The organism is Brevundimonas sanguinis (assembly GCF_029636725.1).
Taxonomy (GTDB): Bacteria; Pseudomonadota; Alphaproteobacteria; order Caulobacterales; family Caulobacteraceae; genus Brevundimonas; species Brevundimonas sanguinis.
Map to the genome: position 1 here is coordinate 967,373 of NZ_CP116770.1, position 113,713 is coordinate 1,081,085.

Sequence of the window (113,713 nt, forward strand, 5' to 3'; positions counted from 1 at the left end):
GGGCGCCGTGACGGGGCGGTGAGGCGAGGCAATGCCTCTCCCTTCCCCCCTTGATGGGGGAAGGGCAGGGGACGCCCTGATTGGAAGCGGGAAGGCGGCGGCGTCTTCCCGCTTTTTCTTTGCCTGTGTCGTCGCCCCTTAGCTCTGTCATCCTCGGACTTGATCCGAGGATCGGGCGAGGCCCCGAACGCGGCGCTGAATCGGAAAGAGCGAGGCAACGAATAACTGAATCCTCGGATCAAGTCCGAAGATGACGGAGAGGGGAGATGGGAGAGAGCGCCGGGGAGACGGCTTGAAACCAGGCAAAGAAAAAGGCCGCCCCGGCGAACCGGGGCGGCCTTTGATCTTTCAGGCGTCAGTCGGTCTTAGCGACCGCGACCCTTGGGGGCCGGCAGCAGGCCTTCGCGCTGGGCGCGCTTGCGAGCCAGCTTGCGGGCGCGACGGACGGCTTCGGCCTTTTGGCGAGCGCGCTTTTCCGACGGCTTTTCGAAGTGCACGTGACGCTTCATTTCACGGAAGCTGCCTTCGCGCTGCATCTTCTTCTTCAGGGCTTTCAGCGCCTGATCGACATTGTTGTCGCGGACAAAAATCTGAACCAGGGGTCTCTCTCCTTTGGCCGCCCGCCGCGTCCTTTCCAAGGGAGACGGGCAGACAAAACAAAACCACGCTCAAGAGGAAGCCCTCTCGAGTGAAGGCGCGCTGATACATGATCGGGGGGGGCGTGTCCAGATCGTCGCGCCTAATCGTGATGGGTCGAAACGCCCGCCGTATGGGCGTATCGTGGCGCCCATGACCGAGACAGCCGAGACCGCTCCGAAAGGCGATTGGGCCGACCGCACAGAACAGGCCGTTCTGGACGCAGCCATAGAACGCGCGCCCGCGCTGGGCTGGAACGCGCGCTTGACGCGCGCCGCGTGCGAGGCGTGCGGCCTGTCGCTAGGCGACCAGGAGCTGCTGCTGCCTAACGGGGCGCGCGATCTGGCGGTCCTGTTGTCGCGCCGCCACGACGCGCGCGCCTTGAAGGCGCTGGAAGCCACGCCCGCATCGACGATGAAGATTCGCGAACGAATCGCCGCCGCCGTCTCGGCGCGGATGGAGGCGGGGGCGCAGGACATCGAAGCGGCCAAGCGTTGCGCGGGCTTCCTCAGCCTGCCGACCAACGTCGACCTTGGCTTCAAGCTGGCGTGGGAGACAGCGGATCATCTCTGGCGCTGGGCGGGCGATACCGCGACGGACCAGAATCACTACTCCAAGCGGGCGATCCTGGGCGGAATCCTGATTCCCGCCCTGACCATGCGCTGGTTCGACGGGCGCGAGGCGGCGGAAGCCTTTGTCGCCCGCCGCATCGAAAACGTCATGGCCTTCGAGAAGTGGAAGGCGGGCAAGGATTTCGACGCGCCCGTGCGCTCGATCACCGAGGCGCTGGGGCGGCTGCGCTACGGCGCCAAGGCGTAACGCCCTCTCCCATCGGGAGAGGGAAGGCTGTGAAAGGGTTCAGAGGATGCGGTTGACGTGCGCCATCTTCCGCCCCGGCCGGGCGTCGTGCTTGCCGTAGAGGTGCAGCCGGGCGTTCGGCTCGGCGGCCAGCGTGCGCCATTGATCGACCTCGTTGCCCAGCAGATTGGTCATCTCGATGCGGGCGTAGGCGTTGCTCGGGCCCAGCGGCCAGCCGACGACCGCGCGGACGTGCTGCTCGAACTGGTCGCAGACGCAGCCGTCCTGGGTCCAGTGGCCGGTGTTGTGGACGCGCGGGGCGACCTCGTTCACCAGCAACTCTCCGCTGCCCATGTCGAACAGTTCGATGCCCATGACGCCGATGTAGTCCAGGCCGTCCAGCACCGCGGCGGCGATGGCTTCGGCGCGTCCTTGCGTGGCCGGGTCGACGGCGGCGGGGGCGGTGGTGGTCTTCAGCACCCCGTTCTGGTGGACATTCTCGCCCAAGGGATAGACGGCGACGGCGCCGTCGCGGCCGCGCGCGGCGATCACGGACAGCTCGCGATTAAAGACGGCGGCGGCCTCCAGCACGGCGGGGCGGCGGCCGATGGTGTCGAAGGCGGCCTCGGCCTCGGCGGCGTCGCGGATCCAGACCTGGCCCTTGCCGTCATAGCCCTCGCGGCGGGTCTTCAGCAGGGCGGGCAGGCCTAGGCGGTCGATGGCGGCGGTCAGGTCGTCCAGCGTCGTCACGGCGGCGAAATCGACAGTCGGGGCGCCGACGGCGTTCAGATAGGTCTTCTCATCCACCCGGTCCTGAGCCACGGCCAGAGCCGTCGGTCCCGGTGCGACCAGGGCGCCGGCCTCGGCCAGGGTCTCGACCGAGGCGGCGGGGACGTTCTCGAACTCGAAGGTGACGACGTCGCACAGACGGCCCAGGGCCTGCAGGGCGTCGGGGTCGTCATAGGGGGCGGTGATCTGGGCGCGCGAGACGCGGGCGGCCGGGCAGTCCGGCTGGGGATCGAGGATCACCACGTCGAAGCCCAGACGTTCGGCGGCCTGCGCCAACATCCGGCCCAACTGACCCCCGCCGAGAATGCCGAGGGTCGAACCGGGAGGCAGGGGAAGATCGGGCATCAGTCTTCGACGCTTTCGGCGACGGATTCGGTCTGGGCGGCGCGGAAGGCGGATAGACGCTCGGCGATAGCGGAATCGGACAGGGCCAGGATCTGCGCCGCCAGAATGCCGGCGTTGGCGGCGCCCGCCTCGCCGATAGCCAGGGTCGCGACGGGCACGCCGCCGGGCATCTGGACAATGGCGAGCAGGGAATCGAGGCCCTTCAGCGCCTTGGACTGGACCGGCACGCCCAGCACCGGCAGGTCGGTCATCGAGGCGGCCATGCCCGGCAGGTGGGCCGCGCCCCCAGCGCCCGCGATCACGACCTTGAAGCCCTTGTCCTTGGCCGTGGTGGCGAAGTCATAGAGGCGCTGGGGCGTGCGGTGGGCGCTGACGACCTTGGCCTCCCAGGCGACGCCCAACTGGTCCAGGCGGTCGGCGGCCAGCTTCATCGTGGGCCAGTCGGAGCGGCTGCCCATGATGATGGCGACAGGAGGCGTCGTGGCCGGCGGCGTGGAGGCGGTCATGCGCAAAGGCTCCCCATGCGGAAAGCGGCCCGTTACAGCACCCGCGTTGCGCCCGCAACCGAGGACGCTAGACTCAGCTGCGTCGCGGGGCCGTGAGTCGGCCGGAAATGCGGCGTCGGAGCCTGCCTTGAACCACCTGGCCGAACAGACGACCGCTGCGGACGCGAAGGCGGACTTGCAGGCCGAGATCACGCGTCTGCACGCCGAGATAGCGGCACTGACCGAGCGGGCTGAACGGGCCGAGGCCTTGGCCGATCACGACGTGCTGACGCCGGCGCTGAACCGGCGCGGCTTCATGACGGTGCTGGCGCGCAATCTGGCCTATTGCCGCCGCCACGGGGTCGAGGCGGCGCTGCTGTATCTCGATCTGGACGGGTTCAAGGGAATCAACGACCGGCTGGGCCATGCTGCGGGCGACGCGGCCCTGATCGCTGTGGCCGAGCTGCTGATGGCGAATGTCCGCGAGTCCGACGCCGTGGGCCGCATGGGCGGGGATGAGTTCACCGTGGTGCTGATGAACGCGGGCGCCGAGGAAGGGCGCGAGAAGGCGCGGCGGCTGAGCGAGGCGCTGAACAGCGAAGGCTTCCTCTGGCAAGGCGAGCGTCTGCCCCTGGGCGGCTCCTTCGGCGTGCGCGCATTCGCCGGACAGGCGGATGCCGACGTCTGGCTGGCCGAGGCGGACGCGGCCATGTGGCTGCGCAAGAAAACACGGCCGGAAGCGACGCGCTGACGAATTGAAAAGGGCGCCGAGGTCTGCCTCGGCGCCCTTGTTTCTTAGCCGTTCAGCAGGCTGTTGCGCCGACTGTAGAGCAGATAGACCGCCACCCCGATCACATTCCAGATGACGAAGTTGATCTGGGTCGAGGCCGGCAGGCTGAAGAACAGATAGATGCAGCCGGCGATGGCGATCGGCCCCACCAGCCACCAGACCGGGGCGCGGAAGACGCGCGGGCGGCTCGGCTCGCGGCGACGCAGCACGATCAGGCACAGGCCGACCGAGGCGAAAGCCGCCAGCGTCCCGGCGTTGGCCAGGGCGGCCAGGTCGCCCAGGGGGATGAAGCCCGCGATGATCGCCATCAGGACGGCCGTTCCCGCCGTCACACGGACCGGGCCGCCGGACCGCTTGGACACATGGGCCAGGCTGCGCGGCAGCAGGCCGTCGCGCGCCATGACGAAGAAGATGCGGCTCTGGCCGAACATGAAGGCCAGGATGACGGTCGGCAGGGCGACGACCGCCGCGCCCGCGATCAGGGTGGCCCACAGGTCCGAACCGACGGTGCGGATGATGTGCGACAGCGGCTCGGGCGACTTCATGAACTCGGTGAAGGGCATGGCGCCCAGGGCGGCGATGGCCACGGCCATATAGATGGCGACGCACGCGACCATGGAGCCGATGATGCCGATGGTCAGGTCGCGGGCGGGGTTGCGGGTTTCCTCGGCCGCCGTGGCTACGGCGTCGAAGCCGTAGAAGGCGAAGAAGATGATGGCCGCCGCCGCCATCACGCCGGTCTGAGCCCCGACCCCGTGCGAGAAGCCGTAGGGCATGAAGGGTTTGAGGTTGTCGGCGTTGAAGTGGGGCAGGGCGATGGCCACGAAGGCGATCAGGGCGGCGATCTTGACCACCACCAGGGCGGCGTTGATCGAGGCGCTTTCCTTGGTCCCTGCGACCAGCAACCCGGCCACGGCGGCGACGATGACGACAGCGGGCAGGTTGACGATGCCGCCCTGTGACGGCGCCGAAGTCAGCACGGCGGGCAGACCCATGCCGATGCCTTCCATCATCCCCGAGAAATACCCCGCCCAGCCGACGGCTACGGCCGAACAGACCACGGTGTATTCCAGGATCAGGCTCCACCCGACCATCCAGGCCGCGCCCTCGCCCAAGGTGGTGTAGGAATAGGTGTAGGCCGAGCCCGATTCCGGGATCATGGTCGCCAGCTCGGCATAGGCCAGGGCGGCGCAGACGCAGACGATGCCTGCGATGACGAAGGCCAGCATGACCGCCGGACCCGCCCGCTCGGCGCCTACGCCGATCAGGGTGTAGATGCCGGTTCCCACGATGGCGCCGACCCCCAGCGCCACGAGGTGGGGCCAAGACAGGGTGGGCTTAAGCCCCTGAGACCTGTGGGCTGCGCTCCCCGGCGCAGGCAGGGCTTTGCGGCGTGTCAAAAAACTCATCTGTCTCCCCAGACATTCGATCGGCTATGGCGCTGAAGTGAAAATATTCGGAATAGCCGCGATATGGCGCATCATTCTTGATGCGCTCTCTCGGCGCATACGCAAGGGCATCGAAAAAAACGACCCTAACTCGCCGTTCTTCGTCGCTAACCTTGGATCATAAAATCATAATTGGCGGATAAACAACGGTTCCTTCGCCTGAAGGGTTCGAATTGTGTCATTTCGAAGAACGTATACGGTTTTAGGGTTCTTCGTAAATTTTATTCCATGAGGCGGAAAATATCCGAAACTCTTGCCTGCGATGGGGTGCTAGCGAATTGGGGGCCGGCTGAGGGGCCAGGCATGCGCTGACAAGGGTCGAACGGCCCTCGATCTTGGGAGGGATTGCAGCTTGCGGACTCGTCTAGAGAAGAAGTCCATCTTCAGGGGCGCCGGGGCGGCCTGTGCCGCCGCGCTCGTTCTGGCGATGGCGCCCAGTGCAGTGTCGGCCCAGACTCAGGCGCCGGCGGCTCAGGCCCGCAACAGTCTGAACCCCGCGCCAGCGCGCCGGGCGGGCGAGGGCTACGGCCCCTATCCCCTGATGGTGGTGCGCGGCGCCATGCTGATCGACGGCACGGGCGCGCCGCCCATGGGGCCGGTCGACATCGTCATCGAGAACGACAAGATCACAGACATCATCCAGGCGGGCTGGCCGGGCCTGCCGGAGCGTGAGGGCCGCCCCCCGCTGAACGCAGCGCACGAGATCGACGCGCGCGGCATGTACGTCATGCCTGGCTTCGTCGACGCCCACGCCCACGGCGGCAGCCCGCAGAAGGCGCCGGACCTTGAGTATGTCTACAAGCTGTGGCTGGCCCACGGGGTGACGACGGTGCGCGGCGTCAGCCTGGCGCCGCACGACATCGCCGTGTCGGAAAAGGCCCGCTCGGCCCGGGGCGAGATCGTCGCCCCGCGCATCTACAACTATCAGACCATCGGCTCGGGCTGGTCGCGGGGCCGCATCCGCAATCCGGAAATGGCGCGCGAATGGGTGCGTTGGGGCGCGGCCAACGGAGTGGACGGCATCAAGTTCTTCCTGCGCGGCGACGAGACGCCCGAGGTGGTCCTGGCCGCGCTCGACGAGGCCAAGAAGGTCGGCATGGGCACCGTGGCCCACATCGCCCAGCCAGGCGTGGCGCAGCTGAACGCCGAACAGCTGGCGGCGGCGGGCCTGGGGACCATCACCCACTTCTACGGCCACTTCGAATCCCTGCTGGGCGGACGGACAATCCAGAACTATCCGACCGACTACAACTTCTACGACGAGCAGAAGCGGTTCGGCGAGGCGGCCGAAATCTGGGACGAGGTCGAGCCCGGCTCGCCGCAGTGGTACGCCTATCTGGAGGCCCAGAAGGAGGCGGGCGTCGTCTTCGATCCGACGATGACCATCTATGCGGCGTCGCGCGACCTGATGAAGGCCCGCAACGCGCCCTGGCACCAGACCTACACCCTGCCGACGCTGGCCGACTACTTCCAGTCGACGCGCGACAACCACGGCAGCTACTTCTTCGACTGGACGACCTCGAACGAGGTGGCGTGGCGCCGCTTCTATGAGCGGTTCATGCGGCTGCTGAACGACTACAAGAAGGTCGGCGGCCGGGTGACGGTGGGGTCGGACTCGGGCTTTATCTGGAAGCTGTACGGCTTTGGCTACGTCGAAGAGCTGGAACTGCTGCAGGAAGCGGGCTTCCACCCGCTGGAGATCGTACGCGCCGCGACGATGGACGGGGCCATGACCCTGGCCGAGCCGACCGGCAAGGCGCCGACCTTCGGCATCGTGCGGCCGGGCATGAGCGCGGATCTGGTCATCACGACCGAGAACCCGCTGGCCAACTTCAAGACGCTTTACGGCACCGGGCATGAGCGCCTGAGCCCTGAGAACCGCATCGAGACGGTCGGCGGGGTGCGTTGGACGGTGGCGCGCGGCGTCGCCTATGACGCGCCGGCCCTGCTGGCCGACGTGCGGGCCATGGTCGAGCGGCAAAAAGCCGAGCGAGGCGAGGCGCAAGGAGGGCGCTGAACCAACAACGGACGAGCCGGGCGCCGCCTAATGGGGAGGGCGCGCCCGTGCTTCACATCAAAAAAACGAGGGGTGATTCAATGAGACTGTCTGCGTACCTGAAGACCGGCACCATGATCGCCGGTCTGGCCGTCACGGCCGCCGCCGCCCAGCCCGCCTGGGCGCAATCTGAAACCCCGGCGACCGACCCGGAAGCCAGCGCCGTCGCCGACATTGTGGTGACCGGCTCGCGTATCCGCCGCCCGAACGTCGAAGCCTCGACCCCGGTCAACGTGGTCGACGCCCAGGAAATCGAGAACATCGGCGTCACCAACCTGATCGACGCCATGGCGCGCCAGCCGCAGGTCGGCCTGGGCAGTTCGGCTTCCAGCACCACCAATACGATCGCCGGTCAGGGTCTGGCCACGCTCAACCTGCGTAACCTGGGTTCGAGCCGCACCCTGGTTCTCGTCAATGGCCGCCGCCATGTGGCCGGGTCCAGCGGCACCAGCGCCGTGGACGTCAACACCATCTCCAAGACCACGATCGCTCGCGTCGACACGGTGACGGGCGGGTCTTCGGCGGTCTATGGCGCCGATGCCGTGGCCGGGGTGGTCAACTTCATCACCAAGCAGGACTTCGACGGCGTCGCCGCCCAGGCGCAGTACGGTTCGGCCGATGGCCCGAGCACCTATTACGGCTCTGTGGCGGTGGGTCGGAACTTCAACGACGGCCGCACCAACATCATGGGCGCCGCCACCTACGACAAGAGCGAGGGTCTGTACCGGCATCAGCGCGATTATGCGATGGACGCCATCAACTACATTCCCAACCCGAACAAGAAGAGCCCGAACGACGGCCTGCCGTCCTTCATCATGGCGCGGGATGTCTATACCAACATCACCAACAACACCTACACGCCGGTGATCGTCACGCCGATCGGCGGCGCGGCGGGCTACAGCCTGACCTTCTCGCCGGACGGCAAGCTGATCCCGTTCGATCGCGGCCAGATCGTGGTGGATGGCGCCGGCCGCGAGCAGAAGCTGTCGATCGGCGGCGCGGGCTTCAAGCCCAGCGAAGACTCCCTGCGGACGCCGGTGGAGCGTTACGGCGGCGAACTGCAACTGCGTCATCAGTTCCAGCCGATGAGCGACTACATCACCGAGCTGAACTTGTTCGCCGAAGGCAAGTATTTCCACACCGAAGCGTCCAGCCAGAACACCAACGGCACCTTCGCCCATGACGTGCCGGGCAGAGGGGTCGGCAACGCCTATCACATCTACGCCGACAACGCCTTCTTGCCGTCCGACCTGCGCGCCATGCTGACGGCTGCGGGCGTGAAGGAGTTCGACATCACGCGGAACGACCGTGATTTCGGCATCCGCACCTATGAGAGCGCCTACGACACCACCCGTTTCGTCACGGGCTTCGACGGCGCCTTCAGCAACGGCTGGCGCTTCGAGACCTATTTCAACTACGGACAGACCAAGTCGCAGTTCACCAACTTCGACCGCCTGCAGCAGGAGTTCTACGACTCGATCGACGCCGTCTATGAAAACGGCCAGATCGTGTGCCGCAGCAAAGCGGCCCAGGCCAATGGCTGTAAGCCGCTGAACCTGTTCGGCGCCGGCGTGGCTTCGCAGGAAGCCATCGACTATTCCTACCTGCACACTGTGCGCAATGACGTCACCCGCCAGTGGAATGCCGTCGCGACCGTCAATGGCGAGCTGTTCTCCTATCCTTCGCTGTTCAGCGGGACGAGCCTGCCGGTCGCCTTCGCGGCGGGCGTGGAATGGCGCAAGGAATACGCCCGCGTCGTGCCGGACAAGCTGTCCCAGGACGCGCGGATCTTCCAGAACTCGCAGCAGATCACCGAGGGCAACTATGAATCCAAGGAGGTCTTCGGCGAACTGAACCTGCCGCTGATGGCCGATGTCCCGTTCGTACAGTACCTGGATCTGACGGCGGCCTATCGTTACCAGGACTACACTACCACGGGCGGCGACAGCAGCTATGGCGTGGGTCTGGAATGGACGATCAACCGCGACATCCGCTTCCGCGGCAACTATGCGAAGGCCGTTCGCTCGCCCAATATCAACGAACTGTTCGGCGGCGAGAGTGAAGGCTTCAGCCAGGTTGAAGATCCCTGTGACGCCACGCGGGTCAATCTCGGCAACTTCCCGGCCAACCGCAAGGCGAACTGCGCGGCTCTGGGGCTGTCGCCCGACTTCGTCCAGTCCTCGGGGACCAAGGCGGTCGTCAGCCGGGGCAATCCTGATCTGAAACCGGAAGAGGGCGAGACCCTGACCTTGGGCGTGGTGCTGACCCCGTCCTTCCTGCCGGGCCTGGCCATCACGGTCGATCACTATGACATCAAGATCAGCGACGTCATCGCCTCGCTGGGCTGGCGCAATGTGATCAATAACTGCGTCGACAGTCCGACGCTGGACAACCCGTTCTGCGGCAGCATGACCCGCACCTCGGACGGCAACGTCGGCCGCGTGCTGAACCAGGTGCTGAACGTGGCCGAGTACACCAACTCGGGCTGGGACGTGACGGCCTCCTACCGCACGGACCTGGCCAAGCTGGGACTGCCGGACTACGGCTCGCTGTCCTTCAGTGCTGCGGCGGGCTTCCTGGAAGACCTGACCTATGATCCGGTCCCGGGCGACCCCAGCGTGCGCGACGAGCAGGCGGGCGAACTGCCCAATCCCAAGCGCCGGATGAACTTCCGCGTCACCTGGGATTACGACCGGGTCTCGCTTTCCTACGCCAACCAGTATCTGAGCAGCATGGTGCGCAGCAATCAGGATCCGGCAGGGGCCTATGAGCCTTACAAGGCGCCGTCCTGGCTGACCCACGACCTGCGGGCGGAATACCGTTTCGACAAGTTCTCGGTCTTCGCAGGGGTGAACAACTTCACCAATGAGGAGCCGCCGCAGACGCCGTTCACCTGGACCGGCACGTCGCTGAACACCGGTTTCAACGCCAGCATCTACAACAACCTGGGCCGTTACGCCTACATCGGCGTCAACGCACGCTTCTGATCCGCAACTAGGGAAAGCCGCCCGGCGACGGGCGTCTTTTCACGCTGGGGGCCTCGAGGGGGCGTCCTCAGGACCAAGGGGAGAAACTGATGAAGACCCTGACCGCATATAGCGCCATCGCCGCCGCGGCGGGCGTTCTGGCGCTCGCCGCCCTGCCGACGACGGCGTCGGCGACCTCGGCCTCGGCGCCCGCCACGGCCACGGCGACGACCGCCAGCGCCCTTGACGCCCAGTTCCGCGCTATCGCCGAGGAGGAATACGCCTGGCGCCGGAACGAGATTCCGTCGCGCGCCTCCAAGCCGTCGAACTTGCCGGACGTCAGCGCCGCGACCCAGCAGCGCCGGCTGGCTTACTGGACCGACGTCCAGCGCCGCCTGAGCGCCCTTGCGCCGGACCAACTCTCGCCGTCCGAGCGCACCAACTACGCGGTCTACAAGCACCAGATCGACAACTTCGTCGATGACGGCCGCCATCGCCTGTACGAGATGCCGTTCAACTCGGACAGCTCGTTCTGGTCGTCGATTTCGGGCATGGCGAACCAGACCTTCACCTCGGTGGAGGACTATGACCGCTACCTGTCCCAACTGCGCGACACGCCGCGCTATTTCGACCAGCAGATCGCCAATATGCGCGCCGGACTGGCGCGCGGCTTCACCCAGCCCAAGGCCTCTCTGGTCGGGCGGGACGTCTCCATCCTGGCCGTGACCGAACCGACGGATCCGCAGGCCAACCCGATCTACAAGCCCTTCATCAACATGCCGTCGACGATCTCCGACGCCGACAAGCAGCGCCTGCGCGCCGAGGCTGTCCAGGTGATCCAGCAGCAGGTCGTGCCCGCGCACCGCACCCTGCTCAGCTTTATCCGTGACGAATATGTGCCGGGCGCGCGCGACACGCTTGGCGCTAACCGTCTGCCGAACGGCGACGACTTCTATCAGACGCAGATCCGCCAATACACCAGCGTCAACCTGACGCCGGACCAGATTCACGAGATCGGCCGCGCCGAGGTGGCCCGAATCCGCGCCGAGATGGAAGCGGTGATGCGCAGCACCGGCTGGACCGGCAGCTTCGCCGACTTCCTCACCTTCCTGAAGACCGACGCCCAGTTCAAATACGACAAGCCTGAGCATCTGCTGTGGCACGGCGCCTGGGTGATCAAGAAGGTCGACGGCAAGATGGGGCAGTATTTCAATCTGAAGCCGCGCGACACCTTCAGCCTGATCCCCGTGCCGGACGAGATCGCGCCCTTTTACACCGGCGGCCGAGGCGGCAACGGCGTCTGCCTGTTGAACAACTACGACCTACCGTCGCGTCCGCGCTACAACATCCCGGCCCTGACGGTGCATGAGTGCAACCCGGGCCACGCCTGGCACGGCAACCTGCGTCGTGAACACGCGGCCCTACCGGAATGGCGCGCGCAGGCGGGCATCTCGGCCTTCAGCGAGGGCTGGGCGCTTTATACCGAGAAGCTGGCTGTCGAGATGGGTATCTATGAAGACGCCTATGAGGACTTCGGACGCCTGACCTATGAGATGTGGCGCGCGGCGCGGCTGGTGATCGACACCGGCCTGCATTCCAAGGGCTGGACGCGCGACCAGGCCATCGCCTTCCTGAGCGAGAACACGGCCCTGTCAGACCATGAGGTCGGCACCGAGATCGACCGGTACATCACCTGGCCGGGGCAGGCCCTGGCCTACAAGCTGGGCGAAATCGAAATCGTGCGCCTGCGCCGCCGGGCCGAGGCTGAGCTCGGCGCCGACTTCGACATCAGGGCTTTCCACGATCATCTGCTCGCCCTGGGCGTCGCCACCATTCCGGCCATGACCGCGGAAATGGAGGGCTTCATCGCCCAGAGCAAACAGGCGGCGGGGGCTCGCCGCGCCGAGTAAGCGGCCGTATTTTTTACGGGCGATCTTTCTGGCCGACGATTTTCTCCCAGGTCGTCGGTCTTCACCGCCTGCTGATCCATTGCGGATCAGCAGGCGGTTTGACAAAGTCGGAGTAGGGTAGATGCGTAAGGGGGAGCCGCGCATGAACACAGCGGATTACAAGTTGGATGACGCGGACCGCCGAATCCTGAGGGTGCTGCAGCAGGATGGCCGCATCACCAATCAGGACCTGGCGTCGGCCTGCAACATGTCGGCGTCATCGTGCTTTGAACGGGTGCGCCGCCTGCGAGAGCGAGGCGTGATCGTCGGCTATACGGCGCTGATTGATCCGAAGTTCGCCGAGCGGGAACTGCTGATCTTCATCGAGGTGCTGCTGGATCGCACGACCTCGGACATTTTCGACCAGTTCGCAGACCGCATCCGGCGCTCGCCGGAGGTGCTGGAGTGCCACATGGTCGCCGGCGGCTTCGACTATCTGGTCAAGGTGCGGATGAAGGACATGGCCGCCTATCGCGTCTTCCTGGCCGACACCCTGATCACCATGCCGGGCGTGCGCGAAACGCGCACCTATGCGGTGATGGAAGAGGTCAAGGACACTTCGGTCCTGCCGCTGTAAGCCGTGCGTTCCTGCTTCCCTCTCTCGCCGGAGAGGGAAGCTGTCAGGCCCACAGAAATCAGGCGATGATGTCAGGCAGGATTTGATCCTGCAGCTTCACGATGTCGTCGCGCAGGGCCAGCTTCTTGCGCTTCAGTCGGGCGATCATCAGCTGATCGGGCGCAGGCATATGGCCCAGCGCCTCGATGGAGGCGTCCAGGTCGGCGTGCTCCTGCAGCAGGCGGCTCAGTTCGGCGCGCAGCGCCTCGTCTTCTTCGGACAGGTAAGGTTCGTCGTCGTTCATCATCGGGCCCCGGACCGGGCGATTATAGCTGAGCTAGGGTCAGGTCGGAAGCAGGTCGGCCAGGGTTCTCAGCCCTGGTCGCGGCACCACGCGGTCCCATAGCCGCGCGGCCTCGGCCATCGCGTCTACCGCCGGGCGCGGGGGGCCTGAGGGCGCGGGAGACAGGGCCTGAAGCCCTTCCAGCAGATGCCGCTCGGCGGCCAGTTCGGCGGCCTTCACCTGCTCGCGCACCGCCAGACGGGCGTCGGTTTCGAGATCCGGCACCGGGGTCTTGAGCGTGCGGCGCACCGCGCGCAGCGGCGCGATGGTCGTCGTCTGCCAGGCGCGAGCCGTATCGCAAGCGGCCTCGATGGTTTCTTCGTCCGGATGACGGCCGGTGACGGCGGTCCAGGCCGCCCACAGCAGCAGGGGCACGTTCTGCTCGTGATGGTCCTGCAGCGACAGGCAAGCCTCGCTCACGCCCGGCGCGGCATAGGCGGCGCAGGCCCAGGTCCATAGGTCGTCGCTCATGCCCCGGCCCCGCCTTTCAGCCCTTCCCAGCGCCGCACCGGCGCCCAGTCCAGGCCGAAGACGTCCAGCGCCCGGCCGACCGACTGGTCGACCATCTGCTCCAGGCTTTCGGGCCGGGCGTAGAAGGCGGGCAGGGGCGGGGCAATGACGGCGCCCATCTCGGCCAGCGCCGTCATGGTGCGCAGGTGGCCCAGGTGCAGCGGCGTCTCGCGCACCATCAACACCAGGGGGCGGCGCTCTTTCAGCACGACATCGGCGGCGCGGGTTAAAAGGGTGGAGGTCACGCCCGTGGCGATCTCGCTCATCGTCCGCACCGAGCAGGGCGCGACGATCATGCCCAGGGTGCGGAAGGACCCGGATGAGATGGTCGCGCCCACGTCGTTCAGCCGATGGACCACATCGGCCTTGCCGGTCAGCTCGTCGGGAGTGAGATCGGTCTCCTGCGACAAAGTGAGCAGGGCGGCGCGGGTGACGACCAGATGGCTCTCGACGCCCAGTTCGCGCAGGGCGTCCAGCACGCGCGCGCCATAGACGACGCCGGAAGCGCCAGAGATTCCAACGACTAGCCGAGAGGGCGCCGCCGCCCCAACGGCCGAGTTCACAACATCGGCCAAATTCGCCTCCAACCTGTCCGTGTCCGGAGCGGCGAGGGTCACCGCAATGTGATTCCACACCCCGCCAAACCGGGCGCTCAGTGTAGTGGTCCCTTACACATGGAGGCGCAAGCCATGACCATCGAGGCTCGTATTCGCGAACTGGGTAATCGGCATCGGACGCTGGACGAGACTATCCAGCAGGAGATGCGCCGCCCCTCCGCGGACCCGATACACCTCAGGGAGATGAAGCAGCGAAAGCTGCGACTTAAGGAAGAGATCAACAGCCTGGAAGCCCGCGCCTGCTGACGCCGCTTCCCATCTGAAAATGACGACGGCCCCGGAAGATCGCTCTTCCGGGGCCGTTTTGTATCGTTCGGCGGATCGAAGGGATCAGTCGCGCGAGCCGAACACCGATTCGGCGGTAGGCTCGGCGCCCATGCCGTATTCTTCTTCGGCGTCTTCGACGGCGGCTTCCGGTTCGGGCTCGGCCTCGATGGGTTGCAGGACGCCGTTCTTGGCGTCGTCCTTGGCCTTCTTGTCGGCGGCCTTGCGGACCACTTCGTCCAGTTGCAGCTGGCCGGTCAGGCCCAGGGTCACCGGGTCGACCGGCTTGATGTTGGCCGAGTTCCAGTGGGTGCGGTTGCGCACGCTCTCGATCGTGGCCTTGGTCGTGCCCAGCAGCTTGGCGATCTGGGCGTCGGTCACTTCGGGGTGGTTGCGGACGAACCACATGATGGCGTCCGGGCGATCCTGACGACGCGAGACCGGCGTGTATTTCGGACCCGACTTGGCCGGCTTCAGCAGTTCGGCGTGGCGGCTGACCACGGCCTTCATGCGGTAGTTTTCGTCGTTCTGGGCCTTGTCCAGCTCTTCGCGGGTCAGCTGGCCGTTGACGATGGGGTCGGCGCCGCGAATGTCGCGCGCCACGTCGCCGTCGGCGATGCCGCGCACCTCCAGCGGGTGCAGGCCGCAGAAGTCGGCGATCTGCTCGAACGAGAGCGAGGTGTTGTCCACCAGCCAGACCGCGGTGGCCTTGGGCATCAGGATGTCGGTCATGGGCATGGATCCCGGCGGTTGCGGCCCGAAAAACGGGCGTTTGAATCGACGGCGCCCGACCTTTTCGGCCGGGCGCGATAGCCCACATATAGGGGATTTCGCGGCAAATGAAAACGTCGTCTGTCGTCGCCATACAGCAAAGGTTCATCTGTGATGATGAACATTCGGACCCAGGGCGCGTTATGCGCCGGAAGAGAACCTCTAAGGAGACCGTGTCATGAAGAAGTTCGTGGTTGCAGCGGCAGGTTTAGTCATGGCGGCGGGCGGCTTCTCCGTCGTCAACGTCGGGACGGCTGAAGCGCAGGTTCAGGCCCGTGGCGCGCCGCGCGGCTCCTATGCGCAGAGCTGCACCGGCTCCTATGTGAATCAGGGCCGGCTGTACGCGGACTGTCGCGACCGCAACGGCAATGTGCGCGAGACCTCGATCGAGTTGGCGCGGTGCTCCAGCAGCGACATCGGCAACGATAACGGCCTGCTGGTTTGCTACAACCATCGCGGCGACTATGAAGACAACCGCCCCGGCCGTCCCAATCGGCCGAACCGTCCCGGCGGCGGCTGGGATGACAATCGCCCCGGTCAGGGCGGCGGCTGGAACCAATCCTCGATCACCGTCTATCGCGACGCCAATTATCGCGGCCAGTCGATGAGCTTCCGCGACGAAGTTCCGAACCTGCGCAACCTGGGCATGAACGACGCGATCAGCTCGATCCGCCTGTCGCGTGGAAGCTGGGAAGTCTGTGAAGACGCCAACTATCGCGGGCGCTGTGAGGTCGTGCGCGGCGACATCCGCGACCTGCGCAATACGGGCCTGAACGACAAGATCTCGTCCCTGCGTCCGGCCCGCAGCGGCGGTCGCTGGTAAGCCGTAGCGACGGTTTGACGGATAGGGCGGGAGGCTTCGGCTTCCCGCCCTTTTCCTTGATCAGGGCAGCAGCACGACCTTGCCGACGTGGGCGCCCGCTTCCAGGCGGGCGTGGGCGGCGGCGGCCTCGGCAAGGGGGAAGGTCGCCTCGACCTGCGCCTTGACGGCGCCGGATGCGACCCACGGCCATACGGTCGCCTCGACGGCGGCGGCTAGCCGGGCCTTTTCATCGGCGGGGCGGCTGCGCAAGGTCGAGCCGGTCAGCACGATCCGCTTCAGCATGATCCGCATCAGATCGACCTCGGCCTTGGCGCCGGTGAGGGCGGCGATCACAACCCAGCGCCCGCCGGGCTTCAGGGCGTTCAGGTTCAGTTCGGCATAGGCCGAGCCCACCATGTCCAGGACAACGTCAGCGCCGCCCGCTTCCTGAATGGCGGCCGCCAGGTCCTGCGCCGTCGCATCCAGACTGACGTCGGCGCCCAGGGCGCGGGCGGCCTCGGCCTTGGCCGCACCCCGCGAGGTGGCGATGACGCGGGCGCCCGCCGCCTTGGCCATCTGGATGGCCATGACGCCGATGCCGCTGGTCGCGCCGTGGAGCAGCAGGGTCTCGCCCGCCTTCAGCCCGCCGCCCTCGAAGACGTTGGCGAAGACGGTGAAGGCGGTTTCAGGCAGGGCGGCGGCCTGCACGAAGTCGAGCCCGTCGGGAATCGGAAGGGCGTGGCGGGCGTCGACCACGGCGTATTGCGCATATCCGCCGCCGCCCAGCAGGGCGCAGACCCGGTCGCCGATCGCCCAGCGGGTCACGCCTTCGCCGACAGCCTCGACTTCGCCCGCAACCTCTAGCCCCAGAATGTCCGAAGCGCCCGGCGGAGGCGGATAGCGGCCCTCGCGCTGGACGATGTCCGGGCGGTTGACCCCCGCCGCCCGCACACGGATGCGGATCTCGCCGGGCGCCGGAACGGGCAGGGGGCGCGTCGTCAGGCGCAGGGCGTCGGCGGGGCCGCGTCCGTTCTCGATCTCTATGGCCTGCATGGCGGAGGCTCCCTTGCTTGCATTCCTGTTCAATGCGGCGTTCACATAGGGGTTCGCGCCCGCAATGGCCAAGGAGGCGAGGTTGAGTTTCGAAGATCTGGAGCCCCGCCGACAGCGCGGCGAGGCTATCGCCGCCCTGGCCCGCGAAGACCTGGACCTCTACGCCGTGGACGAACTGCAGGAGCGGATCGCCGCCCTTGAGGCCGAGATCGCGCGCTCCAGGGCCGCCATCGACGGCAAGTCGTCGCAACGCAGCGCCGCCGATGCGCTGTTCAACTTCCGCTGAGCGACAGCGGTTGGGGATGGTTTCGACGGCGCTCTCCCGAAGAGGCGACTTCCGTGGCATGACGATTGCAGCCAGCGGATGGATGAAATTCTTGGATGGACGCCTGTGACCGCCATTGAAGCCAATCTGAGCCGGGCAGGCCTGTCGGGCGCCGAGGTGCTGGATTTCGCGCGCTCCGAACTGTTTGAGCGCACCTTCCGCGAAGGCATGGAACTGGTCGAGGAGACCGCCGCCTATCTGGACGGCGACGGGCGTCAGGATTCGCGCCTGCTGTCGCGCGCGGCGGCCCTGTCCTATGCGGGCGAGAGCATGAAGCTGACCACGCGGCTGATGCAGATCGCCTCATGGCTGCTGGTCCAGCGCGCCGTGCGCGAGCAGGACATGAGCGCCGAGGCGGCGGGCGATCCCCGCTATCGCCTGGCGGATCGCCGCATCGAGACGGAACCGCGCCGCGGCGACCTGCCGATCGCCCTGATCGAATACGCCGTGCGGGCCGAGAAGCTCTATGACCGCGTGCTGCACCTGGATCGACAGATGTATGTCGAGCCGGCGACGACCTCCGCCAATCCGGTGCAGAGCCAGATGGATATGCTGCGCGCCGCCTTTGGATAAGGCGGCGGCGCCTTAAGGCGTCACTTCGTCCGGGTCGATCGGGGCGTCGGCCACGACTTGCGGCAGGTTCACAGAGATGCCCAGGGCGTCAGCCAGCTTGGCGTCGCGCTTGTAGACATCCTCGCGGAAGGCGACGCGGCCCTGGCCGTCGACGAAGGCGGTCCAGTAGAGCAGGCGCACGCCGATGTTGCGGCCGGTGGTCACCCGTTTGGTCTCGCCGCTGGCCTGGGCTGCATCGAACAGGGCCAGACGCTCGGGATCGGGCGAAAGCAGCAGGCGGGCGAAGCCGATGGCGTCCTGCACCCGCACGCAGCCGTGGCTGCGCTGACGCACCGACAGGTTGAACGCCCCCCGCGCGGGCGTGTCGTGCAGGAAGATGGCGTAGCTGTCCTGCAGCTCGAACTTCACATTGCCCAGCGACGACTTCGGGCCGGCGCGCTGCACCACCCAGCCGTCGGCGTTCACGTACATGTCGTTGGCGGCGAGGTAGCCCGGCCCCTTGGGCAGGATTTCGCGGCGCGCGATTCCCATCGGCACCGTCCACGGCGGGTTGGCCACGACCGATGCGAAGGGTTTTTCAAGGCTGGGGGTCTGATTGGCCGCCGTGCCGACGACGACGCGGTTGGAGTGAACCGGCTTGCCGTCCTTCCAGTAGACCATGATGGCGGCGGCGGTGTTGACCTCGATCCGCTCGGGATTCAGGTCGCGTTTCAGCCAGCGGCGGCGCTCCAGGTTCAGGGCGATCTGGCGGGCGCGATCCTCGGCCGTCGCGGTCAGCGAGCGTTGGGTGGCGCCGCCGATGCGGCCGTCGGCGCCCAGACCGTGGCGAGTCTGGAAACTGCGCACCGCCTGCTGCAACTCAGGGCCGTAGGCCAGATTGCCTTTCAGGCGTTCGGCGTTGGCCGCGCTCAGGTCGCCCTCAGCCGCCAGTCGGGCGACCAGGGCGGGGATGCGCGGGTCGCTGGTCCCTGGCTCGATCGTGCCGCCCATACGGAAGGCGGGCCAGCCGCCTTGGCGGGCGATGCGGCGATAGCGGGCGTAGCCGGCCGACAGATTGGTGTAGCCCAGATCCGTCGGGGGCAGGGCGTCGAACCACTGGCTCAGCTTGTTGGCGGCGACGGCGTCCACCAGGCCGCGCGGCAGGTCGACGCTGTTCTTCTGCATCTCCCACAGCTCTTCGACCGTCTCGGGGCGGACCCGACCCTCGGCCAGGACGCGGGCGTAGGCCAGGGCGGCGGCGGTGGTGCGGATTTCGGCGGTCTCGCGGTCGGCGGCCAGGCCGACGAAGTCGAAGAAGTCGCTGGCCGGCAGGCCGTGGCGCTCGGCCCCGGCGGCGACTTCTTGCAGCACGCGCAGGCGGTCGGCGGTCCAGATCGGCTTGCCCTGGGTCAGCTCGTAGACAGCGCGGACGTCGGCCTGCTGCGCGGCGGGCAGGCGTCCGGCCTGGGCGTCGAAACCGGCGATGAAAACCTGCGGGTCGGTCGTGCGCGTCTGGGCCAGCGCGCCGCTTGCGGCCGCCAGCGTCAGGCTTGTCGTAGCGACGCCAAGGCCCAGTTCCCGTCGATTCATCGTCTGCAACTCTTGTGGTCCGATATCGGCCCGGACCCAACGCCCACGCCCCGAGGGATCGAACGCGCCCATGTTAACGGCGTTCCAGGCAACAAAAAAGCGCCGGCCCGAGGACCGACGCTTTTGTGGCGAACTTGTCGCAGCAAGCGTGGCTTACTTCTTGATGAAGCCGCCGAACTTGTTGTTGAAGCGCGAGACGCGGCCGCCGCGGTCCATCAGGTGCTGGTTGCCGCCGGTCCAGGCCGGGTGAGACGTCGGGTCGATGTCCAGGTTCAGCGTGGCGCCTTCCTTCCCGTAGGTCGAACGGGTCTGGTAGGAGGTGCCGTCGGTCATCACAACAGTGATGAAGTGGTAGTCGGGGTGCGTGTCCGCTTTCATCGATCTTGTCCGTCTCTGCGCGACGACGATGCCGACCGTCACTGCGCGTAATTAGAGAATCCCGCCACGGAGCGCGACGGGAGCGAGGGGCGGCGTTTACACCGGGGGGCGATCCGGGGCAAGAGCGCTGCCATGACCCACGCTGAACCGCAACGTCACGCCCAACCGACAGGCCGTCCCGGCGCCGGGGAAGTTCTGGCAGAACAGATGGATGAGGCGGGGGGCAAACGCGCCAAGAGCCGCAACATCCGTCCGCTGGGACGACTGCTGCCTTTTCTGGGACGGCACAAGCTGGATGCGGGCATTTCCGCGCTCTGGCTGATCGGCTCGACCATCGCCTCCCTGGCCCTGACGGCGACGGCGCGCGGGGCCATCGATCAGGGGTTTGAGAACGGCGGCGCCGACATCGACAAGTGGTTCCTGATCCTGGGCCTCAACGCCGTGATCCTGGGGCTGGCGACGGCGCTGCGGTATTTCTACGTGACCAAGACCGGCGAACGGATCATCGCCGACCTGCGCACGGCCCTGTTCCAGCGCATCCTGACGCTGGACCCGGTCTTCTTCGCCCATATGCGCACGGGCGAGGTGCTGTCGCGCCTGACCACGGACATCCAGCTGGTCGACACCCTGCTGACCACCTCCATCAGCTATGCGCTGCGCAACTTCCTGACCCTGATCGGCGGGGTGATCCTGTTGTTCTTCGTCAGCCCCAAACTGACGGCGTTCGTGCTGTTGATCGTGCCCGTGCTGATCGCGCCGCTGTTCATTTTCGGGCGGATCGTGCGCAAGCTGACGGTGAAGTCGCAGGACACCTTCGCCGGAGCCGTGGGCTTCGCCGGGGAAAGCGTCGACGCCATCGAGACGGTGCAGGCTTTCGGCCGCGAAAAGAGCGCCATCGGCCGCTTCGGCGCGGCGGTGGAGGAGGCGTTCGGCGTCTCCCTGAAGCGGATGCGGGCGCGGGCGGTGATGACCGCCATGATTATCGTCGTCATGTTCGGCGGCGTGACCCTGGTGCTGTGGCTGGGCGCGCAGGACGTGATCGCCGGGACCATGACGCCGGGCGCCCTGCTGCAGTTCGTGCTGCTGTCGGTGTTCGCGGCGGGCGCTGTCGGCGCCTTGGGCGAGAGCTGGGGCGACGTGCAGAAGGCCGCCGGGGCCATGGAGCGGATCGACGAGTTGATGCGGGCGACCCCCGCCATTGCACCGCCCGCCAGCCCTGTGGCCCTGCCTCAGCCGCCGCGCGGCGAGGTGTCGATGTCAGCCGTGGACTTCGCCTATCCGGGCCGCCCCGACCTGCCGGCGCTGAAGGGCTTCAGCCTGACCGTGCGGCCGGGCGAGACGGTGGCCCTGGTCGGGCCGTCGGGGGCGGGCAAGTCCACGGTCTTCCGTCTGCTGCTGCGCTTCTATGACCCGCAGTCCGGTCTCGTGTCGGTCGACGGGGTGGACGTGCGCGCGGCCGATCCGGTCGCGGTGCGCGACCGCTTCGCCTGGGTGTCGCAGGAGGCGCCGCTGTTCTCGGGCTCGGCCTTGGAGAACATTCGCTTCGGCCGCGAGGCCGCCACGCTGGAGGAGGCCCGCGCCGTCGCCGCCGAGGCCCAGGCGCTCGGCTTCATCGACGCCCTGCCGGAAGGCTTCGACACCCCGCTGGGCGAGCGCGGCAAGAGTCTGTCGGGCGGTCAGCGCCAGCGTCTGGCCATCGCGCGCGCCCTGGTGCGCGAGGCGCCGATCCTGCTGCTGGACGAGGCGACCAGCGCGCTCGACGCCGAGAACGAACGTCTGGTGCAGGCTGCGCTGGATCAGGCCATGTCCGAACGCACCACCCTGGTCATCGCCCACCGCCTGGCGACGGTGCTGCGCGCCGACCGCATCGTGGTGATGGACGGCGGCCAGGTGGTCGAGGAAGGCACGCACGCCGAACTGACGGGCAAGGGCGGGCTGTATGCGCGTCTGGCCAAGCTGCAGTTCCAGGGGACGTAAACCTTCTCCTCCCCATGCAATGGGGAGGTGGCGCGGAGCCGGAGGCGACGTGACGGAGGGGCCGCTTGGTCCCGCGGTCCCGGCCCCTCCACCGCTTCGCGGTCCCCCTCCCCATTTCATGGGGAGGAAAGGCGTCAGCGCGCGTTTATGGCGACCGCAGGAAAATCGCTGAATACAGCGTCGACGCCCAGCGCGTAGATCGCCTTCAGCCAGCCCGTCAGGTCGCCGTGGTCGGCGGGCGCTGTGCCCCTGCGATACTGCACGGGCAGGAACAGATTCTCGGCCCTAAAAGTCCAGACCACGACCTTCAAGCCCGCCGCATGGGCGTCAGCCGTCAGGGACGACGGCCCTAGCGCGCGCCCTTTGTCGTCGCGCGGCACGACCATCAGGTCCTGAACCCCGATGGCGTCAGCGTAGCGGGCGACTTCGGCCAGTCCCCTCGGCGTCGTCATCTCAGTGTAGGTCGCGCCGGGCCGGTCGGCGGGGCCGCCGCTCGATTGCATCAATTGCAGCAGCGGCGCGTCGATGCGCGCCGCCAGCCGCTCCAGAGTCCCGACCTCAAAGCACTGGATCAGGAGGGGGGCGTCCGCGCCGGTCAGGCTGTGGCGCTCCAGCGCCGCGACGAAGGCGTCCTCCATCGGCAGGTTCAGGGCGGCGAAATGGCTGGGGTGCTTCAGCTCGGGCGCGACGCCGATGACGCGGCCGGTGCGGGCGCTGGCGTCGCGGGCGATGGCGACCACTTCCTCGAAGGTTAGGATCGGCTCCTGGCCATCGAAGGCGGCCGAGGCGGGGCGCAGGGCGGGCAGACGCTCGCGCGCGCGCAGGGTCTTCAACTCGGCCAGGGTAAAGTCTTCGGTGAACCAGCCGGTTACGGGGCGGGCGTCCACCTCGCGGGTTGTGCGGCGCGCGGCGAACTCGGGGTGATCGGCGACGTTGGTGGTCTCGCCGATCTCGTTCTCGTGGCGGACGAGCAGGTGGCCGTCGCGGGTCATGACCAGGTCCGGCTCGATGAAGTCCGCGCCCTGTTCGATCGCCAACTCATAGGCGGCGCGGGTGTGCTCCGGCCGTTCGCCCGAGGCGCCGCGGTGGGCGATGACGGTAGGTTTGGCGGAGGGAGCGGACATGGCCGGTTGGCTCGACGACAGGATGGCGGCGGTCAGGATGGCGGCGATCATGCGCGAAGGGTAGGGGCCGCACGTGACAGGCGCGTGATCGCGTGACCCTCTCCCGGCGGGAGAGGGCTTGAGCGCACGAGAGCCGAAGGCGATCGTTCTTGCGCGAAAGGGTGAGGGGCTTGTCCTGTCAGCCGGCGTGAGCCGTGGCGCGGCGGCTTACGCCGACTTTCGCCGCGAACCCTCACCCTTTCGCCTTAGCCAATCGCTTCGCTCTTGGAGGCTCAAGCCCTCTCCCATCGGGAGAGGGGTGCACGTCTCACGACTCGCGCAGGATCTTGCGCAGCTTGGCCTGGATGTCGGGGTTTCCGGCGACGATCTGCTTGCCGTTCATCGGATCGCCGTCCTGGTCGATGGTGGTGACGACGCCCCCCGCCTCTGTGACCAGCAGGATGCCCGCCGCCACGTCCCACGGCTGCAGGTTGCGCTCGAAATAGGCGTCGTAGCGGCCCGCCGCGACCCAGGCGAAGTCCAGCGATGCGGCGCCCAGACGGCGGATGCCCGCGACGCGCTGGCCCACGGCGTGGATGTCCTTGATGGCCTGGCCGTGGCCGGTCTTGCCGATGAAGGGCAGGCCGGTGGCGATCAGGCACTCGGCCATGTCGGCGCGCCCGGCGGTGCGGATGCGCGTGTCGTTCAGGTAGCAGCCCTTGCCCTTTTCGGCCCAGAACATCTCGTTCATGACCGGGTTGTAGGTGACGCAGGCGACGATCTCGGCCGTGCCGTCGGGGTGCTTGCGCTCCAGGCCCACCGTGATGGCGAAGTGGGGCATGGCGTGCATGAAGTTGGTGGTCCCGTCGATCGGGTCGACGATCCAGGTGTGGGTCTTGTCGGTTCCCTCGATCATGCCGCGCTCTTCGCCCAGGAAGCCGTAGCCCGGGCGGGCCTTCAGCAGCAGTTCGAACAGGGTCTGTTCCGCCTTGATGTCGGCGGCGGTGACGAAGTCGCCGGGGCCCTTGCGGGACACCTGCAGCTGGGACACCTCGCCGAAATCCCGAAGCATCGGGCGGGCGGTCTTGCGGACGGCGTCCATCATGACCTGGAGCAGGGCGGAAGCGAGGGCCATAGGCAGTTCTCCTGATCCGTCGATCCTCAAAAGGCCGGTGGCCCGGATGGACGGAGAAGCAAAAGGGGCGCGGACCATCCGCGCCCCTGTAGTCTTAACTTGCCCGACCTTGGCCGGGAAAGGCGGTGTTTTTTAGTCCGCGCGGCGGACGTATTCGCCGGTCGAGGTGTCGACGACGATCTTCTCGCCGGTCGACATGAAGGGCGGGATCATGACGCGGATGCCGTTCGAAGCCTTGGCGGGCTTATAGGACGACGAGGCGGTCTGGCCCTTCACGGTGGGCTCGGTCTCGACGACTTCCAGAACGACCTGTTCCGGCAGTTCCAGACCGATCGGACGCTCTTCGTGCGACTCGATGACGACCTTCATGCCTTCCTGCAGGTAGGGGATGCGGTCTTCGCCGACCCAACCCTTTTGGAGTTCGATTTGCTCGTAGGATTCGTCGTCCATGAAGACGAGCGTTTCGCCGTTGTCGAACAGGTAGGAGTAGTCGCGCTGTTCCAGCGTGACGCGCTCGACCTTGTCTTCCGAGCGGAAGCGTTCGTTCAGCTTGTTGCCGGTCTCGAGGTTCTTGGCCTCGACGTTGGCGAAGGCGCCGCCCTTGCCGGGCTTGACGTGGCTGGCCTTGGTGACGACCCACAGGCCGCCGTTGTGTTGCAGGACCATGCCGGGCTTGATGGTGTTGGCGTTGATTTTCATGAGAACCGTAGGGCTCGTTGCTGGGGGGCGGCTGGCGCCGACCGCCAGAGCGTGGCGCGCCAAATCGCCGCGAGCCCTAGAGGATAAGGCGAAAAAGGGCAATGGCGCGGGCGCCGCCGCGCGTTGTTTCAGGTCGGGCCGTCCAGGCTGCGCTCAGCCCGATTGGCCAGACGCACGCCGATGCCGGTCGGCGCCGCCAGCTTGGCTGCGCCGGGGTCGAGCTTGCGCGCTTCATGGGCGAAGGCGGCGGCCAGGCCGGCTGAGGACATGGCGGCCAGAATTTGGGTCCAGCGCCTGGTCGGGCGGGCGGCCAGCCAGACGGCGTTGACCGCCTGGGCGACGGCCCACAGGCCCATGGCGGCGTTGCGGCCGGGCCGGGCCGGCGCGTTCCACACGCGCAGAGCCGACAGGGTCGTGGCCGAAAAGACGGCGGGCAGGATCAGGCTGAACGGCCCGCGCGGGCGCTCGGTGATCGGGCCTTCGCGCTTTCGGGCGCCGGTCAGGCTGCGGGCTTGCGGGGGCACGGCGCGGGTGGCCACCACGGTAGCCGCCAGGGCGAAGCCGACGGTAACCGCCGCGCCCAGGGCGACGTGCCGCCAGTCGCGGCCTTCAGCATTGAGGAAATCCGCTGCGTGATCGCGGGCGGCGTCGAGGGCGTCATCCATGCTGGTCATGCAGCCAAAACAACCGGGCGCGGCGGACGTTCCCGCTCGCTGACGCCGCGCCCGGCCTTTGGATCAATTGCCGGTGGCGGCGCCGTCGGTGACGATTTCCTTCATGGCCGACTGCAGATAGTTCTGCGCGCCCATCAGTTGGATCAGGCTGTGCTGGTTCTCCAGGAAGTCCACGTGCTCTTCGGTGTCGGCCAGGATCTTCATCAGCAGGTCGCGGCTGACGTAGTCGCGGGCCTGCTCGCACTGGGTGACGGCGTCGCGTGTCGTCGCGCGGCTGTCGATCTCCAGTTGCAGGTCGGCGCCCAGGCACTCGATCGGATCTTCGCCGACCTTCAGCTTGTGCAGGTCCTGCAGGTTGGGCAGGCCGTCCAGGAAGAGGATGCGTTTGATCAGCATGTCGGCGTGCTTCATCTCGCCGATCGATTCTTCGTAGATGACGTTGCCGAGGTGGCTGAGGCCCCAGCTTTCGAACATGCGGGCGTGCAGGAAGTACTGGTTCACCGCCGTCAGTTCGTTGGTCAGCACCGCATTGAGGGTGCGGATGATCGCGGGATCGCCCTTCATGGTCGTCGTCCTTTAAAAGCAGCGGCGAGTCGGTCTTGACGCAAGACCGAGCCTCGGGACCGCCCGTGACGACTACATACCACGGCTTTGCCGTCGCAGCTTATTTGCGAGTTTTTATCACTGCATTGATAATGCGAGTGAAATCCGCTTTCAAAAAGGGATTATTCCGCCGCCATGGCGAAGGCGGACTGCTGCTCCTGGATCATCTGGCGCATCTCGCACACGCATTTGGCGCATTGCGGCGCGCACTGGTGGCTGGCGAAGATGTCCTTCGGGCGGCTAGCGCCCGCCTCGATGGCGAGGGCGACGTCACGCTGGCGGAGACCGTTACAGTTGCAAACGTACAAGGCGAGGCACCCGGAACTTGAGAATGGCTCGCTATAGCATCTATTAAGGCGGGTGCAAATCATTCTCATGCGCTCTGCGACATTGACGCCGTCGGCGTCGGAGGGCAGGGCGGTGTCATGGCTCGTCAACCGCAAATTCCCGCCCGTCCGCCCTGCCGGCTGTATCTGATCACGCCCTCGGCCCTGCCGGACCTGGAAGCCTTCGCCGTCCAGCTGGAGGCCGCCCTGTCCGCCGGCGACTGCGCCGCCGTGCAACTGCGGCTGAAGGAGGCCTCCGACGATGAGATCCGCGCCGCCGTCGCCCGGCTGAGGCCGATCTGCCAGGCGCACGACGTGGCTCTGATCCTGAACGACCGCCCCGATCTGGCCCGCGCTACGGGCTGCGACGGCGTTCACGTCGGCCAGGAAGACGCGTCGCTTGCCGACGCGCGCCGGATCATGGGCGAGGACGCCATGATCGGCGTCACCTGCCATGACAGCCGCCACCTGGCGATGGAGGCGGCCGAGGGGGGCGCCGACTACGTCGCCTTCGGCGCCTTCTACCCCACGCAGACCAAGGACGTCGTGCACCACGCCGAGCCGGATATCCTGACCATCTGGCAGGAAACCATGGAGACGCCCTGCGTCGCCATCGGCGGGGTGACGGTCGAGAACGCCGGCAGGCTGGCGGCGGCGGGCGCGGACTTCGTGGCGGTTAGCGCTGGCGTGTGGCTGCATCCCGATGGCCCCGCAGCGGCCGTGCGCGCCTTCAACGAGGTGCTGAGCGCCGCATCCTGAAGTCCCGCGTCGATTTCAGAGGATGTTTAGGAACATCGATCAAGATCAGGTCCCGAGACTCTAATTCTGGGCCGGATTGATGAGCATGAGCCGCGCGCTCCACAGGAGTGAGGTCGCACTGGAAGCGACAGCGAAGGGGGCGATCGGGGTTGAAACCCAGGTCCCGCCCAACGCTGATTTCTTCCGCCAGCCGCTGGCGCCCATCCTGACGGCCCTGGGCGTCGCGATCCTGGTGGTCTTGGCGATCAGCTTCGCTCGCACCAACGGACTGATCGCCGGCTTGTGGGGCGCAGGCGGGCTGGCGATGGCCGCCTGGCTGCGCAGCGGCCGCGGTCTTCAATACGATTTGGGTTTCGGCGCCGTTGTGGCGGCGGGAGTGTTCGCGGGCGAGATACTGGCCGGAAACCCTTTGTGGCTTTCGGCCCTGTTCACCCTGAGCAATGTGCTGGAAATCGTGCTTGCGGTCGTGCTGACGCGCCGAATGGTGACGGGCCTGCACGTCGATAGCGTCCAGGGGCTAGCCCGGTTTTGGACCATATGCGCCATCGCCCCTCTTCCGGCGGCGTTGCTGGGCTGTGTGGCTGTGGCGAACGTCGGCGGACAGGATTCCCTCGACGCCTTCCGCATCTGGTGGAGCGGCCACGCCCTTGGATTCGCCGTGATCGGCGTCGTCGGGCTGAGCCTGCGCAAGGCGCATTGGCAAGTGTTGAAGCAACCGGCGCGACTGGCCGAAGGTCTCGGCCTCGGCGCCCTGCTCGGGGGAGCCTGCTATGCGCTCTTTTCCCATCTTAGCCTGCCGTTCGGCTTCTTGCTGCTGCCCTTGATCCTGCTCGCAGCGGTGCGGTTCCGCGTCATTGGAGCCGCATGGGCTCTGTTAGTGGTGTCGGTGGTCGCGATCGGCGGCACGATGGCCGGGCACGGGCCCTATCATCAGTTCGCAGCCGAGGATCGCGCCCTGTTGGCGCAGCTTCTGGTGCTGCTGGGCTATATGCCGATCCTCGTGGTCGCCGCCCTGCTCGAGGAGCGCGACCAACTGATGCAGCGCGCCAAGGAGGGACGACTGCGCGCCGAACGAGCATCGGCCGCCAAGTCTCGGCTGCTGGCTAATGTGGCTCATGAGATCAAGAGCCCCGTCGGCGGCGTCATCGGCATCGGCGAACTGTGGGCGGGCGGCCATCTGGGCCAGGTGACGGACAGCCAGGTCGAAATGGCGCAGATGCTGGTCAAGACGGCGCGCCAGATCGAGGCGCTGACGCATGATCTGCTGGATGTGGCGCGCGCCGAAGCCGGGGCGGTCAAGGTCGACCTGCGGCCGACCGAGGTCAGCGGCGTACTGGAAGACGTGCGCCGGTCCATGGCGCTGTTGCCAGAGGCGGAAGGCCTGCGGATCGACGTGATCGCCGATGGCGACGCCCTGGTGGCGATGGCCGACTCCCAGCGACTGACGCAGGTGGTCGGCAATCTGGCCAGCAACGCCATGAAATACGGCGCGTCGGGCGGGGTGGTCATTCTGCGGGCGGCATGGAGCGGCGACCGCATCCGCATTGAGGTGATCGATCGGGGGCCGGGCCTGTCGGAAGACAAGCAGGCTCAGCTTTTCGAGCCGTTCAACCGCCTGGGCCTGGATCGCTCCAGTATCGAGGGGCACGGCGTCGGCCTGACGCTGGCCAAGCGGCTGGTCGAACTGCAGGGCGGCGATATCGGCGTGCATTCCGTGGTCGGGCAAGGGGCGACGTTCTGGGTGGAGATCCCGGGCGTCTGAGACAGCTCCGCTGATATGGCCGCTTGACCCGGCGCGGCCCGGGCCGCCAATGTCAGAGCCATGAAAGCCGCTCTCGTCGCCCTGTCGCTTATCGCCCCGCTGGCGGTCGTTGCGACCCCCGCCGCCGCCCAGCAGGACCCGGACGAGCGCGCTCGCATCGAAGAACTGACCCGCCGCCTGAACGGCGCCCCGCCCGTTCCGCAATCGACGGCGCCGTCACGCCCCGCCTCGGCGCCTGCGACCCACGCATCTGCGACCCAGACATCTGTGGCCCAGACATCTGTGACCCAGGCCCCGGCCGGGCCTGCCGCCCGCCAGGACCCGGAAGAACGCGCCCGGATCGAAGAACTGACCCGTCGCCTAAACGGCGCTCCGCCAAGGGCTGGGCCGGGACCTGTCTCCCCGCCGCGCCCGACCCCGGCGCCTGCGCCCCAGCGCGTCGAGCCGATCCGGCGTCCGCCCGCCTCTGCGCCCGCACCGGCCGCCGTCCAGCCCCAATCTCAGCCCCGCCCGGCGCAACCCGCCCAGGAGGCGCCGGTTCGACGATCGACGACGACCCAGGCGCCGTCCGCCTCGGCCGCGCCGGCGACGCCGAGGCCCGCACCGTCTGCGCCCGCGCCGCAAGGTCTGAGCGCCGCAGAGCGGGCGGCTCTTCCGTTCCGCATCGACCTGCCGCCGGGCTTCCAACTGGTCGAGGGCCGGTCGGGCCCCAACGCTCACGTCTATTCGGCGCGCAAGGCGGGCAAGACCTATCTGATGGTCTACGCCGGGCCGTCGTCGCAGTTTCCCATCTATGACGGCGAGCAGGTGACGGCCGGCGGCCGCATCTCCGTGGTGACGACCGAAGGGCCGCGTCGCATCGCGATGGAACACCTCTTCCAGCGCTCGGCGCAACCCGCCGAGATCCACGTCTGGGTGATGGCCCAGGACGGCGCCGATCGCGACGAGGCCGAGCGCATCGCCCAGACGGTGGACCCGAAATAGGCTCTAGTTTTCGGACCAGACGGCCAGTTCGTTGCCGGACGGGTCGCGGAAGTGGAAACGACGCCCGCCGGGGAAGGCGAAGATGGCGTGGGTGATCGCGCCGCCCGCCGCCTCGACCTTAGCCTGCATGGCCTCCAGATCATGGGCATAGAGGATGGGCAGGGGCTTGGGCGTCATGGCGTCGGGGGTGAAGCCGCCGTCCAGCCCCTCGCTGAACGCCGCATAGTCCGGGCCATAGTCCTGGAAGCGCCAGCCGAACGCCTCGGCGTAAAACGCCTTGTGCGCCGCCAGATCCGTCGCGGGCAGTTCGAGATAATCCAGCTTGCCGTCTTCGCGCATGGCGACTCTCCGAGAGAAATGGAGACGGACGCTTGCACGACGGCCGACTATGCGCAAACCTGCAAACGATTCGCAAACGCAGGAGTTGGCCCATGATCGTTCTGAGCGCCGGATGCGCCTGCCTGGCCTCGCTGATGCAGCGGGATGCGAACGGAAGACGCGGGCCTGATGCAGAACGGGCGCCGATCGAACCCGACCGACGCCCGCGTCTGATTTCAAAGAACGGCGGCGATCAGCGCGCCATCTGGGTCTCGCCTGCGCGCCACACGCGATAACGCACCTCGACGTCCGACGGGGCGTAGACCACCACGGGCAGGCGCGAGTTATAGCGGATCAGCGGCTGTTCCTGCGTCGTCACAAAGGCTTGGCGCTCAGAACCCGGAGGGCAGCCCATCAGGGTGCTGGCCGCGTTCCCCAGGGCAGGCAGGACATAGTAGTCGTAGCCCCAGCCCTCGGCGGTGCGGGTTTCAAGGCGGCCGCCGAAGAACTGACGGTTGCAGTCGACCGTCTGGGTCTTGCCTAGGATCAGTTCGACCTTCAGCGCGTCCTCGTCCGACCGGGGCGGAAGGTTGATCACGTGGCGGGTCTGACCCGCCGTCGCGGCCGGGAAGGCCTTGAGGTCAGCGGAACCGGCCTGGCCGGCGACAGTGTCGTTCTGGGGCATGGCGCCTTCCGCCTGGGCCGTGGCGCAGGCGGCGACGCCGAGAACGGCGACGCCGGCGGCGAGCAGGGCAGGGAGTTTCAAGGGGGAGGTCTCCACAGTTAGCTGGGCCGCGGACAACGCCACAGGATCAGGGCAGTTCCACGGCCATGGCCACAGCTTCGCCGCCGCCGATGCACAGCGAGGCCACGCCCTTCTTGCCGCCGCGCGCCTGCAGCGCCGCCAGCAGGGTGGACAGGATGCGTGCGCCGGACGCGCCGATAGGGTGACCCAGGGCCGTGGCGCCGCCGTTGACGTTCAGCTTGTCGCGGTTGATGCCCAACTCCTGTTGGGCGATCATGGCGACGACGGCGAAGGCCTCGTTGACCTCCCACAGGTCGACGTCCTCGACCGACCAGCCCGCCTTCTTCAGCGCCTTCTGCATGGCCGGGACCGGGGCGGTGGTGAACAGGCCCGGCTCGTGGGCGTGGGCGGCGTGGGCGGCGACGCGGGCGACGATGGGCAGGCCCAGGGCCTTGGCAGTGCTCTCGCGCGTCATGACCAGGGCGGCGGCGCCGTCCGAGATCGAAGAGGCGTTGGCGGCGGTGATGGCGCCGTCCTTGGTGAAGGCGGGACGCAGGGTCGGGATCTTGGCGGCGTCGGCCTTGCCGGGCTGTTCGTCCTCACTGACCGTCACCGGGCCCTTGCGGGTGGCGACTTCGACCGGGACGATCTCGGCCTTGAAGGCGCCCGAGGCGATGGCGGCCTTGGCGCGGGTCAGGCTCTCGATGGCGTATTCGTCCATCTGCTCGCGGGTGAACTGATACTGGGCCGCCGCATCCTCGGCGAAGACGCCCATGGCCTTGCCGGGCGAATAGGCGTCCTCCAGGCCGTCCATCATCATGCTGTCGACGATGACGTCGTGGCCGATGCGGGCGCCGCCGCGGTGCTTGTTCATCAGGTAGGGGGCGCCGGTCATCGACTCCATGCCGCCCGCGACGATGACTTCGGCCGTGCCGGCCAGCAGGGCGTCGTGCGCCATCATGGCCGCCTGGAGCCCTGAGCCGCACATCTTGTTCACCGTCGTCGCCTCGACGTGTTTGCCGAGGCCTGCGCCGATGGCGGCCTGGCGCGCGGGGGCCTGACCCAGGCCGGCGGGCAGGACGCAGCCCATGAAGATCTGGTCGACCTTTTCAGGCGCGACGCCTGCGCGCTCGACAGCGGCCTTGACCGCGACAGCGCCCAGATCGGTGGCCTTGACCGGCGACAGCGCGCCCTGGAAGCCGCCCATCGGCGTGCGGGCGAAGGAGCAGATGACGACGGGATCAGCGGCGGCGGTCATGAGGGGCGTTTCCGTAAGTGAATCGTTTCGCGGGGGATTAGGGGAGGCGAAGGCCCGCTGGCAAGCGGGGCGGCTTACAGCAGCTTGCGGCGCTGGCGGGCCAGGGCCAGCGGGCGGCCGTCTGCGCCCCAGGCGATGGCCTCGTCCACCGACCAGCCCAGGCCGTGGTCCAGCAGGCGGTATTCGAAGAAGGCCCAGCCGTCGGGCGCATTGTCGGGCGTCGGATCGTTTAGAAAGTCGCAGCGCAGATCCACCGTCGTCATCATCGGCGGCGCCTTGAAGGCCGTCCAGGCGGGCGGATAGAGGGCGTCGAGCAGGTAGCACATCCGCAGTTCGTCCAGCGGCGCCCCGTCTTTCACCCGCATCCAGACCCGCTCGACGACGGGCTTGGCTTCATTGCCGCCCAGGATGTTGGGGCCGCCGTCAAAGCGATAGTCGACGTGCTGCGAGAAGCGCGGCGCCATCGGGCCGCTGATGCCCGGCGCGTCCTTCAGGCTGTCCAGCGAGGGCGGCGTCGCCAGCAGCGGCGTCAGAGGCGCGGGCGTGGGGCCGTCGGCGCCATAGGTGGCGCTGGCGTGATGGGTCAGCCTTGATCCCTGCCCGCCCTCGACCACGGCATAGGCGACGTTTCGGCCGCCGCGCAGCATCCGCGGCCGAAACTGCAACGGCTGGCCGTAACGGGCGGCGGCCAGATATTGGACCGTCAGACTGCGCAGCGGCGCCTCGATCCCCAGTCCCTGACGCATGGCCCCGGCGCACAAGGCCGCCAGCAGGCCGCCGAAGGGGAAGCCCGCTTCGGGCGGGGCGCTGATCGGGCCGTTGGAAAACTCGCCGGAGAGGCGGGCGGCCAGAACCCCTTCATCCTCGGGCGTCAGGCGGAAGGCGGCGTGGATCAGGTCGGCTTCGGTCATCACACAACATCGAAAAGCGGAGGCGGAACCTGCGACGGCGCCTCCCCCGAGTCGAGGGAAGGATATGGCCCGAGGGCGGCCATGTCCGTTGCAAATAGAAACTGACTGACTCCGTCGCGATTGGCAACCCTTGTCAAACGGCTGACGCGGGGTCACTTTCCGGGAAATGGGACGCACCGCCGATTATTCGCGCCAGAGCTGCTCGGTCGCCGCCACCCTCGAGGTGATCGGCGACCCGTGGACCATGCTGGTCATCCGCGACGCCTTCAACGGCGTCACCCGCTTCGAGCAATGGCAGGACCGGCTTGGCGTGGCGCGCAACGTCCTGGCCGCCCGATTGAAGTCGCTGGTGCGTCATGGCGTGCTGGAGCCGCGCCCCTATTCCGAGCGTCCTCCCCGCAACGAGTACGTGCTGACAGCCAAGGGCAAGGATCTGTACGGCGTGCTGGTCACCCTGAACGCCTGGGGCGCCAAGCATGTCTACGGCGAGGAGCCTTCGGGCATCATCCTGCGTCACAAGACCTGCGGCCATGACCTGCAGCCCCGCATCGCCTGCGGCTGCTGCAATGAGATGGTCCGACCGCGCGACGTCGAAGTCGTCTTCGCCGAGAACCGCGCGACCGTGGGCGAGGTCATGCCGGCCGATGACAAGGCGGCGTAGGCGTCAGACAGAAACCGCCGTGGTGGACGCGATAAATCCGCCGCCCAGCACGCGCTCATCGTCGGCCGGGTCGTACAGGACGCAGGCCTGGCCAGGGGCGACGCCTTCCTCGCCCTGATCGAACACCACCTGAACGGCGTCATCTGCAAAGGCCAGACGGGCCGGGGAGGGCTGGCGCGTGGAGCGGACGCGGGCCAGCACCGGGGCGCCGTCGCGGGCGGCCTCCTCAATGGTGGCCTGGTCGCCCAGCCAGTTGGTTTCCTCCAGCGTCAGGCGCGCGGTCAGCAGGGCTTCGCGCGGGCCGACGATGACCCGGCGGTTGTCGGGGTCCAGCTTGACCACGAACAGAGGCTCGCCCACGGCGACGTTCAGCCCCCGGCGCTGGCCGATGGTGTAGTCGGTGATGCCCGAATGGCGGCCCAGAACCCGGCCGTCCATGTGGACGATGTCGCCGGCCTCGCGCCCCTGCGGGCGCAGGCGGTCGATCAGAGTGCGGTAGTCGCCGGTGGGAACGAAGCAGATGTCCTGGCTATCCGGCTTGGACGCGATTCGCAGGCCCAGCGACGCGGCGACGCCCCGCACCTGGGGCTTCTCCAGATCGGCCAGGGGGAAGCGCAGATAGTCGAGCTGATCCTGGGTCGTGGCGAACAGGAAGTAGGACTGGTCGCGCGAATGATCGACCGCCTTGCGCATCTGCGAGCGGTTGCCGTGGGTCGCGCGGCGGACGTAGTGGCCGGTCGCCATGGCTTCGGCGCCCAGATCGCGCGCGACGTCCAGCAGGTCGCGGAACTTCACCGTCTGATTGCAGCGGATGCAGGGGACCGGCGTTTGGCCCTTCAGATAGGAGTCGGCGAATTGGTCGATCACCGCGTCCTTGAACCGGCTCTCGTAGTCGAGGACATAGTGTGGAATGCCGATCAGATCGGCGGCCAGACGGGCGTCGTGAATGTCCTGACCGGCGCAGCAGGCGCCCTTCTTCTTCAACGCCTCGCCGTGGTCGTAGAGCTGAAGGGTCACGCCCACCACGTCATAGCCCGCCTTGTGCAGCAGGGCCGCGACGACGGTGGAGTCCACCCCGCCGGACATGGCGGCGACCACGCGAGCGCCCTGCGGCAGGCCCACGGCCAGTCGCACGCTCTCGATCGCGGCGTCCATGTCGGCTTGCGACATGGGGGCGATGTCGGGAACAGGGCAGAGGATGTCGTCGGTCAGGGCGTCCATAGTCATCGCCGCCATTTAGGCCTTAAGGCGCGCGATTTCGAGGCCTGGCTTAAAACGATGGCGCGCCAATGAAAAAGACCGCCCCGTTTCTGGAGCGGCCGTGATCATGCGGTCAGGCGAAACAGCCTAGTCGCGGTAGCTCTGGATGCGCGTGGTGCGCAGGCCCTGCATGCCCCATTTGTCGATGGCCTTCTGCCAGGCCAGGAACTCCTCGGCCGTCAGTCGATACTTCTCCAGGGCGTCTTCCAGGCTGATCAGCCCGCCGCGCACCGCGGCCACCACCTCGGCCTTGCGCCGGATGACCCAGCGGTTCGTGTCCGAGGGCGGAAGGTCGCGCAGGGTCAGGGGCGTGCCCGTCGGCCCGACCACGTACTGTTCGCCGTTACTGTTAAGGCGTCGCTCTTGCAGCATGGGCTTAAGCCTCTCTCACCACCACCATAGACGCGCAGGCTAGGCCCCCGCCCGCTAAAGGGCGTTTAAGCGTCGTGGTGAAGGAATGGCTAAGACGCATCCGTCCGGCCGGGCGCCTTCCGCGCCGCCTAAAGGAAGGATTCATCGAGTCTAACGAGACCTTGCTCATGGATTCCTGTTGGCCGATCAGCGCTTGATGTTGATCAGCTCCGCCAGCATCTCGTCGGCGGTGGTGATGATCTTGGACGAGGCCGAATAGGCGCGCTGGGTGGTGATCAGGCCGGTGAACTCCGTCGACAGGTCGACGGTCGAGGCTTCCAGCTGTTGCGCGCCCAACAGGCCTGCGCCACCCGTGCCGGGGGCCTTCAGGTTGAAGGTGCCGGAGTTCTGGCTGACCCGGAAGGCGTTGCCCGCCACTTCGGTCAGGCTGTCGGCGCTGGGGAAGGTGGCCAGGGCGACCTGGGCGATCTTGCGCATGACGCCGTTGTCGAAGATGGCGGTGACGAAGCCGGCCTCGTCGATCTTCACCTCGGTCAGGTTCCCGAAGGCGGTGCCGTTCGTATAGGTAGCCTGGACGATGGAGGTGCTGTCGTACTGCGTAAGGCCGCCAGTGGAAGCGCCCAGATCAATGGCGATGGTCTGGCTGGCGACGCCTAGATCGGTGTCCCACAGCACGTCCGGCGTCGGCGCGCCGGGGATCGGCGGCGTCGGCGGCGTCGTCGGCGAGGCGCCCAGCGTGATGGTGGCGTTGGTGGCGTCGGGGAACAGGGCGGCAGGCCCGGTGAAGGACGTATCCAGGCGCCCGTCCTGGGTAAATTTGACGATGCCGCTCTTTATCGGGGCGTTGACGGTCATGGGGGTGCCGTCGGCATTCATGACCTTGCCGGCAGGTCCATAAATTTCCGCGTGCCATTCGTTCGGGTTGGCGCCCTTCAGGAAGGCGACCGTCAGGTTCTGTTGACCGCCTTTGGAATCCGACACCGGAATGGAGATTTCGAAGTCAGGCTTGACCCCGACCGGCGGCACGGCGTCCGCCTTGTAGGCGGCCATGGTTTCGCCCGCGGCGTATCGCGCCAGAGCGGCGGCGTCGGGCTCGATGCTGGATTTCAGGTTGGCGTTCAGGCTGACACGGGTGGTCGGTTCGGCGGCGCCGCCGACCGAGCCGACGTTGATGGTGCGCAGGCGGCTCATGTCCGAGGGGTCGGCGTTGACCGTGCCGTCGCTGGCCACGGGCCAGCCCTGAAGATACAGGCCCGAGGTGTTCTGCAGATAGCCCAGGTCGTCGATCTTGAACGCCCCGGCGCGGGTGAACAGGCGCGCGTCCGACAGGGCTAGGTTCTCGGACTTTTCCGTCACGACGAAGAAGCCCTGGCCGGCGATGGCCAGGTCGGTGCCCGAGGTCGTGCGCTGAAGTTGGCCCGCCTGGCTGATGAAGTGACGGGCGGTCGCCTGAACCCCGCCGGCGGAATAGCCGACGCCCTGGGTCTGGGCGTTGACGACGGTGGAGAACTCCGTCGCCGCACGCTTGTAGCCGACCGTGTTCACATTCGCGATGTTCTGCGAGATCGTCGAAAGGGCCGCGGCGTTCGCGGTCAGGCCGGACACGCCGGCCAGCATGGCGCCGTTGATGCTCATGGCTGGGGTTCCTTACGAGAGAAGATTGAAGGGGTTGAGTTTCGAAGCCAAGGCGCTGAGCGCGCCTGCGTCCTCGTTGGAATCGGGTTTGGCGGCGGCCTTCTGCTCCTCCAGCGCAATCAGGCTGGACACCGGCATGATCGACTTGCCGATGACGACGAAGGGGGTGTTGTCGTACATCTCGACCCCGGTGACGCGGCCGCGGATCAGCACCTGGCTGCCGACATCCTTGCCCGCGCCGTCCTTGGCGACGACCTTCAGCGTATAGACGCCGCCATCGTCCACCTGGCCGCCGCCGGTGGTCTTTCCGTCCCACTTGAAGTCATGCAGGCCGTTGGTCTTGTCCGGGGCCGGGCCGCTCCAGACCACCTTGCCCGAGGCGTCCAGCACCTGAAGCGTGGCGTCGGTTGCATCGGCCGCCAGTTCATAGCTCCAGCTGGCTTCGCCGTCTTCGAAGCGTGTGGCGGACCAGACGGCGGTGGCGTCCTTGCCGATATAGGGCGCGGCGCCGGTCAGGCCGTCGCCCTGCTGAGCCTTCAGTAGACCGGTCAGCAGGTCGTTGGTCAGAAGCTGCTGCTCGACGCCCGCCATCTGGGTCAGCTGGGCGGTGAACTCGTTGGAGTCGACCGGCGACAGCGGGTCCTGATTCCTGAGCTGGGTGGTCAGCAGCGACAGGAAGGTCTGGAAGTTGGAGGCCAGCATCTGGCCTCCGGCGTTCACCCGGCCAGCGGCGTTGTTGGAGGAGACGGCGTCAACCATCGTCAGACCTTCAGATCGACGCGGTCAGGCGTCAGGGATAGGGATGTCCAGGCGCTGGGCGGCGGAACGACGGAATCGGCCTCTGCGGCCAGTCGGGCGGCGCCGGTGAAGGCGCGGCGGTCGGGTTGGCGCTCGAAGGCGCCGCCGCCGAAGCCGGACGAGGGATCGCGTTCAGCGAACTCCAGGTCGTCGCTCGACAGGTGAAGACCCGCCTCCATCAGCTGGCGGCGCAGTTCATCAGCGCGGGCGCGCAGGTCGGCGGCGGCCGCCGGGGTGTCGAAGGCCAGACGGGCCGTGACCTGACCGTCGGACTCGATCTCAAGGCTGACATCGACCCGGCCCAGGCCCTCGGGCGTCAACGCCATGTCGAAGCGGGTCGAGCGGCCGTCCAGCTTCTTGATGATCTGGGCGGCGATCTGGGCTGTGGTCTCGACCGTGGCGCGCGATAGCTGCGACAGGCCGAGGTCGCGCGACGCGGCAGACGCCTCGGGCCCGACCGTTTCGGCGAAGGCCGGGGGCGGAACCGGCGCGTCAGCGTCAGCCGAAGGCGCGGCGAGCGCGGGCGGGGGCGCGGTTGGCGCGGCAGGCGATGCTGCGGGGGAGGGGCGAGCGGCGGGCGCTGTGGCGGCCGCCGGATTATCGGTTGACGTCAGGCGCTCGGCCGACGACCGCTCCGAGCCGCCCTCCGCCGAGGCTGATGCTTGGATGGCTTCGCGCGCTGAGGCCAGTCGCTCTCCGGCGCCCGAGCGGAAGCCGGTCACGCCCGGCAGGGCGGGGATGGGGCTGGACGACGCAGGCGAGGCCGGGCGGGCCGGCGCCGAAGGCTCGGCCACCTCTTCGCCCTCTGCAGGCGCGGCGTCAGGCGGGGCTTCAGAATCTTCGGCGACGAGGAGAGGAGTCGTCTTAGCTGCGGCCACGGGGCCGGCCAGGGAGTCGGCCGCAGGCGCAGTCGCAGGGGGCGTCGCAGCGACCGCCGGACCGACGGGGGCCGAAAGGGCGGACGGCGAAAGTGCGGATGGAGCGATTGGCGCGGCGACGGGGGCCGCGTCTGCGTTCGGCGCCTCTGCTTCGGGCGACGCACCGGCGATTTGTTCTGGTACGGGCTGTTCGGGCGCGGGGGGCGCGTGCAGCGGCGCGCTGTCGCTTTCACCTGCCAGCGCCGGTTCGCTGACGGCCAGCTGTTGAGGCTCAGGCTTCGGAGCGAACCAGATCGGAATCATGACGACGGCCGCGCCCATGTCCTCAGGCTCAGTCTGTGCCGCGGGCGCCCTGACGGGCGAGGGAGCGGCGGCTGGGGCCTCGCCCGTTTCTTCCTTAAGCATCAGGTCCGCGAACATGGCGCTGTCCGCCGCCGCCTCGATCGAGGCGTCCGGGCCCGCGCCGTCGGGGGCGGCGGGCGTCAGGACAGACAGGATGCTGAGGGCGGACATGCGGAGGCAGGCGCTTTCGGTCGGTAGGGCGGCGCCTGCTGCGCCTGGGTCATTCGGCAAAGCCTCCGCAAGCCCCGGGCCAAATGCAGGTGTAGGCGCTAAGTCGTTGATATAAAGCAGGTTTCTATCTCGACGGCACGCTGCTAGCCCTCTCCAACGCCGGGCGCTTCTTGCCGCGCCTGTCGCTTTTTGCCGGGCGAAGACGGCGCCGCGCGAATTGGCCCGCGCCTTGCCTCCCTCACCTGTGAACGCACAGGGGCCGAATGCCGATGTCGAGGAAAATCAAAGAGATGGTCAGAAGACCCGCTCAATTCGCCGGGCAAGATCTGCACGCTTGCCTGCAAGGCTTGCCGAGCGCGCGCCCGTCGATCCGCCCATCGATCAGCCTGGGCGCAGGAGCCGTCTGATGTCCCTCAACTCGATCATGAACATCGCCACCTCAGGCATGAATGCGGCCCAGACGCAGCTGCGGGTGGTTTCGGACAACGTCTCCAACGTCAACACGCCCGGCTATGTCCGCAAGATCGCCGACCAGCAGTCATGGGCCAGTCAGGGCGTCGGCGCCGGCGTCGAGATCGCCCGCATCCGCCTGGCCACCGACCGCTTCCTGCAGGCGGCCAGCCTGAACGCCAGCGCCGACGCCGGGCGTCAGACGGTGCGCTATGAGCTGTATGACCGCATCCAGTCGATGTTCGGGGACCCCGGCGCCAACAGCGGTTTCTTCTCGCAGATCGACACCGTCTTCGCCGCCTTCGCCGCCTCGGCCGAAAATTCAACCTCAGGCCCCGCGCGTCAGGACGCCATCTGGAAGACCCAAGGCCTGTTCGACGAAGCGGCTCGCATCAACAGCCAGATTCAGTCGGTGCGCGAAGACGCCGACGCCCGCATCAAGAGCGCGGTCGAGACGGCCAACAGCCTGTTGGAGCAGATCGAAAAGCTGAACGTCGAGATCGCCAAGGCCACCGTGCTCAATGCGGACTCATCGGGCGCCCAGACGGCTCAGGCGGCCCTGATTGACCAGTTGTCCGGCCTGATGGACGTGCGCATCACCGCCCGCGCCGTGGGCGGGGTCGAAATCCGCACCGGCGCCGGCATCCTGCTGGCGGGGCAGGGGGCGGCCAAGCTGGACTATGTGCGCGCGGGCGCTGTCGCGGCCGAGACGGTGTTCAACGAGATCACGGTCATAGAGCCGCCTGCCGGAAAGGCCCGCTCTCTGGCCGAGGGTCTGGGGTCGGGCGAGATCAAGGGCCTGCTGGAACTGCGCGACGGCGAGGCCCCGGCCACGGCCGAGCGTCTGGCGGAACTGATGTCGCGGCTAGCGGATGAACTGAACCGGGCGCACAACGCCTCCTCGGCCGCGCCGCCGCCGAACAGCCTGACCGGGCGCAATGTGGGCCAGTCGCTGGAGACCGCGCTGGCGGGCTTCACCGGCCGGACCTCCATCGTCATCACCAATGATCAGGGCGTCGCCCTGCACAAGGTCGACCTGGATCTGGCGACGGCGAACCCGGCGACCTTCCTGGCCGATCTGAACGCCCAGCTGGGAACCAACGGCAGCGCCAGCTTCGTCGACGGGCGGTTGAAAATCGAGGGCGCCACGGGCACGGGGGTCGTGGTGGTCGACGACCCCGCCGCGCCGACGAACAAGGGCGGGCGAGGCTTTTCGCACTTCTTCGGCCTGAACGACCTGATCTCCACCGACCAGCCGGCGATGTACGAAACCGGCATGACGGGCGCGTCGCAGCATGGCTTCCCGGCGGGGGAGACCATCACCTTCCGCTTCAGCGATGCGGCGGGCGCCAAGCTGCGCGATGTCCAGGTGGCGGTCCCCGCGGGCGGCGACATGACCAGCCTGCTGGCCGCGCTGAACGATCCGATGACGGGCGCCGGACGCATGGGGACCTTCAGCCTCAATGCGGCGGGCGAGATGGCGTTCACGCCCCGGCCCGGTTCCGGAGCCCAGCTTTCGGTGCTGCAGGACCGCACCACTCAGGTTCCGTCCGGCGTATCGATGAGCGCCCTGTTCGGCCTCGGCGGGGCGCGCGCCTCGCGTGCGGACGCCTTTTCAGTCCGGGCGGACATTGTGCGTGATCCCGCGCTGATGGCCTTCGCCAAGGCGGACGCGACGGGCGGTCTGGGCACGGCCGTCGTCGGCCGGAACGACGCGCGCGGCGCCCGGCTTCTGGCCGCTGCGGGCGAGAACGCCACGACCTTCTCGGCGGCGGGCGGATCGGCGGGCGGCTCCATGTCGCTGTCGCGCCATGCGTCCGAGCTATCGGGCGAAATCGGCAGCCGCGCCGCGATGGCCAAGAACAGCGCCGTCAGCGCCACGGCGTTGGCCAAGGAGGCGACGGCGCGGCGAACCTCGGTCGAAGGCGTCAATCTGGACGAGGAACTGGTGCTGATGACCACCTATCAGCAAGCCTTTAACGCTTCGGCGCGTATGGTTCAGGCCGCCAAGGACATGTACGATATCCTGCTGGGGATGGTGCGATGACCCGCGTCTCGACCTTTGGAAACTACCAATCGGCCCTGTTGGACCTGATGTCGGCCCAGTCGCGCGCCGAGACGGCCCAGAAGAAGGTCAACACCCAGAAGAACGCCACCGATCTGGTCGGCTTCGGGCGGGGATCGGAAACGGTCAGCGCGCTGAAGTCCAGCCAGACCCGCATCCAGACCTTCATCGACACCAACAAGGCCGTCGCCGCCCGGCTGGAGACCCAGGACCTGGCGATGGACCGCGTCGCCGACGCCGCGACCGCCGCGCGCCAGGCCCTCGCCGACGCCATCGCGGCCGGACGCATGGACGCGCTGATGGGCTCGCTGGAAAGCCTGTTCATGGAGGCTCAGGACGGGCTGAACATGAAGCATCAGGGCAAGTATCTGTTCGGCGGCGGGGCTTCTGACCGCGCGCCCGTGGACCTGCCTGACATCCCAGGCCAGCCTGGCGCGACCATGATGGCCAAGCTGGCCGCTTTGCCTGATGAGAATGCGGCCTTCCGCAACGATCAACTGAAGCAATCGTCCTGGCTGGACGAGAACGTGTCGATGGACACCGGCTTCCTGGCCGACGCTATGGGGGCGGAGTTGTTCGCCATCTTCCGCGACATTCAGCTGGCCCATGAGGCGGCCCCGCTGGAAGGACAGATGACCGATGCACAGAAAGCCTTTCTGACGACGCAGATGGGGCGCTTCGAGGCGGCGGCGAAGGGCGTTGTCGAGCTGCAGGCCGCCAACGGCGGCATGCAGAACCGGGTGGACCGCCTGCTGGAGTCGCAGGAGGCGCGCAAGATCTCGGTCGACACTATCCTGTCGGGCAAGACTGACGCCAACATGGCCGAGGCGGTTGTGGAGCTGGAGATGGCCCAGGTCGCCCTGCAGGCTTCGGCCCAGGTGATCAGCCAACTGCGGCAGGTCTCGCTGCTGGACTATCTGCGCTAGGCCTTTGCTTTTCGACGCCTCTGAACAAAAATCGCCCCACGACGTTCACAAAGCTGCGCCGTGACGGGGGAGGGCTTGGCTTGCGCTCAGCAAGGCCGGAAGAGATCAAGAGTTGTCATCAGTCGTTGACGTCCGGTGAAAAGCATAGCTTTAAGCCGCGTAGGCGCGCGAACGGGCCTGTGTCAGTGTCGAACTCATGAAGCGGGCGGATTTCCAGATTGAGGATCAGCAGGACGGCCAGACGCGCTTGCGCCTGGCCGGGGACTGGTCGACCGTGTCCGTCGGCCGTCTCGGCGACCGGCTGATAGCCGAGCTTGACGGTCGGCCGGTCACGGTTCTGGACCTGGACGACCTCGGCCGTTTCGATACCGCGGGCGCTCTGGCGGTGGCTCAGGCCATGAGCAGACCCATTCCCGAATCCGCCTGGTCTGCACGGCCCGAAGCGGGTCGGCTGTACCGCATGGTGGCCCGGCTGGACTGTATGACGACCGAGCCGCCCCGCCGGGCGGCGCCAATGACGCGCGGCTTCGCCAAGGTCGGGCGGGGCGTCTACGATTTCGGCGCCGAGGCGATGTTGTCGCTTGCGTTCCTGGGCCGGCTGATGGCCGCCATGGTCACGACGCTGAAGCATCCCGGCAAGATCCGTTGGGCCGCCTGGTTCAGCCAAGCCCAGCGCACGGGGCTGGACGCCATTCCCATCGTGGTGGTGACCAACTTCTTCATTGGCGCAGTCGTGGCCTTCATCGGCGTGGACCTGCTGACCCAGTTCGGCGCGGGGGTCTTCTCGGTGCAGCTGATCGGCGTCGCCGTCTTTCGCGAGTTCGCCGTGGTGATCACGGCGGTGCTGCTGGCGGGCCGCTCGGCCTCGTCCTTCGCCGCCGAAATCGGCTCCATGCGCATGACGCAGGAGGTGGACGCCATGCGGGTGATGGGGGTCGATCCCTTCCAGGCCCTGGTCATTCCGCGTCTGGCGGCCCTGCTGGTCATGCTGCCCCTGCTGACCTTCCTGGCGATGGTGGGCGGGCTGCTGGGCGGGGTGCTGGTGTCCTGGAGCCAGCTAAACCTGGGCCCAGTCTTCTTCTTCCAGCGGCTGGTCGAGGACGGCTATATGCCGACCCACATGATGGTGGGCCTGATCAAGGCGCCCGTCTTCGCCCTCGTCGTCGCGGCTATCGGTTGCCGACAGGGCATGTCGGTAGCGGGGGATGTCGAAAGCCTGGGGCGCCGGGTCACGGCGGCCGTGGTGCAGGCCATCTTCGCCATCATCCTGCTGGACGCCGTCTTCGCCCTGATCTTCATCGAGCTGAAAATATGACGGCCGAGACGCGCAAACCGGACGACCGCGAGGCCGTCATTCAGGTGCGGGGCCTGCTCAGCCAGTTCGGCGAGCGGGTCATCCACCAGGACCTGGACCTGGACGTGATGCGTGGCGAAGTGCTGGGCGTCGTCGGCGGCTCCGGCACCGGCAAGACGGTGCTGCTCAACTCCATCATCGGCCTGAAAGAGCCTGAAGGTGGGGAAGTGCGTCTGTTCGGCGAGGACCGCAGCGCCATGACCAAGGAGGAGGCCGCCGCCGTCGAGCGCCGCACCGGCGTGCTGTTCCAGCAGGGGGCGCTGTTCTCCTCCCTGTCGGTGTTGGACAATGTCGCCTCGCCGCTGGTCGAACATACCCATCTGCCGAAGAACACGATCCGCGAACTGGCCGAGATGAAGGTCGCCATGGTGGGGCTCAAGCCCGAAGCGCTCTATTTGAAACCCGCTGAACTGTCGGGCGGGATGCGCAAGCGCGTCGGCCTGGCCCGCGCCCTGGCGCTGGACCCCGAGCTGGTTTTTCTGGACGAGCCGACGGCGGGGCTGGACCCCATCGGGGCGGCGGCGTTCGACGAGCTGATCCGTCAGCTGTCGGACGACCTGGGGCTGACCGTCTTCATGATCACCCATGACCTCGATAGCCTCTACGCCATCTGCGACCAGGTGGCGGTGCTGGCCGATAAACATGTGGTGGCCAAGGCGCCGGTCGCTGAGCTGGAACGCTCGGACCACCCCTGGATCAAGGAATACTTCCTGGGGCCGCGCGGACGCGCCGCCCACAAGACCGCGGCCTGAGGAGGACGCGAAACGATGGAAAGAGACGCTCATTACGCCGCCGTCGGCATCGCCACCGTCGCCCTTCTGGTGGCGCTGGCGGTTTTCACGATCTGGCTGGCGCGGCTGCAGTTCAACAAAGACTACGATGTCTATGACATCGTCTTCTACGGGCCCGTGCGCGGACTGTCGGAGGGCGGGGAAGTCCACTTCAACGGCATTCGCGTCGGCGAGGTGACCAACCTCAACCTTGACCCCAAGAAGGGCGATCAGGTCATCGCCCGCGTCCGCCTGAACGGCACGACCCCGGTGCGCGTGACCTCTCGCGCCCAGTTGGAGCCGCAGGGCATCACGGGCCTGAACTACATTCAGATCACGGCCGGCACGCCCGAGAGCGCCTTGCTGAAAGATCAATACCCCGACAATGTCGTGCCGGTGATCCAGAGCCAGCCCAGCCCCATCGCCGAACTGCTGAGCGGCTCGGGCACGGTGCTGGCTCAGACGGTGGACGCCCTGAACCGCATCAACCGGGTCATGTCCGACGACAACATCCGCAGTTTCTCGACCAGCGTGAAGAACGTCGAGGCCCTGACGGCCGAACTCGAAGCCCGCAAAGGCATGTTCCAGCAGCTTGAAGAGACGATCACCAAGGCCAACGCCGCTGTCGGCGAATATCAGGCCCTGGGCGTCAGCGCGCGTCAGATGATCGACACCGACGGCAGGCAGGCGATCGCCAATATCAACAAGGCGACGCAGGAGGCGCAGGCCGCCATCGCCTCCATCAACCGCTCGGCGACCGGACTGGAAGGGCCGCTGGGCGACTTCGGCACGCAGACGGTGCCGCAACTGAACGACACCATCCGCCAGTTGGATCAGGCGACGCGTTCGCTTCAGTCGCTGATCGACAATGTGCGTGAAAGCCCGCGCGACTTCATCGCCAAGGCGCCGTCCAAGGAAATCGAGGTGCAGCCGTGATCCGTTCCACTCTGATGATTGCGGCGGCGTCGGTCGCCCTGGCTGGCGCGCTGTCCGGGTGCGCCCTGCTGTCGTCGCCTGATCCGGTGCAGTTGTACCGCTTTGGCGGCGCCTCGGCCTTCGCCGGGACGGGAGCGACCTCGGCCTGTCCTGACGTTCATGTCGCCATGCGCCGCGTCGATTTCCCTGAGGCCGCGCGTGGCGACCGCGTGCTGGCCGTCACAGGGGCCGAGGCCGCCTATATCAAGGGCGCACGCTGGGTGTCTCCAGCCGAGACCCTGTTCGAGGAAGCCCTGCGCAACGCCTTTCTGGACGGGGCGACCTGCACGGTTCTGAGCGCCGGTCCGCTGAGGCGCGACGGCCTGTTGCTGAGCGTGGACGTCCGCCGGTTCGAGGCGACCTACGCCGCGCCGGGCGCCGTGCCGGATGCGAATATCGTCGTGCTGCTGCGCCTGGTTCGGCCGGGCGACCGCTCCATCGTGGCCGAAGACCGCATCTCGGTCAGCGAGAACGCCGGCGAGAACCGCCAGTCGGCCATCGTCGCCGCCTTCGACCGCGCCACGGCCGAGGCCAGCCGCCAGATCGTTGTCTGGACCGACCAGCAGGCCAGCCAGGCGACACAGTAGAATCCTTCTCCCCTTGGGGAGAAGGTGGCTCGCGGAGCGAGACGGATGAGGGGTAGGTCGGCTTCGCCCTCGATGTCAGCCGTCCTACACGTGGACACAGCCCCCTCATCCGAGCGCCTCCGGCGCCCACCTTCTCCCTCGAGGGGAGAAGGGAGGAACAGACGGGAAGTGGGCTCAGCCCACGCCCGGCGCCACCGTGTATTCGGCCTCGGTCTTGGCCGCGACCTCGTCCAGGGTCACGCCGTCGGCCAGTTCGATCAGCTCCAGCCCCGAACCGTCCGGCTTGACGTCGAACACCGCCAGATCGGTGATGATGCGGCTGACCACGCCCGTGCCGGTCAGCGGCAGGGTGCACTCCTTCAGAACCTTGGACTGGCCGTGCTTGTTGGCGTGCTCCATGACCACGACCACGCGCTTGACGCCCGCGACCAGATCCATGGCGCCGCCCATGCCCTTGACCAGCTTGCCGGGGATCATCCAGTTGGCGATGTCGCCGTTCTGGGCCACTTCCATGGCGCCCAGGATCGACAGATTGATGTGGCCGCCGCGGATCATGGCGAAGCTGTCCGCGGAGCTGAAATAGCTGCTCTCGGGGATCTCGGTGATCGTCTGCTTGCCGGCGTTGATCAGATCGGGGTCTTCTTCGCCCTCATAGGGGAAGGGGCCCATGCCCAGCATGCCGTTCTCGCTCTGCAGCGTGACGGTCATGCCCTGCGGGATGTAGTTGGCCACCAGCGTCGGGATGCCGATGCCCAGGTTCACATAGAAGCCGTCCTGCAGCTCCTTGGCGGCGCGATCAGCCAGTTGTTCGCGAGTGCGGGCCATCGTTACGCTCCCTTCTGACGGACAGTGCGCTGTTCGATGCGCTTCTCGGACACGGTCTGGATCAGGCGGTCGACATAGACGCCCGGCGTGTGGATGTGGTCGGGGTCCAGCGAGCCCACGGGGACGATCTCCTCGACCTCGACGACCGTGACCTTGCCGGCCGCCGCCATCATCGGGTTGAAGTTGCGGGCCGTCTTGCGGAAGACGAGGTTGCCGCGCTCATCGGCCTTCCATGCCTTGACGATGGACAGGTCGGCGATCAGGCCGGTTTCCATGATGTAGCGGCGGCCGTTGAACTCGCGCTCTTCCTTGCCTTCGGCCACTAGAGTGCCGACGCCGGTGGCGGTGAAGAAGGCGGGGATGCCTGCGCCGCCCGCGCGGATGCGCTCGGCCAGGGTGCCCTGAGGGTTAAACTCGAGCTGCAGCTCGCCGGCCAGATACTGGCGCTCGAACTCCTTGTTCTCGCCGACGTAGGACGAGATCATCTTCGCGATCTGGCGCGTCTCCAGCAGCTGGCCCAGGCCGAAGCCGTCCACGCCCGCATTGTTCGAGATGACGGTCAGGCCCTTGACGCCTGTGTCGCGCAGACCCGCGATTAGGTTCTCGGGAATGCCGCACAGGCCGAAGCCGCCCGACATGACGGTCATGCCGTCGAATGTCAGCCCCTCCAGCGCGGACTTAACGTCAGCGTAAATCTTGCCCATCGGACTCCCTTTTTCACCATCTGATGAATATCGCCGTCTCCTTCGTCCTTAAAGCGGGCGGCGAAGGGGGGCAAGCGCCATGCGTCGAAACGCCGGGCGGTTGACCCCGCGACCTTGGGGCGACACACCTGCGGCCGCACAAGACTGAACTCAGTGGGGAAACTTTATGCGCAATCGACTGATGGGGGCCGCCTTGCCCGCCCTGGTTCTGGCTGTGGCCGTGCCGGCCCTGATGCTGCCCGTCGCGGCGATGGCCCAGGACGCGGCGCCCACCTATCAGCAACCGCCGGCGCCGATCGCCCAAATTCTGGACGCCAAGCCGAATCCGGGCGTCAGCGTCAGCCCGGATCGCAAGACCCTGCTGCTGACCGACCGTTCTAATCTGCCCAGCATCGCTGAATTGTCTGAGCCGATGCTGCGCCTGGCGGGCTATCGCATCAACCCGCGCAACAACGGCCCGGCTAACAGCCGCGTCTCCTGGCTGACCGGGCTTAGCTTCCAATCGATCGACGGCGGCGCCGCGCGGCCTGTGTCGGGCCTGCCGGCCAATGCGCGCCTGACGAACACCAGCTGGGCGCCGGACGGCAAGACCGTCGCCTTCCTGGTCAACGTCCCCAACGGACTGGAGCCGTGGGTCGCCGATGTCGCCCAGGCCAAGGCGCGCAAGCTGAACGGGCCGATGGTCAACGCCGCCTCGGGTTCGGGCTTCTCCTGGCTGCCGGATTCCTCTGGCCTGCTGGTCCTGGCGGTTCCGGCCGGGCGCGGCGTGGCACCCAACGTGGACCATCCGCCCGAAGGTCCGATCATCACCGAGACCGGCGGCCGCGCCGCGCCGGTGCGCACCTATCAGGACCTGCTGTCCAATGCAGGCGACGAGGCCCTGTTCGACTATTACTTCACCAGCCAGCCGACCATGGTGTCGCTGAACGGCCGCGCCCGCACCGTGGGACAGCCCGGCGTCGTGCTGAACCTGTCGACCTCGCCGGACGGCCGCTACATCCTGCAGACGCGGGTGAAGAAGCCCTATTCCTATGTGGTGCCGGCTAGCCTGTTCCCGTCGGACATCATCGTGACTGACCTCAATGGGCGCGAGGCGCACCGCGTCGCCGACCTGCCGCTGCGGGACAATGTGCCGACGCCGTTCGACGCCGTGGCGCCGGGGCCGCGTTCGGTCCAGTGGCGGGCGGACGCCGACGCCACCCTGGTCTGGACCGAGGCTCAGGACGGCGGCGATCCGCGCAACGCCGCCGAGGTGCGCGACCGCGTCTTCATGCTGCGCGCGCCGTTCAACGACCGTCCGCAGGTGCTGCTTGACCTGAAGGAACGCTACGCCGGAACCACCTGGGGCCGCGACGACGTGGCCATCGTCAACAGTCGCTGGTTCAACACGCGGCATGAGACCCGCACCCTGGTCGACCCGTCGAACCCCGGCGCGGGCCGCGTCCTGGTCGATCGCAACTATCAGGACCGCTACAATGATCCGGGCTCGGTGATGACCGAGCCGAACGCGCGCGGCCGCTTGGTCATGCGCTTCAATGCCGACCGCTCCAAGGTCTTCGTCGAGGGCGGGGGCGCGACGCGCGAGGGGCAGTATCCCTTCCTCGACCTTATGGACCTGAAGACCGGCGAGAGCGAACGTCTGTGGCGCTCGGCCCAGGGCGAGTACGAAACCGTCGTCGGCGTGCTGGACGAGAACGGCCGCAAGCTGGTCACCTATCGCGAAAGCCGCACCGACCCGGCCAACCTGCGCGTGCGGGATCTGGACGGCGGCGTGACGGCCCTGACCGCTTTCCCGGACCCGGCGCCGCAACTGGCCGGGGTCAGCCGCGAACTGATCACCTATACCCGCGACGACGGGGTGGAGCTGTCGGGGACGCTGTATCTGCCTGCCGGCTACGACAAGGGCCGCGACGGCCCGCTGCCCCTGCTGATGTGGGCCTATCCGGCCGAGTTCACCGACGCCGCTGTGGCCGGTCAGGTCGTCGATACCGACAACCGCTTCGTGCGGCCGGGCGGCTCCAGCCATCTGTTCCTGCTGACGCAGGGCTACGCCATCCTGGACAACCCGGCGATGCCGATCATCGGCCGCGACGGGGCCGAGCCGAACGACACCTACATCGAACAGCTGTCGGCCAGCGCCAAGGCGGCGGTCGACGCCGTGGTCGCGCTGGGCGTGGCGGATCGCGAGCGGATCGCCGTCGGCGGCCACTCCTACGGCGCCTTCATGACCGCCAACCTGCTGGCGCACACCGACCTGTTCAAGACCGGCATCGCGCGTTCGGGCGCCTATAACCGCACCCTGACGCCGTTCGGCTTCCAGGCCGAGCAGCGGTCTTATTGGGAGGCGACCGAGACCTATACGGAGATGTCGCCCTTCACCTACGCCAACAGGGTGAACGAGCCGATCCTGCTGATCCACGGCGAGGCGGACGACAACTCGGGCACCTTCCCGGTGCAGACCGAACGCTTCTATGCGGCGCTGAAGGGCAATGGCGCGACGGCGCGTTATGTCGTCCTGCCGCTGGAAGCCCACGGTTACCGCGCGCGGGAGTCGGTGGGGCACGCCCTGTATGAGATGTCGTCCTGGCTGGATCGGTGGCTGAAGTAAAATACAGCCCTTCTCCCCTTGTGGGAGAAGGTGGACGGCGAAGCCGGACGGATGAGGGGTGCGAAAAAGCGGGCTGACGGCCTCGGGTCAAACGCCGAGCCGACACCCCTCATCCGGCCCTGACGGGCCATCTTCTCCCGCAAGGGGAGAAGGGTCATTTGTCCCATTCTGGCACATCGCCATACAGGCCGGACAGGAAGTCGATGAAGGCGCGGACGCGGGTTTCGGCCCGCGCCCGCCCTGCCGTCAGAGCGAAGATCGCTACGTCGGACGAGCCGGCATATTGCGGCAGCACCACCTTCAGCCGCCCGTCGCGCAGCTCGTCGCCGACATCCCAGGTCGAGCGCAGGGCGACGCCGAGGCCCGCCAGCGCCAACTCTCGGGCCACTTCGCTTGAGTTGGTCCGCACCCGGCTGCGGGCGCGGAAGACGACAGGACCTTCGGGACCCTCCAGCCGCCAGGTCGACTGGTTCTCGGCCGCCAGCTGGGCGTGGCGGCGCAGGTCGTCCAACGTCTGCGGCGCGCCGTGCTCGGCCAGATAGGCGGGCGAGGCGCACAGCACCCGCCGGTTCGGCGCCAGTCGGTGCATCAGCGGATCAGCCGCCTCATAGCTCCCGATCCGCACCGCCACGTCCACGTCCTCGGCCATCAGGTCCACAAAGGCGTCGGTCAGGTTCAGCTCCAGCGTCAGGCGGGGCTGCGCCGCCAGAAACGGCTGGAGCAGGGGCGCCAGCCGTCGCCGCCCGAACGAGGTCGGCGCCGAGACCCGCAGCAGGCCGCGCGCCTGGGTGGTGCGGCGCGACACCACGGCCTCCAGGTCCTCGACCCCCTCCAGCAGTTGCGCCGCGCGGTCATAGACCAGCCGTCCCGCCTCGGTCGGGGCCAGGCGGCGCGAGGTGCGCTCGATCAGCCGCACCCCCAGCCGGTCCTCCAGCCGCGCCAGCCTGCGCGAGGCCACGGCGGGCGAGAGGTCCAGCCTGCGCGCGGCGGCGGACAGGCTGCCCTCCTCCAGGGCGCGGACGAAGATTTCATACTCGACCAGCATGATGGGCTTTTATCGTTGCATATTTAGCAAAGATAGGCCTCATTCTGCGCCGTGGATAGCGGCGGCCATTCAGGCCTAGTCTTCAGCCTGAAGGAGACCGCCATGTTCGACGCCCCCAACACCCCCGCCGACGCCTATGTCCGCCATGGCGGCCTGAAGGTCGCTGTAGACCTGGACGCGTTTGTGCGTGAGCAGGCGGCGCCGGGTTCCGGCGTGAGCGCCGACGCCTTCTGGGCCGGGGTTGAGGGGCTGCTGGCCCGCTTCGGGCGCCGCAACCGCGAGCTGTTGGAGTATCGCGACGAACTGCAGCGCAAGCTGGACGACTGGCACCGCGCCTATCCGGGCCAGCCGGACCAGGCGGCCTATCAGGCTTACCTGCGCGAGATCGGCTACATCGAGCCCGAACGCGGGGGCGTGCAGGCCGAGACCGCCGACGTCGACCCCGAGATCGCGACCCTGGCCGGGCCGCAACTGGTCGTGCCCCTGACCAACGCGCGCTATCTGCTGAACGCCGCCAATGCGCGTTGGGGCAGCCTGTATGACGCGCTTTACGGCACCGATGCGCTGGGCGAGGCGCCGAAGCCGGGCGGCTATGACGTCGAGCGCGGCGCGCGGGTGATCGCCCGGGCCCGCGCCTTCCTGGATCAGGCGGCGCCGCTCGCTGAGGGCGGTCATGCCGAGACGGTCGGCTATCGCGTCGAGGACGGGCGGTTGGTTGTCGCCCTGTCAGGCGGGCGTGAAACAGGGCTGGCCGATCCGGCCGTCTTCGCCGGTCATGCGGGGGAGGCGGCGGCGCCGTCGGGCGTTCTGCTGCGCCACAACGGCCTGCATCTAGAGATCGTCATCGACCGCGCGCACCGCATCGGCCGCGACGACCCGGCGGGCGTCGCCGATGTCGTGGTCGAGGCGGCCTTGTCGGCCATCGCGGACGCCGAGGACAGCGTCGCCGCCGTCGACGCGGCGGACAAGCGGCTGGTCTACGCCAACTGGTTGGGCCTGATGCGCGGCGATCTTCAAGCCGATTTCGAGAAGGACGGCCGCCCGGTCGAGCGGCGCCTGAACCCCGACCGCCTCTATACGGCGCCGGACGGTTCGACGCGGGCGCTGAAGGGGCGCAGCCTGATGCTGGTGCGCAACGTCGGCCTGCACCTGACGACCGACGCCGTGCTGGACGCCCATGGGCGCGAGACGCCCGAGCATCTGCTGGACATCGCCATGACCGGCCTGATCGGCCTGCACGACCTGCGCCGTCCGGCCATTGAGCGCAACAGTCCGGCGGGCTCGATCTATGTGGTGCGGCCCAAGATGCACGGCTCGGACGAGGTCGCCTTCGCCGACGAGCTGTTCGGTGCGGTGGAGGCCATGCTGGGCCTGCCCGCCCTTACGCTGAAGATGGGCATCATGGACGAGGAGCGCCGCACCAGCGTCAACCTGATGAACTGCATCGCGGCGGCGAAGGGCCGGGTGGTCTTCATCAACACCGGCTTCCTGGATCGCACCGGCGACGAGATCCACACGGTGATGGAAGGCGGCCCCGTCGTCCGCAAGGAGGCGGTGCGCGAGACCGGCTGGATCAAGGCTTATGAGGATCGCAACGTCGACATCGGCCTGAAGGCGGGCCTGTCGGGCCGGGCGCAGATCGGCAAGGGGATGTGGGCCGCGCCCGACCGCATGGGCGATATGCTGGCGGCCAAGGCGGGCCATCCGCGCGCGGGCGCCTCGACCGCCTGGGTTCCGTCGCCGACGGCGGCGACGCTGCACGCCCTGCATTATCACGAGGTCGACGTCTGGGCGCGCCAGGCCGAGATCGCCACGCGCGCGCCGACCGGCCTGACGCCTTTGCTGACCCCGCCGTTCGCGACCGGAACGCCGGGCGCGGATGAAATCCGGCAGGAGCTGGACAACAACGCCCAGGGCATCCTCGGCTACGTCGTGCGCTGGGTGGATCAGGGCGTCGGCTGCTCCAAGGTGCCGGACATCCACGACGTGGGCCTGATGGAGGATCGGGCGACGCTGCGCATCTCCAGCCAGCATCTGGCCAACTGGCTGCGCCACGGCGTCACGACTGAGGACGAGGTCATGGAGGCGCTGAGGCGCATGGCCGTCGTGGTGGATCGTCAGAACGCTGGGGATCCGGCCCATCGCCCGCTGGCGCCCGCCTATGACGGCCCGGCGTGGCAGGCGGCCTGCGATCTGGTGTTCAGGGGCAGGGAGCAGCCGAACGGCTATACCGAGCACCTGCTGACCCACTGGCGGCGCAAGGCCAAGGCGGGCTGACACAGGGAAATACCATCACAATCCCAAAATGAAACATTTACTTGCCCGCGCCAGAGCTTCGCACTAGAGAGCTTGGTGTTAACGTTTCATTAACCTTTACCGGCTGGGCGCGTTCGTCGCTCGTCCGGTTGGTTGTGTGCCAAAATGGGATGGCACGCCTCTTGGAACGCTGACCAGCGAACCCTGTCTGTGTGGACGGGGCGGCCGCAGGGGCGGCCAAGGGAGGCGAACGTTGGGTGGGACCGCAAGGACAAGAAGTGCGCGCCGGGCGACGGCTGGTCGGCGTCTGATGCGTATCGGCGCCTTGGCGGGCAGCATGCTCGTCGCTCTTTCGGCGGCGGCCGCCCAGGCGGATTCCATCGAGAGTGCGACAGGATTCGACGTCCTGGTCACGGGACGGATCGTCGCCGACTGCCGCCTCTCCGGCGGGGGCGTCATCGACTTCGGGGAACTGACCGGCAATGAGGTCGTGACGGCGGACCTGGGTCTCCGTTGCAACGTGCCCTTCGATCTGAGTTTCGAATCCGCCAGCGGCGGGTTGGCTCATGTGGCCAAGCCTCGGGGCGAGGGGCCGTTCGCCGGGACCCTCCGCTACACCCTGAATGTCGCCGTTCCGACCCTTGCGCCGCAAGACGGCATGATGAGCGCGGCCTATTCAAGCGCCGAGCTGACGGCCCGCAAGACCTTGAGCAGCGGCGACGCGATCGCTGCGGGCGGCGGTCGACTGCAGATCCGAACTCAGCCGCCCGAAGGGGCCGGTCTGCTGGCTGGTGATTACGCTGAGACTCTCAGTGTTACAATTCAGCCTAGAGTTTAGTAAAACACCTAAGTTAACGTCAGTAATATTCGGCCTTATTGGTCGTATAATGCCGCAATTTGCTTTCGCCTTAGAAGAGAAATTCAAAAATCGACTACAGAACGTCGATTTTTTTCTTGACCTAGTCTTTTGCAGTTCGTTACCATCCAGGGCAGATCGAGGGCGCTTTCAGTCTCGGTCGCTGGAATTTCAAAAACCTCGCTTGGAGAAATCATCATGAAGATCGCTACCCTGCTGGCCGGCGTCGCCGCCGTCGCCCTGACCGCCTCGGCCGCTTCGGCCGACACCATCAACCGCGGCCAGACCACCCTGCCGATCGTCGGCACGCAAAACGTGTCCGGCGGCAACTTCCTGGAAAACATCGCTGCCGGTCTGAACCGCGCGAACGCTCAGAATGGCGACTCGGCCATTTCGTCGTGGCACGCCTTCGGCGGCGCGCAGGGCGACAACGGCACGGCCGCCGGCGACGACGGCGCCACCTTCACCCTGAAGGGCATGGTGTCGACCGACTGCGCCTATTACTCGGGCAGCAGCACCTCGCAGACGATCGATTTCGGCACGATCGGCATCTACGCCTCGGACAACACGGGTCCTGCGGCCGCCTTTGACATGACCGCCCCGGCCAACGTCACGATCGACAGCAACCTGGCGGGTTGCAACACCTCGAACACCGTCACCCTGTCGAAGTCGGACATCCGCGGCCTGGTAAACAACAGCTCCGCCGGCTACGACACCAACGTGTTCCAGGCGAATCTGCCCTTCTCGGTGACCGCCAACTACATCGCCGGCGACGTCGGCGTGGCGGGCGCGGCTTCGGCGACCTCGCTGGTTCTGCCGACCGGCTCGAACTCGGTCAGCAAGCAGCACGGCGCCTGGAAGTCCGCCATGGCCCTGAACGTCAACATCCCGGTCCCGTCCAGGTCGCTGCTCGCCGGCAGCTATGAAGGCGATCTGACCGTCAACATCGCCGCCTTCTAAGCGACGACGTTCATACCGATTGCGCGCGGCGCGGCCTGGCCGCTCCGCGCGTTTTCTTTTCAGTGATCAACGGTTGTTAGACTGCCTCGATGTCGCCCCAAGGCGGCATGTGGGGCGGTTTTGCCTGGGCGGCCGAAAGCGGACGCCTTTGGATGGGGTTTGGGGAGCGTCGGTGATGGTGCGATTGAGCATACGTATGCCGCGGCTGGGACGGTTGCTCCGGGGCGCTGCGGTCGTGATCGCGGGGTTCCTGGTCGTGACGTCGGCCTGGGCCATGCGGGTGTCGCCGATGGTGTCGGAACTGACGACGTCGGGCGCAGGGTCCGCCGCGCGCATCGAAGTGGGCAATGTCGGCTCGGCCGCCCTGCCGTTCGAAACCCGCATCACGCGCATGGACATCGACGCCGACGGCAATATCGTCGAGACGCCGGCGGATGAGGACTTTCTCGTCTTTCCGCCTCAGGGCGTGGTGCCCGTCAGCGGTCGGCAGGTCGTTCGCGTCCAGTGGATCGGCGATCCGGCGATCGACGTATCGCGCGCCTATTATCTGTGGGTGAAGCAACTGCCCGTCGCCACCGACCCGGACGTGGCCGAGGGGGGCGGCGCGGTGGCCGTCCAGGTGCTCTACACCATGAAGGCCCTCATCGTGGTGGCGCCCCCGGGCGCCCAGCCCAAGGTCGAGATTGTTTCGGTCAGGCCCGCGATGGTCACGCCTCCCGCACCTGAGATCGATCCTTCGCTCACGGGCGGCCAGCCCGTCGCGGCGCCTCCGGCGGAGCCGGGCGTCGAGATCGTCGTCGCCAACAGCGGCAAACGCTACGCCCTGATGAGCGGCGCCACCTGGATCGTCGAAGGGATGGACAAGGCCGGTCAGCCGTTCCGTCGCGAATACAACAGCGATGAAGTCTCCCAGACCGTCGGCGTCGGATATCTGGCGCCCGGCGGCGGTCGGCGCACGTTCAAGCTGCCGACGGGCGTTGAACTGGACCCGGCGAAGCCTGTGACCCTTCGGTTCGGACGCTGACCATGAGGGGGGCGAGGATCAGGGGGACGGCGTCGCGCCTGGCGCTGATCGCAGCCATGCTGGCGGCGTCGACGGCTGCGGCCCAGGACGGGCCAGCCGAGGACGGGCAGGTCGAGGAAGGGCAGGCCGTCGCTGCAAGCCAGACGACCGGCGCCGCGCAGCCGCGGCCCAACATCAACCCCTACGACCGGGACATCGCCATGACGGTGCCGCTGAACTTCAACAGCCGGGTGCTGGGCGAGATGCCGGTCCTGCTGACGCGCGACGACCGCTTCATCGTCGAGAGCGCGGGGTTCCAGCGTCTGATCAACCCCTTGCTGACGCCCGAGGCCCAGGCGGAACTGGCGGCGCGGCTGGAAGGCGTGGAGTCTTTCGCGCCCGAGGAAATCAACACGACAGGCATTCGCCTGGAATACGACCCCGATCAGTTGGCGGTGCTGGTGTTGCGCATCGATCCGACGAAGCGCTCGGTGGAGTCGCTGTTCCAGGGCGGCCGACCCGACGATCCCGGCGTCGCGCCCGAGGACTTCTCGGCCTATCTGAACACCAACATGTTGGTTCAGCGGCGCAATTCTACCGGCGAGGTCGGAACGCCCAGTCTTTATCTGAATGGCGCGATGCGCTTCCGGAACCTGGTCTTCGAAACCGACGTCCAGGGGCGAGAGGACCTGCTCACCGGCGATTACGAGGTCGACCGGCGCTACGCGCGCTTCGTCTACGATCAGCCCGAAGCCTTCCGTCGCTGGTACCTCGGCGACCTGGATCCCGAGACGCGGGGGCGGCAGGGCTACGTCCAGATGGGCGGCGTCGGCGTGGCGCGCCAGCGTCAGCGCTTCGAGAGTTTCCGCAACAACGTCCTGGCGGGCGGGCGGCAGTTGGTCCTGCAGGAAGCCTCCACGGTCCGTGTCCTGCGCAACGGCGTCTTCGTCCGCGAGTTTCGCCTCGATCCGGGCCAGTACGACCTCTCCAACCTGCCGCTCGAAACCGGCTCGAACGACGTCCAGCTGGAGATTCAGAATGAATCAGGGCGGATGGAGACCGTCTCCTACAGCGCCTATCTGGACGCCATCGACCTGGAGCCGGGCGACTATGAATACGGCGCCTATCTGGGGGTGACCAACTCCGGACTGTTCGGCACGCCGGACTACAGCGACGGGGAGCTGGCCTTCACCGGCTACTGGCGCAAGGCGTTCGAGAACCGCCCGGCGCTGGGCATAGGGCTGCAGGCTTCGGAAGAGGTGCAGAACCTGACCGGCCAGACGCAGGTGATCCTGAAGAACGGCGCGCGGGCGCGTCTCGACCTGTCGGTCAGCAACAGCGACTACGGCCAGGGCTACGCTTATGCCCTGAGCTATGACCTGGCCGTCGACCGGGGCGACACCTACGACAGCTGGACCTTCGTGGCGGACTATACGTCCGAGGACTATTCGAGCCTGGGCAACGCCTCGGGTCAGAACCCGATTTCGTGGATCTTCACGGGGGCCTATTCGCACCGCTTCTCCGCGGACTGGCTGGCGAACGCGACGGCCTCCTACCGCATGAGCCGCAGCACTTTCATGGACGATTCCTACACGCTGTCGGCCACGACCACCTATCGGGTGACGCCCGCCTGGGGGCTGCAGTTCGGGACGGAGTATACGGACTACGGCAACCGCTTCGGGACGACCCGCGACGGCTTCGGCTTCACCATCGCACTGATCTGGTCGCCGCGATACGATCGGCGCGGCGAGGCGCGTTATAATTCGGCTCGCAATTCCGGCAGCATGCGCTTCCAGCAGTCGAGCGAGAACCGCGTGGGATCGTGGGGCTACTCGGTCCAGTCCACCTATGACGACGGTCCCGGCACGGTCTCGGGCCAGCTGGACTATGTGGGCAACCGTTTCGACGCCAGCCTGTCGCACACGGCGTTCGGCGAGAGCTTCAGCAGCATCTCGGACGAGCAGGTCACCACCCTGCGCATCGGCAGTTCGATCGCCACGACCGGCGGTCGGGCGGCGATCGGGCGGAACATCTACGACAGCTTCGCCATCGTCCACCCGCACGACACGCTCGGGGATCACCCGGTCATCGTCGGCGAGTCCTTCCAGGGCGGGGCCTATACGGCGCGCAGCGGCGCCCTGGGGCCGGCGTTGTCCAACACCCTGACCTCCTATGTGAACCAGTCTGTGCGCTACGACGTGCTGGACGTTCCGTTGGGCTATGATGTCGGCGACGGCGTGCTGCGCGTTCGGCCCGCCTACAAGAGCGGCTATTCCATCCAGGTCGGCAGCGACGCCTTCGTCTCCGCCCTGGGACGGATCGTGGGCAACGGGGGCCGGCCGGCGGCCCTGCTCTCGGGCCGCGTGCGTCCCGCGGACGAGCCGAACGCCGAGCCCGAACTGTTCTTCACCAACTCGGTCGGCCGTTTCGCCGTCCAGAAGCTGAAGCCGGGCAAGACCTATCGCGTTGAACTCTTCACCAGCCCGGCGGCGGGTTTCGAGTTCACCGTGCCGGCCGACAACGAGGGCTTGCTCGACATGCAGACCGTAACCCTGCCGATCGACGTGCCGGAAGAATAACGGGAAGGAAGAAGAACATGATCGCCGGAGATGCTCGTAAACTGGCTGTCGCCGCCGTGGGCGCCCTGGGCGTCCTGGGGCTGGCCGGCCAGGCTTCCGCCCAGGCCAAGTGCAACCTGAGCCTGGACCCCGCAGTCGACCAGTGGGTCATTCGCTATAACCCGCTCGAGGACGACGCCGCGTACCGCACCTTCGACATGGCGCTGGTCAACACGGGTCAGACGCCGTGCAACGGGCGCTTCAGCGTGTCTCTGCGCGGTGAGCCGTTCGGCCTGGGAAGTCCTGGCAGCAGGGTGCGCGTGCCCTACGCCATGCGCGATGAGCAGAGCACCGCCGATATCACGCCCCGTTCGGGGGTGAGCGGCATCGTCACGGGGGCCCAGATTCATGTGCCCAAGGAAGGGCGCGAACTGGCCCGGATCGGCGTGGCCGTCCGCCCGCCCGCCAATCTGCCTTACGGGCGCTACAGCCAGGTCGCCTATATCGCCCTGCAAGCGGCCGACGGCGAGGTCCATGCCGAACGGCCCGTGACCATCGTTCTGGAAATGGCGGCGGCCGCCATGATCGGCCTCAAGGGCGAGTTCATCCGACAGAACGGCGTGCCGACGATCAATCTGGGCGAACTGAATGAGGGGACGCGGGCGCTCAACACCTCGGTCTACGTCCACAGCACGGGCGGATATCGCGTGTCCGTCACGTCTCAGAACCTGGGCAAGTTGCGTCAGGCGGGCACCGCCTGGTCCATCGACTATGGGCTGCAGATGGGCTCCCGGCAGGTCAACCTGACGGCGCCGTACAGCTTCGACGTGGCCTCGGCTCAGGGGCGTAACGACGACTATCCCCTGACCGTCCGCATCGGCGATACCTCCGGCAAGCGGGCGGGGGACTACAGCGACACCCTGACCTTCACCGTCGCGGCGATCTGATCAGCGGGGGCGAGGCCGTTCGCGCCTGAACCGCAAGTGAAAACGCCCCGCAGAGCGATCTGCGGGGCGTCATCGTTTGAGGACTATGAGCCTGTCAGATCGGCTGGATCGTCAGGGCGAGGATCAACGGCTCGTCCAGTTGAACGTCGTCGAAGCGGTAGTCGACGGTCCGAATGGTCGCCATGCTGGAGCGGCGCAGCTCCAGAAGGCCGGTCCTGGTCAGATCCAGCGAGCGGTCGCCGTAGACGATGCGGGCCTTTTCGGTCTCCGCCAGGGGGCGGTACTGGGCCGAAACAGTGAAGCCGCCGGGGCTGTTGCAGGCCTCGACCACCGAGCCCATGCGGCCGGTTTCGGCCATGACGGTCCGATCGGGGCGCACCCAGCAAGCGACCGGCACGGTGGCGCGCAGCTTGTAGGAATGTCCCGCTGTCGGACCCGCGGCCGCGATCTGGGGCGCCGCCGCCATTGTAAGGCCGGCGGCTATCGCCAGAAGCGCACGGCGTTTTGCCTGCATCAGCTTGGTCATGACGTCCTCATCACCCTTGATTTCCAGGTGACGATACTCGACCGCTGTTAACGTCAGGCGACCAGACAGACTTAGCGGGCGCTTAAGTCCTATCGTAAACGGCCGATAACCTTATCGAGGCGAAGAGACCCGCAGATGTCACACGGGCGGCGCGCTCCTCCGAGCGCGCCGCCCTTGATCATGAGGCGGCGTCCGATCCGGCGGTCACGCCTTGGCGCTCGCGCGCTCCTTGGCCAGTTCGCGATTCAGCCACAGGGCCAGAAGGGTGCAGATCGCGCCCGACAGCAGATAGGCGCCGCCCGCCACCAGGCCGAACTTGCCCGACAGGGCCAGGGCCGCCAGCGGGGCGAAGCCTGCGCCGAACAGCCACGCCAGGTCCGAGGTCAGGGCCGAGGCGGTGTAGCGGTTCTTCAGGCTGAAGCTGGAGGCCACCGCGCCCGAGGCCTGGCCGAACGACAGACCCAGCAGGATGAAGCCCAGGATCATATAGGTCAGTTCGCCCGCCGGGCCGCCGTCCAGAAGCTGGGGCGCGAAACCCGAGAAGGCGGCGATGCCCGCAGCCGTGACGGCCAGCAGGGCGCGGCGGCCGTAGCGATCGGCCAGCCAGCCCGAGGCCAGGATGGCGAACAGGCCGAAGACGGCGCCGATCAGCTCGATCATCAGGAAGCGGCTGGGCGCCTCGTCGGTGTAGAGAAAGACCCACGACAGCGGGAACACCGTCACCATGTGGAACATGGCGAAGCTGGCCAGGGGGGCGAAGGCGCCGATGACGATCTTGCCGCCTTCTTCGCGCACCGCCTTGCCGACGGGCGCGGGGTGCAGCTCCAGCGTCTCGAAGGCGGCCTGGAAGGTTGGGGTGACCACGATGCGCAGGCGCGCGAACAGGGCCACCACGTTGATGGCGAAGGCGACGAAGAACGGGTAGCGCCAGCCCCAGTCCATGAAGTCGGCGGCCGACAGCTTGCTCAGGAAATAGGCGAACAGGGCGCTGGCCACGATCAGGCCGATCGGGGCGCCCAGCTGCGGGACCATGGCGTACCAGCCGCGGCGCTTTTCGGGGGCGCTGACCGACAGCAGGGAGGCCATGCCGTCCCAGGCGCCCCCCAGGGCGACGCCCTGACCGATCCGCAGGGCGATCAGCATGGCGGCCGCCCAGTGGCCGACCTGCGCATGGCTCGGCAGGAAGCCCAGGCAGACGGTGGACAGGCCCAGCAGGAATAGGGCGATGGTCAGCTTTGTGCCACGCCCGAAGCGCCGGTCGATGGCGATGAACAGGGCCGTGCCGAAGGGCCGGGCGATGAAGGCCACGGCGAAGACGGCGAAGGACAGCAACGTCCCGCCCAGCGGCCCCGCATAGGGAAACACCAGCTGCGGAAACACCACGACCGAGGCGATGGCGTAGACGAAGAAGTCGAAAAACTCGGACGTCCGGCCGATGATGACGCCGATGGCGATTTCGCCCGCGTCGATTTTGCCGTCTCGCGCGTTGATCCGGCTGGCGTCCCGTTCAAGGGGCTCTGAAGAAGGCGCGCCGCTGGCTGCGTTCATGACCATGAGGCTCCCTGCACCGGGGCGCGTACACGCCCGCGATCATAGAATGGCTAAAGCGTCCCTTTGCTCCCCTCGGATCGCAGAGGGGATAGGGCAGATTGTCCAATGTCGCACTCCGGAGGTGGGGTTTACGGGGGCAGGACGATGACCGAGCCCTTGTCTCAAACCTCGACTGGAGCCGCCGTGCGCCGACTGCGCCCCCTGTTGCTGTTGCCCCTTCTGGCCATGCTGCCTGCCTGTCAGGCCGTGGTGCTGGCGCCCGCCGGCGACATCGCCGCACAGCAGCGCGATCTGCTGGTCATGTCCGTGGTGTTGATGCTGATCATCATCATTCCGGTGATGATCCTGACCGTCTTCTTCGCCTGGAAGTATCGGGAATCGAACAAGGAAGCCCGCTACGAGCCGGACTGGGACCACTCGACCCATCTGGAGCTGGTGATCTGGGCGGCGCCGCTGCTGATCATCATCTGCCTGGGCGCCATCACCTGGGCCGGGACGCACCTGTTGGACCCGTATCGGCCGCTGGACCGCATCGCCAAAGGGCAGGCCGTGGCCGAGGAGCATCGCCCGCTCCAGGTCGAGGTGGTAGCGATGGACTGGAAATGGCTGTTCATCTACCCCGAATACGGCATCGCCACAGTGAACGAGCTGGCGGCCCCGGTCGACCGGCCGATCCGTTTCCACATCACCTCGACCGGGGTGATGAACTCCTTCTACATCCCGGCCCTGGCCGGTCAGATATACGCCATGCCGGGCATGGAGACGAAGCTGCACGCCGTGATCAACCGCCCGGGCGAATACGTCGGCTTCTCGGCCAACTATTCGGGCGACGGCTTCTCCAACATGCGCTTCGCCTTCCACGGGCTGGATGAAGCGGCCTTCGATCAGTGGGTCGCGGGCGTTCGCGCCGCCGGTCAGGGTCTGGACCGCGAGACCTATCTGGAGCTGGAGAAGCCCAGCGAGAAGGTCCCCGTCATCCACTACGCCTCGGTAGACGACCGCCTGTTCGACGCCGTGGTCAACATGTGCGTCGAGCCGGGCAAGATGTGCATGGGCGAGATGATGGACATCGACCGCAAGGGCGGTCTGGGCCTGGCGGCGGTCAAGAACACCCTGCCGCTGGTCTATGACAAATACGCCCGTCGCGGGGACGCCGTGTTCGGCGCCGGCGAGTCCTATGTGATGACGCTGTGCACCCCGCTGGAGGCCGAGGCCGCCGCCGTCGAGGCCGCCCGCCGCCGTCAGGCCTTCGGCGAGGACGTCGCCCGCGACACGCCGCTGAACCGGGTCATGGGGCAGGGGCTTGAACGCCCCGGCCGGTCCGAACCGAACGAGCGTTTCGCCTCCCTCTTCTCCGCGCCTTCCACGGCGTCCGCGCCCGCCGCGTCGCAATCCTGAGCGCCTGAACGATCATGACTGTCGAACAAACAACATCGCCGCTTCTGGGCCGGTTGAACTGGGACTCGCTTCCGTTTCACGAGCCCATCCTGGTCGCCACCTTCGCCGTCGTCGTCATCGGCGGTCTGGGGATGCTGGCCCTGATCACCCGCTACAGGCTGTGGGGCTATCTCTGGAAGGAGTGGTTCACCACCGTGGACCACAAGAAGATCGGGATCATGTACATGATCCTGGGTCTGGTCATGTTCCTGCGCGGCTTCGCTGACGCCATCATGATGCGAATCCAGCAGGCCATGGCCTTCGGCGGGTCCGAGGGCTATCTGAACGCCCACCACTATGACCAGATCTTCACCGCCCACGGCGTGATCATGATCTTCTTCGTGGCCATGCCGATGATCACCGGCCTGATGAACTATCTGGTGCCGTTGCAGATCGGGGCGCGGGACGTCTCCTTCCCCTTCCTGAACAACTTCAGCTTCTGGATGACGACGATGGGGGCCGTGCTGGTCATGGCCTCGCTGTTCATCGGCGAGTTCGCGCGCACCGGCTGGCTGGCCTATCCGCCGCTGTCGGGCATCGGCTACAGCCCCGGCGTCGGGGTCGACTATTACATCTGGGCGCTGCAGGTGGCGGGCGTAGGGACCACCCTGTCCGGCATCAACCTGATCGCCACCATCGTGAAGATGCGCGCGCCGGGCATGGGCCTGATGAAGATGCCCGTCTTCACCTGGACGTCGCTGTGCGCCAACGTCCTGATCGTGGCGTCCTTCCCGATCCTGACGGCGACGCTGGTCCTGCTGTCGGCGGACCGTTACATCGGCACCAACTTCTTCACGAACGACTTCGGCGGCAACCCGATGATGTACGTGAACCTGATCTGGATCTGGGGCCACCCCGAGGTCTACATCCTGATCCTGCCGCTGTTCGGCGTGTTTTCCGAAGTCACCTCGACCTTCTCGGGCAAGAAGCTCTTCGGCTACACCTCGATGGTCTATGCGACGGTGGTCATCACCATCCTGTCCTACCTGGTGTGGCTGCACCACTTCTTCACCATGGGCTCGGGCGCGTCCGTGAACTCCTTCTTCGGGATCACGACGATGATCATCTCGATCCCGACAGGGGCCAAGCTGTTCAACTGGCTGTTCACCATGTATCGCGGCCGCATCCGGTTCGAGCTGCCGATGATGTGGACGGTCGCCTTCATGCTGACCTTCGTGATCGGCGGGATGACGGGCGTCATGCTGGCGGTGCCGCCGGCGGACTTCGTACTGCACAACTCCCTGTTCCTGATCGCCCACTTCCACAACGTCATCATCGGTGGGGTGCTGTTCGGCCTGTTCGCCGCCATCAACTACTGGTGGCCCAAGGCCTTCGGCTTCAAGCTGGAGAAGAAGTGGGGGCTGGTCAGCTTCTGGTGCTGGGTGGTCGGCTTCTGGATGGCCTTCATGCCGCTGTACGTCCTGGGCTTCATGGGCGTGACGCGGCGGATGCGGGTCTTCGACGACCCGGCCTATCAGATCTGGTTCATCATTGCGGGCGTGGGCGTGGCGATCATCGCCGTCGGCATCCTGGCCATGCTGATCCAGTTCGCGGTCAGCATCATCAACCGCGACAAGCTGCGCGACGAGACGGGCGATCCCTGGCACGGCCGAACGCTGGAGTGGGCCACTTCCTCGCCGCCGCCCGACTACAACTTCGCCAAGACGCCGATCATCCACGACGGCGACGCCTGGTGGGATATGAAGGCGCGCGGGTATGAGCGTCCGGTCGGCGGCTTTAGGGCAATCCACATGCCCGCCAATACGGGCGCGGGATTCATCCTGTCGGCGCTGTCGCTGATCGTCGGCTTCGCCCTGATTTGGTACATCTGGTGGCTGGCGGCGGCGGGCTTCGCGGCCGTGATCGGCTACGCCATCTTCCACACCTTCAACTACAGGCGCGACTACTACATCCCGGCCGAGACGGTTCAGGCGACCGAGGACGCGCGCACGCAGGCCCTGGCGGCCGCCGCAGCGACGCAGGGGTGATTCGATGAGCCACGCACCTTCCATCCACTCCGACTACATCGACGAGGCCGGGCGGCCGATCTTCCACCCGGTCGAGGAGCCGCATCATCCCGAGGGCCACAGCACCATGCTGGGCTTCTGGATGTATCTGATGAGCGACTGCCTCATCTTCGCGATCCTGTTCGCCGTCTACGCCGTGCTGGGCGGCAACTATGCGGCGGGCCCGGCGCCCAAGGATCTGTTCGACCTGCCGCTGGTGGCGGTGAACACGTCGATGCTGCTGTTCTCGTCGATCACCTACGGCTTCGCCATGCTGGCGATGTACCGCAACAAGGTGGCGCAGACGCAAGCCTGGCTGGCGATCACCGGCCTGTTCGGCCTCTGCTTCCTGGGCATCGAGCTCTATGAGTTCGCCCACATGATCCACCTGGGCGCCACGCCCCAGCGCAGCGGATTCCTGTCGGCCTTCTATATCCTGGTGGGCACCCACGGCCTGCACGTCACCTTCGGCTGCATCTGGTTGGTCACCCTGATGGTGCAGGTGGCGCAAAAGGGCCTGATCCCGGCCAACCGCCGCCGCCTCATGTGCCTGAGCCTGTTCTGGCACTTCCTGGACGTCATCTGGATCGGCGTCTTCACCTTCGTCTATCTGTTCGGGATGCTGCGATGAGCGCCGAAGCCCACAACGAGCACGCCGTGACTCACGAAGATCACCACGGCGACGACCATGATCATGGCACCTACAGAAGCTATCTGATCGGCTTCGGCCTGTCGGTCGTTCTGACGGCCATTCCCTTCTGGCTGGTCATGGCCGGGGTGCTGGCGCCGCAGCTGACGGGTCTAATCATCACCGGCTTCGCCGTGGTGCAGATCGTGGTGCACATGATCTTCTTCCTGCACATGAACCACAGGTCCGAGGGCGGGTGGAACATGCTGGCGCTGATCTTCACCCTGGTGATCGTGGTCATCGCCGTCGCCGGTTCGGTCTGGGTCATGTATCACCTGAACACCAACATGATGCCCGTCCACGACATGCAGGGGATGGGCTGAGCCTGCTTGCACGCGGAGACGCCGCTTGACGTCATCGTCGGCCCCTGAGCCTGCCGCCCGTCCGGCGTCACGCCGCCGGATGATTGCGGGACTGGCGGTCTTCGCCGTGCTGATCGCGGGCTTTTGCGCGTTGGGCGTCTGGCAGGTCCAGCGCCTGGCGTGGAAGCAGGAGCTGATCCGTCAGGTCGACAGCCGCATTCATGCCGATCCCGTTCCAGCGCCGGGGCCTGCAGGCTTCGACGCGGTGACGCGCGAGGCGGACCAATACCGTCGCGTTACGGCCAGCGGCCGGTTCCTGCATGACCGCGAGGCGCGGGTGAAGGCGGTGACGGACCTGGGGCCGGGCTTCTGGGTCGTGACGCCGCTGGAAGACGCCCGCGGCTTCACCGTCCTGATCACCAGAGGCTTCGTCCCGTCACAGCGCGCGGCGCCCGAAAGTCGTGCGGAAGGGCAGGTCGAGGGGCCGGTCTCCGTCACTGGCCTGCTGCGCATCAGCGAGCCCAAGGGCGGCTTCCTGCGCGACAATGATCCAGCCGGCGACCGCTGGTTCTCGCGCGACGTGGCGGCGATCGCGCAGGCCAAGGGGCTAAAAGGGGCCGTTGCCCCCTATTTCATCGACGCGGACGCGACGCCCAATCCCGGCGGCTGGCCGCGCGGCGGGCTGACGGTGGTGCGGTTCGCCAACAGCCATCTGGTCTACGCCCTGACCTGGTTCGGTCTGGCCTTGATGTCGGCGGGCGGCGCCGTTCTGTGGCTGCGCGACGAGCGGCGCCGCAGGGCAGGGGGACGTTGATGCAAGCCGGGGCTTTGAACCGCTTCTTCCGCACCGTTCTGGGCATGGACGCCAACGCCGAGGCGCCGGTGTCGCCGGGCGCGGCCGGACGGCGCAACATGCTGCTGCTGATCCAACTGAGATGGCTGGCGGTGATCGGTCAGGTGGCGACCATCGTCATCGTCCACTGGGGTCTGAAGATCAGCGTCCCGCTGGGGCCGTTGCTGCTGGCGCCGACGGCCCTGGCGGTGATGAATCTGGTAAGCGCGCCGGTGACCCTGCGGCGCAAGATCGTCACCGACCCGGAGATCCTGCTGGCCCTGTGCGTTGATGTGGCGGCGCTCAGCTGGCTGCTCTACTTCAGCGGCGGGGCGACCAATCCCTTCGCGGCCCTTTACCTGATGCAGGTGGTGCTGGCGGCCGTGCTGCTACGACCGGTCTACGCCTGGGGCTTCGTGCTGGCGACGGGCGCCTGCCTGGCCTTTCTGGCGGTGTGGCGTCAGCCGCTGGACCTGCCTGCCGGAGCTGACGCGCGGTTGGGCCTGATCCAGCAAGGCGCCCTGATCAACTTCATCCTGATCGCCGTGCTGCTGGTGGCCTTCGTCACCCGCACCAGCCAGAACGTGCGCGCCCGCGACGCTTATCTGGCCGAGGCGCGGCAGCAGGCGGCGGAACAGGATCACATCGTCCGCATGGGGCTGCTGGCCTCGGGCGCAGCGCATGAACTCGGCACGCCGCTGGCCTCCCTGTCCGTGATCCTCAGCGACTGGCGGCGCATGCCCGCCCTGACAGGCGACGATGACCTGCGCCACGACATTGAACAGATGCAGGCCGAGGTCGAGCGCTGCAAATCCATCGTCACCAACATCCTGATGTCGGCGGGCGAGGCCCGCGGCGAGGCGCCGACCGTCACCGCCCTCAGCGGCTTCCTTGGCGAGATCATCGACGAGTGGTCCGCCAGCCGACCCGGCGACGCCATGCAGGTCGTCCTCAGCGGTCCAACGCCGCGCGATCCGTCCATCATCGCCGACCCGGCTCTGAAACAGGTGTTCAGCGCCTTGCTGGACAATGCGCAGGAGGCGGGCGCGCGAAACCTGGAGGTGCGGGCCGTCGCCGACGCCGACGGCCTGTTCATCGCCTTCGAGGACGACGGTCCAGGCTTCGCGCCCGGCATTCTGGAAAAGCTGGGCCAGCCCTATCAGTCGACCAAGGCGCGGGCAGGGGCGGGGCTGGGCCTGTTCCTGCTGGTCAATGTGGTGCGCAAACTGGGCGGCACGGTCGTCGCCGCCAACCGTCCGGGCGCGACCGGCGGCGGGGCCGTGGTGCGACTGGCCTTGCCCATCGACGCCCTGGCCCCGAAGTAAGCAGTCTGGAAAGAGGGCATGAAATGACGGACGAACCCCGCCAGCTTCTGATCGTCGAGGACGACGAGTCCTTCTCCCGCACCCTGCGGCGCTCGTTTGAGCGGCGCGGCTATCAGGTGCTGGCCGCCCACAGTCACGACCAGATGGTCGAGCTGCTGAAGACGCATCATCCCGATTATGCGGTTGTGGACCTGAAGCTGGGAACGGCCTCGGGCCTGACCTGCGTGCAGACCTTGCACGCCTTCGATCCCGACCTGGTGATCGTGGTTCTGACTGGCTTCGCCAGCATCGCCACGGCGGTCGAGGCCATCAAGCTGGGCGCCCGCCACTACCTCGCCAAGCCTGCCGGCACGGACGACATCGAGGCCGCCTTCGGTCGCGCAACGGGCGACCCTGACGCCCCTCTGACCGCCCGCCCGACCTCGATCAAAACGCTGGAGTGGGAGCGTATTCACGAGGTTCTGGCCGAGACCGACTTCAACATCTCCGAGGCCGCCCGGCGTCTGGGAATGCACCGCCGCACCCTGGCGCGGAAGCTGGAGAAGCGGCAGGTCAGCTGACCCTTCGGTTTCCGCTCATTCCTCGGCCTTCAACGCCCCCAGCACATCGTCCGTATCCTGCCCCAGCCTCGGCGGCGGGGCGTCGTATCGCACCGGCGTCTTCGACAGGCGGATGGGCGAGGCGATGGTGCGGACCGGATCGGCCAGATCGGGCCGCGTCTGCTCGACCGTCAGGCCGCGATGGATCGCCTGAGGCTCGGCGAACACCTGATCGATGGTGTTGACCGGGCCGCAGGGCACGCCCGCCGCCTCCAGCGCCTGCATCAGCCCCTGCATGGTGAAGCCCGCCGTCTTCGCCGCGATCAGCGGACCCAGCGCCTCGCGCTCGGCGACCCGCAGGGCGTTGGTGGCGAAGCGGGCCTCGATCTCCAGCCCCAGGGCGCCGCACAGAGCGCGGAACTGGCCGTCGTTGCCCACGGCGATGATCACCATCCCGTCGGAACAGGCGAAGGGCTGATAGGGGGCCAGGTTGGGGTGGGCGTTGCCCATCCGCGTCGGCGCGGCGCCGGACACGAAGTAGTTGGTCGCCTGATTGGCCAGCATGGCGGCCTGAACGTCGAACAGGGCGATGTCGACGTGCTGGCCCTCGCCGGTCGCGCGCGCATGCCACAGGGCGGCAAGGATGGCGTTGGAGGCGTAAAGGCCGGTGAACAGATCGACGACCGCCACCCCGACCTTCATCGGCTCGGCGCCCGGCGCGCCGTCGGGCTGGCCGGTGATCGACATCAGCCCGCCCATGGCCTGGATCATGTAGTCGTAGCCGGCCCGGTGCGCGTCCGGCCCGTCCTGGCCGAAGCCGGTGATCGAGCAGTAGACCAGCCTCGGATTGATCGCCGCCAGCGAGGCGTAGTCGAGGCCGTACTTCTTCAGCCCGCCGGTCTTGAAGTTCTCGACCACCACGTCGCAGGTGGCGGCCAGACGGCGCACGGCCTCGGCGCCGTCGGGGCTGGCGATGTCCAGCTCGACCGACTTCTTGCCCCGGTTGGCGCACAGGAAATAGGCGGCGTCGCCGGGCGCGCCGTCGGCCGTGGTGGTGAAGGGCGGGCCCCAATGGCGGGTGTCGTCGCCGGCGCCGGGCCGTTCGATCTTGATGACCTCGGCCCCCAGATCGGCCAGCGTCTGCGTCGCCCAGGGACCGGCCAAGACCCGCGACAAATCCAGCACGCGCACATTATTCAGAGGAGCGCGCGAGACGGCGAGAGGTTTGTCGGTCATCAGAATCCTACATCAACGTCGCAATGGATATAGCCGCTGGGTCAAGGCGGGGTGCAGGGGCTGACGCTTCTTGGCGCGTGGCTTGGCGATTTGCCAGAGGTTGCGATTGAAGATGGCGCGTCTAGCGCCTGTCTTAGAGGCTCAAGAGGAGAGTTAAACCCGATCTACGGCGTCCAAGATGGCCTCGCTCCAGGCGTCCAAAACTTTCCGGCGCTGGTCGAACAAGGCGCCGCGCGCATAGACGCGAGCCACTGTCGACGCGGTAGCCGCGCCTACATGATTGAGGCAGCGGTCCACGACTTCCGGCAACGCATTGAGTTCATCGCAGGCATACGTCGCGAAGCTTCGCCGAAAGTCGTGGTGAGTCCAGTCGATGAGTTCTGAACTGTTGGCGGCGATCAATCGATCGAGCGCTATCTTGGCTTTGGACCAACTTTGAAAGGAGGCGCCTGACAAGGTAGCGAAGACGAGATCATTGATCCGATATACTTCGGCGTCTTCGATGATTTCGCGTGCGGGCGCAGATAGAGGAATACGGATTGCTCTTCCATTTTTAGTCCGCGAGGCCGGGATTATCCATTCGCCGACCTTCGACTGAGGCGGCAGGCGGAGCTCGTTCCATCGCATTTCTGCGACCTCCTGGCGGCGGCACGCTGTGAGAATGAGCATCTGCACAATGCGCCCGTAGGGGTGAGGACGCAGCGTAGCGCCGATCCAGATCGCTGCGATCTCTTCCATCGTCGGGGTTCGCTCTCTCGGCGATTCCCGAGCGGGCTTGCCGACGCCTAATGCCGGATTAGTCTCCATGAGCCCCTGCGCGATCGCCCAGTTGAATAAAGCCTTGAGATAGGCCAGTTGCCGATTGGCATGGGACGGGGCTGTCTTAGCTTTTCGCGCCACGATCATCGCGATGTCACGCCGCGAAAGCGTCGCCGGGTGCCGATGGCGGATAGAAGCGATGGCGTCTTTCAGGGAGTTTATGGTGGAGCGGTTCCGCCGTAACGATGGGCCTTTTAATGCAGCGTAATCTGCCAGCAAGTCGGCCAAGGTTGCTGGCGTTGTTCGGCTATGTTTCGCTTCCTGCTGAAGCCGCTTGGCGCGCCGCCTGGCTTCATTAACATCGACTTCCGGCCATTCGCCGAGGGCGTGTCGGGAGCGTTGTCCATTGGTCTGCAAGAAGAGCGACCAACTCGCGCTCCCTGGGCCGATACGTAGGCGCAAGCCTGGATGTCCGCAGTCGCTATACTCGGCCCGCGGCCCTTCGTCGGCGAGAGCCTGAAGTCGTTTGATCGTGGCCTCGGTAAGGGGTTTAGCCCGAGGACGCGTCATGTCTAACCTCGTCGTATAGGGTTGGGGTCGTGAGCCCGACCTCAGCGCGGTCGCATGCGAGCCGCGAAATATGTTCGGGCAGGATCGAGAGAACGTAGGCTGTTGAAAGGCTGGAAGTCGTTCTGAAGTCGTACTCGCACTCCATGAGCGGCTCGTCGGGCGTTGCAGGAGGTTGGACAAGCAAGCCCAAATGGGGTTGGACGGGCGCTGTTCGGCGCAGCTGCCTGAGGGCACGCTTCGTTGGTGCGCGGGCTTGCCTTGACCTTCGGCCATTGCGGCAGGGCATCACTAAGGGTCCTGACCCCGATCTTTGCAGCGAGGCGGGTCCATAAGATTAGAATGTCGGAAAAGGTGACCTGATCGGTCGTAAGCGCGGAATTCCCAGCGCGCCTGAACGAAGCCAACTCTAAACGGGCGCGCCTGTCAAGCCTGTAGCTCGATCCCTAACTGGTTCTGTACGGGAACCGCCGCGCCATTGGATTGGCGACGGAGATCTGACAGTGCTGAAAGCGAATATCTAAAGCGAACGACCAGACTGACACTGACAGTCCGGGCTGACAAACGGCATGTCGGCGCTTTTGTCGGCAGGCGAAAAGCGCCGACGGCAGCGACGGCGGGCTTTTTACGGGTCGCGAGAGATCAAAATCCCAAAGGGAACCCACTGTCAGGCCTGACAGTGGATCTAAGTCTTTGAAAACGATGGTGGGTGATCACAGGTTCGAACTGTGGACCCGCTGATTAAGAGTCAGCTGCTCTACCAACTGAGCTAATCACCCGTACCGTCGTCTGCGCCCTTGGTGTGGCGCCGGCCCTTCGCTGCGTTGTGAACAACCTCGGCGAAGGGCGCTCCTATTACTCGCAGCGATGGGGCTGTGCAAGCGTCAAATGCGTCTTTTATCATGATTGCAACGCGCGCTAAGGTCGCGCCTTGAATCAGCCGCCGGAAGACGCGGCGAGGGGGAGTAAAGATTATGGCGTTCTGGAACCGTCGTCGCTCGATCGACGCGATGCTGGCCCCGAGTTCGGGGCCGGGGCTCAAAAAGACCCTGAGCTGGCCGCACCTCATGGCGCTGGGCGTCGGCGCCATCGTCGGCACCGGCATCCTGACCCTGATCGGGGTCGGGGCGGGGCTGGCGGGTCCGGCGGTGCTGATCAGCTTCGCCCTGGCCGGTCTGGTGTGCGCCTGCGCCGCCCTGGCCTATGCCGAGCTGTCGACGATCATGCCCGCGTCGGGCAGCGCCTATACCTACTCCTATGCCGCGCTGGGCGAGATTTTCGCCTGGGTCGTGGGCTGGAGCCTGATCCTTGAATACTCCCTGGTCGTCTCGGCGGTGGCCGTGGGCTGGTCCGGCTATGCCGCGCCCTTCCTGGCCGGGCTGGGGATCGACCTGCCGTTCGCCCTGACCGTCGGTCCGCACGTCGAGGGCGGGCTGATCAACCTGCCGGCGGTCTTCATCATCGGCATCGTGACCGGCCTGCTGCTGCTGGGCACGCGGGAGAGCGCGACGCTGAACGCCGTGCTGGTGGTCATCAAGATCGCCGCCCTGGTGGCCTTCGTGGCCATCGCCCTGCCGCGCTTCGACGCGGCCAACTTCACGCCCTTCATGCCCTACGGCTTCGGCGCGCCCTTTGTTCAGACGGGCGTCATGGCGGCGGCGGCCATCATCTTCTTCGCCTTCTACGGCTTTGACGCCATCGCCACGGCGGCCGAGGAGACCAAGAAGCCCGAGCGCGACCTGGCCATCGGCATCGTCGGTTCGATGGTGGTCTGCACCATCCTGTACATCGCCGTCGCCGCCGCTGCGATCGGCGCCGCTCCGGTCGCCAGCTTCGCCGACAGCCCCGAGCCGCTGGCGCACATCATGCGCGGCCTGGGCCAGGGCGTCGCCGCCCAGTGGATCGCCGCCGCCGCCGTCGTCGCCCTGCCGACCGTGCTGCTGGCCTTCCTGTTCGGCCAGAGCCGCATCTTCCTGGGCATGGCCCGGGACGGTCTGCTGCCCAATCGCCTTGCCAAGATCTCCAATCGCGGCGTGCCGACCGTGGTGACGATCTTCACCGCCGTCGTCGTCGCCTTCCTGGCGGGCATCATGCGTCTGGACGAACTGGCGTCGCTGGCCAACGCCGGCACCCTGATGGCCTTCATGGCCGTGGGGATCAGCCTGATCGTGCTGCGCGTGCGTGAGCCGAACCGCGAACGCAAGTTCAAGGCCCCGCTGTGGCCGCTGGTCGGCGGCGTCGCCATCATCGGCTGCATCGTCTTCTTCTTCAGCCTGAAGAGCTCGACGCAGCTGTATTTCCTGCTGTGGAACCTGTTCGGCCTGGCCGTCTACCTGGTCTGGTCGTCGCGTAACTCGCGCCTCGCCAAGGGCGAAGAGGCTGAGGGTTAATGGCCAGGCGCGACCTGTCGGGGGCGGTGGATTTCACCGTCCTCGAAGCCATGACCGGCGGCATGGATGAGGTGACGGAAGAAGTGCTGGGCCTGTTCGCTGAACAGGCCCGCATGTGGTCGGCCCTGCTGGATGCGTCCAGCGAGGGCTGGCGCGACGCCGTGCACACCATTCGCGGCGCGGGGGCCGGCATCGGGGCCAAGGCTCTGGCCCAGATCTGCGCCGAGGTGGAGCATGGCGAGCGGGCGGCCGCCCCGGCGGGCCTGGAGCGGGTGCGTACGGCGCTGGACGCGGCCCTGGCCGATGTCGCGGCCTATCGCCATGAACTGGCGCTCAGAAGCCTGAAGGGCTGAAGCGAGGCTAGACCCGCGTCTGGTCCCAGGTTCCGAACTCGTGGGCGATGCAGCGGTCGATGAGCAGGCGCCAGACCGGCTCGGCGATGTCGGGCGACAGGCCGGCAGGCGCGGCCGCCGCCAGCACCTTGGCCACCACGTCGTCGATGCGGGCCTGATCGAAGACGGCGTCGCGGTTCGGCTTGATGCGCGCGGCGGCGTCCATATAGCGCTGACGCTCGGCCAGCAGGGTCACCAGCGCGCGGTCCAGCGCATCCACGCCCTGACGCACGTCGACCATGGTGACGCAGTCTTCAGGGGCCTTGCGCTCGTCGATGGCGACGGTGCGGGGAGAGGTCATCAGGTCAGCCGACAAAGGCGCGCTCCAGAACATAGTCGCCGGGTTCGGCGTTCGAGCCTTCTTTCAGGCCGTAGGATTCCAGCAGCTCGCCGGTCTCCTTGATCATCGCCATCGAGCCGCACAGCATGACGCGGTCGCTGTTGGGCGAGAAGCCGATGGGCAGTTGCAGGTCGGCGAACAGGTCGCCCGACTTGATGCGGTCGGTGATGCGGCCCGGCGTCTCGAAGCGTTCGCGCGTCACGGTCGGATAATAGGTCAGCTGGGCCTTGGCCTCGTCGCCGATCAGCGGGTCGTCGTGGATCTCGTGGCTGAAGAAGTCGCGATAGGCCAGGTCGGCGACATTGCGCACCGTGTGGCAGACGATGACCTGCTTGAACCGCGAATAGGTCTCGGGATCGCGCGCGACCGACAGCCAGGGCGCCAGGCCGGTGCCGGTGCCGATCAGCCACAGACGCTCGCCGCCGGTCAGGGCGTCCAGCACCAGGGTGCCGGTCGGCTTCTTGCCCATCAGCACGCTGTCGCCCGCGACGATCTTTTGCAGGCGCGAGGTCAGGGGGCCGTCCTCGACCTTGATGGAGAAGAACTCCAGTTCCTCGGCCCAGAAGGGGCTGGCGATCGAATAGGCGCGCAGGATGGGCTTGCCGCCGTCTTCGCCCGGCAGGCCGATCATCACGAACTCGCCCGACCGGAAGCGGAAATCCTCGGGCCGTTTCACGCCGAAGCTGAACAGCTGGTCGTTCCAATGGCGGACCCACAGGACTTCCAACTCATGGAATGGATTGGCCTTGACGGGCGGCGCGGCGAGGGAGGCGTCAGACATGGGGCCTAACTAGGCGGTCGAGGACGATTGCGAAAGGTGGTGCGGCGATCCTTCTCCCCTTGTGGGAGAAGGTGGCAGGCGGAGCCTGACGGATGAGGGGTGTGAACGCTTCGATATCCGGACGGACGCGGACCTGTCTTGAATGACTTTCGGGCGTCGCGCCGACACCCCTCATCCGAGCGCCTCCGGCGCCCACCTTCTCCCACAAGGGGAGAAGGAAGAAAAAGAGGGTCCAATTCGTCTGAATCGTCTGAAATTCTCCTGCGTCGGGCGGTCGTGTCTCGTGGTCGGCGCGCAGGCTAGCACAGGCGGCAGGGCAGGCTGGCCGATTGGGTCGAGCATCCTTCCGCCATGAACAGGGAAGGGCGAAAGAAGGGATGACGACGGAGGATTCCGGCTCTAGCTTCGCCGCCATGCGCACTTTTCTCCTTGCTTCGACGATCCTGATGGCTGCGACCTCGGCCTTCGCCCAATCCACGCCGCAGCCCACGACGCCGCCCGCCGCCGCGGCGCCCGCCTCCTCGATCCTGACGGTCGAGCGGGTCTTCTCCAATCCGTCGCTGGCCGGGCCGGTGGCGCGCGGCGTCAGCCTGTCGCCGGACGGCGAACTGGTCGCCTTCCTGCGTTCGCGCGAGGACGACGTGGACGTGCTGGACCTGTGGGCCGCGCCGGTGAAGGGGGGCGAACCGTTCAAGCTGATCGACGCCCGCGCCCTGGTCCCCGACGCGGGCGAACTGTCCGAGGCCGAGAAGGCGCGACGCGAGCGGATGCGGATTTCCCAGCGCGGCGTGGTCGAATATTCGTGGGACGAGCAGGGCCGCTATATCCTGGCGCCGCTGGAAGGCGACGTCTTCCTGGCCAACCGCGCCGACGGCAGCGTGCGCCGCCTGACGGAAACCACGGCGGACGAGATCGACGCCAAGGTCTCGCCCAAGGGCGCCTTCGTCAGCTTCGTGCGGGATCAGAATCTGTTCCTGATCAACCTTGAGACGGGCGCCGAACAGGCGATCACCACCGACGGCAAGGACCTGATCACCTGGGCCACGGCCGAGTTCATCGCCCAGGAAGAGCTGGACCGCGACACCGGCTATTGGTGGAGCCCGGACGAGCGCTACATCGCCCTGCAGCGCACGGACGAGAGCACGGTCGACGTCATCCCGCGTCTGGACATCACCGGCGGCGGGGCCTCGGTCGCCCAGCAGCGCTATCCCCGCGCCGGACGGCCCAACGCCGTGGTCGAGCTCTATGTCCAGGACGTGCAGAGCGGCCAACGGGTCAAGGTCGACCTGGGCGCCGATACCGACATCTATCTGGGCCGGGTGAACTGGGCGGCGGACGGCTCGGTCGCCTACGTCCAGCGCCTGTCGCGCGACCAGAAGCGGCTGGACCTGCTGAGCGTCGATCCGGCCACGGGCGCCAGCCGCGTGATCGCCAGCCAGACCTCGAAGGCCTGGGTCAACGTCACCCACGACTTCAAGGCGCTGAAGGACGGGAACTTCATCTGGTCCAGCGAAGAGAGCGGGTGGCGTCACCTATATCTCTACGCCAAGGACGGCCGCCGCCTGCGCGCGATCACGCGCGGCGACTATCCGGTCAAGTCGCTGGCGGGGGTCAACCAGGACACCGGCGAGGTCTTCTTCACCGCCTCCATGCGCGACGGCAAGGAATACCCGATCGAGCAGCAGCTGTTCCGCGCCAGCTATAAGCGCACGCTGGCGCCCAGCGAGGTCACGCCGCGCGGCGGATGGTGGAGCGCCACGGTCAACGGCACCGGCACGGCCTATGTCGGCAACTACAGCGACGTGAACACCCCGGCGCAGTCGGCCCTATATTCGATCGACGGGCAGCGGGTGCGCTGGATCGAGGAGAACAAGCTCCAGCCCGGCCACCCCTTCTGGCCCTACGCCGAGCGCCAGCAGAAGCCGACGTTCGGCACGCTTCAGAGCCACGGCGAGACCCTGGTCTGGCAGATGACCACGCCGCCGGGCTTTGATCCGTCGAAGCAGTATCCGGTCGTCATGCAGGTCTATGGCGGCCCGTCGGGCGGCGGCGTCAAGAACGCCTGGCAGGGCGCGACGAACCAGTTGCTGACCGAGGCGGGCTATATCGTCTTCCGTCTGGACAACCGGGGCGAGGGCGACCGTTCGGCCGCCTTCAAGCAGGCCCTCTATCTGAAGATGGGCCAGCCCGAGATCGAGGATCAGGTCATCGGCGCCGACTATCTGCGCTCGCTGCCCTATGTCGACGACAGCCGCATCGCCATGATGGGCTGGTCCTACGGCGGGTTCATGAGCCTGATGGCGCTGACCGAGCCGAAGATGGGGCTGGCGGCGGCGCTGGCGGGGGCGCCGCCGACGGAGTGGAGCCTCTACGACACCGCCTATACCGAGCGCTATATGTCGACGCCGCAGGCGAACGTGGAGGGCTACGCCGCGTCGGACGTGCTGGGGCGCCTCGATAATCTGACGGGCCGTCTGCTGCTGATGCACGGCATGGCCGACGACAACGTCATCTTCGAGAACACCACGCGGGTGCTGAACGCGCTGCAGGAAAAGAGCATCCCGTTCGAGACCATGCTCTATCCCGGCCAGCGCCACGGCATCCGGGGCAATGATCGCCAGCTGCACCAGTGGCGGACCTACCTGGACTTCCTGGACCGCACCATCGGAACGCGGGCGCCGCAGAAGGCCGACTGAGGCTTTTTATGGCGGAATGAAAAAGGGGCTGCCGAGCCTGACGCCCGGCAGCCCCTTATCCGTCCGCCTTCTCCCGCAAGGGAAGAAGGCGGCCTCAGGCGATTTTAGTCGCGATAGTTCAGCGCCGGGGCGCGGTCGCCCAGCAGGGCGCGGTATTCGAAGTTCGGGCCGCGACGCTGTTCGAACTCGGCCTTGGCGGCGGCGATGGTGTCCGGGCTCTGGAACAGCTCGGCGGTGGTCAGGGCCAGGGTCTTGGCCGCCAGATGGGCGCCCTTCAGGCCGATGGTCGTGCCCGCCGCCACCACGTTCTGCCAGCTGTGGCCCGCAGAGCCGGGCACGAAGGTCGCCGTCGACAGGCCGACCGTAGGCGTGACCCAGGACACGTCCGACACGTCGGTGGAGCCGCCGAAGTCGCCGCCGATCACGGCGTCCTCGATCTGGCCGACGCTGGCCAGGTCCGGCTTGGAGGTCAGGGTCTTCTGGATCTCGGTCGCCAGGGCGGTTTCCTCAGGCGTCCAGGTGATGCCGCCGACGTGGCGCAGGTTGCGGTCCATGACTGTCATCAGGGCCTGATTGGGCAGCATGGAATAGACGCCGCCGATGGCCTCGAACTCGACACGGGTGCCGGTGCCCAGCGCCGCGCCGTCCGCCGCCTTCTTCACCCGCTCCAGCACGTCGCGGACGATCTCGGGGTTGTTGTGACGAACGTAGTAATAGGCCTCGGCATAGGCCGGGACGACGTTGGGCGCCTTGCCGCCGTCGGTGATGGCGTAGTGGATGCGGGTGCGGTCCGGCACGTGCTCGCGCATCATGTTGACCATGTAGTTCAGGGCCTCGACGCCATCCAGGGCCGAGCGGCCCTTGTCGGGCGCGGCGGCGGCGTGGGACGCCGTGCCGTAGAAGCGGAACTTGCCCGAGACGTTGGCCATGGTGTCGCCCTGGCGGGCCGAGTTCACATTGCCGGGGTGCCAGTGCAGCGACACGTCCACGTCGTCGAACAGGCCGTCGCGGACCATGTAGACCTTGCCCGAGCCGCCTTCTTCGGCCGGGGTGCCGTAGACGCGCAGTTCGCCCTTGATGTTGTTGGCGACCATCCAGTCCTTGACTGCGATGGCCGCGTGGACCGAGGCGGCGCCGAACAGGTTGTGGCCGCAGCCGTGGCCCGCATGGCCGCCGGCGGATTCCTGGACAGGGTTCAGGGTCTGCGACAGGCCGGGCAGGGCGTCGTATTCGGCCAGGACGGCGATGACCGGGCCGGCGCCGTTCTTGAAGCTGGCCAGGAAGGCGGTCGGCTCATTGGCGATGCCGGGAGTGATGACAAAGCCGGCGTCGCGCAACTGATCCTGCAGCAGGGCGGCGCTCTGGGTCTCCTGATAGCCCAGCTCGGCGAACTTCCAAATCTCCAGCGCGGCGTGGTCCAGGGCGGCCTGGTTGCGCTCGACGGTCGAGGTGATCTCGGCCCTGGCCTGGGGCGACAGTTCAGCGGCGACGGCGGGGGCCAGGGGCAGGCTGGTCATCGCGGCGGCGAGGGCGAGGACGCGCATCGAAACGGGCTTCATGGGAACTCCGTGAGCAAAACAGAAAAAAGGGGCGGAAGGCGTCATCGCCTACCGCCCCGAAACCAATCAGAGACTGATCAGAAGGACTTGCGGAAGCTGGCGTACCAGTAGCGCCCGTAGGGCTGGTACACCGAACCGACATAACCGCCGCTGGCCAGCGGGGGCTGTTCGTCGGTGATGTTGCGCACGCCGACGCGAACGGCCGAGCCGGCCAGCGCCTCGCTGAAGCGCGAACCGTCGAAGGCGTATTCCGCATAGAGGTTGGCGGTGATGGTCGAGTCCACCGTCCAGTAATCGCCCGCCGAGTTGGTCAGGCTGTCGTCATACAGCGACGAGATGTACTGGGTGAAGGCGCCGACCGTCCAGTCGTCCTTGCGCCACGTCGCCGACAGCGACCACTTCCATTCCGGGCGACCGAAGTCGGCGATCATGTCGCCGAACGAACCCGACAGGAAGATGGCCTCGTCCAGCTGACCCGAAGCCTGGGCGTCGGCCAGCATCTTGGTCTCCGGCGCCATGTCCAGATAGTATTTGATCAGGTGCGAGACGTTCAGATTGACGTTGAAGTCGCCATACTGGGTGCCGCGCAGGCGCCACATCACGCCCAGGTCCAGACCCTCGACCGTCTGGGGCTGCTGGTTGGTATAGGCGTCCTTGATGTAGAGGACTTCGCCCGCCGCCTCGAGGCCCGAGCCGGCGAAGATGGCGATGTCGGCGGCGGTCGGATCGGCGCGCACGACGTTCTCGTTGAACGAGCCCTGCTTGCGCAGCAGGTAGTCCAGCGTCAGGGCGTTCTGACCGCGGAACAGGCCCACCATGCCTTCCTGCTTCACCTGCCACCAGTCGGCGGTGAAGGTGAAGTCGCCGAACTCAGCCGGGATGAAGCGCGGCTGGATGACGAAGCCCAGCGAGACGGTTTCGGACTCTTCCGGAGCCAGGTCAGGGTTGCCCGAGCGGCGCTCCTGCGTCGACTTGCGAGCGTGGGTCTGGCTGAAGTTCGCCTTGAACTCGTCGGCGACCCTGGAGCTCATCGAAGCGCCGCAGCCGCGCAGGGTGTTGTCGATCGCGCCCGTGGCGGTCTTGAGGCCGCCCTGAACGCGCAGGGCCTCGCAGTAGATCCAGTCGTTGCTGGTGTTCGAGCGCGTGATGACGGTGGCGTTGATCTGCTCCAGGTTCGGAGCGCGGAAGCCTTGGGCCCACGAGCCGCGGATGCGGAAGCCGTCGACGATGTCCCAGGCCGCAGCGAACTTGGGCTTGGCGACCGAACCGAAGTCCGAATACTCCTCGAAGCGGCCAGCGACCTGGACTTCCAGGTTGTGGACCAGCGGCACGCCCATGTCCGGCGAGATCAGCGGGGCGGCGAGTTCGACATAGGCCGAGAAGACGTCGCGCTCGCCGTAGGTGTCCGGGTTCTCCGACTGGTTGATCAAATCCGAAGACTGGACGCCGCGCAGGTTGGTGAAGCGGATCGTGCCGTCGACGCGGCTGTCGCGGTCGTCCAGCTGGGTCTCGGTGCGCAGCTCGATGCCGGCGGCGACGCCGACGGGACCGGCAGGCAGCTGATAGACGTCGGGGCGCGAGACGCGGAAGTCCCACATGCCCAGTTCGGTCTTGGTCTTGCGGACCATGTCGACGCGGATGCCGTCCAGGGCCGCCTGGTTCGACAGGGTGTCGTCACCGACCTTGGGGTTGGTCAGCGAGCCGCCGTTGAAGAAGTTGTAGGCGTCCGGGGTCGACTTGGCGGCCCACTCCTGCAGCTTGGTGGCGGAGATGTTGTCCGAGACGTCCTTGGCCGACGCTTCCGACCAGGTCAGGGCGGTTTCCCAGTTCCAGCCGTTCCAATCGCCGCGCAGGCCGCCCAGGATGCGGTACTGCTTGTTGACCACATTGACGCTGATCGGGCCCATGTCCATGAACCGATAGCCGGTCAGGGTCAGGTTCTGATTGCCGTCCAGCGGGTTGTAGTAGTTCGTGCCGGGGATGATGAAGGGCACGGCGGAGGCCGTTGCGATCGGCTCCTGCCAGGCCTGGGATTCGGCATAGTAGCCGCCCAGCTCGCCGAAGGCCTCCACGGCGTCGTTGATGCGGTATTTGCCGGTGACGAACAGGTTGAAACGGTCGACCTCAGGCATGACCGTCAGGCCCAGCTTGGCCATGTCCGTGTTCAGCTCCGACGGCAGGTTGGCGCCGCTCATGACGCACAGGCCGTCGCCGATGGCGGTGACGCAGTCCTTGTGCGTGCCCGGCAGGACGGTGAAGGCGCTGTAGGCCTTGCCGTTGATCGTCGCGCCCGAGCCGCTGACCGTGAAGCGGCCCCAGGGCGTCAGCGGCGAGGTGCCGTTCAGGCTGCTGTTGTTCTCAAAGCCCGTGCCGGCGAACAGCGAGGTCAGGTCGTTGGAGGCGGTGTAGTCCTGATCGAGCGTGTTCAGCTCGTCGCGGTGGTCGTAGTTGAAGAAGGCCGAGATGTTGCCGCGACCCTCCTGAATGTCCTTGCCGCCATAGATCGACAGGTTCAGCTCGCGCATGCCGGTGCCTTCGGCGCCGCCGTACTGGGTCGAGACGGTCAGGCCGTCCATGTCGTCGCGCAGGACGGTGTTGACCACGCCGGCCACGGCGTCGGCGCCGTAGATGGCGGCGGCGCCGTCGCGCAGGACTTCCATGCGCTTCAGGCCCGACACCGGAATGGCGTTGGTGTTGTAGGTCAGGACCGGCACCAGGTGCTCATTGGCCTGCGATGTCGGGTGGCCGACGACGCGGCGGCCGTTCAGCAGCACCAGGGTGTTGCCGATGCCCAGGCTGCGCAGGTTCACCGAGCCGGTGTCGCCGCGCGCCGCGTTCGACGTGTAGGGCAGGTAGGAGGAGTTGAAGGTCACATCGCCCATCTGGGGGATGGAGCGGAACAGGTCGTCGCCCGATGCCGGAGCGGCGGCGATGATGTCGTCTTCGCTGACGACGGTCACCGGCAGGGCGGCCGTCACCTTGGAGCCGCGGATCTGCGAGCCGACGACGACGATCTCCTCGACCTGAGTGACGTCGTCCTGCGCCTCCTGGGCGAAGGCGGCGGTCGCGCCGAACAAGGCGGTGGTGGCCAGCAGGGCCGTTCGCATGGTGCGACGCGCCAGGACAGTGCTCATAGAAATAATCATCCCCGTTGTGGTCATCGTTCTGCGCTCCTGTTTTTGAGCAGGGGTCGCATCGCTGACTGATCTGTATGTCGAAGAGGCCGGTCCCGGCGCACGCCGCATCGACGAATCGAAATCGGGCGCGGCGCGGAGAGATCGCCTCAGTTCGGACTTGAAGCGGTCACAGTGCTACGCGTCAACCTTAGCCGGAAAAATATTGCCGATATCCCAAATAATGGGCGTGATAATCACTCAACCTCGTCCTTGAACTGCGGTTTTCGGCAATGCTATCGCTAGGGTTCTTGATAATATTGTCCTGTAAGAAAGCATTGCGGGGGCGACAGCCTTCAGCGAAGCGCGGACTTGAGGCGGGGATTTTCCATGCGTGTGCGTTTGATGAAGTCGGCGACGGCTGTTTCGGCGGCGGCCCTGATGTTGCTGGCGGCGCCGGGGATCGCCCAGGAGGCGGCGGTCCAGGTTCGGCCGACCACCGGCAGCGGCGGCGACATCGTCAACTACGGCCAGATCCACAGCCCCGTTGTGGGGCGCGGCGGCATGGTGGTCAGCCAGAGCGATCCGGCGACCCGCGTCGGCGTCGACATCCTGCGCCAGGGCGGCAACGCCGTGGATTCGGCCATCGCCGTGGCCTTCGCCGAGGCGGTGACCCTGCCGCGCGCGGGCAACATCGGCGGCTCGGGCTATATGGTCGTGCACATGGCGGCCACGCAGGATCGTCCGGCTCAGGACATCGCCATCAACTATTACGGCACGGCCCCGGCGGCGACGACGCCTGACCTGCTGCTGGGGCCGGACGGCAAGTTCTACCGCTCCAAGCCGTCGGGCTTCAAGAATGTGGCGGTGCCGGGCACCGTCATGGGCCTGTGGGAGGCGCACCAGCGTTTCGGCTCCATGCCCTGGGCGGATCTGGTGGCCCCGGCCATCGCCCTGGCCGAGGACGGCTATGTCCTGTCGGACGGCGAGGCCGACGCCACCGGCGGCCGCGCCCGCGTCCTGGCGACCGATCCGGGCGCGCGCGAGGCCTATCTGAAAGCTGACGGCACGGCCTATCGCGCGGGCGAGGTCTTCCGTCAGCCCCTGCTGGCCGAGAGCCTGCGCAAGCTGGCGCGCGGCGGCGCGGACGAGTTCTACAAAGGCGAACTGGCGCGTCAGATCGTGGCGGGCGTCCAAGCCGGCGGCGGCGTCATCACGATGGAAGACATGGCGGCCTATCGCGCCGATGTGTCAGAGCCGATCTGGGGCAGCTATCGCGGCCATCGCATCTCCTTCATGCCGCCGACGGCCTCGGGCGTCAGCGTCGCCCAGGCGCTGAACCTGCTGGAGCATTTCGACCTGCGCGCGATGGGGTGGGGCAGCGTCGACAGCCTGCACCTGATCTCCGAGGCGATGAAGATCACCTCGTCCGATCGCAACCTGATCGGCGGGGCGCCGCAGTGGACGACCCCGGCCAAGGGCCTGGCCAGCAAGGAATTCGCCGCCGAGCGCGTCAAGCTGATCTCGCTGGACAAGACGCTGAAGGCCGCTGACGTGCCGGAGGGCAATCCCTATCCGTTCGAGAGCAAGGACACGACCCACTATTCGGTGGCCGACGCCTACGGCAACGCGGTGTCGAACACCTATACGCTGTCGAACTCCTACGGCGCCCACGTCGCGCCGGTCGGCACGGGCATCCTGCTGAACAACCACCTGGACAACTTCTACTGGGGCACGGAAGGCAAGCCGAACTCGCCCGCGCCGGGCAAGCGGCTGGGCTCGACCATCACGCCGATGATCGTGTTCAAGGACGACAAGCCGTGGCTGGTCACCGGCACGCCGGGCGGCGGCTACATCATCGCGACGATGGTGCAGCTGGTCTCTAACGTCATCGATCACCAGCTGAACGTGGCCGAGGCCGCCATGCGTCCGCGCCTGAACCAGGGCGGCGGCGACAGCCCGCTGGAGCTGGAAGGCGGCTTCTCGCCCGACGTGGAGCGGCTGCTGCGCGAGCGCGGCCACACGGTGCGTCCGTCGATGACGATGGGCAGCACCCAGTCGATCATGGTCGACGGCGATCGTTTCCTGGGCGCCGCCGACACCCGCCGTCCGGACGCCCTGGCGCTGGGCGTCCGATAAGCCGACGGCTGATCAAGACCCTCTCCCGGCGGGAGGGGGTCAGGCCATCTCGCGCCAGGTCTTGCCCGTGACGCCCTCATAGTTGGTCGCGTGATAGACGCCGCGCGCCACGGCGCGGGCCAGGACGTCGGCGGCGACATTGCCCAGCTGGGCCACGGCGATCTGGCGCATGGCCGGGTCCGCGATCACCTTCTTGCCGGTCGAGAGGCTGAACAGGGTGTCGCCGTCGAACGGCGCGTGCGCCGGGCGGATGGCGCGGGCCATGCCGTCCTGCGCCATGATGGCCACGCGCTGAAGCTCGACGCGGGTGAGGGCCACGTCGGTGGCGATGCAGGCGATGGTGGTGTTCTCGCGCGGCTGGGGTCGGAACTTGGACCGGCCCCAGTCCTCGGCCGAGGCGTGCAGGCCGGACGACCCCAGCCCGCCGAACTCGTCGCCGATCTCATAGGGGGCGGCCCAGAAGCTCTTGCCGCCCGGCGCTACGACCGAGCCGACGCTGTTGACCGCGACGATGGCGCCGACCGTCCAGCCCGAGGCCATGACGGCCGAGGCCGAGCCGATGCCGCCCTTGAGCGCGCCCGCCTCGGCGCCGTAGCCCGCCCCGGCGGTGCCGAGGTCGAAGCGGTCGCCCGCGGCCTCCAGCGCCTGAACCGAGAGGCGGCGATAGGGCGGCTCCATCTCCCACTGCTTGTTCCCGCCGTTGGCCAGATCGTAGAGGCAGGCGGTCGGGATGATGGGCGAGGGCGGCACGCCCGGCGCCCCGCCCATGCCGTAGCCGCGCCCGCGCATCCCCATCCATGCGGCGACGCTGTCGGCCGAGCCGAGGCCATAGACCGACCCGCCCGACAGGATGATGGCGTCCACCTCCTGCACCAGGTTTTCAGGGCGCAGCACGTCGGTCTCGCGCCCGGCGGGGCCGCCGCCGCGCACGTCCACGGCGGCCGTGGCGGGCTTTTCGGCCAGGATGACGGTGACGCCGGTGCGCACCTTGGCGTCGTGCGCCTGGCCGACCTTGATGCCCTCGACGTCGGTGATCAGGTTCAGCGGCCCGGTGCGGCCGGACGCGCGGGCGGCCGACTGCGCGGCCGGTTTGGCGCTCGCAGCGCCCGTTGCGGAGGCGGCGGCGCCGATCAGGGCCGAGCCGAGGACGGTTCTGCGGTTCATCCGGAGGTTTCCTTTTCCAGAGCTTTATTGCGGACCAGATCCGGCGTCGCCGCCAGAAGCTTCTGCGTATAGGGGTGCGAAGGCGCGGCGAAGACGGCGGCCGTCTCGCCCTGTTCGACGATCTTTCCGGCCTGCATGACCAAGAGGCGATCCGTCACCGTCCGCACCACAGTCAGGTCGTGGGTGACGAAGAGGTAGGACAGGCCGAGGCGATCCGACAGGTCGGCCAGAAGGTCGAGGATCTGCGCGCGGATCGAGACGTCCAGCGCCGAGACCGCCTCGTCCAGACAGATGACCGAGGGCTCGGTGATCAGGGCGCGGGCGATGGCGATGCGCTGGCGCTGGCCGCCCGAGAACTCGTGCGGGTAACGGTCGGCGGCGTTGCTGGACAGGCCGACGCGCTCCAGCATTTCGTCGACGCGGCGGCGGGCCTCAAGCGGGGTGGGGCGGGCGTCGAGCAGGTGGAAGTTTTCGGCCACCAGATCGCTGACCTTCCAGCGCGGATCAAAGCTGCCGTAGGGGTCCTGGAACACCACCTGAATGTCGCGGCGGATGGACTTCAGCGCGGCGCCGCGCGCGGCGGTGATGTCGCGGCCCTTGACCCGGACGCGGCCGCCTTGCGGGGGCTCCAGCGCGAGGATGGCGCGCAGCAGGGTGGACTTGCCGCAGCCGCTTTCGCCGACGAGGCCGACGCTGTCGCCCGGCTGGATCGACAGGCTGACCTGATCGACGGCGCGGAAGGCTTTGGACTTGCCGAACAGGCGGGGCGCGCCGCCGTATTCGCGCACCAGACCCTCGACCTGAAGCACGGGGGCGGCGTCGGCTTGCGGGCGCCTGCGCCGCGTGGGGGCGTGGGTGGCGTTGGCCAGAAGGCGCTGGGAATAGGCGTGCGCCATGCCGGTGCGGATTCGGTCGACGGGCGCTTCCTCGACCAGTTCGCCGTCCTTCATCACCGCCAGCCGGTCGGCGGTCTCGGCCACGACGGCGAGGTCGTGGGTGATGAGGATCAGGCCCATGCCGTCCTCGCGCACCAGCCGCTTCAGCAGATCGAGAACTTGAGCCTGCGTCGTCACGTCCAGCGCCGTCGTCGCCTCGTCCGCGATCAACAGTTTCGGCGTCAAGGCGATGGCGATGGCGATGGCGACGCGCTGCCTCTGGCCGCCGGAGAGTTCGTGCGGATAGCGGGTCAGGGGGAAGCGTTCGGCGGGCAGGCCGACGCGATCCAGCACGGAACGGGCGACGGCGAGGGCCTCCTTGCGCGAGGCCTTTTTGTGCAGGCGCACCGTCTCGGCGACCTGATCGCCGATGGTCATGACGGGGTTCAGGGCCGTCATCGGCTCCTGAAAGATAATGCCCACGTCGCGGCCGCGCACCTGCTGCATCACGGCGTCGGGGGCGTTCGAGACGACCTGGCCGTTCAGGCGGATCTCGCCGGTCAGGGTCGCGCGCGGCGGTGTCAGGCCCAGCACGGCCAGCGCGGTCATGGACTTTCCCGAGCCGCTCTCGCCGACGAGGCCGAGGATTTCGCCGGGGGCGACGGACAGGCTGACGGACTTCAGGATCGGGGTGGAGCCGATCGACAGGCTGAGGTCGCGGATGTCGAGGACGCTCATGCTCAACGCTCCCGCCGCACGCGCGGGTCGAACAGGTCGCGCAGCCCGTCGCCGGTCAGGCTGAGGCCCAGCACGGTCACGAAGATGGCCAGGCCGGGCATGATAGCCAGCCAGGGCGCGAAACCGATCATGGTCTGGGCCTCGGCCAGCATCCGGCCCCAGCTGGGCGCGGGCGGCTGGGCGCCCAGGCCGACGTAGGACAGGCCCGCCTCGGCGACGATGCCGACGGCGAACTGGATCGCCGCCTGCACGACCAGCAGGCTCATCAGATTGGGCAGGATGTGCTGGACCGAGATCAGGGTCTTCGACTTGCCCGCCGTCCGGGCGGCCAGGACGTATTCGCGGGTCCACAGCCCCTGCGCCGCGCCGCGCGCGACGCGGGTGAAGACAGGGATGTTGAAGACGCCGATGGCGATGACGGCGTTGATCGCGCCCGGTCCCATGACGGCGGTGATCATCACGGCCAGCAGCAGGGCGGGGAAGGCGAAGATCAGATCGTTGCCGCGCATGACCAGTTCGTCGATCCAGCCGCCGCGCGCCGCTGCGGTCAGGCCCAGCGGCGTGCCGATCGCGACGCCGATGCCGACGGCGACGAAGGCGACGACGAGGGAGTTCTGCGCCCCCGCCATGATCATCGACAGCACGTCGCGGCCGAAGTGGTCCGTGCCGAACGGGTGGGCGGCGGAGGGAGCGGTCAGCTTGGCGGCGATGTCCACCGCCTCGACGTCATAGGGCGTCCAGACCAACGCCAGCAGGGCGGTCGCCAGCACGACGGCGGTCAGCGTGGCGCCGACGATCAGGGACAGGGGCCAGCGCACGTGGGGCTTGGCGGGGGCCGTGATAGCAGGGGCGTCGGTCATGCGCGGCGTCCCCTCAGGCGCGGATCAGCGAACAGATAGGCCAGGTCGATCAGGAAGCTGACCAGGACCACGGAGAAGACCAGCACCACCACCACGCTCTGCACTACGATCAGGTCGCGCTGGGTGATGGCCTGGAAGACCAGCCGGCCCAGGCCCGGCAGGGAGAAGACGTTCTCTATGATGATGCCGCCGGCCAGCAGGAAGGGGAACTGAAGGCCCAGAATGGTCAGGACGGGGATCCAGGCATTGCGAAGCGCGTGTCGCCACAGGGCCTGATTGACCGACAGGCCTTTGGCGCGGGCGGTGCGGACATAGTCCTCGTTCATGGTGTCGAGCAGGGCGGTTCTCAGCACGCGGGCTAGGATGGCGGCCTGAGGGGCGGCCAGGGCCACGGCGGGCAGGATCAGGGCCTGGAAGGCGGGCCAGAAGCCGGCGCTCCAGCCGGGGAAGCCGCCCGCCGAGAACCAGCCCAGGTTCACCGAGAACAGCAGGATCAGCAGCATGGCGATCCAGAAGTTGGGCAGGGCGACGCCGATCTGGGTCACGCCGATCAGGCCGGTGTCGACGGCGGTTCCCCTGCGGCTGGCGGCGGTGACGCCGATGGGCAGAGCGATGGCCAGCGAAAGGATCGTCGCCATCAGGGCCAGCGGCGCGGACACGGCCAGACGTTCGGCGATCAGGCCGCCGACCGGCACCTGGTAGGTGTAGCTGGTCCCGAACTTGCCGGTCAGCAGGTCGCCCAGCCAGGCGAAGTAGCGTTCGAAGCCCGAACCTTCGAGGCCCATCTGCTGGCGCAGGGCGGCGATGGATTCCGGGCTGGCGTTCAGCCCCATCATGTAGGCGGCCGGATCGCCCGGCACGACCTGCAGCAGCAGGAAGATGACCACGGTCGCCGCCAGCAGCGTCAGGGCGTGGCCGCCCAGCTTCTTCAGCAGCCAGGCCGCGCCGAAGCGCCAGGCCACGAAGGCCAGAAGGGCAACGCCCGCGATCAGGCTGATCCAGCCCCAGGGCAGGCCGCCGCCCGTACGCTCGGCGGTCGCGGCGCCCGCTGCGCCCGCGCCGGTCCAGTAGGCGCCGGTGACATCGTTGGCGGCGATGGGGCCGTTGATCCACAGGCCGTTCACGTCCGCCTTCCACACGCCGATGCGCGAGGACTGGAACAGGAAGGCGTTGACGGCGTCGTCGGCGATGCGGCGTTGCAGATCGCCCAGCAGGCGGTTGCGCGTCGGCTCGTCCGGCGCGGCGTTGACCTGCGCCAGCAGGGCGTCGAAGGCCGGGCTGTCGTAGCCGAAGTAGTAGTCCTTGCGGCCATAGATGTCGTAATCCATCGGCTCGACGTGCTCGACGATGGTCAGGTCGAACTGGCGGCGCTTGAACACCTGATCCAGCCACTGGGCCCATTCCAGGTTCTCGATCCTGGCGCGGATGCCCGCCTGCGCCAGCTGCGAAATCAGCACCTCGCCGCTGCGTCGGGCGTAGGGGCGAGGCGGCAGACGCAGCGTTACATCGATGCCGTTGGGATAGCCGGCCTCGGCCAGCAGGGCGCGCGCCTTGGCCGGGTCGTGGGGATAGAGGCCGGTCAGGTCGACGTAGCCCGGCGCCTGACGCGAGTAGTGGCTGCCGATAGGCTGGCCGAAGCCGAACATGGCCCCCTGGATCAGGGCGTCGCGGTCGATGGCGTAGGAGATGGCGCGCCGCACGCGCACATCATTGAACGGCGCCTTGGTGTTGTTGATCCCCAGGATGACCTTGCCTTCCGAGGCGCCGACGACGACGCGGAAGCGCGGGTCGCGCTGGAACTGGGCCACGTTTTCGGGGGCGGGATAGTTGGGGAAGGCGTCCACGTCGCCGGCGCTGACGGCGGCGAAGGCGGCGGTCGGGTCGCTGATGAAGCGGAAGACGACGGTGTTCAGGCGGGGCGGTGTTCCCCAGTAACCGTCGCGGCGGACCAGGGTCAGCTGGCTGCCGCGCTGCCAGCTCTGCAGCTTGAACGGGCCGGTGCCGACCGGCGTGACGGCGTTGGTCGCGGCGGTGCTGGGCGAGACCATGACCGCGTCGCCCCAGGCCAGGACGTAGGGCAGGGTCGCCATGGGCCGCGACAGGTGGATGCGGATGGTCGCCGGATCAATGACCTCGACGTTGCTGATCGGCTCGAACAGGGCCTTCTGGGCGTTGGTCGAGCCCTCGGCGGTGATGCGGTCGAGAGAGAATTTGGCGACGGAGGCGTCGAACGGCGAGCCGTCGGAGAAGGTCACGCCGCGCCGGAGGTGGAAGGTCCAGGTCAGGCCGTCGGGGGCGGCTTCCCACGTGTCGGCCAACGACGGGGCGACCGCGCCGTTCTGGGTCAGCCTGGTCAGGCCCTCGAAGACGTTGGCGTAGACGACTTCGTCCACCGCCGCCGCCGCGCCCGAGGTCGGATCAAGGTTCGGCGGCTCCAGCGGCAGGCCCAGGACCAGACGGTCGCGCGGCGCCTGCGCCTGAACCTGCGGCGCGGTCAGGCCCCAGACGAGGCACAGGGCCAGCGACAGCACGAGCGTGATCAGGCCGGGCCGAAGCCCGCCGTTCCGGCCGCGCCGTCGGGATGCTGTCGCGACGCGTGTCGCCCCTGTCTTCGTCACCTTCCCTCGGTCTCCCCCTTGCGACGTGGCCGATCTTCGTCAGCCTACGTCATGGATTTGCTTTCACGCCATGGATTAAGCGCGCCTCACCACGGCTGGCGCGCCAGCGAGGCGGGGCAGGCGGCCGTAGCCTCGGTCGCGGCGGCGCGGGCGGCGTCGAACTCTTCCTTGGCCTTGGCGAAATCGGCCTGGAACGCCGGATCGGCCTTCAGCCGGGTGACGATGGTCGCGCCGACGATGCGGCCCGCCTCGACGTCGCTGGGGTAGTGGACGCCGCAGACCGCGCGGCTTTCGCCATAGGCCAGTCCGCGCCGCAGGATGGCGTCGGCGCGGTCGGGCGCCAGTTCGGCCAGCACCAGGCCCCAGGCCCAGCCCAGCGCCGAGTGACCCGACGGATAGGAGCCGCTGGCGCCCAGCCAGCTTTCCGGCGCGATGCAGGTGGGCAGGGGCTCGACCACGAAGGGGCGTTTGCGGAAATAGCCCTTCTTGGCCGGGGTCTGGATCATCTCCAGATCGCCCAGCATCTTGCCCATCAACAGCGTCAGGGTCGGCATCTGTTCCGGCTCGAACTTGAAGCCGAGGGCGCAGTCGAAGGCGCGCGGGGCGCCGGGCGTTTCGATCTCATTGTCGGCGCGGGCGATGGCCCAGCGTTCGGAGCCTTCTAGCGACCGCATGGCGCGATAGGCGGCGATGTCGGCCTGTTCGCGCAGCGAGCCTTCGGCGGGCGGCGGCGGCAGGAAGTTGGCGGCGTTGGGCGTGTTCTCGGCGGTCAGATAGCCGTGCGGATGATCGCGGAAGCCTTCCCAGAAGGTCACGGGCGCAGTCGCCGCCGTCTGCGTCGACACCGCCCCGGCGCAGCCGCTCAACGCTCCGCCTAGCGCGAGAGCCAGGCTCATCGCGATGAGGGAAGAAGAGCGGCGCGAGGTGGTCATAGGAAAACTCCGGGTAGAAGGGATCATGCGGTGACGGCGCCGGGGCGGCCCGATTCCACGGTCCAGGATTTCAGGGTCGACAGGCTCGCCTTGGGATCGCGCACGTCGCTGATGACCTGATAGCGCGTATCCATGCGGTCGGGGCGCACGTCGATCGACATATAGCCGCGCGGGCGGCTGTCGAAGAACTTCACCTGCGGATTATTGGGCATGACCGCCATCAGGCCGTCGTAACTGGGGCCGGTCGAGGTGATGGAGGTGCCGACGAACTCGGTCGCCACCGTGGCCGAGGACGGGTCGCGGCTGTCCAGCTTCACGTCATTGGTCCAGAAGGAGTGGTAGTCGCCGCTGAGCACCACCGGGTTGGACGGCTTCAGCTGGGACAGGGCGTTTGTCAGCCGGTCGCGGGCGGCGGGGAAACCGTCCCAGGTGTCGGTCCAGTAGCGGTTTTCCTCGGCCGGGCTGCGGGCCAGGCGCAGGCCCGCCATGACCAGATTCTGGCCCAGGATGTTCCAGCGCGCCTCGGCGCGGGCCAGGCCGTCATAGAGCCAGCGCTCCTGCTCGAAGCCGAGGAAGGTGCGCGACGGATCCAGCCGGTCGGTGCAGGTCGCGTCGGTGACGATCTGACCCTTGCCCCCGTTCTCGCCGGCGCTGCACGGCTGTTTCGAGCGGTACTGCCGCCCGTCCAGCATGAAGAACTCGGCCAGCCTGCCATAGCGGACGCGGCGATAGATCGGCATCTGCTGGGCGGCGCTCAGGCGCGTGCGACGGATCGGCATGGCCTCGTAGAAGGCCTGGTACCCAGCGGCGCGGCGTTGCAGGAAGTCGGTTGGGGCGACGCCCGAGACCTTGGACCAGACGCCGGAGTAGTCGTCCTGCACCTCGTGATCGTCCCAGACGGCGAGGCAGGGGGCGGCGGCGTGCAGGCGCTGCAGGTTCGCGTCGGCGCGGTGCAGGGCGTAGCGGTTGCGATAGCTCGCCAGCGTGGTCGCCTCTTCGAGATTGTAGGGGCGCACCACCTGGTCGGCGCGGTCCGGCCCCAGGCTGTATTCATAGATGTAGTCGCCCAGGAACAGGGTCAGGTCAGGCGCTTCGTCAGCCATGTGGCCGTAGGCGCTGAAATAGCCGCGCTCCCAGTGCGAGCAGGAGGCGACGGCCAGACGCAGGCGATCCGCGCTGGCGTTCGGAGCGGGCGTGGTCAGGGCGCGGCCGGTCGGGCTCTGCTGGCCCTGGGCGGTGAAGCGGTACCAGTAGGGGCGGTGAGGGGCGAGGCCCGCGACCTCGACATGGACGCTGTGGGCGGCGTCGGTCGAGGCTGTCACGTTTCCGGCGGCGACGATGCGGCGGAACTGGTCGTCGGCGGCGACTTCCCAGCGCACGGGAACGTCTCCAGACAGGCCGCCCAGCCCATCGGCGGCCAGAGGATCGGCGGCCAGCCGGGTCCAGATGACGAAGCCGTCCGGCGCGGGATCGCCGCTGGCGACGCTCAGCGGAAACAGATAGGCGCCGCCCGCCTGGGCCCGGCCGAAGCTCAGCACGGCGGGCGCGACGACCAGACCGGTCAGCAGGGCGCGGCGATCAAGGCGGGGGGCGGAGTAAGCCATCATACCATCAGCAAAAGGCGCGGGGCGGACCGGCCGGAACCGGCCCGCCCCGCTTGGGAGGAGGCCTCTTAGAAGTCCATCGACAGGCGCACGCCGTAGGTGCGGCCCTGGCTGGGCGAGGTGGTCGGGCGCGCCGAGCCGTTGAAGCCGTTGCGCGTCTCTTCGTAGTAGGTGTTGAACATGTTGCGCACCCACAGGCCCGCCCGCCAGTTGGCGCCGGCCGGGCTGACGCTGAAGTTGGCGTTCCACAGCCAGTAGGCGTCGATGATCGACGAGGAGCTGACCGAATACAGCTCGTCCCGATAGTTGTAGTTGGTCTCGGCGCGCAGCTCCCAGCCCGCCATGTCCAAATCATAGCTGACCGAACCGCCGTAGTTCATCTTGGGGAAGGACAGGCGCTCGCCGGAACGGTCATTGGTGATGATGATGTCCCAGGGACCGTCCTTGGGGTTGGCGGCGTCGGTCTTGGCGCCGTCGATGGCGTTGTATTCGTCATACTCGCCGGTCTTGTAGCCCAGGTTCTGGCTGATGGTCAGGCCGTCCAAAGGCACCCAGGTCAGCTCGATCTCGCCGCCGTAGATGTGCGACTTGGGCACATTGGTGATCTTGCCCAGGCGGCCGGTGATGCGGTCGTACTCCAGCCCCTGAACCTGTTGGTCCTTGTAGTCGTAGTAGAACAGGGCGCCGTTCAAACGCAGGCGGCGGTCGAACAGGTCGGACTTGATCCCGGCCTCATAGGCGATGACGATTTCCGGTTTGAACGGGGTCGCAGAGGTGGCGTTATAGGTGGTGAAGCCGCCCGATTTCACGCCGCGCGCTACGCTGGCGTAGAACAGGGCGTCGTCCGTCAGCTTGTATTCCAGCCCCAAACGGCCTGAAACCTCGTTGAGGTCGGTGTCATAGGATTGGGGGGCCGGAGGCGGGTTGGGGGCGACGACGGTGCCGCTGCTGTCCAGTGTGCGTTCCTCCGTCTCCCAGCGCAGGCCGGCGATCAGGTTCAGCCGCTCGTTCACCTGATAGGAGTTGTGGGTGAAAATCCCGAAGGCCGACACCGACTGGCCATAGCCGGTGTTGATCAGGTTCGGGTTGCCCCGGAAGTTGGTGTAGAAGCCGCCGTCGATGCTTTCATCGGCATAGTGGGCGCCGATCATCCAGTTGAACGGACCGTCGCCGTTCGAGCTCAGCCGCAGTTCCTGAGCGAAGACGTCGATGTCGTTGTAGAAGAAGACGTTCGATTCATTGAAGCGGGTGCTGTCCCAGTCGTTGAACTCGCTGCGCGAGAAGGTCTGGTAGGCGGTGATCGAGGTCAGATCGGCCCAGCCCAGATCGGCCTTGATGCGGGCGCTGATGTCGAAGCCGTCGTTGTCGCGGAAGGGTTTGGCGTTCAGACCGACCCCGGCCACCGCCGCCATTTCCGGCGAGATGCCCCAGCCCGTGATGCGCCAGGCGGTGTCCTTGGGATAGGTCACGCTGTTGCCCGAGACGGTGTACGGGCCCAGCAGGCGGAAGCCGCGGCCGTCGGACTTGTCGATCGAATAGGTGGCGCTGAGGTCCGCGGTGATCGTCTCGCTGACGTCCCAGGTCAGGCGGCCGCGAATGGCGGTCTTGTTCAGGTCGCCCAGCTTTTCGCCGGTGTCGCGGTGGTATTGCCAGGCGCCGCCCTGTTCGGTAACGGCGGCCAGGCGGCCCAGCAGGTTCGGCGCGATCTGGCCCGAGACATAGCCCTCGACCTTGAAGCGGTCGAAGGTCCCGTATTCGGCGTTGAAGCCGGCGCGGAAGTCGGCCGTCGGGGCGTTGGTGATGATGTTGACGGCGCCGCCGGTGGTGTTGCGGCCATAAAGCGTGCCCTGCGGTCCGCGCAGGACCTCCAGACGGGCGATGTCGAACATCGCGCCCTGGGTGGTCACGGTATAGGGGTGGGCCACTTCGTCGACATAGATGCCGACGGTCGAGGCGTTGTTCGAGGAGTATTCGCGCGCGCCGATGCCGCGGATGCGGAACTGGGGCTGGCCGCCGCCGAACTGGCTGTCGACCTCCATGTTGGGGACGGCGTTCTCAAGATCGTTGACGACCGAAATGCCCTTCTCGTCCAACTGCTCGCCGCCGACGACGCTGAGGGAGACGCCCACGTCCTGGCTGGCCTGTTCGCGGCGCTGGGCGGTGACGATGATTTCATCGACGCGCGTGGCCTGTTCTCCTGAGCGGGCGGCGCTCTGAGCGTTGGCGCTGGAGAATGCGGCGATTGTCAGTAAACTGACAGAAGACGCCAAGATATATTTGTTCATATCGTCCCCCTCAATACCAATGATATCTATCTGATGGTTTTGATGATGCTGGAAAGGCGATCGATCAACTCGTCGATCTGGTCGCGGCTGATAATCAAAGGAGGCGACAGCGCGATGACATCTGCTGTCACTCGTATCAGAATGCCGTCGTCGAAGGCGCGGTGGAAGGCTTCCGTCGCGCGGGCCCCCGGCGCGCCGGCGCGGGGCTCAAGCTCAATGCCCGCGACCAGGCCCATGTCGCGGATGTCGATGACATGCGGCAGCCCTTTCAGACTGTGCACGGCGTCCTGCCAGTAGGGCGTCAGTTCGGCCGCGCGCTGGAACAGGCCTTCGCTTTCATAGACATCCAGCGTCGCCAGCCCGGCCGCCGCCGCCAGCGGGTGGCCGGAATAGGTGTAGCCGTGAAAGAACTCGATGCCCGGCCCGGCGGCGCCCTCGACCACGGACTGATAGACGGCGGCGCTGACGCCGACGGCGCCCATGGGCACGGCCCCGTTGGTCAGTCCCTTGGCGCAGGTCATCAGGTCGGGCGTGACGCCCAGCGCCTCGGCCGCCGTCAGGGCGCCCAGACGGCCGAAGCCGGTGATGACCTCGTCGAAGATCAGCAGGATGCCGTGCCGCGCCGTGATCTCGCGCAGGCGCTCCAGATAGCCGAGGGGCGGCACGATCACCCCGGCCGATCCGGACATGGGCTCGACGATGACGGCGGCGATGGTCTGGGCGCCGTGGGTCTCGACCAGAGCTTCCAGCTCATCGGCCAGATGCAGGCCCCAGGTCGGCTGGCCGCGCGTGAAGGCGGCTTCCTCAAGGTTCAGCGTGTGCGACAGGTGGTCGACGCCGGGCAGGGTGGGGAAGCCGCGCCGGTTGTTCTCCAGGCCGCCGACGGAAATGCCGCCAAAGCCGACGCCGTGGTAGCCCTTCTGGCGGCCGATCAGGCGGGTGCGGTTCTCGAACCCCCTGGCGCGCTGACAGGCGAGGGCGATCTTCAGGGCGCTGTCGACCGCCTCGGACCCCGAGCCGGCGAAGAAGACGTGGTTCAGGTCGCCGGGCAGCAGCATGCCCAGACGTGACGCCAGCTCGAACGCCAGCGGATGGCCCAGCTGGAAGGTCGGGGCGTAGTCCAGAATCTCGGCCTGACGCTGGATGGCCTCGACGATCGGTTTGCGCGCGTGGCCGGCGTTGACGCACCACAGGCCGGCCGTGCCGTCCAGCACCGCCCGGCCGTCGTGGGTGAAGTAGTGCATCTCGCTGGCCGAGGCGAGCAGGCGCGGCTGGGTCTTGAAGGCGCGGTTGGCCGTGAACGGCATCCAAAACGGATCGAGATCGTTGGCGGCTCTGGCGGCGGTCATGCAGTCATCCTTCGTCACGGCCCTCGCCCTTTCGGGAATGAGTAGCCGACGGATCGTTATTTACGGCAAGCCTGTTTCTTCAGAGGACTATACCGCTGAGATTGATGGCAAAAATATTCCAGTGATCGTTATAATGATCGCCCGCAACGGCGCGGTCAGAAGGTGGGCGGAGTGCAGGCGCTGATGACCACGCAGGGGCAGTCGCCGACGTTGCGAAAACGGTGCGGCAGGACGCTGGGAAACAGGTAGCCGTCGCCTGCCTTCAGCACCCGCGACTGGCCGTCGACCGTGACTTCCAGACGGCCGGAGATGATCAGCCCGCCTTCCTCGCCCTCGTGGGACAGCATGACCCGCCCGCTGTCCGAGCCGGGCTGATAGGTCTCGTAGAGGATCTGCAGGCTGGAATCCTGGCTGGAGCCCAGCTGACGGTAGGAGACCTCGCCGCGCGAGATGTCGGTCAGTTCGTCGTGGCGGTAGAAGTATTTGGTGGGGCTTTCGAATTCCGAGCTGAAGAAGTCGCCCAGCGATATGCCCGCCGCGTCCAGCAGCCGCTTCAGCGAGCCGACGGATGGGCTGGTGCGGCCGCTTTCGACCAGGCTGACGGTGCTGGACGGCACCCCAGCCTTGCGGGCGAGCGCGCGTTGCGACAGGCCGAGGCGATCCCGAAGCGCCCGCAGGCGCGGGCCGATGATGTTCTCTTCTTCCATATCGCCACGCGCCACCCTGTCAGTTCCGCTTGCGGGTCAGCAGGTCGTAGGCCGCGCGAGCCATGACCTTGGCCGAGTTGCTCATGTCGTCGATGCCGACCCATTCGTCCGGCTGGTGCGCCAAGTCGAGCACGCCGGGGCCATAGGCGATGCAGTCCTTCAGCCGACCGATGCGGTCGATGTGCTTCTGGTCATAGGTGCCGGGCGAGCAGACGAACTGGGCCTTCTTGCCCAGCACCGTCTCGATGGCGGCGGCGGTCGTGCTGGCGACGGGGCCGTCGCGGTCGGCCATGCTGGGCGCGACTTCGAACAGGTCGCGCATCTCATAGCGGAAGCCGTGACGCTGGGCCGCCAGCCCGTCGAGGATGGCCTTCACCTCGCCCTTCACATCCTCCAGCGTCTCCTCGATCAGGAAGCGGCGGTCGATGACCATGCGGCTGGAATCGGCGACGCAGGGCGCGGGCAGGCCGTCGAAGCCCTCGGCCTGACCGCCGTGGATGGAGTTGATGTTCATCGTCGACTGACGGGCACCCTCGGGCACCACCGGCATGTCGGAATGGCGGGCGGCCATGGCGGGATAGAGCTTGGATTCAAACTCTTCCATCACCGCGCCCATGTGGCGGATGGCGGAATCGCCCAGGAAGGGCATGGAGCCGTGGGCGATGCGGCCCTTGGTCTCGATCTCGGCCCACCAGACGCCGCGATGGCCGATGCAGACCCGGTCCACGTTCAGCGGCTCGGGGATGATGACGTGGTTGACCTTGGGCTCTGAGAACCAGCCGCGCTCGGCCAGATAGGCGACGCCGCCGTAGCCGCCCGATTCCTCGTCCACCGTGCCGGAGATCTCCAGCGCGCCGGGCAGGGGCAGGCCGGAATCGATCAGGGCCTCGACCGCGATGATGGAGGCGGCCAGGCCCCCCTTCATGTCGCAGGCGCCCCGGCCATAGACGCGGCCGTCCTTCACTACGCCTGCGAAGGGATCGACGGTCCAGCCGGACCCGACCTCGACCACGTCGATGTGGCTGTTGAAGTGGACGCAAGGGCCGGGCTCGCTGCCGGTCCAGCGGGCGATGACGTTGGTGCGGGGGTATTGGTCGCTGTCGCCCGGTGAGCCTTCGCCGCGCACATATTCGACGGTGAAGCCGCGCGTCTTCAGCCGCTCGCCGATGTATTCGGCGCAGGGGCGATAGGCCTCGCCCGGCGGGTTGATGGTCGGGAAACGGATCAGGTCCTGCGTCAGGGCGACCAGTTCGTCGGTGCGGCCGTCGATCAACTCCATGACGGTCTGCAGGGTGGGGGTGCTCATGGGTCGAACCTCACTGGGCGTGCAGCGCGGTCAGAACCGCGTCGGTCATCTCGATGGTGGAGACGGCGGCGATGCCGGCATGGGCGATGTCGGGGGTGCGGACGCCGCCATAAACGACGTGACGCACGGCGCGCTCCAGCCGGTCGGCCAGGTCCGCTCGGTCGAAGGACCAGCGCAGGCACAGGGCGAAGGACAGGATGGTCGCGATGGGGTTGGCGACGCCTTGCCCGGCGATATCCGGCGCAGAGCCGTGGATCGGCTCATACAGGCCCCGACTGCGGCCGCCTTGTCCAAGCCCGGACAGGGAGGCCGAGGGCAGCAGGCCCAGCGACCCCGTCAGGGCCGCCGCCGCGTCGGACAGGATGTCGCCGAACAGGTTGTCGGTGACGATGACGTCGAACTGGTCCGGCAGACGCACCAACTGCATGGCGCAGTTATCGGCGTACATGTGCGACAGCTCCACGTCGGGATAGTCGGCGGCGACTTCGGTCGCGACGGCGCGCCATAGGGCGCCGGTCTCCATGACGTTGGCCTTGTCGACCGAGCAGACGCGGCGCTGGCGCGTGCGGGCCAATTCAAACGCCGTGCGGCAGACGCGGGCGATCTCGGCCTCGGTGTAGGCTTGGGTGTCATAGGCGCGGCGCTGGCCGTCCGGGCCGACTTCATTGGCGCGCGGCAGGCTGAAATAGACGCCTGCCGTCGCCTCGCGCACGATCAGGATGTCGAGGCCCCGGATCAGCTCGGGCTTCAGCGCCGAGGCGTCCAGCAGTTCGTCGAAGCAGACGGCGGGGCGCAGGTTGGCGTAGAGATCCAGCGCCTGACGCAGGCGCAGTATGCCCATCTCGGGCCGCTGGGCGCGGGGCAGGTGGTCCCACTTCGGCCCGCCCACGGCGCCGAACAGGACGGCGTCTGACGCCAGCGCCTGTTGCACCACGTCTTCGGCGATTGGCGCGCCTGTGGCGTCGATGCTGGCGCCGCCCGCAAGGGCCTCGCTCAACTCAACTCGCAGCCCGGCGTTCCGGGCCCAGTCGACGACGCGCAGGGTCTCGCGGATGATCTCCGGGCCGATGCCGTCGCCCGGCAGGACCAGCAGCTTGAAGGCGCGGTCAGATGCAGCGGCCACCGTCGACCTCCAGAGCCACGCCCGTGATCATCGAGGCGTCGTCCGAACAGAGGAAGGCGGCGGCGGCGCCCATGTCCTCCGGCGTCGAGAAGCGGCCCAGCGGAATGGACGAGAGGAATTTGGACCGCATCTCGGGCGTGTCCTCGCCCATGAAGGTCTTCAGCAGAGGGGTGTCGCCCGCCACGGGATTGAGCGCGTTCACCCGCACCTGGAAGGGCGCCAGTTCGACCGCCATGGCGCGGGTGGCCGTGATGACCCAGCCCTTGGAGGCGTTGTACCAGGTCAGGTTTGGCCGGGGGCTGACCCCGCCGGTCGAGGCGATGTTCAGGATGGCGCCCGACCCTTGCGCCTTCATCGACGGGACGAAGGCCTTCGACATCAGATAGATGGCGCGCATGTTGACGGCGGCGATGCGGTCGAAGGCGTCGTCCGACAGTTCGTCCAGCGGCTGGGGTGTGTGGCCGACGCCGGCGTTGTTGACCACGATGTCGACGCCGCCCAGCAGGCGGTTGGCGCTCTCGGCCAGGGCGGCGACATCGGCGGCGCTGGACACGTCCACCTTCACGCCCAGATCGGCGTCGCCCAGTTCAGCGGCCAGGGCGCGGGAGGCCTCAAGGTTCAGGTCGGCGACGATGACGCGGGCGCCTTCCTCGGCGAAGCGACGCGCGATGCCGGCGCCGAAGCCGGAGGCTCCGCCCGTGACGATCGCTCGCTTGCCCTCCAGCCGCTTCGATCTGTTCTCCCCCAAGACGCTACTCCCTTGCGCTATCCGTGATGGGCCGCGACGGTCTTCAGAGCGGTGAAGGCGTAGAGCGCCTCGAACCCCTTCTCACGACCGTGGCCCGACTTGCCGACGCCGCCGAAGGGCAGTTCGACCCCGCCCGCCGCGCCGTAGTTGTTGATGAAGACCTGTCCGGCGCGCAGCCGTTTCGCCAGCCGCATCTGCCGCCCTCCATCGGCGGTCCAGACGCCCGCGACGAGGCCGTAGTCGGTGCCGTTGGCGATGGCGACGGCCTCGTCCTCGGTATCGAACGGGATGACCACGACGGCGGGGCCGAAGATCTCCTGCTGCGCCAGCGGATGATCGGGCGCGACATGGGCGAACAGGGTCGGGGCGACATAGGCGCCGCCGGGCGGCAGGTCGTCCAGCCTCGCCTGGGCGACGATCAGGCCATCGGCGCGGCCCTTGTCGATGAAGCCATCGACCATGGCTTGCTGCTTCTTCGACACCAGCGGGCCGACATCCAGATCGTCCATCGCGGGACCGACAGTCAGGGCGGCGAAGCGCTCGGCCATGCGGCGCACGACCTGGTCATAGACGCCGCGCTGAACCAGCACGCGCGATCCGGCCGAACAGGTCTGGCCTGCGTTCTGGACGCCCGCGTTGACGAGGAAGGGCAGGGCCTTGTCCAGATCGGCGTCGTCGAACACCAGCTGGGGGGACTTGCCGCCCAGTTCCAGCGTCACCGGCACGGCGTTGACCGCCGCCGCCTGCTGAATGGCTACGCCCACGCCGGTCGAGCCGGTGAAGGACAGGTGGTTGACGCCCGGATGGGCGGCCAGCGCCGCGCCCGCCTCGGCGCCTGTGCCGGTCACGACGTTCAGGGCGCCGGCGGGCAGGCCGCAGTCGGCGGCAATATGGGCGAAGGCCAGCGCCGTCAGCGACGCCTGCTCGGCGGGCTTCAGCACCACGGCGTTGCCGACGCACAGGGCCGCCACGACCGAGCGGCCGATGATCTGCATCGGATAGTTCCACGGGATGATGTGCCCCGTCACGCCATGCGGCTCGCGCAGGGTGTAAACGGTGTAGCCGTCCTGGAAAGGGATGGTCTCGCCGTGCAGCTTGTCTGCCGCGCCGGCATAGAATTCGAGATAGCGGGCCAGGGCGACGACGTCGTTGCGGGCCTGCTTCACCGGCTTGCCGACGTCCAGCGCCTCAAGCTCGGCCAGCATGTCGATGCGGGCTTCAACCTCGCGGCTCATGCGGGCCAGGATGCGGCCGCGCTCGACGGCCGTCATGCGGCCCCAGTCTCCATCGAAGGCGGCGCGCGCGGCGCGGACAGCGGCGTCCACGTCTGCGGCGGTCCCGGCGGCCAAGGCTCCCATGACCTCGCCCGTCGACGGGTTCTCGATGGGCAGGGTCGCGCCGTCGGCGGCGGACCGCCATACGCCGTTGATGAAAACCTTGTCCGTGGAAAATGGCGCCGCCACTCGTTTCCGCCCATCCTGCCTGCGATCTTCTCTGAGGGATCGCCAGCGTGAGAGTGGGCCGCATTACGGATTATGCAACAAGCCCTTTTTGCGCGGGGGCTAAGTTGTTGATTTAGCGTTTGTGATGCTCAAAATATTGAGCGATGTTGGCCAATCTCAACGAATGGCTCAATCCGGGTTGGCGATCGGCACCGTCGGCGCGGGCGCCTTGGCGGCTTCTTCTTCCAACCTTCGGCGTTGGTCAGGGTTTCCGTCCGGCTGAGGAGTGGTGACGCTGGGATCGGGGTGTCGGTCGCGGCGTTCCGCATCGCCGGTTTCGCGGCGGGCCTGCGCCTGAAGGCTGTCTTTGTCAGCGGGGCTGCGAGGGTCTTGATCGTTTGCCGTCATTGTTTTCTCCCTGTGAAGGAGGGGAGAACAAGGTCGTTGCTCGCGCCTCGCTCTCCCCTCCGTCCTGTTCAGGTGCCTGTGCCGAAGCCCTTGGGACCGCCGGCGCCAGCCGCGCCAGCGCCGCCGGTTGCGGGCGTCGCGCTTCGGTCAGCGGGGTTGCTGGTTTGCTCTGAATCTTGGTTGGCGGCCGCCTTCCGAGCGGCTCGGCCAGCTTCGACCTCGTCGCCATCGAGGCCGGTCTCGTCGTCGCGGTTGGGGTCGTTCGGTTGGACGTCTGTCATGGCGGTTCTCCCTGTTGATTGAGTGAAATCAAGCAACAGGGGCGATGCCGGTTCCTACAGCAGCGCTACACGAAAAGTTTGGGAACCGGGCGGGAACTGACGGGAAACCCAGACGCCCCCGTGAGCCGCCCGTGACTTCGGCCTGAAGACAGCGACGCCTGCCCTACAACCACCCAAGCTATCGGGCGGGAGCGCAATTCTACAATTTCGGGAAGGCAAAGTGTGTGGCGGGCCGAAGCCGACGAAACGGAGAACTACACCTACGCTATAACCCTCTAAATAAGGCCCGAGCGAATGGCTCCGGTGGAGTGCGAAGCGGTCGGCAGGCTTCAGGCTGCTGCGTAGGGTCGGCAGCCCGTCATCTGGTTTACGGCCTCGTAGGCAACACAACGATATTTGCGACAGCGAGGCCAGCCGCTCAGCAGCCAAAGCTTGATTGTCGATGTTCCGCGCTACGAGTTCAGTAGGTAGTTTTGTTGCGGAAATGTTCTGACTTCTCTATACAGCGACAGAAACGGTGAACTCCGCACAGGCGATTGGTTCACCATCATTTCCGCGTGTGCGAGGGGCGAATGGAGCATGTGCTTGTAGCCGATACGAATCTCTTTTTCGAGTGCAAGCGCCTAGAAGAGCTTCCTTGGTCTGACCTCGCCGTAGATCCGGTTGTGATCGCACTGACCAAACCCGTTTTGGCGGAGATCGACAAGCACAAAAAGGGCGGCGGCAGAACACGCAAGCGGGCAATCGAGATTTCGGGGCGCATACGTGGAATGCTTGCGGCCCTTCCGCCGGAAGTCGTTATTCAGGAAGCCGGACCACGCGTCCTGCTCCGGCTGATGCCCATCATCCAGCCCGCCCCCGAACTCGCGAGCTCACTTGACTACGGCATCAACGACGACCGGATCGTCGGAACTGTCGCCACCCTTTCGAAGGACGAAACATTCGCCTCCGTCAAGATGCTCACAGATGACAGTGTTGCGGCGTCCACCGCGCAGGGACTTGGGGTTTCCTTCTTTCTGATCCCGGAGAGTTGGAAGCGACCGCCGGAACAGACGACCGAAGCAAAGCGGATCAAGGAACTCGAAAAAGATCTATCGATCTATAGATCGCAGGAGCCTGTCATTAGCATCGCGAACGTCTCAGGCGAGGCAACAGCGGCTAATGTGGTCCGCCGGATCGCATTGGCACTTGAGCCCTCCGAAATTGACCGACTGATCGACAAACTAAAAGCGCGTCACCCCCCAACGGAGGATTTCTCTGCTCCGGAAGCCGAGATTCAGGCCGATGGAACCGAAATTTCCTACGAAGCGCCGGATGCTGAAGCGATCAGGAAATACTCTTCCGCAGCCTACCCAAAATGGATCGACGCGTGCCGCTCAATCTTTGAATCGCTGCATAAGGGCCGCGTCGAACCTGAGGCCGAAGTGGCGCTAACATTTGGGGTCGCCAACGGTGGAACTCGACCGGCCTCGAAGATGCGCGTCTCGTTTGAGGCTGTCGGCAACATCGATTTGAGCCGTGACGCAGATGATCCAGACGATCATGAGGATGGGAATGATGACGATGGGCAACCCACACTTCCCCCCATTCCTAGGCTGCCCGCACCGCCTGTTCCGCCAGCGGTTCGACGCATCGTGAAGCGGCCGCCTTCTGCGACGAAAGGTGTTGATATCGCTACACTGAGAATGCCCGGCAGTGGTCTGAGGATTTCTGAGTTGGAGAAGGCTTCGCGCGGAGTGATGAGCGGTCTCGGTCCCCAACTGGCAGCGATACGTAGCGCGCAGTCGATGTTTGACAACCTTCACGGCACAGGAGCGCTCGCTGACCTAGCGCGTGGCATAGGGCCAATGTCGGACATCATGAGAATGGCAGAGGAGCATGACCGCCTGCGTAGATCGCTTATTCAACCCACCGGCATTGCTAGGTCAACATATATCGATGTCCCTGCTTTCCGTATGCCGTTGATGCCCGAGAAGCACGATCCGGAGGGATTTTACTACGACCGGTGGCCAAAAGGGAAGCCGACCAAGCGTGGCGCTCTGACTTGTGATCTGTTCCGCCATCAGCGCGGAGAGGAGTTTTTCGAGATCGACGTACTGTTTCCTGACGAAGGAGACGTCACTGGCGCAGTGCGGTGTACAGTCGAAGCCGAAAACCTCACTAAACCGGTGGAGCTTCTGATCCCTGTCAGCAGAAAGGTTGAAGCATACAATCTCATGGTGATTGCGGATGAGATCGTCGAGCACTGCGGCCGCTAGTTCGCTCCTTATCTTGCTCGCCCGCTACTGAAGTAACCGATTCTGGGGGAAGCGTTGGCAGGACTCAAAGATATCATCGGCAGCATAATCGCCGAATTGAAAGCGATACAGGTTGAGGACGAATTTCCCGGCCCAAATCACGGATTTCCCGGCCTGATTGACGGGGGCGACCGTGGCTCGCTGCTCGTGAACGAAAACATTGAGCGTTCAATCACCGAACTATCGAAGTTGCTTCTTGAGAACGATACCGCCGCAACGCGTCAATTTTCCAATGCCGAATGGCGAGCGCTGGTTCGGAAGTCGCTCGGGCCGCCTTTGGCGTCGATTGACCTGGACGATCCCCTTGCGGTTGACACCGTGAGGAAGGAGTTGCGTAAGGCACTGGACGAGGCAAGGTCGAAGAATGGGGATCGGGAATACGCGGTAGGCTGCACGCTGTTTGAAAGCAACGATGACATCGAGCCCATCCGCGTCGGCCCGGTTGTTATTGAGGCTCGCCACCAGTGGCTGGGCCGCATGGAGACCGAGCAGAAAATCGGCAAGGTTACGGCCAAAAGGATCAGGAGAAAGTGGGCGGGTGGCAAGCTCGCCAAGCGGAAGGATGTCGTTGACCAGATCAGGGAGAAGGACGTTCTAGCTGTCGTCGGTGCATGCCCATTCGTGTGTAGTGTAAAGACCAAGGGACTTCCGCCCGAATCCGGAAAGCAGAAGGCGATCACTGCGGCGCGAATGGCACTCGCCATTGTCGCCCTTGCTTGGGACAAACCCTCTTCGGCTCTTGACGGGTTCCGGCTCCTTATCGACCAGAATTTCCGGCAGGTTCGTGTCCTGACATTTGAACCGGGCAAGATCACGCTCGCTGGCTCAAAGCTCTCGCATCTACCTTCGGGGTACACTTTCAAGCCCGGTGAATGGCAAGTTCAGGCCAAGAGGCTGGCCCCGCTGTTTGGTGCTGCGGGCGAAGTGTTGGACTTCGTTACTCACGCGACAGGGCGGGTTTCTCGCCCCGCCCTGAACAATGTGCTCATGCAGGCGGTACTCTGGTTTCACGAAGCATGCCGTGAAGCTGTCGATGCAATGGCAGTCGTCAAGTTTGTCGCGGTACTGGATGGGCTGGCCTGTGGCAACGGCGAGCCAGAGATTCGAGCACTGTTAACGGCACGAGTGGGATGGGACGATGACGACAACATCTACAGGAGCGGCGGACCCACATTGAAGCAAGCTGTCGCCCGGCTATATGGCGAAGGGCGCAGCCGAACTGTCCATGGAACCAGCGAACGGTTGGCGCAGGATTGGTCGGAAATGCGCGGGCTGGCAGAAACCCTTTCCCGGCTGGCGTTGCTAGGCTGCCTAAACTGGTTCGAAAAGAACGCGTCAGGTGATGATCCGGCGCAGTTGAGGGTACGTTAAAGTGATCGATATTGCGTGGTGTCTTGCTCGTCAGCCTTTAGGCGGCCGAATGCGTAATCCAACGTTCAACCAGCCCATTTTCGTCTAGTGCCCTAGGATGGTCTGCATCCTGCCTTGAAGCGTAGCAGTTAGAGCGCCGCGCCCTTCGACATTGTTAAGGTAACGGACATGGCGAAGGTGTCGTAGATCGAACGGAATATCGTGCTCGCTCTGCGTGATAAGAATCACCTCACGCCCAAGCGTGTGCGCAATGCCCGCCTCATAGAACACGTTTGGGTTTCTGCCGGTGCAGTCGCATACAACGACGCGCGAACGGTCGATGAGGGAAACCACGTCCTGAATGATTGCCGGGTTCTCCCAAATATCGTCCGCCCGCCTGCAACGAAGGCCAGCATTGCCAGCACCAAGTTGGATGGCAGCATAGACATCATTGAAGCCCGCATCGAACGGCATCATCACTGATGCTAAGGCAGGCTCGATGTTTTCATGTTCGGGGATTTGGAACACGGCCGGGCGCTGACGGCGGGGACGCACGTTGCGGAGCAAGAATCGGTAGAGGTCTACGTCCTTCACCGCCCAGTGATTCCGCGAAAACTCGAAGTCGTGAGGCATGTGCAACTCTGCCCGGTTCGCATGAATCATGCTGTTTTGTAGCGGTGGCACTTCCCCGTCGAAGCTGACTTCAAGAGACACATCCCTGCCGACGATGCGCGCGCGGTTGATCTGACCGACATAAGCGGCTTCATCCGTCGTGCCCTCTTCGCAGAACAAACACGGCAGAGCGGCGAGACGATCTAGAAGAGGGTTCCCGCCTTCACGGAACTGTTCGGTTATGTGGTCATCCGTGTATTCAAACATCCGCCCCACCGGAACGGTGACTCTGCCCGAGTGCCAATCGACGTTGAACATCAAGAGATTGAACATTGCTCCCCCAAGCAATTTGGAATGGGCTTAGCTTCAACGCTTCTTGTAGAGGCCTGCCCTGATCCAATCAGCTTGCATCGAACTGCGCATAGTGCCTAGCGCCACCGTTCCTATCAGCGTAGCTGAGCCGGCTAAACTCGCTCGGCCAGTTAGCCATCGCGTGCTTCAATGCAGAAAGCTTATATGGGATGTGAACGACACAGCCCTTGTCGCGAATGATTGCGGGACATCTGTTGCTATCTTGTCGATTGGTTTCATTCAAATTTGCCGCAATGATCGGCAGGCCAAGCTCAAGGGCAAGCTCCAATTCCCATCGCACATACTTGTATAGATTTTTTGTTTTTTCACCTATCAAGACAACAACAGCGGACGACTGCCTCATTCTCTCGCGCAGCTTCGACTTGACGTATTGCTCATCTTGGGCGCGACCCGTCATTGTATCCAGATCGTGCGCATTCTGATACGTGAAATCTATATTTCTGTTGGCCTTCCAGCCGTTCATATAGGCGTACGCCCATTTATCATTGTCGCCGTCAAATACGACATAAGCAGCGCCAGACATCTATTCCCCCTTAGTCCGATTGCCTTGCAAGCCACAAGGTATGTTCTCTTGAAAATGCTTTTTCCGCATCATTCACAAATTCTGAGAACTGGCCATCAGATTTCATGTCGTCTATTAGTGCTTTAATCAAGCCGATTTCATGTGCGGTTACTGTGTAAGCGGCAGATAACTCATTAAATTTTTTAATTTGCATCCACCCTACGATTGAAGCTGCGACGACAATGAGCGGCTCTATTGGCCAATACTGCCAACTTGGTAAAGCGATACGACTCAAGGCCATCGAACCCGCGATGACGTAACAGGCACCACTCACCCATACCCACATCCGGGAAGCATTGCGATTAGCCTTAGATTTTCGCCTATACCAACTCCGCTGATCCTCGACACGATGCTTTATATAATACGCCATTCTGTCTTCGCGAGTTTTAACTCGCACGGCGTCCATAGCCCGGGTGATTTGGTCATTTCCAGACCAATCGTCCGTGATGCGTTTCGCGGTTTCTATGTTTTCGCGAAAAATTGCATTCAACTGGTCTCGAAACTGCACCCTTGCTTGTGCATCTTCTCCCTCGAACGGCGCGGCGTGCATCATATACCGCCAAGTCAATGTTTTGACGCTTTCGGCTAATGCACGACACCTATACCACCACTGCTCCGGTTTACTTTGTGCGCGAGCTATGAGGATGACTAGTCCAACAACAAAAACTCCCGCGTAAAGCACGTAGTAGATGATATCATTCATGAAGCTCATAGAAAATATAGCTGCAAAAAACAACGCAACGTATTCGCCACGTATGAGCCGCAGAAACGTTCTTTGATACATATTGGAAGCGTTGTCTGCGTCTAGAAACAGCGCAGGGTAATCGTCGTGCTTCATCATGCCCCTCCCGTCACCGTCGCAAATATTATTGTTGCGTCCTGCGCGCAGAGGCAAGCGCCATCGCGACAGTCCCCTAGAAATGCCAGAAGATTCTGGCATGTCCATCCCCCGGCGCTCCGCGCCGCTGGCTGCCCTCCGGCTCTCTACGGCGCAATATGGAAGCGCGTTCGCCTCCGGGCAGGCGCGGCTATCGCCGCATGACCCTCAACAGGTTTGCTAAGGGCTTTGCCCTCGCGCCAGCAAGGTAAGTGGAACCGTCCGGGGCGGTATCCCCAGCCTTCCGCGCTTCCGCTTGTGCAGGCCGGGTGATCCCCCTCCGCCCCGACCGCCCTTGCTCGTTGCTACCCCAGTCTCGGCGACGGCCAGAAGGTCAGGCGCGGCGTTCCGCTTCGCTGACCTTCAGACCCGAGGATCAGAGACATGACCAAGGTATCCGACAGCAAACCCCGCATCTATGTTGCCTGCCTTGCCGCCTACAATAACGGCTATCTGCACGGGGCTTGGATCGACGCGGATCAGGCCGCCGACGAGATCAGGGACGGGATTGCCGCGATGCTTGCCCGTTCCCCCGTTGAGGATGCGGAGGAATACGCCATTCACGACTATGAGGGCTTCGAGGGCGTCGACATCTCGGAATATGCCGACATCGACAGGGTGGCGAGGATGGCCGCTTTCATCGCAGAACATGGCACACTCGGCGCCGGCCTGTTGGAGCAGTTCAGGGGCGACATAGACCAAGCCGAAACCGCTTTGCAGGACTGCTATCATGGTCAGTTCGCCAGCCTCGCCGACTACATGGAGGAATTGACCACCGAGAGCGTCACGATCCCCGAGGCACTACGCTACTATGTCGATTGGCAGGCGATGGCGCGCGACGCTGAGATGGCCGGCGACCTGTTCACCGTCGAAACTGCGCACGGTGAGGTGCATGTGTTTTCCAACAGGTGAAAACATGACTGCGTGTTCGTGCTCATACGGGCACGCGTCGCGGAATCACCGGCTGTCGCCAAGCCAAAAATACCAAAAATGATCGGGTTAGCCGCTTAAGGTATCTGCTTTGAGCGGCTTCTATATTTCCAGTGATGATTGAACCTCTTCTTGCCGGGCGCTGCCCAGCATCCCGGCTCGGGGAGGTGACGCCATGCTCAACATCGATTGGCGATCACCGGCGGCATACGGGCACACAAAGCACATCCCTGCCGCTGGGTTCGCTTGGGAATACCTGCGCCGCAACGACGAATATCGCCGGGACTGCCAGACCATCGCATTGACCGGAGGGGCGGCTGCCCGCGACCTCGAAGAGTTCGCGCATCGCTGGGGTTTGCGATTTCCCGTGCGATCCCGACGCGCCGCATGATCGGCAATCGCCGATCTGGAGTCCGCGCCTTCAACCGCAAGCCGTGATGTTGTCGCCAGTCAATCACAAGGACGACGACACCGAACCGGTACTGACGTTGGCGCATCTCGACGGCCTCGATATGCGCCGCGCTGCCGATGGCTGGCACGGCATCTGGCAGGCGGACGGCGTTGCGCATCAATTCTGGCTACCCGTGGCCGTGCCGGACACCGCCGCGTTTTACGCCGTCACGCTACCGATGGACGCCTTTCTGGAGCTGCGCGCTCACGCTGTCCGTCGATTCTGGCGGTCCCTCAATGGCCGCGCGCCCGGTCCCGACTTCCGGGCGATCCCCGCCCAGCTTCGGCTATGGCACATCCTGTCCCTGCGTGCGCTCGACGCACGGTTGCGCGGCGAAAGCTACCGCACCATCGCCAAAGTCCTGCTCGGCTTTCGCGGCAGGAAGGAGGATTTTGAGAACGACCCGCGCAAGAACAAGGCCCGCCGCCTAGTTGCGCATGGCATCAAGATGATGCGCGGCGGCTATCGCCTGTTACTTCATTACCCGATCAAACCCTGCAAGCGTTAATCGTTTGCGAGCGCTATCTGTCGAAAATCATGTCGCAAATTTGTGCCGCTTACGACAAAGACATGCAGCACGGAAACCCTGCTTCTCCGAGACCGGCCGATCTGTTGGAGAATTTTAGAAATTGCGTGACGGTGATGGTATTTGCCGGTCAGATCAATAGGGGCCGTTAAAATAGCACTTACGCTTCTCGCCCCCTATCTCGCAAGGGATGCAATTTCGAGAATGACGGAGTTTGGTGGTTCTGCCACTGCCAGCCTGTGTTTCATTTGCCGTGGTAGCTGTCGTCTAATATCAAAAAAGCTCGTCCAACATCAGGTGGAATAGCAGCTTGCTTGGATCTGGCTTAGGAACGCCGTACCGGGCGAGAAACCTGTCCTGTAACGCCTCATCGAACTCTCCGAGACAGTTCCAGAGTATCGCCAAATCTTGGTAGCGGTCGGCAATACCGACACGGCCTGCGTCGATACAGCCGATTACCACACCATCCACCATAAGAAGGTTGTCGAGCGAGAAGTCCCCATGTGTGACAACCTGATCGGCCATGAAAGGCAGGTGCCGATGCATTTCCTGCCAAACCTGTTCTGCTGTCCAGCCTTCGCGTTCCTCATCGAAATCGTCTTCTTCGACCAAGCCGGCGTCGATCCGTTTGCGCGCCAGTCCGAGTCGATAGCTATGATCGCTGGTAAATGGACATTCGCTGATCGGAATTGCATGTAGCGTCCGAAGGAAGTCCGCCAGCGCATCAATAATGGTCGTTCTCTCCTCTGGACGCGCTTCCAGAGCCTGATATGCGGTTTCACCTGCCAAGGCCGTCATAAGGAGCCAGGCTTCGTCGGTAGTGCTGACGAAATGCGTGACGGTGGGAACCGCTATGTGGTTGGCCATCCAACGCAGTCTAACCATCTCATCCACGAGATCATTGGCAACGGTATCGCGACCATGCTTCAGGAAGAGATCGGGTGCACCTGCCTTGCCGTAGAGCCGATATACCACTCCCCCGGACTCACCGACATTATTCCGCGCCCACGAATATCCCTTCACCTCTTCCGATAAACCCGCCGGCACTGGCATCTCCGCGCAGTTTACTTCCCTATATTCATCCATAGCTTGCCTATATTCATCCATAGCTTGCGTGAACCTACTTGCGGGTAGTTGTCGCAACAATCCCGAAATCTGCGACAAGAAACAAGCTGAAATTATCTCCGATCTTCATACCTTGTTGGCTACCGCCTGCTCCAGAATCTTCCGATAGCCTTCACGCGACAGCCATTGCGCGCGTTCGAGATGGCTTTGCCAACAACGATAGGTCCGAAGTTCCTCGGCGACCGGATCGCGGTGCAGCACGATCCGCGCGACCTCCTTCCAGTCCGCATCTTCGGCCTTCGCATCGAGAAGGCGCAGATACGTCACGAAATGCCGTTCGTCATAGACGGTTATGTTGTCGCCTGTCGGCGCGATGTCGTCCACATCGGGATCGAGTTCGACGGGAACCCGCATAGTCATTCCCCGTATCCGAGAGAGCTTGTCTGCGGTGCGCCCCCGCAAACGATTCTCTCTGACTCTTGGTGATCGGGGAGTTCGAAACCGTCACGAAACGGCCCCATGGCCTTTAGCTCGGAAAGCCTGTTGTATACGCCACAGGCTCCCCGACCATAGGTCAAGGAGTTGGTGCCGTTCTGGCCAGCACCAGCCATTCGTGAGGGGTTTCGACGCCCCGGAGCAGCGCGTCTGCTCCACCGACATTCTTAGCCGAACCGCGTGCGAATGTCTTCGCCTATTCGGCCCGGCAGGCGATGAGCCGCTGAAATCCTTCCGTTATTAGCCCGAAACACGCCCGCAGGGGGTGCCGTCAG

At 66.3% G+C, this 113,713-nt stretch carries 102 protein-coding genes and 1 tRNA gene (1 of these 103 only partly in view); 45 read left to right on the plus strand and 58 right to left on the minus strand.

Going from position 1 to position 113,713, the window contains the following annotated elements; genetic code table 11:
* Positions 1-22 carry the final stretch of an ABC transporter permease gene (locus tag PIB44_RS04990; RefSeq protein WP_025978175.1) on the plus strand. 1,421 nt of this gene lie to the left of the window's left edge, so 22 of the gene's 1,443 nt are visible here — the last part of the coding sequence; the start codon falls outside the window, past its left edge; the stop codon is at positions 20-22.
* 343 nt (positions 23-365) lie between these two features.
* Here PIB44_RS04990 and rpsU read toward each other — a convergent pair whose 3' ends face one another.
* Positions 366-599 (minus strand): 30S ribosomal protein S21, encoded by a 234-nt coding sequence (gene rpsU, locus PIB44_RS04995; RefSeq protein WP_087139870.1) that lies wholly within the window; start codon positions 597-599, stop codon positions 366-368.
* A gap of 190 nt (positions 600-789) precedes the next feature.
* Here rpsU and PIB44_RS05000 point away from each other — a divergent pair, with 190 nt between their 5' ends.
* Entirely contained in the window at positions 790-1,455 is a 666-nt protein-coding gene (locus PIB44_RS05000) for a COQ9 family protein (protein ID WP_253119425.1), read from the plus strand.
* Positions 1,456-1,494: 39 nt separating this feature from the next.
* Here PIB44_RS05000 and PIB44_RS05005 read toward each other — a convergent pair whose 3' ends face one another.
* Together PIB44_RS05005 and purE are read right to left on the minus strand one after the other, a co-directional pair.
* On the minus strand, positions 1,495-2,568 hold the full coding sequence (locus tag PIB44_RS05005; protein WP_278070641.1) for a 5-(carboxyamino)imidazole ribonucleotide synthase: 1,074 nt from the start codon (positions 2,566-2,568) through the stop codon (positions 1,495-1,497).
* Positions 2,568-3,074 carry a 5-(carboxyamino)imidazole ribonucleotide mutase gene (gene purE, locus PIB44_RS05010; protein ID WP_025978178.1) on the minus strand — a complete coding sequence of 169 codons (507 nt, stop codon included), beginning with the start codon at positions 3,072-3,074 and terminating at the stop codon, positions 2,568-2,570. The genes PIB44_RS05005 and purE overlap by 1 nt, the downstream gene beginning before the upstream one ends.
* Positions 3,075-3,201: 127 nt before the next feature.
* On the opposite strand from purE, the gene PIB44_RS05015 reads away from it, so the two are divergent.
* Positions 3,202-3,804: a GGDEF domain-containing protein gene (locus PIB44_RS05015; protein WP_278070642.1), complete on the plus strand. Its 603-nt coding sequence runs from the start codon at positions 3,202-3,204 to the stop codon at positions 3,802-3,804.
* Positions 3,805-3,848: 44 nt separating this feature from the next.
* Here the strand turns inward: PIB44_RS05015 and PIB44_RS05020 are convergent, their stop codons facing one another.
* A complete protein-coding gene (locus tag PIB44_RS05020; RefSeq protein WP_278070643.1) occupies positions 3,849-5,252 on the minus strand; it encodes an amino acid permease in 1,404 nt (467 codons plus the stop codon).
* Positions 5,253-5,643: 391 nt separating this feature from the next.
* Between PIB44_RS05020 and PIB44_RS05025 the strand changes: the two genes are divergently transcribed.
* From PIB44_RS05025 to PIB44_RS05040, 4 genes are all read left to right on the plus strand, one after another.
* Positions 5,644-7,308: an amidohydrolase family protein gene (locus PIB44_RS05025; RefSeq protein WP_278070644.1), complete on the plus strand. Its 1,665-nt coding sequence runs from the start codon at positions 5,644-5,646 to the stop codon at positions 7,306-7,308.
* An 80-nt stretch (positions 7,309-7,388) separates the two neighbouring features.
* A complete protein-coding gene (locus PIB44_RS05030; protein WP_278070645.1) occupies positions 7,389-10,334 on the plus strand; it encodes a TonB-dependent receptor domain-containing protein in 2,946 nt (981 codons plus the stop codon).
* A gap of 89 nt (positions 10,335-10,423) precedes the next feature.
* Entirely contained in the window at positions 10,424-12,223 is a 1,800-nt protein-coding gene (locus PIB44_RS05035) for a DUF885 domain-containing protein (RefSeq protein WP_278070646.1), read from the plus strand.
* A 142-nt stretch (positions 12,224-12,365) separates the two neighbouring features.
* A complete protein-coding gene (locus PIB44_RS05040) occupies positions 12,366-12,839 on the plus strand; it encodes an Lrp/AsnC ligand binding domain-containing protein (RefSeq protein ID WP_024353296.1) in 474 nt (157 codons plus the stop codon).
* 58 nt (positions 12,840-12,897) lie between these two features.
* Here the strand turns inward: PIB44_RS05040 and PIB44_RS05045 are convergent, their stop codons facing one another.
* From PIB44_RS05045 to PIB44_RS05055, 3 genes are read right to left on the minus strand one after another with little or no spacing between them, the layout of a single operon-like run.
* Complete coding sequence (locus tag PIB44_RS05045) at positions 12,898-13,122, minus strand: YdcH family protein (protein ID WP_278070647.1); 225 nt, start codon at positions 13,120-13,122, stop codon at positions 12,898-12,900.
* Positions 13,123-13,161: 39 nt separating this feature from the next.
* On the minus strand, positions 13,162-13,632 hold the full coding sequence (locus tag PIB44_RS05050) for a TIGR02444 family protein (RefSeq protein ID WP_278070648.1): 471 nt from the start codon (positions 13,630-13,632) through the stop codon (positions 13,162-13,164).
* Positions 13,629-14,234 carry a UbiX family flavin prenyltransferase gene (locus tag PIB44_RS05055; RefSeq protein WP_025978186.1) on the minus strand — a complete coding sequence of 202 codons (606 nt, stop codon included), beginning with the start codon at positions 14,232-14,234 and terminating at the stop codon, positions 13,629-13,631. Before PIB44_RS05055 ends, PIB44_RS05050 begins: the two co-directional genes overlap by 4 nt.
* A 126-nt stretch (positions 14,235-14,360) precedes the next feature.
* On the opposite strand from PIB44_RS05055, the gene PIB44_RS05060 reads away from it, so the two are divergent.
* Positions 14,361-14,534 carry a YdcH family protein gene (locus PIB44_RS05060; RefSeq protein WP_278070649.1) on the plus strand — a complete coding sequence of 58 codons (174 nt, stop codon included), beginning with the start codon at positions 14,361-14,363 and terminating at the stop codon, positions 14,532-14,534.
* Between the two features lie 84 nt (positions 14,535-14,618).
* Here the strand turns inward: PIB44_RS05060 and PIB44_RS05065 are convergent, their stop codons facing one another.
* Positions 14,619-15,284, minus strand: coding sequence for a DUF1013 domain-containing protein (locus PIB44_RS05065; protein ID WP_025978187.1), 666 nt, complete (start codon positions 15,282-15,284; stop codon positions 14,619-14,621).
* A 217-nt stretch (positions 15,285-15,501) separates the two neighbouring features.
* Between PIB44_RS05065 and PIB44_RS05070 the strand changes: the two genes are divergently transcribed.
* Positions 15,502-16,146 (plus strand): beta/gamma crystallin-related protein, encoded by a 645-nt coding sequence (locus PIB44_RS05070; RefSeq protein ID WP_253119392.1) that lies wholly within the window; start codon positions 15,502-15,504, stop codon positions 16,144-16,146.
* Between the two features lie 60 nt (positions 16,147-16,206).
* On the opposite strand, the gene PIB44_RS05075 is transcribed toward PIB44_RS05070, so the two are convergent.
* The gene (locus PIB44_RS05075) at positions 16,207-17,178 is read right to left on the minus strand and encodes an NAD(P)H-quinone oxidoreductase (protein ID WP_278070650.1); all 972 of its coding nucleotides are present in this window, start codon (positions 17,176-17,178) and stop codon (positions 16,207-16,209) included.
* Between the two features lie 82 nt (positions 17,179-17,260).
* On the opposite strand from PIB44_RS05075, the gene PIB44_RS05080 reads away from it, so the two are divergent.
* Positions 17,261-17,464 carry a DUF1192 domain-containing protein gene (locus tag PIB44_RS05080; RefSeq protein ID WP_227157566.1) on the plus strand — a complete coding sequence of 68 codons (204 nt, stop codon included), beginning with the start codon at positions 17,261-17,263 and terminating at the stop codon, positions 17,462-17,464.
* A 78-nt stretch (positions 17,465-17,542) separates the two neighbouring features.
* Positions 17,543-18,076: a protease adaptor protein RcdA gene (gene rcdA, locus PIB44_RS05085; RefSeq protein ID WP_051582127.1), complete on the plus strand. Its 534-nt coding sequence runs from the start codon at positions 17,543-17,545 to the stop codon at positions 18,074-18,076.
* 12 nt (positions 18,077-18,088) lie between these two features.
* Here the strand turns inward: rcdA and PIB44_RS05090 are convergent, their stop codons facing one another.
* A complete protein-coding gene (locus PIB44_RS05090; RefSeq protein ID WP_253119385.1) occupies positions 18,089-19,645 on the minus strand; it encodes a L,D-transpeptidase family protein in 1,557 nt (518 codons plus the stop codon).
* 153 nt (positions 19,646-19,798) lie between these two features.
* Positions 19,799-20,023: a 50S ribosomal protein L31 gene (gene rpmE, locus PIB44_RS05095; protein WP_025978193.1), complete on the minus strand. Its 225-nt coding sequence runs from the start codon at positions 20,021-20,023 to the stop codon at positions 19,799-19,801.
* A gap of 132 nt (positions 20,024-20,155) precedes the next feature.
* Here rpmE and PIB44_RS05100 point away from each other — a divergent pair, with 132 nt between their 5' ends.
* Positions 20,156-22,000, plus strand: a complete 1,845-nt coding sequence (locus PIB44_RS05100; protein ID WP_278070651.1) for an ABC transporter transmembrane domain-containing protein — start codon at positions 20,156-20,158, stop codon at positions 21,998-22,000.
* Between the two features lie 134 nt (positions 22,001-22,134).
* Here the strand turns inward: PIB44_RS05100 and PIB44_RS05105 are convergent, their stop codons facing one another.
* The 6 genes from PIB44_RS05105 to PIB44_RS05130 all read right to left on the minus strand — a co-directional run bounded on the left by PIB44_RS05105 (position 22,135) and on the right by PIB44_RS05130 (position 26,522).
* A complete protein-coding gene (locus PIB44_RS05105; protein ID WP_278070652.1) occupies positions 22,135-23,175 on the minus strand; it encodes a glycerophosphodiester phosphodiesterase in 1,041 nt (346 codons plus the stop codon).
* A 256-nt stretch (positions 23,176-23,431) separates the two neighbouring features.
* Positions 23,432-24,238, minus strand: a complete 807-nt coding sequence (locus PIB44_RS05110; RefSeq protein WP_278070653.1) for an inositol monophosphatase family protein — start codon at positions 24,236-24,238, stop codon at positions 23,432-23,434.
* A 132-nt stretch (positions 24,239-24,370) separates the two neighbouring features.
* Positions 24,371-24,937, minus strand: a complete 567-nt coding sequence (efp, locus tag PIB44_RS05115) for an elongation factor P (protein WP_025978197.1) — start codon at positions 24,935-24,937, stop codon at positions 24,371-24,373.
* Between the two features lie 128 nt (positions 24,938-25,065).
* Entirely contained in the window at positions 25,066-25,611 is a 546-nt protein-coding gene (locus PIB44_RS05120; RefSeq protein WP_278070654.1) for a TspO protein, read from the minus strand.
* Positions 25,612-25,674: 63 nt separating this feature from the next.
* Positions 25,675-26,175, minus strand: a complete 501-nt coding sequence (gene bfr / locus PIB44_RS05125; RefSeq protein ID WP_025978199.1) for a bacterioferritin — start codon at positions 26,173-26,175, stop codon at positions 25,675-25,677.
* 161 nt (positions 26,176-26,336) lie between these two features.
* Positions 26,337-26,522: a (2Fe-2S)-binding protein gene (locus PIB44_RS05130; RefSeq protein ID WP_025978200.1), complete on the minus strand. Its 186-nt coding sequence runs from the start codon at positions 26,520-26,522 to the stop codon at positions 26,337-26,339.
* Positions 26,523-26,639: 117 nt separating this feature from the next.
* Here PIB44_RS05130 and thiE point away from each other — a divergent pair, with 117 nt between their 5' ends.
* The 3 genes from thiE to PIB44_RS05145 all read left to right on the plus strand — a co-directional run bounded on the left by thiE (position 26,640) and on the right by PIB44_RS05145 (position 30,045).
* Positions 26,640-27,299 (plus strand): thiamine phosphate synthase, encoded by a 660-nt coding sequence (gene thiE, locus PIB44_RS05135; protein ID WP_278070655.1) that lies wholly within the window; start codon positions 26,640-26,642, stop codon positions 27,297-27,299.
* A gap of 85 nt (positions 27,300-27,384) precedes the next feature.
* A complete protein-coding gene (locus PIB44_RS05140) occupies positions 27,385-29,061 on the plus strand; it encodes a sensor histidine kinase (RefSeq protein ID WP_278070656.1) in 1,677 nt (558 codons plus the stop codon).
* Between the two features lie 60 nt (positions 29,062-29,121).
* The gene (locus tag PIB44_RS05145; RefSeq protein ID WP_278070657.1) at positions 29,122-30,045 is read left to right on the plus strand and encodes a hypothetical protein; all 924 of its coding nucleotides are present in this window, start codon (positions 29,122-29,124) and stop codon (positions 30,043-30,045) included.
* A gap of 3 nt (positions 30,046-30,048) precedes the next feature.
* Here the strand turns inward: PIB44_RS05145 and PIB44_RS05150 are convergent, their stop codons facing one another.
* The 4 genes from PIB44_RS05150 to PIB44_RS05165 form a co-directional block, all read right to left on the minus strand.
* On the minus strand, positions 30,049-30,384 hold the full coding sequence (locus PIB44_RS05150) for a VOC family protein (protein ID WP_278070658.1): 336 nt from the start codon (positions 30,382-30,384) through the stop codon (positions 30,049-30,051).
* 232 nt (positions 30,385-30,616) lie between these two features.
* Positions 30,617-31,129 (minus strand): serine protease inhibitor ecotin, encoded by a 513-nt coding sequence (gene eco, locus PIB44_RS05155; RefSeq protein WP_278070659.1) that lies wholly within the window; start codon positions 31,127-31,129, stop codon positions 30,617-30,619.
* Positions 31,130-31,175: 46 nt separating this feature from the next.
* Complete coding sequence (locus PIB44_RS05160) at positions 31,176-32,366, minus strand: thiolase family protein (protein WP_278070660.1); 1,191 nt, start codon at positions 32,364-32,366, stop codon at positions 31,176-31,178.
* 74 nt (positions 32,367-32,440) lie between these two features.
* Positions 32,441-33,277, minus strand: coding sequence for an acyl-CoA thioesterase (locus PIB44_RS05165; RefSeq protein ID WP_278070661.1), 837 nt, complete (start codon positions 33,275-33,277; stop codon positions 32,441-32,443).
* Between the two features lie 166 nt (positions 33,278-33,443).
* On the opposite strand from PIB44_RS05165, the gene PIB44_RS05170 reads away from it, so the two are divergent.
* Positions 33,444-33,938: a winged helix-turn-helix transcriptional regulator gene (locus PIB44_RS05170; RefSeq protein ID WP_025978208.1), complete on the plus strand. Its 495-nt coding sequence runs from the start codon at positions 33,444-33,446 to the stop codon at positions 33,936-33,938.
* Between the two features lie 3 nt (positions 33,939-33,941).
* Here PIB44_RS05170 and mnmA read toward each other — a convergent pair whose 3' ends face one another.
* From mnmA to PIB44_RS05195, 5 genes are all read right to left on the minus strand, one after another.
* The gene (gene mnmA, locus PIB44_RS05175) at positions 33,942-35,108 is read right to left on the minus strand and encodes a tRNA 2-thiouridine(34) synthase MnmA (RefSeq protein WP_278070960.1); all 1,167 of its coding nucleotides are present in this window, start codon (positions 35,106-35,108) and stop codon (positions 33,942-33,944) included.
* A 177-nt stretch (positions 35,109-35,285) separates the two neighbouring features.
* Complete coding sequence (gene sciP, locus PIB44_RS05180) at positions 35,286-35,570, minus strand: CtrA inhibitor SciP (RefSeq protein WP_025978210.1); 285 nt, start codon at positions 35,568-35,570, stop codon at positions 35,286-35,288.
* 186 nt (positions 35,571-35,756) lie between these two features.
* Positions 35,757-37,205: a flagellar hook protein FlgE gene (locus PIB44_RS05185; protein WP_278070662.1), complete on the minus strand. Its 1,449-nt coding sequence runs from the start codon at positions 37,203-37,205 to the stop codon at positions 35,757-35,759.
* A gap of 12 nt (positions 37,206-37,217) precedes the next feature.
* On the minus strand, positions 37,218-37,964 hold the full coding sequence (locus tag PIB44_RS05190; protein WP_134580213.1) for a flagellar hook assembly protein FlgD: 747 nt from the start codon (positions 37,962-37,964) through the stop codon (positions 37,218-37,220).
* A gap of 2 nt (positions 37,965-37,966) precedes the next feature.
* On the minus strand, positions 37,967-39,394 hold the full coding sequence (locus PIB44_RS05195; RefSeq protein ID WP_278070663.1) for a flagellar hook-length control protein FliK: 1,428 nt from the start codon (positions 39,392-39,394) through the stop codon (positions 37,967-37,969).
* A gap of 406 nt (positions 39,395-39,800) precedes the next feature.
* Here PIB44_RS05195 and flgK point away from each other — a divergent pair, with 406 nt between their 5' ends.
* The 6 genes from flgK (at position 39,801) to PIB44_RS05225 (ending at position 46,521) form a co-directional block, all read left to right on the plus strand.
* Entirely contained in the window at positions 39,801-41,891 is a 2,091-nt protein-coding gene (gene flgK, locus PIB44_RS05200) for a flagellar hook-associated protein FlgK (RefSeq protein WP_278070664.1), read from the plus strand.
* Positions 41,888-42,835, plus strand: a complete 948-nt coding sequence (locus PIB44_RS05205; protein WP_134580219.1) for a flagellin — start codon at positions 41,888-41,890, stop codon at positions 42,833-42,835. The genes flgK and PIB44_RS05205 overlap by 4 nt, the downstream gene beginning before the upstream one ends.
* Before the next feature lie 196 nt (positions 42,836-43,031).
* Positions 43,032-44,150: an ABC transporter permease gene (locus PIB44_RS05210; RefSeq protein ID WP_278070665.1), complete on the plus strand. Its 1,119-nt coding sequence runs from the start codon at positions 43,032-43,034 to the stop codon at positions 44,148-44,150.
* On the plus strand, positions 44,147-44,941 hold the full coding sequence (locus tag PIB44_RS05215; protein ID WP_278070666.1) for an ABC transporter ATP-binding protein: 795 nt from the start codon (positions 44,147-44,149) through the stop codon (positions 44,939-44,941). The genes PIB44_RS05210 and PIB44_RS05215 overlap by 4 nt, the downstream gene beginning before the upstream one ends.
* A gap of 15 nt (positions 44,942-44,956) precedes the next feature.
* Positions 44,957-45,895 (plus strand): MlaD family protein, encoded by a 939-nt coding sequence (locus tag PIB44_RS05220; RefSeq protein ID WP_025978217.1) that lies wholly within the window; start codon positions 44,957-44,959, stop codon positions 45,893-45,895.
* On the plus strand, positions 45,892-46,521 hold the full coding sequence (locus PIB44_RS05225; RefSeq protein WP_278070667.1) for an ABC-type transport auxiliary lipoprotein family protein: 630 nt from the start codon (positions 45,892-45,894) through the stop codon (positions 46,519-46,521). The genes PIB44_RS05220 and PIB44_RS05225 overlap by 4 nt, the downstream gene beginning before the upstream one ends.
* A gap of 174 nt (positions 46,522-46,695) precedes the next feature.
* On the opposite strand, the gene PIB44_RS05230 is transcribed toward PIB44_RS05225, so the two are convergent.
* Both PIB44_RS05230 and PIB44_RS05235 read right to left on the minus strand, forming a co-directional pair.
* A complete protein-coding gene (locus PIB44_RS05230) occupies positions 46,696-47,346 on the minus strand; it encodes a 3-oxoacid CoA-transferase subunit B (protein WP_278070668.1) in 651 nt (216 codons plus the stop codon).
* A gap of 2 nt (positions 47,347-47,348) precedes the next feature.
* Positions 47,349-48,050 carry a CoA transferase subunit A gene (locus PIB44_RS05235; protein ID WP_134580227.1) on the minus strand — a complete coding sequence of 234 codons (702 nt, stop codon included), beginning with the start codon at positions 48,048-48,050 and terminating at the stop codon, positions 47,349-47,351.
* A gap of 166 nt (positions 48,051-48,216) precedes the next feature.
* Between PIB44_RS05235 and PIB44_RS05240 the strand changes: the two genes are divergently transcribed.
* The gene (locus PIB44_RS05240) at positions 48,217-50,658 is read left to right on the plus strand and encodes a S9 family peptidase (protein ID WP_376787731.1); all 2,442 of its coding nucleotides are present in this window, start codon (positions 48,217-48,219) and stop codon (positions 50,656-50,658) included.
* Between the two features lie 154 nt (positions 50,659-50,812).
* Here the strand turns inward: PIB44_RS05240 and PIB44_RS05245 are convergent, their stop codons facing one another.
* Entirely contained in the window at positions 50,813-51,703 is an 891-nt protein-coding gene (locus PIB44_RS05245) for a LysR family transcriptional regulator (protein WP_278070669.1), read from the minus strand.
* 102 nt (positions 51,704-51,805) lie between these two features.
* On the opposite strand from PIB44_RS05245, the gene PIB44_RS05250 reads away from it, so the two are divergent.
* The 6 genes from PIB44_RS05250 to PIB44_RS05275 all read left to right on the plus strand — a co-directional run bounded on the left by PIB44_RS05250 (position 51,806) and on the right by PIB44_RS05275 (position 60,283).
* On the plus strand, positions 51,806-53,980 hold the full coding sequence (locus PIB44_RS05250; RefSeq protein WP_278070670.1) for a malate synthase G: 2,175 nt from the start codon (positions 51,806-51,808) through the stop codon (positions 53,978-53,980).
* Between the two features lie 316 nt (positions 53,981-54,296).
* Positions 54,297-54,797 carry a hypothetical protein gene (locus PIB44_RS05255; RefSeq protein ID WP_278070671.1) on the plus strand — a complete coding sequence of 167 codons (501 nt, stop codon included), beginning with the start codon at positions 54,297-54,299 and terminating at the stop codon, positions 54,795-54,797.
* 216 nt (positions 54,798-55,013) lie between these two features.
* The gene (locus PIB44_RS05260; protein WP_278070672.1) at positions 55,014-55,775 is read left to right on the plus strand and encodes a hypothetical protein; all 762 of its coding nucleotides are present in this window, start codon (positions 55,014-55,016) and stop codon (positions 55,773-55,775) included.
* Between the two features lie 235 nt (positions 55,776-56,010).
* The gene (locus PIB44_RS05265) at positions 56,011-56,799 is read left to right on the plus strand and encodes a fimbrial biogenesis chaperone (RefSeq protein WP_278070673.1); all 789 of its coding nucleotides are present in this window, start codon (positions 56,011-56,013) and stop codon (positions 56,797-56,799) included.
* A gap of 2 nt (positions 56,800-56,801) precedes the next feature.
* Positions 56,802-59,357, plus strand: coding sequence for a fimbria/pilus outer membrane usher protein (locus PIB44_RS05270; protein ID WP_278070674.1), 2,556 nt, complete (start codon positions 56,802-56,804; stop codon positions 59,355-59,357).
* Positions 59,358-59,374: 17 nt separating this feature from the next.
* Positions 59,375-60,283, plus strand: coding sequence for a hypothetical protein (locus PIB44_RS05275; protein ID WP_278070675.1), 909 nt, complete (start codon positions 59,375-59,377; stop codon positions 60,281-60,283).
* Positions 60,284-60,377: 94 nt separating this feature from the next.
* On the opposite strand, the gene PIB44_RS05280 is transcribed toward PIB44_RS05275, so the two are convergent.
* Both PIB44_RS05280 and PIB44_RS05285 read right to left on the minus strand, forming a co-directional pair.
* Positions 60,378-60,809: a hypothetical protein gene (locus PIB44_RS05280; protein WP_278070676.1), complete on the minus strand. Its 432-nt coding sequence runs from the start codon at positions 60,807-60,809 to the stop codon at positions 60,378-60,380.
* 204 nt (positions 60,810-61,013) lie between these two features.
* A complete protein-coding gene (locus tag PIB44_RS05285) occupies positions 61,014-62,357 on the minus strand; it encodes an MFS transporter (RefSeq protein WP_278070677.1) in 1,344 nt (447 codons plus the stop codon).
* Positions 62,358-62,543: 186 nt separating this feature from the next.
* Here PIB44_RS05285 and cyoA point away from each other — a divergent pair, with 186 nt between their 5' ends.
* The 7 genes from cyoA to PIB44_RS05320 all read left to right on the plus strand — a co-directional run bounded on the left by cyoA (position 62,544) and on the right by PIB44_RS05320 (position 69,510).
* A complete protein-coding gene (gene cyoA / locus PIB44_RS05290) occupies positions 62,544-63,758 on the plus strand; it encodes a ubiquinol oxidase subunit II (protein WP_278070678.1) in 1,215 nt (404 codons plus the stop codon).
* Between the two features lie 14 nt (positions 63,759-63,772).
* A complete protein-coding gene (gene cyoB / locus PIB44_RS05295; protein WP_278070679.1) occupies positions 63,773-65,785 on the plus strand; it encodes a cytochrome o ubiquinol oxidase subunit I in 2,013 nt (670 codons plus the stop codon).
* Between the two features lie 4 nt (positions 65,786-65,789).
* Entirely contained in the window at positions 65,790-66,434 is a 645-nt protein-coding gene (gene cyoC / locus PIB44_RS05300; protein WP_278070680.1) for a cytochrome o ubiquinol oxidase subunit III, read from the plus strand.
* Positions 66,431-66,814, plus strand: a complete 384-nt coding sequence (gene cyoD, locus PIB44_RS05305; protein WP_025978235.1) for a cytochrome o ubiquinol oxidase subunit IV — start codon at positions 66,431-66,433, stop codon at positions 66,812-66,814. Before cyoC ends, cyoD begins: the two co-directional genes overlap by 4 nt.
* 79 nt (positions 66,815-66,893) lie before the next feature.
* Positions 66,894-67,607 (plus strand): SURF1 family protein, encoded by a 714-nt coding sequence (locus tag PIB44_RS05310; protein WP_278070962.1) that lies wholly within the window; start codon positions 66,894-66,896, stop codon positions 67,605-67,607.
* Entirely contained in the window at positions 67,607-68,950 is a 1,344-nt protein-coding gene (locus tag PIB44_RS05315) for an ATP-binding protein (protein WP_278070681.1), read from the plus strand. Before PIB44_RS05310 ends, PIB44_RS05315 begins: the two co-directional genes overlap by 1 nt.
* 23 nt (positions 68,951-68,973) lie before the next feature.
* Positions 68,974-69,510, plus strand: a complete 537-nt coding sequence (locus PIB44_RS05320; RefSeq protein WP_278070682.1) for a response regulator transcription factor — start codon at positions 68,974-68,976, stop codon at positions 69,508-69,510.
* Positions 69,511-69,525: 15 nt separating this feature from the next.
* Here PIB44_RS05320 and PIB44_RS05325 read toward each other — a convergent pair whose 3' ends face one another.
* From PIB44_RS05325 to PIB44_RS05335, 3 genes are all read right to left on the minus strand, one after another.
* A complete protein-coding gene (locus tag PIB44_RS05325) occupies positions 69,526-70,725 on the minus strand; it encodes a CaiB/BaiF CoA transferase family protein (RefSeq protein ID WP_278070683.1) in 1,200 nt (399 codons plus the stop codon).
* A 153-nt stretch (positions 70,726-70,878) separates the two neighbouring features.
* Complete coding sequence (locus PIB44_RS05330) at positions 70,879-72,327, minus strand: tyrosine-type recombinase/integrase (RefSeq protein WP_318035486.1); 1,449 nt, start codon at positions 72,325-72,327, stop codon at positions 70,879-70,881.
* Positions 72,328-72,754: 427 nt separating this feature from the next.
* Positions 72,755-72,830 (minus strand) — tRNA-Lys (locus tag PIB44_RS05335).
* A 195-nt stretch (positions 72,831-73,025) separates the two neighbouring features.
* Here PIB44_RS05335 and PIB44_RS05340 point away from each other — a divergent pair.
* Together PIB44_RS05340 and PIB44_RS05345 are read left to right on the plus strand one after the other, a co-directional pair.
* The gene (locus tag PIB44_RS05340) at positions 73,026-74,441 is read left to right on the plus strand and encodes an amino acid permease (protein WP_025978240.1); all 1,416 of its coding nucleotides are present in this window, start codon (positions 73,026-73,028) and stop codon (positions 74,439-74,441) included.
* A complete protein-coding gene (locus PIB44_RS05345; protein ID WP_278070685.1) occupies positions 74,441-74,794 on the plus strand; it encodes an Hpt domain-containing protein in 354 nt (117 codons plus the stop codon). The genes PIB44_RS05340 and PIB44_RS05345 overlap by 1 nt, the downstream gene beginning before the upstream one ends.
* 7 nt (positions 74,795-74,801) lie before the next feature.
* On the opposite strand, the gene PIB44_RS05350 is transcribed toward PIB44_RS05345, so the two are convergent.
* Both PIB44_RS05350 and PIB44_RS05355 read right to left on the minus strand, forming a co-directional pair.
* On the minus strand, positions 74,802-75,134 hold the full coding sequence (locus PIB44_RS05350) for a chorismate mutase (protein WP_278070686.1): 333 nt from the start codon (positions 75,132-75,134) through the stop codon (positions 74,802-74,804).
* Positions 75,135-75,138: 4 nt separating this feature from the next.
* Positions 75,139-75,954 carry a ferredoxin--NADP reductase gene (locus PIB44_RS05355; RefSeq protein WP_278070687.1) on the minus strand — a complete coding sequence of 272 codons (816 nt, stop codon included), beginning with the start codon at positions 75,952-75,954 and terminating at the stop codon, positions 75,139-75,141.
* A 413-nt stretch (positions 75,955-76,367) separates the two neighbouring features.
* Between PIB44_RS05355 and PIB44_RS05360 the strand changes: the two genes are divergently transcribed.
* Positions 76,368-78,650, plus strand: coding sequence for a S9 family peptidase (locus PIB44_RS05360; protein WP_278070688.1), 2,283 nt, complete (start codon positions 76,368-76,370; stop codon positions 78,648-78,650).
* 104 nt (positions 78,651-78,754) lie between these two features.
* On the opposite strand, the gene PIB44_RS05365 is transcribed toward PIB44_RS05360, so the two are convergent.
* Together PIB44_RS05365 and PIB44_RS05370 are read right to left on the minus strand one after the other, a co-directional pair.
* Positions 78,755-80,209, minus strand: coding sequence for an amidohydrolase (locus PIB44_RS05365; protein ID WP_278070689.1), 1,455 nt, complete (start codon positions 80,207-80,209; stop codon positions 78,755-78,757).
* A gap of 77 nt (positions 80,210-80,286) precedes the next feature.
* Complete coding sequence (locus tag PIB44_RS05370) at positions 80,287-83,343, minus strand: TonB-dependent receptor plug domain-containing protein (RefSeq protein ID WP_278070690.1); 3,057 nt, start codon at positions 83,341-83,343, stop codon at positions 80,287-80,289.
* 369 nt (positions 83,344-83,712) lie between these two features.
* Here PIB44_RS05370 and ggt point away from each other — a divergent pair, with 369 nt between their 5' ends.
* Positions 83,713-85,461 (plus strand): gamma-glutamyltransferase, encoded by a 1,749-nt coding sequence (gene ggt / locus PIB44_RS05375; RefSeq protein WP_278070691.1) that lies wholly within the window; start codon positions 83,713-83,715, stop codon positions 85,459-85,461.
* 39 nt (positions 85,462-85,500) lie between these two features.
* Here ggt and PIB44_RS05380 read toward each other — a convergent pair whose 3' ends face one another.
* The 15 genes from PIB44_RS05380 to PIB44_RS05450 form a co-directional block, all read right to left on the minus strand.
* Positions 85,501-86,625, minus strand: a complete 1,125-nt coding sequence (locus PIB44_RS05380) for a P1 family peptidase (RefSeq protein ID WP_278070692.1) — start codon at positions 86,623-86,625, stop codon at positions 85,501-85,503.
* The gene (locus PIB44_RS05385; protein ID WP_278070693.1) at positions 86,622-88,238 is read right to left on the minus strand and encodes an ABC transporter ATP-binding protein; all 1,617 of its coding nucleotides are present in this window, start codon (positions 88,236-88,238) and stop codon (positions 86,622-86,624) included. Before PIB44_RS05385 ends, PIB44_RS05380 begins: the two co-directional genes overlap by 4 nt.
* Before the next feature lie 2 nt (positions 88,239-88,240).
* Positions 88,241-89,098 carry an ABC transporter permease gene (locus tag PIB44_RS05390; RefSeq protein WP_278070694.1) on the minus strand — a complete coding sequence of 286 codons (858 nt, stop codon included), beginning with the start codon at positions 89,096-89,098 and terminating at the stop codon, positions 88,241-88,243.
* Positions 89,095-91,716 (minus strand): ABC transporter substrate-binding protein, encoded by a 2,622-nt coding sequence (locus PIB44_RS05395; protein ID WP_278070695.1) that lies wholly within the window; start codon positions 91,714-91,716, stop codon positions 89,095-89,097. Before PIB44_RS05395 ends, PIB44_RS05390 begins: the two co-directional genes overlap by 4 nt.
* A gap of 86 nt (positions 91,717-91,802) precedes the next feature.
* On the minus strand, positions 91,803-92,648 hold the full coding sequence (locus tag PIB44_RS05400) for an acid phosphatase (protein ID WP_278070696.1): 846 nt from the start codon (positions 92,646-92,648) through the stop codon (positions 91,803-91,805).
* A gap of 23 nt (positions 92,649-92,671) precedes the next feature.
* The gene (locus PIB44_RS05405) at positions 92,672-94,252 is read right to left on the minus strand and encodes an alkaline phosphatase D family protein (protein WP_278070697.1); all 1,581 of its coding nucleotides are present in this window, start codon (positions 94,250-94,252) and stop codon (positions 92,672-92,674) included.
* Positions 94,253-94,320: 68 nt separating this feature from the next.
* On the minus strand, positions 94,321-96,537 hold the full coding sequence (locus tag PIB44_RS05410; protein WP_278070698.1) for a TonB-dependent receptor: 2,217 nt from the start codon (positions 96,535-96,537) through the stop codon (positions 94,321-94,323).
* Positions 96,538-96,563: 26 nt separating this feature from the next.
* Positions 96,564-97,886 carry an omega-aminotransferase AptA gene (gene aptA, locus PIB44_RS05415; protein WP_278070699.1) on the minus strand — a complete coding sequence of 441 codons (1,323 nt, stop codon included), beginning with the start codon at positions 97,884-97,886 and terminating at the stop codon, positions 96,564-96,566.
* A gap of 155 nt (positions 97,887-98,041) precedes the next feature.
* Positions 98,042-98,593 carry a type II toxin-antitoxin system RelB family anti-toxin gene (locus PIB44_RS05420; RefSeq protein ID WP_227157794.1) on the minus strand — a complete coding sequence of 184 codons (552 nt, stop codon included), beginning with the start codon at positions 98,591-98,593 and terminating at the stop codon, positions 98,042-98,044.
* 19 nt (positions 98,594-98,612) lie between these two features.
* Positions 98,613-99,899, minus strand: a complete 1,287-nt coding sequence (locus tag PIB44_RS05425) for an acetylornithine deacetylase/succinyl-diaminopimelate desuccinylase family protein (RefSeq protein ID WP_278070700.1) — start codon at positions 99,897-99,899, stop codon at positions 98,613-98,615.
* A 10-nt stretch (positions 99,900-99,909) separates the two neighbouring features.
* Positions 99,910-101,022, minus strand: a complete 1,113-nt coding sequence (leuB, locus tag PIB44_RS05430; protein ID WP_278070701.1) for a 3-isopropylmalate dehydrogenase — start codon at positions 101,020-101,022, stop codon at positions 99,910-99,912.
* The gene (locus PIB44_RS05435) at positions 101,006-101,770 is read right to left on the minus strand and encodes a glucose 1-dehydrogenase (RefSeq protein WP_278070702.1); all 765 of its coding nucleotides are present in this window, start codon (positions 101,768-101,770) and stop codon (positions 101,006-101,008) included. Before PIB44_RS05435 ends, leuB begins: the two co-directional genes overlap by 17 nt.
* 17 nt (positions 101,771-101,787) lie before the next feature.
* Positions 101,788-103,233, minus strand: a complete 1,446-nt coding sequence (locus PIB44_RS05440; RefSeq protein WP_278070703.1) for an aldehyde dehydrogenase family protein — start codon at positions 103,231-103,233, stop codon at positions 101,788-101,790.
* A gap of 168 nt (positions 103,234-103,401) precedes the next feature.
* Positions 103,402-103,620 carry a hypothetical protein gene (locus PIB44_RS05445; protein WP_278070704.1) on the minus strand — a complete coding sequence of 73 codons (219 nt, stop codon included), beginning with the start codon at positions 103,618-103,620 and terminating at the stop codon, positions 103,402-103,404.
* Positions 103,621-103,688: 68 nt separating this feature from the next.
* Positions 103,689-103,901: a hypothetical protein gene (locus PIB44_RS05450; RefSeq protein WP_134580292.1), complete on the minus strand. Its 213-nt coding sequence runs from the start codon at positions 103,899-103,901 to the stop codon at positions 103,689-103,691.
* 572 nt (positions 103,902-104,473) lie between these two features.
* Between PIB44_RS05450 and PIB44_RS05455 the strand changes: the two genes are divergently transcribed.
* Positions 104,474-106,159, plus strand: a complete 1,686-nt coding sequence (locus PIB44_RS05455; protein WP_253120570.1) for a PIN domain-containing protein — start codon at positions 104,474-104,476, stop codon at positions 106,157-106,159.
* A 54-nt stretch (positions 106,160-106,213) separates the two neighbouring features.
* The gene (locus tag PIB44_RS05460) at positions 106,214-107,569 is read left to right on the plus strand and encodes a hypothetical protein (RefSeq protein ID WP_253120567.1); all 1,356 of its coding nucleotides are present in this window, start codon (positions 106,214-106,216) and stop codon (positions 107,567-107,569) included.
* An 84-nt stretch (positions 107,570-107,653) separates the two neighbouring features.
* Here PIB44_RS05460 and PIB44_RS05465 read toward each other — a convergent pair whose 3' ends face one another.
* The 3 genes from PIB44_RS05465 to PIB44_RS05475 all read right to left on the minus strand — a co-directional run bounded on the left by PIB44_RS05465 (position 107,654) and on the right by PIB44_RS05475 (position 109,932).
* Entirely contained in the window at positions 107,654-108,493 is an 840-nt protein-coding gene (locus tag PIB44_RS05465; protein ID WP_253120565.1) for a hypothetical protein, read from the minus strand.
* A gap of 67 nt (positions 108,494-108,560) precedes the next feature.
* Positions 108,561-109,055, minus strand: coding sequence for a TIR domain-containing protein (locus tag PIB44_RS05470; RefSeq protein ID WP_075657195.1), 495 nt, complete (start codon positions 109,053-109,055; stop codon positions 108,561-108,563).
* Positions 109,056-109,065: 10 nt separating this feature from the next.
* Positions 109,066-109,932: a DUF4231 domain-containing protein gene (locus PIB44_RS05475; protein ID WP_278070705.1), complete on the minus strand. Its 867-nt coding sequence runs from the start codon at positions 109,930-109,932 to the stop codon at positions 109,066-109,068.
* Positions 109,933-110,355: 423 nt separating this feature from the next.
* Here PIB44_RS05475 and PIB44_RS05480 point away from each other — a divergent pair, with 423 nt between their 5' ends.
* The 3 genes from PIB44_RS05480 to PIB44_RS05490 all read left to right on the plus strand — a co-directional run bounded on the left by PIB44_RS05480 (position 110,356) and on the right by PIB44_RS05490 (position 111,860).
* Complete coding sequence (locus tag PIB44_RS05480) at positions 110,356-110,883, plus strand: antirestriction protein ArdA (RefSeq protein WP_258124068.1); 528 nt, start codon at positions 110,356-110,358, stop codon at positions 110,881-110,883.
* Between the two features lie 193 nt (positions 110,884-111,076).
* The gene (locus tag PIB44_RS05485; RefSeq protein WP_231771260.1) at positions 111,077-111,292 is read left to right on the plus strand and encodes a transcriptional regulator domain-containing protein; all 216 of its coding nucleotides are present in this window, start codon (positions 111,077-111,079) and stop codon (positions 111,290-111,292) included.
* A gap of 46 nt (positions 111,293-111,338) precedes the next feature.
* Positions 111,339-111,860: a DUF2285 domain-containing protein gene (locus PIB44_RS05490; RefSeq protein WP_253120562.1), complete on the plus strand. Its 522-nt coding sequence runs from the start codon at positions 111,339-111,341 to the stop codon at positions 111,858-111,860.
* Between the two features lie 291 nt (positions 111,861-112,151).
* Here PIB44_RS05490 and PIB44_RS05495 read toward each other — a convergent pair whose 3' ends face one another.
* Both PIB44_RS05495 and PIB44_RS05500 read right to left on the minus strand, forming a co-directional pair.
* The gene (locus PIB44_RS05495) at positions 112,152-112,964 is read right to left on the minus strand and encodes an APH(3')-I family aminoglycoside O-phosphotransferase (RefSeq protein WP_258124095.1); all 813 of its coding nucleotides are present in this window, start codon (positions 112,962-112,964) and stop codon (positions 112,152-112,154) included.
* Positions 112,965-113,069: 105 nt separating this feature from the next.
* Complete coding sequence (locus PIB44_RS05500; RefSeq protein WP_278070706.1) at positions 113,070-113,363, minus strand: DNA -binding domain-containing protein; 294 nt, start codon at positions 113,361-113,363, stop codon at positions 113,070-113,072.
* Positions 113,364-113,713: the final 350 nt, after the last annotated feature.

Coding starts and splice junctions, on each gene's coding strand:
- PIB44_RS05000 (WP_253119425.1), top strand. CDS start 790: ATGACCGAGACAGCCGAGACCGCTCCGAAAGGCGATTGGGCCGACCGC.
- PIB44_RS05005 (WP_278070641.1), bottom strand. CDS start 2,568: ATGCCCGATCTTCCCCTGCCTCCCGGTTCGACCCTCGGCATTCTCGGC.
- purE (WP_025978178.1), bottom strand. CDS start 3,074: ATGACCGCCTCCACGCCGCCGGCCACGACGCCTCCTGTCGCCATCATC.
- PIB44_RS05020 (WP_278070643.1), bottom strand. CDS start 5,252: ATGAGTTTTTTGACACGCCGCAAAGCCCTGCCTGCGCCGGGGAGCGCA.
- PIB44_RS05030 (WP_278070645.1), top strand. CDS start 7,389: ATGAGACTGTCTGCGTACCTGAAGACCGGCACCATGATCGCCGGTCTG.
- PIB44_RS05035 (WP_278070646.1), top strand. CDS start 10,424: ATGAAGACCCTGACCGCATATAGCGCCATCGCCGCCGCGGCGGGCGTT.
- PIB44_RS05040 (WP_024353296.1), top strand. CDS start 12,366: ATGAACACAGCGGATTACAAGTTGGATGACGCGGACCGCCGAATCCTG.
- PIB44_RS05045 (WP_278070647.1), bottom strand. CDS start 13,122: ATGAACGACGACGAACCTTACCTGTCCGAAGAAGACGAGGCGCTGCGC.
- PIB44_RS05050 (WP_278070648.1), bottom strand. CDS start 13,632: ATGAGCGACGACCTATGGACCTGGGCCTGCGCCGCCTATGCCGCGCCG.
- PIB44_RS05060 (WP_278070649.1), top strand. CDS start 14,361: ATGACCATCGAGGCTCGTATTCGCGAACTGGGTAATCGGCATCGGACG.
- PIB44_RS05065 (WP_025978187.1), bottom strand. CDS start 15,284: ATGACCGACATCCTGATGCCCAAGGCCACCGCGGTCTGGCTGGTGGAC.
- PIB44_RS05070 (WP_253119392.1), top strand. CDS start 15,502: ATGAAGAAGTTCGTGGTTGCAGCGGCAGGTTTAGTCATGGCGGCGGGC.
- PIB44_RS05075 (WP_278070650.1), bottom strand. CDS start 17,178: ATGCAGGCCATAGAGATCGAGAACGGACGCGGCCCCGCCGACGCCCTG.
- rcdA (WP_051582127.1), top strand. CDS start 17,543: ATGGATGAAATTCTTGGATGGACGCCTGTGACCGCCATTGAAGCCAAT.
- PIB44_RS05090 (WP_253119385.1), bottom strand. CDS start 19,645: ATGAATCGACGGGAACTGGGCCTTGGCGTCGCTACGACAAGCCTGACG.
- rpmE (WP_025978193.1), bottom strand. CDS start 20,023: ATGAAAGCGGACACGCACCCCGACTACCACTTCATCACTGTTGTGATG.
- PIB44_RS05100 (WP_278070651.1), top strand. CDS start 20,156: ATGACCCACGCTGAACCGCAACGTCACGCCCAACCGACAGGCCGTCCC.
- PIB44_RS05105 (WP_278070652.1), bottom strand. CDS start 23,175: ATGATCGCCGCCATCCTGACCGCCGCCATCCTGTCGTCGAGCCAACCG.
- PIB44_RS05110 (WP_278070653.1), bottom strand. CDS start 24,238: ATGGCCCTCGCTTCCGCCCTGCTCCAGGTCATGATGGACGCCGTCCGC.
- efp (WP_025978197.1), bottom strand. CDS start 24,937: ATGAAAATCAACGCCAACACCATCAAGCCCGGCATGGTCCTGCAACAC.
- PIB44_RS05120 (WP_278070654.1), bottom strand. CDS start 25,611: ATGACCAGCATGGATGACGCCCTCGACGCCGCCCGCGATCACGCAGCG.
- bfr (WP_025978199.1), bottom strand. CDS start 26,175: ATGAAGGGCGATCCCGCGATCATCCGCACCCTCAATGCGGTGCTGACC.
- thiE (WP_278070655.1), top strand. CDS start 26,640: ATGGCTCGTCAACCGCAAATTCCCGCCCGTCCGCCCTGCCGGCTGTAT.
- PIB44_RS05140 (WP_278070656.1), top strand. CDS start 27,385: ATGAGCCGCGCGCTCCACAGGAGTGAGGTCGCACTGGAAGCGACAGCG.
- PIB44_RS05145 (WP_278070657.1), top strand. CDS start 29,122: ATGAAAGCCGCTCTCGTCGCCCTGTCGCTTATCGCCCCGCTGGCGGTC.
- PIB44_RS05150 (WP_278070658.1), bottom strand. CDS start 30,384: ATGCGCGAAGACGGCAAGCTGGATTATCTCGAACTGCCCGCGACGGAT.
- PIB44_RS05160 (WP_278070660.1), bottom strand. CDS start 32,366: ATGACCGCCGCCGCTGATCCCGTCGTCATCTGCTCCTTCGCCCGCACG.
- PIB44_RS05165 (WP_278070661.1), bottom strand. CDS start 33,277: ATGACCGAAGCCGACCTGATCCACGCCGCCTTCCGCCTGACGCCCGAG.
- PIB44_RS05170 (WP_025978208.1), top strand. CDS start 33,444: ATGGGACGCACCGCCGATTATTCGCGCCAGAGCTGCTCGGTCGCCGCC.
- mnmA (WP_278070960.1), bottom strand. CDS start 35,108: ATGTCGCAAGCCGACATGGACGCCGCGATCGAGAGCGTGCGACTGGCC.
- sciP (WP_025978210.1), bottom strand. CDS start 35,570: ATGCTGCAAGAGCGACGCCTTAACAGTAACGGCGAACAGTACGTGGTC.
- PIB44_RS05185 (WP_278070662.1), bottom strand. CDS start 37,205: ATGAGCATCAACGGCGCCATGCTGGCCGGCGTGTCCGGCCTGACCGCG.
- PIB44_RS05190 (WP_134580213.1), bottom strand. CDS start 37,964: ATGGTTGACGCCGTCTCCTCCAACAACGCCGCTGGCCGGGTGAACGCC.
- PIB44_RS05195 (WP_278070663.1), bottom strand. CDS start 39,394: ATGTCCGCCCTCAGCATCCTGTCTGTCCTGACGCCCGCCGCCCCCGAC.
- flgK (WP_278070664.1), top strand. CDS start 39,801: ATGTCCCTCAACTCGATCATGAACATCGCCACCTCAGGCATGAATGCG.
- PIB44_RS05205 (WP_134580219.1), top strand. CDS start 41,888: ATGACCCGCGTCTCGACCTTTGGAAACTACCAATCGGCCCTGTTGGAC.
- PIB44_RS05210 (WP_278070665.1), top strand. CDS start 43,032: ATGAAGCGGGCGGATTTCCAGATTGAGGATCAGCAGGACGGCCAGACG.
- PIB44_RS05215 (WP_278070666.1), top strand. CDS start 44,147: ATGACGGCCGAGACGCGCAAACCGGACGACCGCGAGGCCGTCATTCAG.
- PIB44_RS05220 (WP_025978217.1), top strand. CDS start 44,957: ATGGAAAGAGACGCTCATTACGCCGCCGTCGGCATCGCCACCGTCGCC.
- PIB44_RS05230 (WP_278070668.1), bottom strand. CDS start 47,346: ATGGCCCGCACTCGCGAACAACTGGCTGATCGCGCCGCCAAGGAGCTG.
- PIB44_RS05235 (WP_134580227.1), bottom strand. CDS start 48,050: ATGGGCAAGATTTACGCTGACGTTAAGTCCGCGCTGGAGGGGCTGACA.
- PIB44_RS05240 (WP_376787731.1), top strand. CDS start 48,217: ATGCGCAATCGACTGATGGGGGCCGCCTTGCCCGCCCTGGTTCTGGCT.
- PIB44_RS05245 (WP_278070669.1), bottom strand. CDS start 51,703: ATGCTGGTCGAGTATGAAATCTTCGTCCGCGCCCTGGAGGAGGGCAGC.
- PIB44_RS05250 (WP_278070670.1), top strand. CDS start 51,806: ATGTTCGACGCCCCCAACACCCCCGCCGACGCCTATGTCCGCCATGGC.
- PIB44_RS05255 (WP_278070671.1), top strand. CDS start 54,297: ATGCTCGTCGCTCTTTCGGCGGCGGCCGCCCAGGCGGATTCCATCGAG.
- PIB44_RS05260 (WP_278070672.1), top strand. CDS start 55,014: ATGAAGATCGCTACCCTGCTGGCCGGCGTCGCCGCCGTCGCCCTGACC.
- PIB44_RS05270 (WP_278070674.1), top strand. CDS start 56,802: ATGAGGGGGGCGAGGATCAGGGGGACGGCGTCGCGCCTGGCGCTGATC.
- PIB44_RS05275 (WP_278070675.1), top strand. CDS start 59,375: ATGATCGCCGGAGATGCTCGTAAACTGGCTGTCGCCGCCGTGGGCGCC.
- PIB44_RS05280 (WP_278070676.1), bottom strand. CDS start 60,809: ATGACCAAGCTGATGCAGGCAAAACGCCGTGCGCTTCTGGCGATAGCC.
- PIB44_RS05285 (WP_278070677.1), bottom strand. CDS start 62,357: ATGAACGCAGCCAGCGGCGCGCCTTCTTCAGAGCCCCTTGAACGGGAC.
- cyoB (WP_278070679.1), top strand. CDS start 63,773: ATGACTGTCGAACAAACAACATCGCCGCTTCTGGGCCGGTTGAACTGG.
- cyoC (WP_278070680.1), top strand. CDS start 65,790: ATGAGCCACGCACCTTCCATCCACTCCGACTACATCGACGAGGCCGGG.
- cyoD (WP_025978235.1), top strand. CDS start 66,431: ATGAGCGCCGAAGCCCACAACGAGCACGCCGTGACTCACGAAGATCAC.
- PIB44_RS05310 (WP_278070962.1), top strand. CDS start 66,894: ATGATTGCGGGACTGGCGGTCTTCGCCGTGCTGATCGCGGGCTTTTGC.
- PIB44_RS05315 (WP_278070681.1), top strand. CDS start 67,607: ATGCAAGCCGGGGCTTTGAACCGCTTCTTCCGCACCGTTCTGGGCATG.
- PIB44_RS05320 (WP_278070682.1), top strand. CDS start 68,974: ATGACGGACGAACCCCGCCAGCTTCTGATCGTCGAGGACGACGAGTCC.
- PIB44_RS05325 (WP_278070683.1), bottom strand. CDS start 70,725: ATGACCGACAAACCTCTCGCCGTCTCGCGCGCTCCTCTGAATAATGTG.
- PIB44_RS05330 (WP_318035486.1), bottom strand. CDS start 72,327: ATGGCCGAAGGTCAAGGCAAGCCCGCGCACCAACGAAGCGTGCCCTCA.
- PIB44_RS05340 (WP_025978240.1), top strand. CDS start 73,026: ATGGCGTTCTGGAACCGTCGTCGCTCGATCGACGCGATGCTGGCCCCG.
- PIB44_RS05345 (WP_278070685.1), top strand. CDS start 74,441: ATGGCCAGGCGCGACCTGTCGGGGGCGGTGGATTTCACCGTCCTCGAA.
- PIB44_RS05350 (WP_278070686.1), bottom strand. CDS start 75,134: ATGACCTCTCCCCGCACCGTCGCCATCGACGAGCGCAAGGCCCCTGAA.
- PIB44_RS05355 (WP_278070687.1), bottom strand. CDS start 75,954: ATGTCTGACGCCTCCCTCGCCGCGCCGCCCGTCAAGGCCAATCCATTC.
- PIB44_RS05360 (WP_278070688.1), top strand. CDS start 76,368: ATGCGCACTTTTCTCCTTGCTTCGACGATCCTGATGGCTGCGACCTCG.
- PIB44_RS05365 (WP_278070689.1), bottom strand. CDS start 80,209: ATGAAGCCCGTTTCGATGCGCGTCCTCGCCCTCGCCGCCGCGATGACC.
- PIB44_RS05370 (WP_278070690.1), bottom strand. CDS start 83,343: ATGAGCACTGTCCTGGCGCGTCGCACCATGCGAACGGCCCTGCTGGCC.
- ggt (WP_278070691.1), top strand. CDS start 83,713: ATGCGTGTGCGTTTGATGAAGTCGGCGACGGCTGTTTCGGCGGCGGCC.
- PIB44_RS05380 (WP_278070692.1), bottom strand. CDS start 86,625: ATGAACCGCAGAACCGTCCTCGGCTCGGCCCTGATCGGCGCCGCCGCC.
- PIB44_RS05385 (WP_278070693.1), bottom strand. CDS start 88,238: ATGAGCGTCCTCGACATCCGCGACCTCAGCCTGTCGATCGGCTCCACC.
- PIB44_RS05390 (WP_278070694.1), bottom strand. CDS start 89,098: ATGACCGACGCCCCTGCTATCACGGCCCCCGCCAAGCCCCACGTGCGC.
- PIB44_RS05400 (WP_278070696.1), bottom strand. CDS start 92,648: ATGACCACCTCGCGCCGCTCTTCTTCCCTCATCGCGATGAGCCTGGCT.
- PIB44_RS05405 (WP_278070697.1), bottom strand. CDS start 94,252: ATGGCTTACTCCGCCCCCCGCCTTGATCGCCGCGCCCTGCTGACCGGT.
- PIB44_RS05410 (WP_278070698.1), bottom strand. CDS start 96,537: ATGAACAAATATATCTTGGCGTCTTCTGTCAGTTTACTGACAATCGCC.
- aptA (WP_278070699.1), bottom strand. CDS start 97,886: ATGACCGCCGCCAGAGCCGCCAACGATCTCGATCCGTTTTGGATGCCG.
- PIB44_RS05420 (WP_227157794.1), bottom strand. CDS start 98,593: ATGGAAGAAGAGAACATCATCGGCCCGCGCCTGCGGGCGCTTCGGGAT.
- PIB44_RS05425 (WP_278070700.1), bottom strand. CDS start 99,899: ATGAGCACCCCCACCCTGCAGACCGTCATGGAGTTGATCGACGGCCGC.
- PIB44_RS05445 (WP_278070704.1), bottom strand. CDS start 103,620: ATGACGGCAAACGATCAAGACCCTCGCAGCCCCGCTGACAAAGACAGC.
- PIB44_RS05450 (WP_134580292.1), bottom strand. CDS start 103,901: ATGACAGACGTCCAACCGAACGACCCCAACCGCGACGACGAGACCGGC.
- PIB44_RS05455 (WP_253120570.1), top strand. CDS start 104,474: ATGGAGCATGTGCTTGTAGCCGATACGAATCTCTTTTTCGAGTGCAAG.
- PIB44_RS05465 (WP_253120565.1), bottom strand. CDS start 108,493: ATGTTCAATCTCTTGATGTTCAACGTCGATTGGCACTCGGGCAGAGTC.
- PIB44_RS05470 (WP_075657195.1), bottom strand. CDS start 109,055: ATGTCTGGCGCTGCTTATGTCGTATTTGACGGCGACAATGATAAATGG.
- PIB44_RS05475 (WP_278070705.1), bottom strand. CDS start 109,932: ATGAAGCACGACGATTACCCTGCGCTGTTTCTAGACGCAGACAACGCT.
- PIB44_RS05480 (WP_258124068.1), top strand. CDS start 110,356: ATGACCAAGGTATCCGACAGCAAACCCCGCATCTATGTTGCCTGCCTT.
- PIB44_RS05485 (WP_231771260.1), top strand. CDS start 111,077: ATGCTCAACATCGATTGGCGATCACCGGCGGCATACGGGCACACAAAG.
- PIB44_RS05490 (WP_253120562.1), top strand. CDS start 111,339: ATGTTGTCGCCAGTCAATCACAAGGACGACGACACCGAACCGGTACTG.
- PIB44_RS05495 (WP_258124095.1), bottom strand. CDS start 112,964: ATGGATGAATATAGGGAAGTAAACTGCGCGGAGATGCCAGTGCCGGCG.
- PIB44_RS05500 (WP_278070706.1), bottom strand. CDS start 113,363: ATGACTATGCGGGTTCCCGTCGAACTCGATCCCGATGTGGACGACATC.